Origin of the sequence: Roseateles hydrophilus (genome assembly GCF_026712245.1) — a bacterium.
Taxonomy (GTDB): Bacteria; Pseudomonadota; Gammaproteobacteria; order Burkholderiales; family Burkholderiaceae_C; genus Pelomonas; species Pelomonas hydrophilus.
The window spans coordinates 57480-170157 of record NZ_JAPPUY010000004.1 but is presented as its reverse complement, the minus strand read 5'-3'; the positions used below and the strand labels follow the sequence as shown (position 1 = coordinate 170157).

Annotated in this window: 99 protein-coding genes and 1 tRNA gene (1 of these 100 running past the window's edge); 65 read left to right on the top strand and 35 right to left on the bottom strand. The window is 69.3% G+C overall.

Annotated features, from left to right (window positions below; all coding sequences use genetic code 11):
* Nucleotides 1–177 precede the first annotated feature (177 nt).
* Together NYO99_RS15795 and NYO99_RS15790 are read right to left on the bottom strand one after the other, a co-directional pair.
* Nucleotides 178–597, bottom strand: a complete 420-nt coding sequence (locus NYO99_RS15795; protein ID WP_268168206.1) for a hypothetical protein — start codon at nucleotides 595–597, stop codon at nucleotides 178–180.
* A 299-nt stretch (nucleotides 598–896) separates the two neighbouring features.
* Nucleotides 897–1268, bottom strand: a complete 372-nt coding sequence (locus tag NYO99_RS15790; RefSeq protein WP_268168620.1) for a BRO-N domain-containing protein — start codon at nucleotides 1266–1268, stop codon at nucleotides 897–899.
* A gap of 142 nt (nucleotides 1269–1410) precedes the next feature.
* Between NYO99_RS15790 and NYO99_RS15785 the strand changes: the two genes are divergently transcribed.
* On the top strand, nucleotides 1411–1992 hold the full coding sequence (locus tag NYO99_RS15785) for a recombinase family protein (RefSeq protein WP_268168205.1): 582 nt from the start codon (nucleotides 1411–1413) through the stop codon (nucleotides 1990–1992).
* Nucleotides 1993–2138: 146 nt separating this feature from the next.
* On the opposite strand, the gene NYO99_RS15780 is transcribed toward NYO99_RS15785, so the two are convergent.
* The 4 genes from NYO99_RS15780 to NYO99_RS15765 form a co-directional block, all read right to left on the bottom strand.
* Complete coding sequence (locus tag NYO99_RS15780) at nucleotides 2139–2336, bottom strand: hypothetical protein (RefSeq protein WP_268168204.1); 198 nt, start codon at nucleotides 2334–2336, stop codon at nucleotides 2139–2141.
* A gap of 534 nt (nucleotides 2337–2870) precedes the next feature.
* Complete coding sequence (locus NYO99_RS15775; protein WP_268168203.1) at nucleotides 2871–4565, bottom strand: site-specific integrase; 1695 nt, start codon at nucleotides 4563–4565, stop codon at nucleotides 2871–2873.
* A 96-nt stretch (nucleotides 4566–4661) separates the two neighbouring features.
* Nucleotides 4662–4751 (bottom strand) — tRNA-Ser (locus NYO99_RS15770).
* Between the two features lie 28 nt (nucleotides 4752–4779).
* A complete protein-coding gene (locus NYO99_RS15765; protein ID WP_268168202.1) occupies nucleotides 4780–5604 on the bottom strand; it encodes a symmetrical bis(5'-nucleosyl)-tetraphosphatase in 825 nt (274 codons plus the stop codon).
* A gap of 143 nt (nucleotides 5605–5747) precedes the next feature.
* On the opposite strand from NYO99_RS15765, the gene NYO99_RS15760 reads away from it, so the two are divergent.
* The 3 genes from NYO99_RS15760 (at nucleotide 5748) to NYO99_RS15750 (ending at nucleotide 8718) form a co-directional block, all read left to right on the top strand.
* The gene (locus tag NYO99_RS15760; protein ID WP_268168201.1) at nucleotides 5748–7055 is read left to right on the top strand and encodes a hemolysin family protein; all 1308 of its coding nucleotides are present in this window, start codon (nucleotides 5748–5750) and stop codon (nucleotides 7053–7055) included.
* Nucleotides 7052–7786, top strand: coding sequence for a SapC family protein (locus NYO99_RS15755; RefSeq protein ID WP_268168200.1), 735 nt, complete (start codon nucleotides 7052–7054; stop codon nucleotides 7784–7786). The genes NYO99_RS15760 and NYO99_RS15755 overlap by 4 nt, the downstream gene beginning before the upstream one ends.
* Nucleotides 7787–8031: 245 nt before the next feature.
* Entirely contained in the window at nucleotides 8032–8718 is a 687-nt protein-coding gene (locus tag NYO99_RS15750; protein ID WP_268168199.1) for an N-acyl amino acid synthase FeeM domain-containing protein, read from the top strand.
* 14 nt (nucleotides 8719–8732) lie between these two features.
* On the opposite strand, the gene NYO99_RS15745 is transcribed toward NYO99_RS15750, so the two are convergent.
* Nucleotides 8733–9485, bottom strand: coding sequence for an IclR family transcriptional regulator (locus NYO99_RS15745; protein WP_268168198.1), 753 nt, complete (start codon nucleotides 9483–9485; stop codon nucleotides 8733–8735).
* A 69-nt stretch (nucleotides 9486–9554) separates the two neighbouring features.
* Here NYO99_RS15745 and NYO99_RS15740 point away from each other — a divergent pair, with 69 nt between their 5' ends.
* From NYO99_RS15740 to urtE, 10 genes are all read left to right on the top strand, one after another.
* Nucleotides 9555–10523: an MBL fold metallo-hydrolase gene (locus tag NYO99_RS15740; protein WP_268168197.1), complete on the top strand. Its 969-nt coding sequence runs from the start codon at nucleotides 9555–9557 to the stop codon at nucleotides 10521–10523.
* Nucleotides 10524–10525: 2 nt separating this feature from the next.
* The gene (locus tag NYO99_RS15735; protein ID WP_268168195.1) at nucleotides 10526–12124 is read left to right on the top strand and encodes an FAD-dependent oxidoreductase; all 1599 of its coding nucleotides are present in this window, start codon (nucleotides 10526–10528) and stop codon (nucleotides 12122–12124) included.
* The gene (locus NYO99_RS15730) at nucleotides 12121–12366 is read left to right on the top strand and encodes a DUF2783 domain-containing protein (protein WP_268168194.1); all 246 of its coding nucleotides are present in this window, start codon (nucleotides 12121–12123) and stop codon (nucleotides 12364–12366) included. The genes NYO99_RS15735 and NYO99_RS15730 overlap by 4 nt, the downstream gene beginning before the upstream one ends.
* Before the next feature lie 60 nt (nucleotides 12367–12426).
* Nucleotides 12427–13713, top strand: a complete 1287-nt coding sequence (hmgA, locus tag NYO99_RS15725) for a homogentisate 1,2-dioxygenase (protein ID WP_268168193.1) — start codon at nucleotides 12427–12429, stop codon at nucleotides 13711–13713.
* The gene (gene fahA / locus NYO99_RS15720; RefSeq protein ID WP_268168192.1) at nucleotides 13706–14944 is read left to right on the top strand and encodes a fumarylacetoacetase; all 1239 of its coding nucleotides are present in this window, start codon (nucleotides 13706–13708) and stop codon (nucleotides 14942–14944) included. The genes hmgA and fahA overlap by 8 nt, the downstream gene beginning before the upstream one ends.
* 267 nt (nucleotides 14945–15211) lie before the next feature.
* A complete protein-coding gene (urtA, locus tag NYO99_RS15715) occupies nucleotides 15212–16468 on the top strand; it encodes an urea ABC transporter substrate-binding protein (protein ID WP_268168191.1) in 1257 nt (418 codons plus the stop codon).
* 132 nt (nucleotides 16469–16600) lie between these two features.
* Nucleotides 16601–18142 carry an urea ABC transporter permease subunit UrtB gene (gene urtB / locus NYO99_RS15710; protein WP_268168190.1) on the top strand — a complete coding sequence of 514 codons (1542 nt, stop codon included), beginning with the start codon at nucleotides 16601–16603 and terminating at the stop codon, nucleotides 18140–18142.
* On the top strand, nucleotides 18139–19185 hold the full coding sequence (urtC, locus tag NYO99_RS15705) for an urea ABC transporter permease subunit UrtC (protein WP_268168189.1): 1047 nt from the start codon (nucleotides 18139–18141) through the stop codon (nucleotides 19183–19185). The genes urtB and urtC overlap by 4 nt, the downstream gene beginning before the upstream one ends.
* Nucleotides 19182–20015 (top strand): urea ABC transporter ATP-binding protein UrtD, encoded by an 834-nt coding sequence (gene urtD / locus NYO99_RS15700; protein ID WP_268168188.1) that lies wholly within the window; start codon nucleotides 19182–19184, stop codon nucleotides 20013–20015. The genes urtC and urtD overlap by 4 nt, the downstream gene beginning before the upstream one ends.
* 1 nt (nucleotide 20016) lies before the next feature.
* Complete coding sequence (gene urtE, locus NYO99_RS15695; RefSeq protein ID WP_268168618.1) at nucleotides 20017–20709, top strand: urea ABC transporter ATP-binding subunit UrtE; 693 nt, start codon at nucleotides 20017–20019, stop codon at nucleotides 20707–20709.
* Between the two features lie 9 nt (nucleotides 20710–20718).
* Here urtE and egtD read toward each other — a convergent pair whose 3' ends face one another.
* From egtD to NYO99_RS15675, 4 genes are read right to left on the bottom strand one after another with little or no spacing between them, the layout of a single operon-like run.
* The gene (egtD, locus tag NYO99_RS15690; RefSeq protein WP_268168187.1) at nucleotides 20719–21690 is read right to left on the bottom strand and encodes an L-histidine N(alpha)-methyltransferase; all 972 of its coding nucleotides are present in this window, start codon (nucleotides 21688–21690) and stop codon (nucleotides 20719–20721) included.
* On the bottom strand, nucleotides 21687–22841 hold the full coding sequence (gene egtB, locus NYO99_RS15685) for an ergothioneine biosynthesis protein EgtB (RefSeq protein ID WP_268168186.1): 1155 nt from the start codon (nucleotides 22839–22841) through the stop codon (nucleotides 21687–21689). The genes egtD and egtB overlap by 4 nt, the downstream gene beginning before the upstream one ends.
* Before the next feature lie 36 nt (nucleotides 22842–22877).
* Nucleotides 22878–23297, bottom strand: coding sequence for a VanZ family protein (locus NYO99_RS15680; protein ID WP_268168185.1), 420 nt, complete (start codon nucleotides 23295–23297; stop codon nucleotides 22878–22880).
* Nucleotides 23298–23342: 45 nt separating this feature from the next.
* Nucleotides 23343–25715, bottom strand: a complete 2373-nt coding sequence (locus NYO99_RS15675; RefSeq protein ID WP_268168184.1) for a hypothetical protein — start codon at nucleotides 25713–25715, stop codon at nucleotides 23343–23345.
* Between the two features lie 177 nt (nucleotides 25716–25892).
* Here NYO99_RS15675 and NYO99_RS15670 point away from each other — a divergent pair, with 177 nt between their 5' ends.
* From NYO99_RS15670 to NYO99_RS15635, 8 genes are all read left to right on the top strand, one after another.
* A complete protein-coding gene (locus NYO99_RS15670) occupies nucleotides 25893–27986 on the top strand; it encodes a 3-hydroxyacyl-CoA dehydrogenase NAD-binding domain-containing protein (RefSeq protein WP_268168183.1) in 2094 nt (697 codons plus the stop codon).
* Nucleotides 27987–28064: 78 nt separating this feature from the next.
* Nucleotides 28065–29240 (top strand): acetyl-CoA C-acyltransferase, encoded by a 1176-nt coding sequence (locus NYO99_RS15665; RefSeq protein WP_268168182.1) that lies wholly within the window; start codon nucleotides 28065–28067, stop codon nucleotides 29238–29240.
* Between the two features lie 66 nt (nucleotides 29241–29306).
* The gene (locus NYO99_RS15660; RefSeq protein WP_268168181.1) at nucleotides 29307–31103 is read left to right on the top strand and encodes an acyl-CoA dehydrogenase; all 1797 of its coding nucleotides are present in this window, start codon (nucleotides 29307–29309) and stop codon (nucleotides 31101–31103) included.
* 11 nt (nucleotides 31104–31114) lie between these two features.
* The gene (locus NYO99_RS15655) at nucleotides 31115–31906 is read left to right on the top strand and encodes an SDR family oxidoreductase (RefSeq protein ID WP_268168180.1); all 792 of its coding nucleotides are present in this window, start codon (nucleotides 31115–31117) and stop codon (nucleotides 31904–31906) included.
* Nucleotides 31907–31924: 18 nt separating this feature from the next.
* Entirely contained in the window at nucleotides 31925–32407 is a 483-nt protein-coding gene (locus NYO99_RS15650; RefSeq protein WP_268168179.1) for a PaaI family thioesterase, read from the top strand.
* Between the two features lie 235 nt (nucleotides 32408–32642).
* Nucleotides 32643–33284 carry an RpiB/LacA/LacB family sugar-phosphate isomerase gene (locus NYO99_RS15645; RefSeq protein WP_268168178.1) on the top strand — a complete coding sequence of 214 codons (642 nt, stop codon included), beginning with the start codon at nucleotides 32643–32645 and terminating at the stop codon, nucleotides 33282–33284.
* A gap of 111 nt (nucleotides 33285–33395) precedes the next feature.
* Nucleotides 33396–34349 carry a hypothetical protein gene (locus NYO99_RS15640; protein WP_268168177.1) on the top strand — a complete coding sequence of 318 codons (954 nt, stop codon included), beginning with the start codon at nucleotides 33396–33398 and terminating at the stop codon, nucleotides 34347–34349.
* A 34-nt stretch (nucleotides 34350–34383) separates the two neighbouring features.
* Nucleotides 34384–36651 carry a DEAD/DEAH box helicase gene (locus NYO99_RS15635; RefSeq protein WP_268168176.1) on the top strand — a complete coding sequence of 756 codons (2268 nt, stop codon included), beginning with the start codon at nucleotides 34384–34386 and terminating at the stop codon, nucleotides 36649–36651.
* Nucleotides 36652–36657: 6 nt separating this feature from the next.
* Here NYO99_RS15635 and NYO99_RS15630 read toward each other — a convergent pair whose 3' ends face one another.
* Nucleotides 36658–37275 carry a TetR/AcrR family transcriptional regulator gene (locus NYO99_RS15630; RefSeq protein WP_268168175.1) on the bottom strand — a complete coding sequence of 206 codons (618 nt, stop codon included), beginning with the start codon at nucleotides 37273–37275 and terminating at the stop codon, nucleotides 36658–36660.
* A gap of 121 nt (nucleotides 37276–37396) precedes the next feature.
* Here NYO99_RS15630 and NYO99_RS15625 point away from each other — a divergent pair, with 121 nt between their 5' ends.
* From NYO99_RS15625 to NYO99_RS15590, 8 genes are all read left to right on the top strand, one after another.
* Entirely contained in the window at nucleotides 37397–38710 is a 1314-nt protein-coding gene (locus tag NYO99_RS15625) for an NAD(P)/FAD-dependent oxidoreductase (protein WP_268168174.1), read from the top strand.
* Entirely contained in the window at nucleotides 38707–39462 is a 756-nt protein-coding gene (locus NYO99_RS15620; protein ID WP_268168173.1) for a DUF1365 domain-containing protein, read from the top strand. The genes NYO99_RS15625 and NYO99_RS15620 overlap by 4 nt, the downstream gene beginning before the upstream one ends.
* Before the next feature lies 1 nt (nucleotide 39463).
* On the top strand, nucleotides 39464–40711 hold the full coding sequence (locus NYO99_RS15615; RefSeq protein ID WP_268168171.1) for an SAM-dependent methyltransferase: 1248 nt from the start codon (nucleotides 39464–39466) through the stop codon (nucleotides 40709–40711).
* A 62-nt stretch (nucleotides 40712–40773) separates the two neighbouring features.
* Nucleotides 40774–41298 (top strand): chalcone isomerase family protein, encoded by a 525-nt coding sequence (locus tag NYO99_RS15610; protein ID WP_268168170.1) that lies wholly within the window; start codon nucleotides 40774–40776, stop codon nucleotides 41296–41298.
* Between the two features lie 10 nt (nucleotides 41299–41308).
* Nucleotides 41309–42568: an MFS transporter gene (locus NYO99_RS15605; protein ID WP_268168169.1), complete on the top strand. Its 1260-nt coding sequence runs from the start codon at nucleotides 41309–41311 to the stop codon at nucleotides 42566–42568.
* The gene (locus NYO99_RS15600; protein WP_268168168.1) at nucleotides 42565–43104 is read left to right on the top strand and encodes a DUF3833 domain-containing protein; all 540 of its coding nucleotides are present in this window, start codon (nucleotides 42565–42567) and stop codon (nucleotides 43102–43104) included. Before NYO99_RS15605 ends, NYO99_RS15600 begins: the two co-directional genes overlap by 4 nt.
* A gap of 3 nt (nucleotides 43105–43107) precedes the next feature.
* On the top strand, nucleotides 43108–43884 hold the full coding sequence (locus NYO99_RS15595; protein WP_268168167.1) for an SDR family NAD(P)-dependent oxidoreductase: 777 nt from the start codon (nucleotides 43108–43110) through the stop codon (nucleotides 43882–43884).
* Between the two features lie 4 nt (nucleotides 43885–43888).
* Complete coding sequence (locus NYO99_RS15590) at nucleotides 43889–44353, top strand: nuclear transport factor 2 family protein (protein ID WP_422395508.1); 465 nt, start codon at nucleotides 43889–43891, stop codon at nucleotides 44351–44353.
* 943 nt (nucleotides 44354–45296) lie between these two features.
* Here NYO99_RS15590 and NYO99_RS15585 read toward each other — a convergent pair.
* From NYO99_RS15585 to NYO99_RS15575, 3 genes are read right to left on the bottom strand one after another with little or no spacing between them, the layout of a single operon-like run.
* Nucleotides 45297–46685, bottom strand: a complete 1389-nt coding sequence (locus NYO99_RS15585) for an efflux transporter outer membrane subunit (RefSeq protein ID WP_268168166.1) — start codon at nucleotides 46683–46685, stop codon at nucleotides 45297–45299.
* Nucleotides 46682–49828 (bottom strand): efflux RND transporter permease subunit, encoded by a 3147-nt coding sequence (locus tag NYO99_RS15580; RefSeq protein ID WP_268168165.1) that lies wholly within the window; start codon nucleotides 49826–49828, stop codon nucleotides 46682–46684. Before NYO99_RS15580 ends, NYO99_RS15585 begins: the two co-directional genes overlap by 4 nt.
* A gap of 3 nt (nucleotides 49829–49831) precedes the next feature.
* Nucleotides 49832–51037 carry an efflux RND transporter periplasmic adaptor subunit gene (locus NYO99_RS15575; RefSeq protein ID WP_268168164.1) on the bottom strand — a complete coding sequence of 402 codons (1206 nt, stop codon included), beginning with the start codon at nucleotides 51035–51037 and terminating at the stop codon, nucleotides 49832–49834.
* A 104-nt stretch (nucleotides 51038–51141) separates the two neighbouring features.
* Here NYO99_RS15575 and NYO99_RS15570 point away from each other — a divergent pair, with 104 nt between their 5' ends.
* Together NYO99_RS15570 and NYO99_RS15565 are read left to right on the top strand one after the other, a co-directional pair.
* Nucleotides 51142–52539 carry an ATP-binding protein gene (locus NYO99_RS15570; protein WP_268168163.1) on the top strand — a complete coding sequence of 466 codons (1398 nt, stop codon included), beginning with the start codon at nucleotides 51142–51144 and terminating at the stop codon, nucleotides 52537–52539.
* The gene (locus tag NYO99_RS15565; protein WP_268168162.1) at nucleotides 52532–53251 is read left to right on the top strand and encodes a response regulator; all 720 of its coding nucleotides are present in this window, start codon (nucleotides 52532–52534) and stop codon (nucleotides 53249–53251) included. Before NYO99_RS15570 ends, NYO99_RS15565 begins: the two co-directional genes overlap by 8 nt.
* Nucleotides 53252–53264: 13 nt before the next feature.
* Here the strand turns inward: NYO99_RS15565 and NYO99_RS15560 are convergent, their stop codons facing one another.
* Nucleotides 53265–53741 (bottom strand): chemotaxis protein CheW, encoded by a 477-nt coding sequence (locus tag NYO99_RS15560; protein ID WP_268168160.1) that lies wholly within the window; start codon nucleotides 53739–53741, stop codon nucleotides 53265–53267.
* Nucleotides 53742–54092: 351 nt separating this feature from the next.
* Between NYO99_RS15560 and NYO99_RS15555 the strand changes: the two genes are divergently transcribed.
* The 6 genes from NYO99_RS15555 to NYO99_RS15530 all read left to right on the top strand — a co-directional run bounded on the left by NYO99_RS15555 (nucleotide 54093) and on the right by NYO99_RS15530 (nucleotide 61560).
* Nucleotides 54093–54464: a response regulator transcription factor gene (locus NYO99_RS15555; protein ID WP_268168159.1), complete on the top strand. Its 372-nt coding sequence runs from the start codon at nucleotides 54093–54095 to the stop codon at nucleotides 54462–54464.
* 74 nt (nucleotides 54465–54538) lie between these two features.
* Nucleotides 54539–55234, top strand: coding sequence for an HD-GYP domain-containing protein (locus tag NYO99_RS15550; protein WP_268168616.1), 696 nt, complete (start codon nucleotides 54539–54541; stop codon nucleotides 55232–55234).
* Between the two features lie 19 nt (nucleotides 55235–55253).
* Nucleotides 55254–56057 (top strand): ABC transporter substrate-binding protein, encoded by an 804-nt coding sequence (locus NYO99_RS15545; protein WP_268168157.1) that lies wholly within the window; start codon nucleotides 55254–55256, stop codon nucleotides 56055–56057.
* A 54-nt stretch (nucleotides 56058–56111) separates the two neighbouring features.
* Complete coding sequence (locus tag NYO99_RS15540) at nucleotides 56112–58595, top strand: ATP-binding protein (RefSeq protein ID WP_268168156.1); 2484 nt, start codon at nucleotides 56112–56114, stop codon at nucleotides 58593–58595.
* Between the two features lie 107 nt (nucleotides 58596–58702).
* Entirely contained in the window at nucleotides 58703–59491 is a 789-nt protein-coding gene (locus NYO99_RS15535; protein ID WP_268168155.1) for a response regulator, read from the top strand.
* Nucleotides 59488–61560 (top strand): PAS domain S-box protein, encoded by a 2073-nt coding sequence (locus tag NYO99_RS15530; RefSeq protein ID WP_268168154.1) that lies wholly within the window; start codon nucleotides 59488–59490, stop codon nucleotides 61558–61560. The genes NYO99_RS15535 and NYO99_RS15530 overlap by 4 nt, the downstream gene beginning before the upstream one ends.
* Here the strand turns inward: NYO99_RS15530 and NYO99_RS15525 are convergent.
* From NYO99_RS15525 to NYO99_RS15515, 3 genes are read right to left on the bottom strand one after another with little or no spacing between them, the layout of a single operon-like run.
* Nucleotides 61557–63161 carry a methyl-accepting chemotaxis protein gene (locus NYO99_RS15525; RefSeq protein ID WP_268168153.1) on the bottom strand — a complete coding sequence of 535 codons (1605 nt, stop codon included), beginning with the start codon at nucleotides 63159–63161 and terminating at the stop codon, nucleotides 61557–61559. The genes NYO99_RS15530 and NYO99_RS15525 overlap by 4 nt on opposite strands.
* Nucleotides 63162–63199: 38 nt before the next feature.
* Entirely contained in the window at nucleotides 63200–65008 is a 1809-nt protein-coding gene (locus NYO99_RS15520) for a putative bifunctional diguanylate cyclase/phosphodiesterase (protein WP_268168152.1), read from the bottom strand.
* Between the two features lie 38 nt (nucleotides 65009–65046).
* Complete coding sequence (locus tag NYO99_RS15515) at nucleotides 65047–65826, bottom strand: Crp/Fnr family transcriptional regulator (RefSeq protein WP_268168151.1); 780 nt, start codon at nucleotides 65824–65826, stop codon at nucleotides 65047–65049.
* 231 nt (nucleotides 65827–66057) lie between these two features.
* Here NYO99_RS15515 and NYO99_RS15510 point away from each other — a divergent pair, with 231 nt between their 5' ends.
* A complete protein-coding gene (locus NYO99_RS15510; RefSeq protein ID WP_268168150.1) occupies nucleotides 66058–66552 on the top strand; it encodes a Rossmann-fold NAD(P)-binding domain-containing protein in 495 nt (164 codons plus the stop codon).
* 21 nt (nucleotides 66553–66573) lie between these two features.
* Here NYO99_RS15510 and NYO99_RS15505 read toward each other — a convergent pair whose 3' ends face one another.
* From NYO99_RS15505 to NYO99_RS15495, 3 genes are all read right to left on the bottom strand, one after another.
* A complete protein-coding gene (locus tag NYO99_RS15505; protein ID WP_268168149.1) occupies nucleotides 66574–69264 on the bottom strand; it encodes a bifunctional acetate--CoA ligase family protein/GNAT family N-acetyltransferase in 2691 nt (896 codons plus the stop codon).
* 4 nt (nucleotides 69265–69268) lie between these two features.
* Nucleotides 69269–70291 carry an alcohol dehydrogenase AdhP gene (gene adhP / locus NYO99_RS15500; protein WP_268168148.1) on the bottom strand — a complete coding sequence of 341 codons (1023 nt, stop codon included), beginning with the start codon at nucleotides 70289–70291 and terminating at the stop codon, nucleotides 69269–69271.
* A gap of 117 nt (nucleotides 70292–70408) precedes the next feature.
* Nucleotides 70409–71398: a TerC family protein gene (locus tag NYO99_RS15495; RefSeq protein ID WP_268168147.1), complete on the bottom strand. Its 990-nt coding sequence runs from the start codon at nucleotides 71396–71398 to the stop codon at nucleotides 70409–70411.
* Between the two features lie 120 nt (nucleotides 71399–71518).
* Between NYO99_RS15495 and NYO99_RS15490 the strand changes: the two genes are divergently transcribed.
* The 5 genes from NYO99_RS15490 to NYO99_RS15470 all read left to right on the top strand — a co-directional run bounded on the left by NYO99_RS15490 (nucleotide 71519) and on the right by NYO99_RS15470 (nucleotide 78449).
* The gene (locus tag NYO99_RS15490; RefSeq protein WP_268168146.1) at nucleotides 71519–72412 is read left to right on the top strand and encodes a LysR family transcriptional regulator; all 894 of its coding nucleotides are present in this window, start codon (nucleotides 71519–71521) and stop codon (nucleotides 72410–72412) included.
* Between the two features lie 168 nt (nucleotides 72413–72580).
* Nucleotides 72581–74050, top strand: coding sequence for an IMP dehydrogenase (guaB, locus tag NYO99_RS15485; protein ID WP_268168144.1), 1470 nt, complete (start codon nucleotides 72581–72583; stop codon nucleotides 74048–74050).
* Nucleotides 74051–74110: 60 nt separating this feature from the next.
* Nucleotides 74111–75340, top strand: a complete 1230-nt coding sequence (locus NYO99_RS15480; RefSeq protein ID WP_268168143.1) for an MFS transporter — start codon at nucleotides 74111–74113, stop codon at nucleotides 75338–75340.
* Nucleotides 75341–75350: 10 nt separating this feature from the next.
* The gene (guaA, locus tag NYO99_RS15475) at nucleotides 75351–76958 is read left to right on the top strand and encodes a glutamine-hydrolyzing GMP synthase (RefSeq protein ID WP_268168142.1); all 1608 of its coding nucleotides are present in this window, start codon (nucleotides 75351–75353) and stop codon (nucleotides 76956–76958) included.
* A gap of 141 nt (nucleotides 76959–77099) precedes the next feature.
* Nucleotides 77100–78449 (top strand): TAXI family TRAP transporter solute-binding subunit, encoded by a 1350-nt coding sequence (locus NYO99_RS15470; protein ID WP_268168140.1) that lies wholly within the window; start codon nucleotides 77100–77102, stop codon nucleotides 78447–78449.
* Between the two features lie 91 nt (nucleotides 78450–78540).
* Here the strand turns inward: NYO99_RS15470 and NYO99_RS15465 are convergent, their stop codons facing one another.
* The 4 genes from NYO99_RS15465 to pxpB are packed head-to-tail and all read right to left on the bottom strand — an operon-like array spanning nucleotide 78541 to nucleotide 81828.
* Nucleotides 78541–79545 carry a DUF72 domain-containing protein gene (locus NYO99_RS15465; RefSeq protein WP_268168139.1) on the bottom strand — a complete coding sequence of 335 codons (1005 nt, stop codon included), beginning with the start codon at nucleotides 79543–79545 and terminating at the stop codon, nucleotides 78541–78543.
* A complete protein-coding gene (gene pxpA / locus NYO99_RS15460) occupies nucleotides 79542–80276 on the bottom strand; it encodes a 5-oxoprolinase subunit PxpA (protein WP_268168615.1) in 735 nt (244 codons plus the stop codon). Before pxpA ends, NYO99_RS15465 begins: the two co-directional genes overlap by 4 nt.
* Nucleotides 80277–80287: 11 nt before the next feature.
* Nucleotides 80288–81199 (bottom strand): 5-oxoprolinase subunit C family protein, encoded by a 912-nt coding sequence (locus NYO99_RS15455; protein ID WP_268168138.1) that lies wholly within the window; start codon nucleotides 81197–81199, stop codon nucleotides 80288–80290.
* Entirely contained in the window at nucleotides 81196–81828 is a 633-nt protein-coding gene (pxpB, locus tag NYO99_RS15450; RefSeq protein ID WP_268168137.1) for a 5-oxoprolinase subunit PxpB, read from the bottom strand. The genes NYO99_RS15455 and pxpB overlap by 4 nt, the downstream gene beginning before the upstream one ends.
* Nucleotides 81829–81870: 42 nt before the next feature.
* Between pxpB and tadA the strand changes: the two genes are divergently transcribed.
* The 12 genes from tadA to NYO99_RS15390 all read left to right on the top strand — a co-directional run bounded on the left by tadA (nucleotide 81871) and on the right by NYO99_RS15390 (nucleotide 97278).
* Entirely contained in the window at nucleotides 81871–82416 is a 546-nt protein-coding gene (gene tadA / locus NYO99_RS15445; protein ID WP_268168136.1) for a tRNA adenosine(34) deaminase TadA, read from the top strand.
* Complete coding sequence (locus tag NYO99_RS15440; protein ID WP_268168135.1) at nucleotides 82413–83399, top strand: LD-carboxypeptidase; 987 nt, start codon at nucleotides 82413–82415, stop codon at nucleotides 83397–83399. The genes tadA and NYO99_RS15440 overlap by 4 nt, the downstream gene beginning before the upstream one ends.
* A 158-nt stretch (nucleotides 83400–83557) precedes the next feature.
* Nucleotides 83558–85750 (top strand): ABC transporter substrate-binding protein, encoded by a 2193-nt coding sequence (locus tag NYO99_RS15435; RefSeq protein ID WP_268168134.1) that lies wholly within the window; start codon nucleotides 83558–83560, stop codon nucleotides 85748–85750.
* Nucleotides 85750–86733 carry an ABC transporter permease gene (locus NYO99_RS15430; RefSeq protein WP_268168132.1) on the top strand — a complete coding sequence of 328 codons (984 nt, stop codon included), beginning with the start codon at nucleotides 85750–85752 and terminating at the stop codon, nucleotides 86731–86733. Before NYO99_RS15435 ends, NYO99_RS15430 begins: the two co-directional genes overlap by 1 nt.
* On the top strand, nucleotides 86730–88166 hold the full coding sequence (locus tag NYO99_RS15425; protein ID WP_268168131.1) for an ABC transporter permease: 1437 nt from the start codon (nucleotides 86730–86732) through the stop codon (nucleotides 88164–88166). Before NYO99_RS15430 ends, NYO99_RS15425 begins: the two co-directional genes overlap by 4 nt.
* Nucleotides 88159–90009, top strand: a complete 1851-nt coding sequence (locus NYO99_RS15420; protein WP_268168130.1) for an ABC transporter ATP-binding protein — start codon at nucleotides 88159–88161, stop codon at nucleotides 90007–90009. The genes NYO99_RS15425 and NYO99_RS15420 overlap by 8 nt, the downstream gene beginning before the upstream one ends.
* 223 nt (nucleotides 90010–90232) lie before the next feature.
* A complete protein-coding gene (locus NYO99_RS15415; protein ID WP_268168129.1) occupies nucleotides 90233–92974 on the top strand; it encodes a TonB-dependent receptor plug domain-containing protein in 2742 nt (913 codons plus the stop codon).
* 502 nt (nucleotides 92975–93476) lie between these two features.
* Complete coding sequence (locus NYO99_RS15410; protein WP_268168128.1) at nucleotides 93477–94124, top strand: ABC transporter substrate-binding protein; 648 nt, start codon at nucleotides 93477–93479, stop codon at nucleotides 94122–94124.
* Between the two features lie 77 nt (nucleotides 94125–94201).
* On the top strand, nucleotides 94202–95032 hold the full coding sequence (locus NYO99_RS15405) for a MotA/TolQ/ExbB proton channel family protein (RefSeq protein ID WP_268168127.1): 831 nt from the start codon (nucleotides 94202–94204) through the stop codon (nucleotides 95030–95032).
* Between the two features lie 34 nt (nucleotides 95033–95066).
* On the top strand, nucleotides 95067–95495 hold the full coding sequence (locus NYO99_RS15400) for an ExbD/TolR family protein (protein ID WP_268168126.1): 429 nt from the start codon (nucleotides 95067–95069) through the stop codon (nucleotides 95493–95495).
* Nucleotides 95496–95510: 15 nt separating this feature from the next.
* Entirely contained in the window at nucleotides 95511–95948 is a 438-nt protein-coding gene (locus NYO99_RS15395; RefSeq protein WP_268168125.1) for an ExbD/TolR family protein, read from the top strand.
* An 82-nt stretch (nucleotides 95949–96030) separates the two neighbouring features.
* Complete coding sequence (locus NYO99_RS15390; protein ID WP_268168124.1) at nucleotides 96031–97278, top strand: hypothetical protein; 1248 nt, start codon at nucleotides 96031–96033, stop codon at nucleotides 97276–97278.
* Nucleotides 97279–97345: 67 nt separating this feature from the next.
* On the opposite strand, the gene NYO99_RS15385 is transcribed toward NYO99_RS15390, so the two are convergent.
* From NYO99_RS15385 to NYO99_RS15355, 7 genes are all read right to left on the bottom strand, one after another.
* Nucleotides 97346–98104: a 3-hydroxyacyl-CoA dehydrogenase gene (locus tag NYO99_RS15385; protein WP_268168123.1), complete on the bottom strand. Its 759-nt coding sequence runs from the start codon at nucleotides 98102–98104 to the stop codon at nucleotides 97346–97348.
* A 117-nt stretch (nucleotides 98105–98221) separates the two neighbouring features.
* Nucleotides 98222–98875 carry an adenylate kinase gene (gene adk / locus NYO99_RS15380; protein WP_268168122.1) on the bottom strand — a complete coding sequence of 218 codons (654 nt, stop codon included), beginning with the start codon at nucleotides 98873–98875 and terminating at the stop codon, nucleotides 98222–98224.
* Between the two features lie 98 nt (nucleotides 98876–98973).
* Nucleotides 98974–99711, bottom strand: coding sequence for a 3-deoxy-manno-octulosonate cytidylyltransferase (gene kdsB, locus NYO99_RS15375; protein WP_268168121.1), 738 nt, complete (start codon nucleotides 99709–99711; stop codon nucleotides 98974–98976).
* Complete coding sequence (locus tag NYO99_RS15370; protein WP_268168120.1) at nucleotides 99708–99920, bottom strand: Trm112 family protein; 213 nt, start codon at nucleotides 99918–99920, stop codon at nucleotides 99708–99710. Before NYO99_RS15370 ends, kdsB begins: the two co-directional genes overlap by 4 nt.
* Nucleotides 99905–100960, bottom strand: coding sequence for a tetraacyldisaccharide 4'-kinase (gene lpxK, locus NYO99_RS15365; protein WP_268168119.1), 1056 nt, complete (start codon nucleotides 100958–100960; stop codon nucleotides 99905–99907). The genes NYO99_RS15370 and lpxK overlap by 16 nt, the downstream gene beginning before the upstream one ends.
* The gene (locus tag NYO99_RS15360) at nucleotides 100926–101342 is read right to left on the bottom strand and encodes an ExbD/TolR family protein (protein WP_268168118.1); all 417 of its coding nucleotides are present in this window, start codon (nucleotides 101340–101342) and stop codon (nucleotides 100926–100928) included. Before NYO99_RS15360 ends, lpxK begins: the two co-directional genes overlap by 35 nt.
* 19 nt (nucleotides 101343–101361) lie before the next feature.
* Nucleotides 101362–101979 (bottom strand): MotA/TolQ/ExbB proton channel family protein, encoded by a 618-nt coding sequence (locus NYO99_RS15355; RefSeq protein WP_268168117.1) that lies wholly within the window; start codon nucleotides 101977–101979, stop codon nucleotides 101362–101364.
* Nucleotides 101980–102331: 352 nt separating this feature from the next.
* Here NYO99_RS15355 and xseA point away from each other — a divergent pair, with 352 nt between their 5' ends.
* Together xseA and NYO99_RS15345 are read left to right on the top strand one after the other, a co-directional pair.
* On the top strand, nucleotides 102332–103633 hold the full coding sequence (xseA, locus tag NYO99_RS15350; RefSeq protein WP_326494838.1) for an exodeoxyribonuclease VII large subunit: 1302 nt from the start codon (nucleotides 102332–102334) through the stop codon (nucleotides 103631–103633).
* 60 nt (nucleotides 103634–103693) lie between these two features.
* Nucleotides 103694–104275 (top strand): superoxide dismutase, encoded by a 582-nt coding sequence (locus NYO99_RS15345; protein WP_268168116.1) that lies wholly within the window; start codon nucleotides 103694–103696, stop codon nucleotides 104273–104275.
* Between the two features lie 106 nt (nucleotides 104276–104381).
* On the opposite strand, the gene NYO99_RS15340 is transcribed toward NYO99_RS15345, so the two are convergent.
* Complete coding sequence (locus NYO99_RS15340; RefSeq protein ID WP_268168115.1) at nucleotides 104382–104864, bottom strand: fasciclin domain-containing protein; 483 nt, start codon at nucleotides 104862–104864, stop codon at nucleotides 104382–104384.
* A gap of 223 nt (nucleotides 104865–105087) precedes the next feature.
* Between NYO99_RS15340 and pstS the strand changes: the two genes are divergently transcribed.
* From pstS to phoR, 7 genes are all read left to right on the top strand, one after another.
* On the top strand, nucleotides 105088–106128 hold the full coding sequence (gene pstS, locus NYO99_RS15335) for a phosphate ABC transporter substrate-binding protein PstS (protein ID WP_268168613.1): 1041 nt from the start codon (nucleotides 105088–105090) through the stop codon (nucleotides 106126–106128).
* A 149-nt stretch (nucleotides 106129–106277) separates the two neighbouring features.
* Nucleotides 106278–107237, top strand: a complete 960-nt coding sequence (gene pstC, locus NYO99_RS15330) for a phosphate ABC transporter permease subunit PstC (protein ID WP_268168611.1) — start codon at nucleotides 106278–106280, stop codon at nucleotides 107235–107237.
* The gene (gene pstA / locus NYO99_RS15325; RefSeq protein WP_268168114.1) at nucleotides 107234–108097 is read left to right on the top strand and encodes a phosphate ABC transporter permease PstA; all 864 of its coding nucleotides are present in this window, start codon (nucleotides 107234–107236) and stop codon (nucleotides 108095–108097) included. The genes pstC and pstA overlap by 4 nt, the downstream gene beginning before the upstream one ends.
* An 11-nt stretch (nucleotides 108098–108108) precedes the next feature.
* A complete protein-coding gene (gene pstB / locus NYO99_RS15320; protein WP_268168113.1) occupies nucleotides 108109–108894 on the top strand; it encodes a phosphate ABC transporter ATP-binding protein PstB in 786 nt (261 codons plus the stop codon).
* A gap of 14 nt (nucleotides 108895–108908) precedes the next feature.
* Entirely contained in the window at nucleotides 108909–109616 is a 708-nt protein-coding gene (gene phoU / locus NYO99_RS15315) for a phosphate signaling complex protein PhoU (protein WP_268168112.1), read from the top strand.
* Nucleotides 109617–109727: 111 nt separating this feature from the next.
* A complete protein-coding gene (gene phoB, locus NYO99_RS15310) occupies nucleotides 109728–110429 on the top strand; it encodes a phosphate regulon transcriptional regulator PhoB (protein ID WP_268168111.1) in 702 nt (233 codons plus the stop codon).
* Nucleotides 110430–110445: 16 nt separating this feature from the next.
* Complete coding sequence (gene phoR, locus NYO99_RS15305; RefSeq protein ID WP_268168110.1) at nucleotides 110446–111813, top strand: phosphate regulon sensor histidine kinase PhoR; 1368 nt, start codon at nucleotides 110446–110448, stop codon at nucleotides 111811–111813.
* Nucleotides 111814–111827: 14 nt separating this feature from the next.
* On the opposite strand, the gene NYO99_RS15300 is transcribed toward phoR, so the two are convergent.
* Nucleotides 111828–112678: the 3' portion of a hypothetical protein gene (locus NYO99_RS15300; protein WP_268168109.1), read on the bottom strand. 790 nt of this gene lie beyond the right edge of the window; 851 of the gene's 1641 nt are visible here — the last part of the coding sequence; its start codon lies off the right edge, out of view — the gene reads right to left on this strand; its stop codon occupies nucleotides 111828–111830.

The following is a 112678-nucleotide window of genomic DNA, read 5'->3' as shown; positions in this document are numbered from 1 at the left end:
AGGGCAGCCGGGAGAACTCCAGGCGCCTGGGCTGCAAAGGGGGAGCCCCACGCGGGGGCTCGGGGCGAAGCTCTGCGGAGGTGCAGAGGTGGGCCGGCGGAGAACCGGACGATGACCGGCGGGGAGCCGGTGAGCAGGTGACCAGCGCCGTGGGATGCGCTGGCTGAAGGGGCAGTGTTAGGTCCGGGCCTGGGTGGTCAAGGTGACCTTGGATGCACCGACGGGGCCACAGGTGAACTTGACGCGGTAGTGGGTCGTGGCACTGTTGACCACGGCCCGGCTGACCACGTACTCGCCAGCCGGTATGGCCTCGGAGTCCGTCAGGGGCCAGGTGGTGCCACCGTCCTGGCTGGTCTCGATGGTGATGGTGCCAGGGTTGGATGCCTGACCGACCGCCACCACATCCCTGCCCACGGCTCGGACACGGGAAGGGCCGGTTACGGTGGAACCGGCGGTGACTCCCTGGCCGATGTCCTCGAAGACGTTGCCCTGGGCTGGGGCGATTGCGTGGGAGCCATGAGTGGCCGAGGAGGGCGGGGCGAACTTGCGGAGGTCAGTGACTCCGGTTCCTTTGCTGGTGGTGACGGCTGTTGCCATTGGGGGACCTTTCGGGGACGGGTTGTGAAAATCAGGTGTTCAGGGATGGGCGGTCTGGAGGCCGCGACAACGGCCGGAGACTCAGTGCGTGCCGGCCGGCCACCCAAGGGAACAGTAAGTGGACCGGCGGGGCGGCTGGCTAAGGAAAGGGTATTGGCCGCGTTTGGCGCCTGTTGCGGGCGCCATCTCGTTGATGCACCTAGCGATTTGGTAGCCACCTTCTCTTCGCCCAGGATGTAGCCACCGTCCTTGCGGATGTCCGGCTACCCTAGAGAACAGTAAGTGGACCGGTGGGGCGGCTAGCTAAGGTCGGGGTTTGGACGCCCTCCGGCAGGCCCAGCAGCGGTTAAGTCCCTATCCGGCATGCCGATTCGGCCCAGGATGTAGCCGCCGTCCTTGCGGATGGACGGCAGGACCACGCCAGTCACCCAGTCTTGGAACTTGCGGGCCTCGGGCTTGCGGGACTTCAGGACCAGCTTGTAGAAGCCGGACTCGTTGACGGCCAGGACCCGCTGCTCGCCGCCACGGGGGGTCAAGACAGCAACTAGGCCCTTCTCGTGGTCGCCGAGGTGCTTCAGGTAGGGCGAAGGGCCTGCGCTCAGGCTGCCGCCGATGTCCAGGGCCAGCAGCAAGTCCTTGGCGATGAACCAGGGGGCGCCGTCACGGTCGATGACGCGCAGCTCGGTGGCGAAGGGGGTGTAGGGAATCGGTCAATTTCCAACACCCTCCGCATTCATGTCGAAAATATAGCCCATTGACACTTTTCAACATGCTGGAGATACTTACACCGTTTTCCGACAGTTTGAGGTGTCCATGTCCCGAGTCTTTGCCTATGCCCGCGTGTCCACGGTCGAGCAACTGACCGAGAACCAGCGCGGGGAGATTGCTGCCGCCGGCTATGCGGTAGAGCCACGCCGGTTTGTCGAGGAACAGGTCTCTGGATCGGTGCCGGCCAGCCAGCGTCCTGGCTTCGTCAAGCTGCTGGAGCGGCTAGAGAAGGGGGACACGCTCGTCGTGACGAAGCTGGACCGGCTGGGGCGGGACTCCATCGACGTTCAGCAGACGGTCGAGCGATTCACCAGGGAAGGCATCCGGCTGGTGGTCCTCCAACTCGGCAATCTGGACCTGACTAGCCCGGCCGGCGAGTTGATGGTCAAGATGCTGGCCGCTGTGGCGGACTTCGAGCGGGCCCTCATCATCGAGCGGACCCAGGCGGGGCTCGCCAGGGCGAAGGCAGAAGGGACAAAGCTGGGAAGGCCCGCGAAGACTACCGAGGTAGAACGGTCCGCCATCCGGGATGCGCTGGCCGCCGGCAAGTCGGTGTCTGAGCTGGCCCGGTGTTACGAGGTCAGCCGGGCCACCATCATTGCCGTGCGGGACGGCGCCACCGCCTGACCAGCCAGAAACGACAGTACCCCAGGCCGGGAGGCCCAGGGCTTCAGGAGGGTGTCAGCGGCAGGTGTCGAAGCCTGCACCCCTCGCGGGGACGGTTGCGACCGTGCGTCTACCGTTTCGCCACGCTGACCGCAGCATCGTAACGGTCAGGGTTGCCGGCGCCCGGCGAGGTCGATGATGAGTTCGTAGCCCCGCAGGCGCATCGTGAAGGCCCGGCCCTCGCCCCAGGGCTCAACCCACGCATCGAACCACGGGCCCCCCTGCCAGTAGCTCCGGTCCCAGTGAATCAACCCGCCTCCCCGCACGGGTGTGTACCCCCGCAGAGCCCAGGTGGTCAGCTTCACGAGGCCATCCACGGTCGTGACCGCCCAGTCATCCAAGGTCCAGCCGACCCAGCGGGCGCGTTCAATTATCGTCATTCTTCGGGTTCCGCGCTGCTCGGTGGTCCCCGGTGCGGGGCCCTCCCAATCCGGCAGCTACCGCCTCTCGCGGTGACCGGACTGTGGCTGTGGGGGACCCCTCGGCGGTAGTCGATGAAGCTCCGATGGACCGGGCCGATATGATGCTCGGCGCCGGCTGACGCTCAATCGTCCAATTAGCGGGACGGTCCGACAAGGCGGAAGGTCTCTTGAGGGGAACGGTTGTCGAAGCGGGACGGTCAGGGGACCTTTGACATTGGCGTAGCACGCCCAGGAGGCTGCGGTACAGCGGCAAGACCTGACCCCCTTGGCGCCCATCGTTCGACCCGCCTGGGGCGTTTGGCGGCCTTCTGGCTGCCGTATGGGGAACCGAGGGGGCACGGGGGGAAACCGGCCCTGTGTTCTATCTGATACCCGCTGACTTTTTGTGCCGGAAAGTCCGGGGACCCCTGCGGCTAATCAGCGCCCGTAGCAGCGGACTAGGCCCAACTCGGGGAACTTCAGTTTCTCCAAGTTGCCCCGTAAGGTCGCCAGTGAGTGGTCGTAGACCTTCCGCCCGGTGGACTGCCCGTTTGTGTGCCCCAGCAGGGCATCGGAAATCACGCCCTCCACTCCTGCATCGGTCAGTCGAGTTCGGGACGTGTGCCTGAAGGCGTGGAAGTCCTGATAACGGCGCCCCACTCCCTGCGCCTTGCGGTAGCTGCTGAACCACTTTGTGAAGTTCGTCCCGGCAGGCTCTCCCTCGGGGTACTTCACGTCTGGGAACAGGCGTGTGTGGCCGGCTGCTTTGGTGTCCCTGATGTAGTCGGCGAAGCCCAGGGTGATTAGGTCTGAGTGGATCGGGGTGCGCCTGCGCCCGCTGTCGCCCTTGGTCGTGGTCTCCGGGCTGTCTTCGTCTTCGTCGCCAGCATCGGCCAGGACGTTGATGCTGAGGCCCAGGACGGGGTGGTCAGTCAAATCCTCGATGCGGAGCTGGCACAGCTCGGACTGGCGAGCGCCTGTGTAGAGTCCCAGCAAAGGCACCCAGTACGCTGCCGCCCCGCCTGCACTGGTGGACTCCGGCAACTCGTACCGCTGGAACAGGGGCGAAGTGAAGAGCTTGGTGAGTGCCTCGGGGGACAGGTCAACCCGCTTGCGGCTCTTCTTCACGATGACGGTGTGGGCCTCCCAGGGGTTGTAGTCGATCCAGCCCTGTTTCCCAGCGGCGTAGTTCAGCAGGCTCTTCACGGCGTTGAACTTGTCCAGGGCCGTCTTCTGCGTCTTGCAGGTGGCGAGGAAGTGGGCCACGACGGTGGCCCCCTGGGGCTTCGTGTAGGCAGTCAAGGGCAGCTTGCCCAGGCACTCGTCCACCAGCGCAATGCCGCTCTTGGCCTTGCTGACCAGAGTACGCCCGGGTAGGTTGGTGGCCTCCCACAGCTTCAGCACATCGCGGAGGGTGTGTTGCTTGGGAAGCGTCACCCCAGTTTGACGCGTAGGAGTGGGCACAACTTCGCCCCGGTCGCGTGCACTGCGGTCCTTCCAGGCTTGCCGGTGTTGCTCCAGGCTGAGGCGGAGGGCCTGCTGGCTGCTGTCATCGGACCAGTCCACGTCCAGACCCAGGCGGCGGGCCGCATCGTCGGCGGCGACCAGCACGCGGGAGGTCTTGCGGCGGGCGAGGTCAGTAGCAGCGGCACCGTCAGCAAGCGCATTCAGGCCAGCCAGCGCAGCGGCTTCACCGGCAGTCAGGCCATCTGCCGCGATGGGTTGACGCTGGGGTATGCCGAGGGCGCTGCGGGTCACGGCCGCCACCTCGCGGAGGGCCTGGACTCCTTCGGGCGATTCCCTCAGGTCGTCATCCTGGGCCATCCCGGCGGCGTACACCTCGCGGGCGATGGCCTGGGCCACCTCTGTAGGCATCGCGGTGATGGGCGTCAGCGTCCGTCCGGCGAGCATCGCGGCTCGCTTCTGCGCAAACTCCGCTTCGTACTGGGCACGAAGTAGGGCGGACTTGAGCTTGACGGCTGCGGAGTCGGCCCCCCTTCCCAGGCTGATACGGAAGTCCTTGCGGCCACCGTAGAGGGCCTGGAGGTCCAGAGGGACGCAGATGCGAATTGACGGTGCGCGGCCCTTGGTGGCCGGCTGCACTCCGAGAGGCTTTGCCATAGTCTTCTTCATGGGTTGAAGATGGTCAAAGCGTCACAGTGAACTGTCACAGTTTCTGGTGCTAAGCCGTTGTTTTTCAATGATTTCCTTGGAAATCAACGACTTGCGTGGCGGAAGCGGTGAGATTCGAACTCACGGAAGGCTCACACCTTCGACGGTTTTCAAGACCGTTGGATTAAACCACTCTCCCACGCTTCCGAAGAGCCGCATTCTAAGGGCGTCGCGCTCAGCGGCCGGGCTTCTGGGCTTGTTCGCAGTCGATCTGGATGATTTCGCGGCGCGGGCCGTCGATGCGGGCGGCACTCAGGCGGCCGCCCCAGACGCAGCCGGTGTCCAGCCCGAGCAGCGTCGGGCGGTCGAGCAGGCCGAGCGTGGACCAATGGCCGAAGGCGATGGGTGTGTCGGCCGTGCGCCGGTGGGGTGCGTCGAACCAGGGCAGGTGGCCCTCGGGGGCGGCGCCAGCGCCGTCCTTGGTTTTGAAGTCCATCTCGCCGTCCGGCGTGCAAAAGCGCAGCCGGGTCAGCGCGTTGACGGTGAAGCGCAGGCGTGGCGTGCCGGTCAGCCCGGGTGACCAGCGGGCCGGTTCGTTGCCGTACATGGCGTGCAGGAAGTCGGGCAGGGCCGGGCCGCGCAGCACGTCCTCGACCTCGGCAGCCAGGGCCAGCGTGTCGTCCCGGCTCCAGGCCGGGATGACGCCCGCGTGCACCATCAGCCAGCCGGCGTCAAAGACGGCCAGGCGCTGGTGGCGCAGCCAGTGCAGCAGGGCTTCGCGGTCGGGAGCGTCGAGCAGCGCGGTCAGCGTGTCGCTGCGGTGCGGTGGGCGCACGCCGTGGGCCACGGCGAGCAGGTGAAGGTCGTGGTTGCCGAGCAGGCAGGTGGCTGCGCCATCCAGCGCCTGCAGCCTGCGCAGCGTGGCCAGCGAGGCCGGGCCGCGGTTGACGAGGTCGCCCAGCAGCCACAGGCGGTCGCGTGACGGCGAAAAGTCGATGCGGGCCAGCAAGCGCTCGAAGGCGTCGCAGCAGCCCTGGAGGTCGCCGATCAGGTAGTTCATCGGCCGGCATGCTACGCGGGTCGCCGGGCGCGGCCGGCGCGGCTTCGGGAATGCGCTGTGGGCGCCGTCACAGCCATCTGCTAGTCTTGCGCGCTCGATTTTTCCCCCGCGCCGGCCTTGGTTTTGGTTGCTTGGCGCCTTCAATGGACACCGCACTCGTTCTCTTCCTGATCCTGCTCAACGGCCTGTTTGCCATGTCCGAGATGGCGCTGACGGCCAGCCGCAAGGCCCGGCTCCAAGTGATGGTGGAAAGCGGCGAGGGCGGGGCGCAGGCCGCGATGGACCTGCACGAGAACCCCACCAAGTTCCTGTCGACTGTGCAGATCGGCATCACCGGCATCGGCGTGCTGAACGGCATCGTGGGCGATGCGGCGTTTTCCGGCCCGTTGTCGCAGTGGCTGACCGAGAGCTTCCACCTGAACCCGGAGGCCACGCAGATTGCGGCAACGGCGCTGGTCGTGGTCATCATCACGCTGCTGACCATCGTGTTTGGCGAGTTGGTGCCCAAGCGCATCGGGCAGATCTACCCGGAGACGGTGGCGCGCCTGGTGGCGCCGCCGATGAACATGATCTCGACGGCGACGCGCCCGCTGGTGCGGCTGCTGAGCTTCACGACCGAGGCGACGCTGGGCCTGCTGGGCCTGCGCAACAAGGGCCAGCGCGGCGTGACGGAAGAAGAGATCGCGGCCAGCCTGGAAGAGGGGCTGGACGCCGGCGTCATCGAGGAGCACGAGCACCAGATGGTGCGCAATGTGTTCCGCCTGGACGAGCGCCAGATCGGCTCCATGATGATCCCGCGCGCCGAGATCGCCTGGCTGGAGGTCGATGCGACACCGGCCGAGGTGCTGGCCGTGTTGCGCGAACACGGCTTCAGCCGCTATCCCGTGTGCCGTGGCAGCCTCAGCGAGGTGCTGGGTATTGCGCATGCGCCGACCCTGCTGGCGCGTGCGCTGGAAGGCCAGGCGCTGGATCTGGCCACCGGGCTGGAAGCGCCGCTGTACGTGCCCGAGACCTTGTCGGGCATGGAGTTGCTGGAACATTTCCGCGTGTCGGATGCGCCGCTGGTCTTCGTCGTCGATGAGTACGGCGAGGTGCAGGGCGTGATCGCCGTGCGCGACGTGCTGGAAGCCATCGCCGGGGAGTTCAACGCTCCGAGTGATGGCGATGCCTGGGCGGTGCAGCGCGAGGACGGGAGCTGGCTGATCGATGGCCTGATTCCAGTCCCCGAACTGAAGGACCGTCTGGGTTTGAAAGAACTGCCCGAGGAGGACCGTGGGCGCTACAACACCCTGGCCGGCATGATCATGCTGCTGCTGGGGCGCTTGCCGCGCACGACCGACGTGGTGGAGTGGGACGCGTGGAGATTCGAGGTCGTGGACCTCGACGGCAAGCGTGTAGACAAGGTGCTGGTCAGCCGACTGGCTGTGGAAACTGAAGAAAGAAGCTCATGAGCAACCCCCCGATGTACGGCGAACTGGCGCCGCTGGACCGCGAGGCCCACAAGAACCTGAAGCTGGACACGGCCAAGCCGGTCGTCAGCCGCGTGGCCGACCAGAACTCGGTTTTCCTGGCTGCCGTGGAGTTCGGTGATGCCTGCAAGGAGTTCCCCATCGTCTTCGTGCGCGCAGGCGAGCCCGGCGCTGACGGCAAGCCGCCCGTGGCCCCGCTGGCCGTGCTGGGCCTGAAGGCCGGTTCCAACCTGTTCGTCGATGGCGACAAGTGGGACGCCAACTACGTGCCGGCCTATGTGCGCCGCTACCCGTTCGCGATGGCCCGCCTGGACGGCAACGCCAACAACCTGGCTGTCTGCTTCGACAGCAAGTGGGAAGGCTTCAACGAGACCACCGGCGAGGCGCTGTTCAACAACGGCGAGCCGACCGAGTTCCTGCTGAATGCCCGCACCTTCCTCGAGAACTTCGAGCAGGAAGCCGAGCGCACCCGCCTGATCTGCAACCTGCTGGTCGAGATGGACCTGCTGCAGGACATGCGCTTCGAGGCCACGCTGCCCAACGGCGAGAAGCTGGACGTTGAAGGCTTCCTGGCGCTGGACGAGAAGAAGTACAGCGAGCTGGCTGACGACAAGGTGCTGCAGCTGCACCGCAACGGCCTGATCGGCCTGATCGAGCTGCACCGCCTGTCCATGGGCAACATGAACCGCCTGGCGGCCCGCTACGCGGCCTGAGCCCGCGCCTCGTTGTCTAGCAGCGGGCCGTTGCGCCCGCAGCCCCAAGGCCACGCATGCGTGGCCTTTTTTCTCGCCCCAGTCGCCCGCGTCGTGTCGGTTGCAGCGCTGCATCCCACATTTGCTTACCCCAAGTACTAGGGGAAATCACATGTATCCATGTGTGTGGCGCTGGGAAAAGTCACGTTTACGTCTCTAGACTCCAGCGCTCCGCCTTTTTTGGCGACCTTGCCTGGATGCCGTTGATGATTTCCCTTTTTCAAGAAAGCCGGCGTGCGCCCCTCAACCCCTTTGGCGGCCCGCCCCTGGAGTTGAACAGCGACTTCGGCTCGTTGGACGGCGAAGCCCTGGGTTTGGTCGAGCGCCGCTATGGCGACCGCGGACTGGCGGTGAGCCGTGAGCGCTTCAGCAGCCGCAATGAGGACGGCGACGTCGTCTGCACGGCGCGGGACGGCGACAAGATCGTCGGCACGCTGAGCGTGCGCTTCGATGGCGTGGGCGGCCTCAAGGCCGACCTGCTGTTCGCCGAGGAGCTCGCTGAGTGGCGGGCCGCTGGCATCAAGCTCTGTGAGTTCGGTGCGCTGGCGGTGGACAAGCATTCGCACGACCCCAAGCGCCTGCTGGCCCAGGTTTTCCACCTGGGCTACCTGCACGCGCACCGCCGCGCGCGTTTTGAGCGCCTGGTCATCGAGGTGAACCCGCGCCACGTCGCCTTCTACCGCCGCTGGCTGGGCTTCATGCCCTACACCTCGGCGCGCCACAACCCCCGTGTGGACGCGCCGGCCGTGCTGATGAGCATGGAGCTGTCCCATGCGCGCGAGCAGATCTCGCTGCTGGGTGGGCAGCCCGAGAAGATGGCCACCTCGCGCAGCCTGTACCCACTGTTCTGGGATGCGGCCACCGAGGCCGCGATGCTGGCCAAGATCAGCTGAGCCCGCGCAGCGGCTCAAGCCGCGCCGCCCAGTCGGCGTGACAGCCCGACGGCAGCTTCCCGCAAGGCCAGCACAGGCGCCCCGTCCAGCGCGGTGTCGAAGCCGGCGCTGGCGCCAATGGCGGTCAGGCTCAGCACCAGGCGCCTTGAGGCGTCGAACACCGGCGCCGCCGCTGCGCTGACGCCGGCCACCACGCTGTCGCGCGACGTGGCGCACCCCTGGGCCCGGATGTCGGCCAGCGCTTCGGCCGCCGGTAGTGGCTGGTGCAGCGCTGCGGCTTCCACCTCGCGCCAGGCGGCGAACAGCCGGCCGGATGCCGTGCCCGCCAGGCTCATCACGGTCCCGTGACGCATGCTGATGTGCACGGGCGTCGGCCCCTCCGCCACGCGCACGATGGTGGGCCCCTGCGTGCCCCACACCGCGATGGCCACCGTGTGGCCCAGGCGCAGGGCCAACTCCTCGATGACCGGTGTGGCCAGCCGCACCGGGTCGTACTGCTGCAGGCTGATCAGGCCCAGCTGCATGGCCAGCGGGCCCAGGCCATAGAGCCCGGCGCGGCCGGCCCCGCCGTCTTGCTCCACGAGGCCCAGTTTGATGAAGCTCACCAGGTAGGGGTGGGCCTTGGCTGGCGTCATGCCGGCGTCGCGCGCCAGGTCTTTCAGCGCCATCGGGCGGCCGTGGTGGGCCAGGGCCAGCAGCAACTGGCCGCCCACTTCAATGCTCTGGATGCCGCGCGGCTCGCGGCTGGACGGGTCGGCGTCGGTCATGCGGAAAATTCTATATTGCTGAATTGATTCGCAATAGGCTAAATTTCAGGCCTTGCTGGAGACCGCCCCATGACCGCCAAAGCCTTTGCCTCACAAGCCGACCTGGAAGAAAAGAAGGTCACGTTCGAGCGCCTGTCCGAACACGCCTGGGCCTACACCGCCGAGGGCGACCCCAACACCGGCATCGTCATCGGGCGCGACGCGGCCATGGTCATCGACACCCAGGCCACGCCGGTGATGGCGGCCGACGTCATCCGCCGCATCCGCGAGGTGAGCGCCGTGCCCATCAAGTACGTGCTGCTCAGCCACTATCACGCGGTGCGGGTGCTGGGTGCCAGCGCCTTCAAGGCCGAGGGCCTGGAGCAGGTGATTGCCAGCGACGCCACGCTGGCGCTCATCCAAGAGCGCGGAGAGCAAGACAAGGCCAGCGAGATCGGCCGCTTCCCGCGGCTGTTCCGCAATGTCGAATCGGTGCCGCCTGGCCTCACCTGGCCCACGCTCACCTTCTCGGGCAAGCTCACGCTGGATCTGGGCGGCGTGAAGGTGGAGATGTTCTCCCCCGGCCGCGGCCACACCGCCGGCGACACCGTGGCCTGGCTGCCGGGCGAGCGCGTGCTGTTCAGCGGCGACCTGGTGGAGTTCGACGCCACGCCGTATTGCGGCGACGCGCACTTTGCCGACTGGCCCGCCACGCTGGATGCCATCGCGAAGCTGGACGCCGCCGCGTTGGTGCCGGGGCGAGGCCCCGCGCTCAAGGGCGCCGAGCAGGTGGCCGCGGGCCTGGCCGGCACGCGCGCCTTCGTGAGCGAGCTGTACGCCGCCGTGCAAGCGGGCGTGCAGGCCGGCGAGGAACTGAAGGCCGTGTACCAGCGCACCATGGCCGCGCTGCGCCCCACCTACGGCCACTGGGTGATCTTTGACCACTGCATGCCCTTTGACGTGACCCGCGCCTACGACGAGGCCGGCGGCACGGCCCACCCGCGCATCTGGACGGCCGAGCGCGACATCGAGATGTGGAAAGCCCTCGAGGGCGCCTGACCGTGGAACTGCCGCGCTACCCCTACGCCCCGCTGCCCGAGCAGCAGGGCACCGCGTCGCCCCGGCGGCCTGTGGTCATCGTGGGTGCGGGCCCGGTGGGCCTGACGCTGGCTTTGGACCTCGCGCAGCGCGACGTGCCGGTGGTGGTGATCGACGACAACGACCGCATCGGCAGCGGCTCGCGCGCGGTGTGCTGGGCCAAGAAGACGCTGGACGTGTTCGACCGCCTGGGCCTGGGCGAGTCCATCGCCCAGGCCGGCGTGCGCTGGCAGCGCGGCCGGGTGTTCCATGGCGAGCGTGAGGCCTACCAGTTCGACCTGTTGCCCGAGCCCGGCCACAAGATGCCGGCCATGGTCAACCTGCAGCAAGACCAGGTGGAAGCCCGCCTGGTGCGCGCGGTGCAGCAGGACGCCCGCATCACCCTGTGCGGCCAGCACGAGTTGATCGACCTGCAGCAAGACGCCGCCGGCGTGACGCTGACCGTGCGCACGCCCGGCGGCATGTTCGACCTGCAGGCCGACTGGGTGGTGGCCTGCGACGGCGCGCGCAGCCCCACGCGCACGCTGCTGGGTGTGGGCTTTGCGGGCCAGGTGTTCGAGGACCGGTTCCTGATTGCCGACGTGCGCCTGGAGCCCGGCGCGCGTCCGCGTGGGCTGGACCCGGCCACGCCCGAGCGCTGGTTCTGGTTCGACCCGCCGTTCCACCCGGGCCAGTCCGTCCTGCTGCACGCGCAGGCCGGCGGCCTGTGGCGCATCGACTTCCAGCTCGGCCGCGACGCCGATGTGGAGGCCGAGCGGCAGCCCGAGCGCATCAAGGCGCGCGTGGCGGCGATGCTGGACGGCGCGCCGTTCGAGCTGGCGTGGTCGTCCATTTACCAGTTCGCTTGCCGGCGGGCCGAACGCTTTCGCGTGGGGCGGGTGCTGCTGGCGGGGGACGCGGCGCACCAGGTGTCGCCCTTTGGCGCGCGCGGCGCCAACAGCGGCGTGCAGGATGCCGACAACCTCGGCTGGAAGCTGGCCGCCGTGCTGCGCGGGGAGGGCACCGAGGCGCTGCTGGATGCCTACGAGTTCGAGCGCCTGGAGGCGGCGGACGACAACATCGGCCACTCCACCCGCGCCACCGATTTCATCAGCCCCAAGAGCGCGCTGAGCCGCCGCCTGCGCCGCGCCGCGCTGGACCTGGCCGCCCGCACCGAGTTCGCCAAGCCGCTGGTCAACAGCGGGCGGCTGTCGCTGCCCACCGAGCATCTGGAGTCGCCGCTGAGCACGCCGGATGATGCCCACTGGGCTGCCGGCCCCGCGCCCGGCTGGCCCGCGGTGGACGCGCCGCTGGACGACGGCAGCTGGTTGCTGCACGCCCTGGCCGGCGACTTTGCGCTGCTGGCCTTTGGCTGGCCGGTGCAGGTGCCGGGCCTGCGCGTCATCACCCTGCCGGGCGAGGGCCTGGCGGCGCGCCGCTACGGCGCCGCACCGGGCAGCGTGGTGCTGGTTCGGCCCGACGCCATCGTGGCTGCCCGCTGGCACCGGTTCGACGCCACGGCCGTGCAGAACGCGCACGCCCGCGCCCACGCCCACGCCCGCGCCCTCGGGAGGCCCCAATGAGCGACCTGAACCTGCACCCGAACTTCGGCGCCGAAGCCGATGCCTTCTACGCCGAACTCATCGCCGCCCAGGCCGGCCTGTCCGACGACGCCGCGGCCGACTGGATGGCGCGGCTCACGCTCATCCTGTGCAACCACATCGGCGACCGGCAGGTGCTGCGGCAGGCTTTCGCGCTCGCGCGCGAATCCGCTGACAGGCCCGCCCACGATCTCCCCGGCGTGCCACCGCACGCGCCCCGCTGACCTGTTTACCCCTCACCCGTTCCACTGTTCACCCGCAGGCCCACAAGGCCTCACCGAACCATGACTGACCTGACCTATCTGGCCGGCTTCGGCAACCAACACCAGAGCGAGGCCGTACCCGGTGCCTTGCCCGTGGGCCGCAACAGCCCGCAGCGCTGCGCCCACGGCCTGTACGCCGAGCTGCTGTCCGGCAGCGCCTTCACCGCGCCGCGCGCCGAGAACCAGCGCACGTGGCTCTACCGCCGCCAGCCTTCGGTGGTGGTGGGTGGCTACCAGGCGCTGGACCATGCCGGCTGGAAGAGCGGCGCTGCGCAAGGCGAGGCCGCGCCGCCGGACCCGCTGCGCTGGGGCCCCACGCCGCCGGAAGGCGAGGGCGACTTCATCGACGGCCTGCGCAGCTACGCCGTCAACGGCGAGCCCGGCGTGGGCGGCATGACGGCGCTGGCCTTCGTCGCCCACCGCCCCATGGGCCGCCGCGCGCTGGTGAATGCCGACGGCGAGATGCTCGTCGTGCCTCAGCAGGGCCGCTTGCTCATCACCACCGAGCTGGGCCGCCTGGAGGTGGCGCCGGGCTTCATCGCACTGTTGCCCCGCGGCCTGGCCTTCAAGGTGGACCCGCTGGACACGCCCGCCCGCGGCTACGTGTGCGAGAACCTGGGCGCGGCCTTTCGTCTGCCGGAGCTGGGCCCCATCGGCTCCAACGGCCTGGCCAACGCGCGTGACTTTGAAGCGCCGGTGGCCTGGCATGAACAGGCGCAGGGCGCCTACGAAATCGTGAAGCGCCACGGCGGCCAGCTGTGGCGGGCCACGCAGGCGCACAGCCCCTTCAACGTGGTGGCCTGGCACGGCACGCTCACGCCGTACCGGTACGACCTGTCGCGCTTCATGACGATCAACACCGTCAGCTTCGACCACCCGGACCCGAGCATCTTCACCGTGCTCACCAGCCCCAGCGACACGCCCGGCTGGGCCAATGTGGACTTCGTGATCTTCCCGCCGCGCTGGATGGTGGCCGAAGACACCTTCCGCCCGCCCTGGTATCACCGCAACGTGATGAGCGAGTTCATGGGCCTGGTGCTGGGCCAGTACGACGCCAAGCCCGAGGGCTTCAAACCCGGTGGCGCCAGCCTGCACAACAGCTACGTGCCGCACGGCCCCGACACCGAGGCCTTCGACAAGGCCAGCCACGCCGACCTGAAGCCCCACAAGCTGGACGCCACGCTGGCCTTCATGTTCGAGACGCGCTGGCCGCTCAAGCCCACCGCCTGGGCGCTGAACGACGCGCCGCTCGAAACCACCTACGCCCAGTGCTGGCAAGGACTGAAGGACGAATTCCAAAATGCTTGATTCCCGACTCGACCACACGCACGACGCCGCCGCCCTGTCCTGGGTGGCCTCGGCCAACGACCCCGCCACCGACTTCCCGCTGCAGAACCTGCCGTTCTGCAGCTTCCGCCGCGCCGGCTCCCTGGAGCCCTTCCGCGTGGGCGTGGGCATTGGCGACCAGATCCTGGACCTGACCGGTTGGGGCATCACCGACCTCAACGCCGTGATGGCCCGGCCGAGTGCCGAGCGCCGCGCGCTGCGCCACCGCCTGTTCGACACCCTCAAGGCCGGCGCACCCGAGGTGGAACTGGTGCCGCAGGCGCAGGCTGAGTTCGCGCTGCCCTGCCGCATCGGCGACTACACCGACTTCTACACCGGCATCCACCACGCCCGCGCCGTGGGCAAGCTGTTCCGGCCGGACAACCCGTTGCTGCCCAACTATCAGTGGGTGCCCATCGGCTACCACGGCCGCAGCAGCTCCATCGTCGTCAGCGGAACAAAGCTGCGCCGCCCCAAGGGCCAGGTCAAGCCGCCGGATGCCGAGGTGCCCGTGTTCAAGCCCAGCGCCCGCATCGACTGCGAGCTGGAGCTGGGCCTGTTCGTGGGCCCGGGCAACGCGCTGGGCGAGCCGTTCGGCATTGACGACGCCGACGAACACGCCTTCGGCCTCACGCTGCTGAACGACTGGAGCGCCCGCGACATCCAGCCCTGGGAGTACCAGCCGCTCGGCCCCTTCCTGGCCAAGAACTTCGGCACCACCATCTCGCCGTGGATCGTGACGATGGAAGCACTCGCGCCCTTCCGCATCCCGTTCACGCGCCCGGCCGAAGACCCGCAGCCGCTGCCCTACCTCGACTCCCCCGCGCACCGTGCGGATGCGGCGTTCGACATCGACCTGGAGGTGTGGCTCAAGACCCCGTCCATGACCGAGCCGGTGTGCCTGTCGCGCTCCAACCTGCGCCATGCCTACTGGTCGCTCGCGCAGGTGCTCACGCACCATGCCAGCAACGGCTGCAACCTGCAGCCGGGCGACCTGCTGGGCACGGGCACCATCAGCGGCCCCACGCAAGCCGAGTCCGGCTCGCTGCTGGAGCTGACGGTGGGCGGCAAGCAGCCCATCACGCTGCCCAACGGCGAGACGCGCACCTTCCTGCTGGATGGCGACCAACTCGGCCTGCGCGCCAGCGCCCAGAAAGAGGGCTTCCGGCGCATCGGCTTCGGGGCGTGTGATGGCGTGATCCTGCCGGCCTGAGTTCGCAAGCCGCCGGCAGCGGCGAAAGGCGGCTTCGTGAGCCACAAAACGGGGCGCGCCGTGGCGGCGCGTCTCCTTTCGGTGCGGCGCTGCGTGCGCTTGTGCGACGCCGGTGCGCGGCGCACCGTGACAGGGCCGTTAGGGGTGGCGCGCCGTGCGCCCAAATGGGGCCAGGGTGGGTGTGACGAAGTTCACGGGCTGGCACGGGGCTTGCGCTAGGGGAGGGTGGCTACTCGAACTTCACCCCAACCCCCTGGAGGATTCCCGATGCTTCGCCGTTCTGCCCTGGCTCTCGCCGCGTCTGCCGCTACCGCCTTTCTCTCCCCCGCCGCCTATGCGGCCGACACCATCAAGGTCGGCGTGCTGCACTCGCTGTCGGGCACCATGGCCATTTCTGAGACGGTGTTGAAGGACACCGTGCTGATGGCCATCGACGAGATCAACGCCAAGGGCGGCCTGCTCGGCAAGAAGCTGGAGCCGGTGGTCGTGGACCCGGCCTCCAACTGGCCGCTGTTCGCCGAGAAGGCCAAGCAGCTGATCTCGCAGGACAAGGTCGCCGTCGTGTTCGGCTGCTGGACCTCGGTGAGCCGCAAGTCGGTGCTGCCGGTGTTCGAGCAGACCAACTCGCTGCTGTTCTACCCCGTGCAGTACGAGGGCGAGGAGCTCAGCAAGAACGTGTTCTACACGGGTGCTGCGCCCAACCAGCAGGCCATCCCCGCCGTCGAATACCTGATGAGCAAGGACGGTGGCGGCGCCAAGCGATTCGTGCTGCTGGGCACCGACTACGTGTACCCGCGCACCACGAACAAGATCCTGCGCGCCTTCCTGAAGAGCAAGGGCGTGGCCGATGCCGACATCATGGAGGACTACACCCCCTTTGGCCACGCGGATTACCAATCCATCATCGCGAAGATCAAGAAGTTCGCGTCCGAGGGCAAGAAGACCGCCGTCGTGTCCACCATCAACGGCGACTCCAACGTGCCCTTCTACAAGGAACTGGGCAACCAGGGCCTGAAGGCGACCGATGTGCCGGTGGTGGCCTTCTCCGTCGGTGAGGAAGAACTGCGTGGCGTGGACACCAAGCCGCTGCAGGGCCACCTGGCCGCGTGGAACTACTTCATGTCCATCAAGTCGCCGGCCAACGACGCGTTCACGAAGAAGTGGGCCGCGTACGCCAAGGCCAAGAACATCGCCGGCCACAAGGACAAGCCGCTGACCAACGACCCGATGGAGGCCACCTACATCGGCATCAACATGTGGGCGCAGGCCGTCACCAAGGCCAAGAGCACCGACACCGACAAGGTCATCGCCGCCATGGCCGGCCAGACCTTCACGGCGCCGTCGGGCATCACGTCCAAGATGGACGAGAAGAACCACCACCTGCACAAGTCGGTCTTCATCGGCGAGGTGAAGGCGGACGGCCAGTTCAACGTGGTGTGGAAGACGCCCGGCCCGGTCAAGGCCCAGCCGTGGAGCCCGCACATCCCTGAGAACAAGGGCAAGAAGGACGAGCCGACGAAATAAGACCCCCCCGAGGCGCCAAGGCGCCTCCCCCCAGGGGGCGCCGCCAGCGGCCTGGCAAAGCCAGTTCCACGGCGGCTGCTTGAGGGGCGCGCGTGCGTCCGCACGGCGCTGGTTTTGTTCGCCTAGGGCGTCATGATCAAACGACTTCTTTTGGGATGCCTGCTGGCGTTGAGCGGGTGGTCGGCGTGGGCCTTGTCGCCCGAGCTGGCCAGCCGCATCGCGGCGGGGGAGAGTGACGACCGCGTCGCGGCGCTGCAGCAGGCGCTGGCCGCGGGCGACGCCTCGCTCGGGCCTTTCCTGCGTGCGCTGCAGGACGGCCGTGTGCGCGTCAAGGCGGGGCAGGCCGTGGTCATTGCCGAGGGCGCGGAGCCGCCGGCCGACGCCGAAGAGCCGCTGCTCAACAACCGCATGCGTCGCGAGATCGAGTCGGCGCTCGCGGGCCTGGACCTGTTGTCCCCTGACCGTGACACCCGCGCCAAGGCCCTGGCCACGCTGCGCGATGACGCCGATGCGTCCAAGCTGCCGCTGCTGGAAAAGGCGCTGTCCACCGAAGCCGACGCCAAGCTGCGCGAGCAACTGCATGCACTGGTGGCCGGCGCCAAGCTGTCGTCTGCCGACGCGGCCCAGCGCAAGGCCGCCGCGGCCGAGCTGTCCGGCAGTGCCGACCCCGCCACGCGGGCGCTGCTGCTGGAGAAGCTGGCCGCCGAAACCGACCTGGCCGCCAAGTCCGCCATGCAGAAGGCCGCGGCCGACATCGCCGACCGTCTCGCCTGGGGCGAGCGCGCGCAGCTGCTGTTCTCGGGCCTGAGCCTGGGCTCGGTGCTGCTGCTGGTGGCCCTGGGCCTGGCCATCACCTACGGCCTGATGGGCGTCATCAACATGGCGCACGGCGAGCTGCTGATGGTGGGCGCTTATGCGACCTACCTGGTGCAGCAGGGCTTCCGTGCCTGGGCGCCCGCGGCCTTCGACTACTACCTGTGGCTGGCGCTGCCCGCCAGCTTTCTCGTCGCGGCGCTGGTCGGCGCCGCGATGGAGCGCAGCGTCATCCGCTGGCTCTACGGCCGGCCGCTGGAAACGCTGCTGGCGACCTGGGGCATCTCGCTGGTGCTGATGCAGGCCGTGCGCACGCTGTTCGGGGCGCAGAACGTGGCGGTGGAGAACCCCGCGTGGCTGTCCGGCGGCTGGGCGCTGCTGCCCAACCTCACGCTCCCCTACAACCGTCTGGCCATCCTCGTGTTCGCCGCGCTGGTGCTCGTCGGCATGGGCGCCTTGCTTGCCAAGACGCGCCTGGGCCTGATGGTGCGCGGCGTCACGCAGAACCGCCGCATGGCCGCCTGCGTGGGTGTCAACACCGCCAAGGTCGACACGATGGCGTTTGCGCTGGGCTCCGGCATCGCCGGCCTGGCCGGTTGCGCGCTGAGCCAGATCGGCAACGTCGGCCCGGACCTGGGCCAGAGCTACATCGTCGACGCCTTCATGGTGGTGGTGCTGGGCGGCGTGGGCCAGCTGGCCGGCACCGTCTACGCGGGCCTGGGCCTGGGCGTGCTGTCCAAGCTGCTGGAAGGCTGGCAGGGCGCGGTGCTCGCCAAGATCGCGCTGCTGCTGCTGCTCGTGCTCGTCATCCAGAAAAAGCCGCAAGGCCTGTTTGCCCTCAAGGGCCGGAGCGTCGAATGAAAAAGACGCTGTTCATCGCCGTTGCAGCCCTCACGCTGCTGGTGCCCTTTCTGCACCTCGCCTTTCCGGCGGGCCACCCGCTGCACCTCAGCGAGTTCTACGTGGGCCTGCTGGGCAAGTTTCTTTGCTTTGCCATTTGTGCCCTGGCCTTGGACCTCATCTGGGGTTTCGGCGGCATCTTGTCGCTGGGCCATGGGCTCTTCTTTGCCCTCGGGGGCTATGGCATGGGCATGTATTTGATGCGCCAGATCGGGCGCGACGGGCAGTACCAGTCGGACCTGCCGGACTTCATGGTCTTCCTGAACTGGAAGGAGCTTCCCTGGCACTGGGCGTTGAGCGATTCGCTGGTCGGCCAGGTCTTCCTGGCGCTGGCGGTGCCGGGCCTGCTGGCCGCCGTGTTCGGCTACTTCGCCTTCCGCTCGCGCATCCAGGGCGTGTACTTCTCCATCATCACGCAGGCGCTCACCGTCGCAGCCATGCTGCTCTTCTTCCGCAATGAGACGGGCTTCGGCGGCAACAACGGCTTCACCGACTTCAAGCGCATCGCCGGCATCGCGATCAACACGCCGGGCATGAAAGTGGCGCTGTGCGTGGCCAGCGGCGTGGCGCTCATCGGCTGCTACCTGGTGGCGCGCTGGCTCACGAACAGCCGCTGGGGCCGCATCCTGCAGGCCATCCGCGATGCCGAAGGCCGCGTGCGCTTCCTGGGCTACGACCCGGTCGCGTTCAAGCTCAGCGCCTACGTGATCTCCGCGCTGATGTGCGCGCTGGCCGGCATCCTCTACGTGCCCCAGGTCGGCATCATCAACCCCAGCGAGATGAGCCCGGCGGCCAGCATCGAGATGGCCATCTGGGCGGCCGTCGGCGGCCGCGGCACGCTCATCGGGCCGGTGCTGGGCGCCTTCTTCGTCAACGGCACCAAGTCGGTGTTCACGGTCTGGTGGCCGGAGGGCTGGCTGTATGTGCTGGGCGCCTTGTTCATCGCCGTGACGCTGTTCCTGCCGACCGGCCTGGCGGGCCTGGCCAAGAGGTTCAAGCGATGACCCCCGAACTGCTCGAAGCCGGCGCCGAGACACGCTCGCGCGCCATCACCCGCATCGCCACTGCCGGCGAGCCCATCTTCAACCAGGGCGTGGCGCTGTACGTCGAAGACCTCAAGGTCGCGTTCGACGGCTTCCAGGCGCTGGGCGGCCTGAGCTTCACTATCGGCGTGGGCGAGCTGCGCTGCGTCATCGGCCCCAACGGCGCGGGTAAGACGACGACGATGGACTGCATCACCGGCAAGACCCGGCCCGACAGCGGGCGCGTCTTCTTCGGCAGCAACCTCGACCTGCGGCAGATGAACGAGCAGCAGATCGCCCGTGCGGGCATCGGCCGCAAGTTCCAGAAGCCCACGGTGTTTGAGGCGCTGACCGTCACCGAGAACCTGGAGCTCGCCCTGGCCGGCGACCGCCGCGCAAGGGTCGCGATGCGGGCCAGGCTCAGCGGCGCGCAGCGTGACCGGCTGGATGAGCTGCTGAAGACTGTGCATCTGATCGAGGATCGCGAACGCGTTGCCGGCCTGCTCAGCCACGGCCAGAAGCAGTGGCTGGAGATCGGCATGCTGCTGGCGCAGGACCCCAAGCTGCTGCTGCTGGACGAGCCCGTCGCCGGCATGACGGACGAGGAGACCGAGCGCACGGCCGAGCTCTTCTTGAGCCTGGAGGGCAAGCACTCGCTGGTGGTGGTGGAGCACGACATGAGCTTTGTCGCGACGCTGGCCGGTGCGCATCGCACGGTGACCGTGCTGCATGAAGGCAAGACGCTCGCAGAAGGCACGATGGCGACGGTGCAGTCCGACGAGAAAGTGATCGAGGTGTACCTTGGCAGATGACATCTTGAAAGTGCAGGATCTGCACAAGCACTACGGCGGCTCGCACATCCTGCGCGGCCTGAGCTTCGATCTGAAGCCGGGCGAGATCACGGTCGTCATGGGCCGCAACGGCGTCGGCAAGACGACGCTGCTGAAAAGCCTGATGGGCGTCGTGCCGGTCACGTCCGGCAGCATCACGCTGGCCGGCGAGGCCATCGACAAGCTCAAGACCCACCAGCGCGTGCGCGCCGGCCTGGGCTACGTGCCGCAGGGCCGCGAGATCTTTGGCCGGCTCACGGTGCTGGAGAACCTGCAGATGGGCCTGGCCAGCCAGCCCGCCGGCACGCCGCTGCGCGACGAGCTGTTCCAGCTTTTCCCCGTGCTCGCGCAGATGCGCCACCGCCGCGGCGGCGACCTCTCCGGCGGCCAGCAACAGCAGCTCGCGATCGCCCGTGCGCTCGCGCCGGGCCCGAAGGTGCTGCTGCTGGATGAGCCCACCGAAGGCATCCAGCCCAACGTTATCCAAGACATCGGCCGCGTCATCAAGCACCTGGCCCACGACAAGGGCCTGTGCGTGGTGCTCGTGGAGCAGTACTACGACTTTTGCGAGGCACTGGCCGACCAGTACCTGCTGATGCAGCGCGGCGAGATCGTCATGCGCGGGCGCGGGGCCGACATGAAAGCCGACAGCGTGCGGGAGCGGCTGGCGATCTGAGCACGTGCATCAAGCGGCCTGGGATTCCAGCCACAACACCGCAAACCACCGGTTCGGATCCGTCCATACCTGGCCCGGCTTGAAGCCGGCGCGCTGCGCCAGCGCCTGGAAGCCCGTCACGGTGTACTTGTGCGAATGCTCCGTGTGCAGCGTCTCGCCCTCGTGGAAGGTGTAGACCTCGCCGCCCAGTTGCAGCGCCAGCGGCCGCGTTGCGCACAGGTGCATCTCGATGCGCTGGTAGGCCGGGTTGTAGAAGGCCAGGTGTTCGAAGCCATCGGCCGGGAACTCGGTGCCCAACTCTTTGCGAGCGCGATCCAGCACGTTGAGATTGAACGCCGCGGTCACACCGGCCGCGTCGTTGTAGGCCGCGTGCAGCACGCCGTGGTCTTTGACGAGGTCGATGCCGATCAGCAGCCCGCCGCCGGCCAGTTCGGCCGCGGCCAGGCGCAGGAAGGCGTCGGCTTCGGCCGGCGTGAAGTTGCCGATGCTGGAGCCGGGAAAAAAGCCGACGCGGCGCGTGCCGCCGGGGCAGGGCGGCAGCGTGTGCGGCCGCGTGAAGTCGGCCACCAGCGGCTGGATGGCGAGGCCGGGGTAGTCGGTGGCCAGGCCGTCGCACGCCGCGAGCAGGTGCGGGCCTGAGATGTCCACCGGCACGAACTGCACGCCGTCGCGCGGCATCGCGTCCAGCAGCAGGCGCACCTTGCGCAGCGCGCCGGCACCGTACTCCACCAGCTGCACCTGCGGGCCGAACTGTGTGGCCATGTCTGCGGCATGCGCCTGCAGCAGCGCGAGCTCGGTGCGCGTCGGGTAGTACTCGGGCAGCTCGCAGATCTGCTCGAACAGCCGGGAACCCGCCTCGTCGTAGAAGTACTTGGGCGAGATGGCCTTGGGCGTGCGGCCGAGCGCCGCATGCAGGTCGGCTGCAAACGGGCTGTTCTCGGCCGGGGCGCCGGTGCTGTGCCCATCGAGTTCTGGTGTCATCGTGCGAGCCTCACGCCACTGAACTGCCAGCGCGCCGCTGGCGGGAAGAAGTTGCGGTAGCTCGGGCGCGCATGGCCGGGCGGTGTCGCGCCGCTGCCGCCGCGCAGCACCTGCTGGCCCACCATGAACTTGCCGTTGTATTCGCCGACGGCGCCGGCGGCGGGCTTGAAGCCGGGGTAGGGCGCGTAACTGGAGCGCGTCCATTGCCAGGCCTGATCGGCGGCCTGGGCAAAGCCGGGCAAGCCGCTGGCGGCTTCCCACTCGAACTCGGTGGGCAGCCGCGCGCCGGCCCATTCGGCGAAGGCGCAGGCCTCGTAAAAGCTGAGCTGCGTGACGGGCGCCTGGGCGTCCATCGCCTGCGCGCCGTGCAGCCCGAACACGCGGCCGTCCTCCAGCCAGTAGAGCGGCCGCTGCCAGCCCTGGGCCTGCACGGCAGCCCAGCCGTCGGACAGCCACAGCAGCGGCTCCTGGTAGCCGCCGGCCGCGATGAAGTCGGCGTACTCGCCGCAGGTGACGAGGCGGCTGCTGATCTCGAATGGCGCCAGCAAGGTGGGATGGCGCGGGCTCTCGTTGTCGAACGCGAAGCCGTGGCCGGCGTGGCCGATGTCAACGATGCCGCCGGGGTGCTGCAGCCAGGTCTGCTCGGGGGGACTGATCGACGCGGGTGCGGACGCGTCATACGCCGGCAGCAGCGGGTTGCACGAGAACGCGTGCAGGATGTCCGTCAACAGCAGCTCCTGGTGCTGCTGCTCGTGGTGACAGCCGAGTTCGATGAGGTGGCGGGCCGCGTCATCGGCCTGCGGCAGCAACATGGCCAGCGCCGCATCGACATGCTGGCGGTAGGCCTTGACCTCCGCCAGCGAGGGCCGGCTCAGCAGGCCGCGCTGCGGGCGCGCGTGGCGCGGGCCCAGGCTCTCGTAGTAGCTGTTGAACAGGCGCGGCCAACGCTCGTCGAAGACGCGGTAGCCCGGCAGGTGCGGCACCAGCACCAGCGTCTCGAAGAACCACGTCGTGTGCGCCAGGTGCCATTTGGCCGGGCTGGCATCGGGCATGGACTGCAGTTGCGCGTCTTCATCGGACAGCGGCGCCGCCAGGGCCAGCGAGTGGGCGCGGGTGCGGAGCAGCAACGAGGGCAGGGCGTCAAGCGTCATGCGCCGACGCTAGCGCAGCCTGCTGCCAGCGTGATGTCAGTGCGACGACGGCATCCCCAGGATGTCGGTGGTTTGCCGGCGGGCCAGCCCGCCCACGGCCCAGGCGGCGAGCAGGCCCAGCGCGATGCCGACCGCGTCGGCCAGCAGGTCAGCCCAGTCGCCTTGACGCTGCGGCGTGAAGCTCTGCGCGATCTCGATGAAGCCACCGTAGGCCAGCAGGGCCGGCGCCAGCCACAGCAGCCATTGGCGCGGCCGCGGCCACAGCGCCCAGACAGCGCTGAAGGCCAGCGCCGCGAAGGCGAGCGCATGGTTGGCCTTGTCCCAGCCGGTGTCGGCCGTCGGTGGCGGCTTGGGGGACAGGGCCAGCCAGGTGATGGTGGCCAGCAGGGCCAGCAGCAGGGCCCGCCACAGCGGGCGCCGCGCGGGCGCGAGGAACAGGGTCAGCAGACGGGACATGGCGGGCCGCATTGTGGCCCGCGCCCATGTCGGTGGTGTGGCCGCTCAGGGCGTGGCGGCCTTCATCTGCATCAGCCAGCCCTTGGCCTGGCGCAGGTGGGCGTTGAGCTGGGCCTGGGCCGGGCCGACGGTCGAGTCGCTGACCGGCAGCTTCTCCAGCAGCGCGGCGTCGATGAAGCGGCGCGAGTCGGCGTTCAGCATCCAGTTCATGGAGGGCGGCCGTTGGCCCCGCACGGCGGGCAGGCGCAGCTCGGCCACCTGGCCGCAGCCACCGACGCGTTTGATGAGCTCCACCGTGCTGTCGCGGCCGCGGGCGTCGTTGGCGTTCAGGATGCCCAGTGGTGGGCCGGCCAGCTCGTGCAGCGGGATGTCGCGCGCGCGGTAGCGGCGGCTGTCCAGCGGCTGCGCGTCGGCGGCCTGCGGGGCGTCGCGGCACAGCCAGTCCTCGACCTCGGATGGGCTGTTGACCAGCAGCAGCAGACGCAGCCGCGAGCGATCCAGGATGCCGTTGGCCGCACAGTCGTCCTCGGGCTTGCAGGCTTTGAGCCGGCCGCCGGCTTCCAGCTCGCGCAGCAGGTCGGACAGCGCCAGCGTGGCGCTGGCCTCCACATAGCCGCCGTCGCCGAGGCGGTCCCACACGCGGCCCTTGTCGCTCGCGTCGTCAGGGTTGCCGCTCTCACCGCCCTTGTGGGCCTGCTTGAAGGGCACGGCCGCACTGGGGCTGATGTAGGGGAAGCGTGCGCTGTTGTGCACGGCCTGGGCCAGGGTCAGGCGGTCCACGTCCAGCCCCAGCGTCGGGTCCAGCAGGTCCAGGCCATCGCCACCGCTCAGCAGGTAGTCGCTCTGGTAGACGCGCTGGCCGCGCGCGAGCGCGGCGCTGTTCAGCGCCAGCAGCGGCAGCCACTCGGCGGGCGTGGCGCGGCCGTGCAGCGCCGTCAAGGCGTCGTCCCAGGGGTTGGCGTGGGCGGCGGCGCGGGCCGGGCAGTGGCGGGCCAGGCTGCGCGGCCAGTCGCGCGCCCACACCTGCTCCAGCATCAGCGAGCGGTCGGCCCCGGGGAAGGCAACCGGCAGCAAGCGCTGCATCAGGTCGGCATACAGCAGGCCGCCCACGGGCGCGGCGAGGTGGTCCTGGCCGGTGAAGTCGCGCACCAGCTTCCAGGGCGTGCAGGCGGCGCTGTCCTGCGCCTGGCGGCGCGCGTCCAGCGCGGCAACAAAGCTGGCCGCGCCAAGCGCGCCGCCGGAAGTGCCGCTGATGGTGAACACGGCATCGGCGAAGTTGACGCCCTCCTGCTCGCCCAGCTCCTGCAGCCGCGCCAGCGCCGCGCTGCTCCAGTAGGCGGCGCGCGACGCGCCACCGGCGGCGGCCACGATGACCAGCGGGCGCTTGCCGTCGGCGCCCACGGTGTTCAGCCAGCCCTGCAGCCAGGCCTCGGCGGGCTGGCGGTTGAGGTTGGGGCGGGCGGCGCTGCGCTCGGGGTCGGCCACGCGGTGGTTGTCGTTCAGCGGCGCGAACAGCGCGAACAGCAGCAGCGGCAGCGCCGTCAGCGGATAGCCGATCAGCGCCTTGGGCACATAGGTCAGCAGGATGCCGCCGAACACGATCCAGCTGCCCAGCGCCAGCAGCACCAGCGCCGGGGCGCCGAAGGCGCGCGCCGTGGCCTCGGGCCAGGCCAGCAGCGCGGCGAACGCGGCCCATTGCAGCACCAGCATCGCGGCGACCAGCGCGCGCGACGGCGTGCTCATGCGGTCCTCACGGGCGAAGCTGGCGATGGCGTCGCGGCGCCAGTCCAGCGCCAGCCAGCGGGCCAGGCGCGAGCCCTCGCCGAGCTTGAGCAGCCAGGCGCGGCGCTTGTGCACGAACAGCGTCAACACAGCCGTGACCGCCAGCAGCGCCACGCCGATGAGCCGCTCGCGCGGTTGCAGCAGGAAGAAGGCCGCGAGGGGCAGGCCGCCGATCGGGATGAGTGCGCGCGGCAGCCAGCTCCTGAGCGCCAGCGCGAAGCGCGGGTGGGTGCATTCGCCCAGCGAGTCGGGCGTGAAGCGGCGGTCCAGCAGCAGCCGGCTGGTGTACCAGCCCAGCAGCAGCCACAGCCCGAAGGTGGCGACGAGCAGCGCGGTCTGCACGCTGCCCACCTCCAGCGCCAGCAGCGTCTCGCGGGCTTGGTCCAGCCCCAGCAGCACCGCCACGCCGGCCAGCACGATGCCCACCGGGAAAGCGCACAGCCACAGCACGCGCAGCAGGTAGAGCAGGCGCGGCACATCGCCCTCGGGGCGTGGCGCGGGCGGCTCACCGCCGGCCGGCGGCGGCGGCGGGGGCGGTGGCGGCGTGATCTCGTCCGGCCGCTGGGGCGGTGGCGTGGGCGTGAAGACCTTGGGAGGCGACGCGTCGGGCGGAGGGTAGACGACCGGGATGAGCATGGCGGGATTGTCGGTAGGCGCGGGCCAGGCCTGGCGCGATGGGCGCGCACTCTAGGCGGCCCGCCGGGCGAGGGCAATGCGGGCTTGTCACGCCAGGGACAAGACCTGCCGAAGCGGGCTGCCTAGAATCGAACGATCGTTCTATTTCCTTCCCTCTTCGACTCCGAGGTCGTGCCCATGACAGCTCATTACGAAGTCCGCGGCAGCGTCGCCGTGATCACGCTCGACAACCCGCCGGTCAACGGCCTGGGTTTCGCCACCCGCGCGGCCTGCGCTGCCGGCGTGGAACGCGCCGAGGCCGACCCGGCCGTCACGGCGGTGGTCATCACCGGTGCCGGCAAGGCGTTCTCCGGCGGTGCCGACATCAAGGAATTCGGCAGCCCCAAGGCGCTGGCCGAACCCAATCTGCTGAGCCTGATTGCCGTGGTGGAGAACTGCAGCAAGCCGGTGGTGGCCGCCATCCACAGCGTGTGCATGGGCGGTGGCCTGGAGCTGAGCCTGGGCTGCCACTACCGCGTGGCGCAAACCGGCACCAAGGTGGCCCTGCCGGAAGTGAAGCTGGGCCTGCTGCCGGGTGCCGGCGGCACGCAGCGCCTGCCGCGCGCACTGGGCGTGGAGCCCGCGCTGAACATGATCGTCAGCGGCGAGCCGGTGGAGGCGCAGATGCTGGCCATGGTGCCGGGCCAGAAGCTTTTCGACAAGGTGGTGGACGCTGACGTGCTGGGCGCGGCCATTCAGTTCGCGCAGGAGGTGTCCGACAAGCGCCCGCTGCCCAAGGTGCGTGACCTGAAGGCCCGCCACCCCAACCCCGACGCCTACTTCCAGTTCGCCCGCAACATGGTGGGGGGCATGAGCAAGAACTACCCCGCGCCGCTGCGCTGCTTGGAAGCTGTGGCCGGTGCGGTCAAGCTGAAGTTCGACGACGGCATGCGTGCCGAGCGCGAGGGCTTTGCCGCGCTGATGCTGACGCCGGAATCGAAGGCCCTGCGCCACCTGTTCTTCGCGGAGCGCGTGGCCAGCAAGATCGCCGACGTGCCCGAAGACACGCCGCTGCGCACCATCGCCAAGGTGGGCGTCATCGGCGCCGGCACCATGGGCGGCGGTATCTCGATGAACTTCCTGAACGCCGGCCTGCCGGTCACCATCCTGGAAACCAAGCAGGAAGCGCTGGACCGTGGCGTGGCCACGATCAAGAAGAACTACGAAGCCCAGGTCAAGAAGGGCAAGCTCAAGGAAGACAAGTACGCCGCCCGCATGGCGCTGCTGTCCACCACGCTGAGCTACGACGACCTGAAGGACTGCGACCTCATCATCGAGGCCGTCTTCGAGGAGATCGGCGTCAAGGAAGCCGTGTTCAAGCAGCTCGATGCGGTCGCCAAGCCCGGCGCCATCCTGGCCTCCAACACCTCCACGCTGGACGTGGACAAGATCGCCTCGTTCACCCAGCGTCCGCAGGACGTGGTGGGCATGCACTTCTTCAGCCCGGCCAACGTGATGAAGCTGCTGGAAGTGGTGCGCGGCAAGGAAACCGCCAAGGACGTGCTGGCCACGGTCATGGCCATTGGCAAGAAGATCAAGAAGACCGCGGTCGTGTCCGGCGTCTGCGACGGCTTCATCGGCAACCGCATGATCGAGCAGTACAGCCGCCAGGCCGGCTTCCTGCTGGATGAAGGTTGCAGCCCTAGCCAAGTCGACAAGGCCGTCGAGAAGTTCGGCTTCGCGATGGGCCCGTTCCGCATGGGCGACCTGGCCGGCAACGACATCGGCTGGGCCATCCGCAAGCGCCGCGCCGTCGAGCGCGCCACGATGAAGTACTCGGCCAGCGCCGACCGTCTGTGCGAGCTGGGCCGCTTCGGTCAGAAGACCGGCGCCGGCTGGTACGACTACCTGCCGGGCAAGCGCGATGCGATCCCGTCGCCCGTGGTGGACGAGATGCTGGCCAAGCACCGTGAGGCCATTGGCGCCAAGAAGCGCGACATCAGCGACGAGGAGATCGTGCACCGCCTGGTGTTCGCGCTCGTCAACGAAGCCGCGCACCTGCTGGAAGAGGGCATCGCCCAGCGCGCGTCCGACGTGGACATGGTCTACCTGACCGGCTACGGCTTCCCGATCTGGCGCGGCGGCCCCATGTGCTACGCCGACACGGTGGGCCTGTTCAACGTCGTGCAGGCGATGAAGCGCTTTGCGCAGAACCCGATGGACGACGGCGAATTCTGGAAGCCGGCGCCGCTGCTGGCCCGCCTGGTGGCTGAAGGCAAGTCCTTCACCTGATCGCGCATCTGAATGTTTTGCGTGCCAGACCGATCGAGCGAAGCGAGTAGCTCTGGCACCAACTGATTAGGACTAGACATGAGCAACGCACTGATCGTCTCCACCGCCCGCACCCCGCTGACCAAGAGCTGGAAGGGCGCGTTCAACATGACCCACGGCGCCACGCTGGGCGGCTGGGCCGTGGCGGCCGCCGTCGAGCGCGCCGGCATCGAAGCCGGCGCCATCGAAGACGTGCTGATGGGCTGCGCCAACCCCGAAGGCGCTACGGGCGCCAACATCGCCCGCCAGATCGCGCTGAAGGCCGGTCTGCCGATCACGGTGAGCGGCGTCACCATCAACCGTTTCTGCTCCAGCGGCCTGCAGACCATCGCCATGGCGGCGCAGCGCATCATCGCGGGCGAGGGCGATGTCTACATCGCCGGCGGCGTGGAAAGCATCTCCTGCGTGCAGCAGGAAATGAACAAGCACATGCTGGCCGACCCGTCGCTGGCCAAGATCAAACCCGAGATCTACTGGAACATGCTGCAGACCGCCGAGAACGTGGCCAAGCGCTACAACATCTCGCGTGAGCGCATGGACCAGTACGGCGCCGCCAGCCAGCAAAAGGCCTGCGCCGCCCAGGCGGCCGGCAAGTTCGCTGACGAACTGATCACGGTGACCACCACCATGGGCGTGGCCGACAAGGTCATGGGCCTGATGAGCAAGGAAGTGACCGTGAGCGCCGACGAAGGTCTGCGCGAAGGCACCACCTACGAAGGCATCAAGGACCTGCGCTCGGCCGTGCCCGGCGGCCTCGTGACGGCCGGCAACGCCAGCCAGTTCAGCGACGGCGCCGGCGCCTGCGCGTTGGTCAGCGAGCAGTACGCCTCGGCCCACAACCTCAAGCCCCTGGGCCGCTTCCTCGGCTTCGCGGTGGCGGGTTGCGAGCCGGACGAGATGGGCATCGGCCCTGTCTTCGCCGTGCCCAAAGTGCTGAAGAAGCTGGGCCTGACCGTCGCAGACATCGACCTGTGGGAGTTGAACGAAGCCTTCGCCGTGCAGGTGCTGTACTGCGCCGACACGCTGGGCATCCCGATGGACAAGCTCAACGTCAACGGCGGTGCCATCGCCGTGGGCCACCCCTACGGCGTGTCGGGCCAGCGCCTGACGGGCCACGCCCTGATCGAAGGCAAGCGCCGCGGCGCCAAGCGCGTCTGCGTGACGATGTGCATCGGCGGCGGCATGGGCGCGGCGGGCGTGTTTGAGGTGCTCTGACACCTGCTCCGGCCGAAGGGCGGCAGCTGCGATGCAGCGCCGCTCTTTTTTCATCGAGGAGGGCCCATGCGCCAGACCCTGGATTTCCTGCTGTTCGACTGGCTGAAGGCCGGCGACCTGACCGTACGTGAGCGCTTCGCGGAGCACTCGGCGGAAACCTTTTCGGCGGTGCTGGACACCTGCGAAAAGATCGCCCGCGAGAAGTTCGCGCCGTTCAACCGCCTGGCCGACACGCAGGAGCCGCACTTCGACGGCGAGCGCGTGCATCTGCCGCAGGCGACGCATGACGCGACGCGGGCCTATGCCGAGTCCGGCATGCTGGCCGCGGCGCAGGACTACGACGTGGGCGGCATGCAGCTGCCCTGCGTCATCGAGATGGCGGGCAACGCCTTCTTCAGCAAGGCCAGCGTGGCCATGGGCGGCTACGCGATGCTGACCTCGGGCAACGCCAGCCTGCTGATGGCCCACGGCACGCCGCTGCAGCGCGAGGTGTTCGCCAAGAACGAGTTCGCCGGCCGCTGGTTCGGCACCATGTGCCTGAGCGAGCCGCAGGCGGGGTCGTCGCTGTCCGACATCGCCACCCGCGCCGAGCTGGAGGACGAAACCGACGCGTTGGGCCCGCGCTACCGCCTCACCGGCAACAAGATGTGGATCTCCGGCGGTGAGCACGAGATCACCGAGAACATCATCCACCTGGTGCTGGCCAAGGTGCCGGGGCCGGATGGCAAGCTGATCGCGGGCACCAAGGGCATCTCGCTGTTCATCGTGCCCAAGAAGCTGGTGAACGAGCGCGCCGAGCTGACCGGCGAGCGCAACGACGTGAGCCTGGCCGGCTTGAACCACAAGCTGGGCTACCGCGGCACCACCAACTGCCTGCTGAACTTCGGCGAAGGCCGCTTCACGCCGGGCGGGCGCAAGGGTGCCGTCGGCTACCTCGTCGGCAAGCCCGGCGAGGGCCTGCGCGCCATGTTCCACATGATGAACGAGGCGCGCATCGGCGTCGGCCTGGGCGCGGTGATGCTGGGTTACGCCGGCTACGAGGCGAGTCTCGACTACGCCAAGCAGCGCCCGCAGGGTCGGCCGATGACGGCGGCGGGCAAGGACGCTTCCAGCCGGCAGCGCCCCATCATTGAACACGCCGATGTGCGCCGCATGCTGCTCGCACAGAAGAGTTATGTGGAGGGCGGCCTGGCGCTGGAGCTGTTCTGCGCGCGCCTGGTCGATGAACTCGCCACGGGCGACGACAAGACGCAAGCGCAGGCGCTGCTGGACGTGCTCATCCCCATCGCCAAGAGCTGGCCCAGCGAGTGGTGCCTGGAGTCCAACTCGCTGGCCATCCAGGTGCTGGGCGGCTACGGCTACACGCGCGACTTCCCCGTCGAGCAGTACTGGCGCGACCAGCGCCTGAACATGATCCACGAGGGCACGCACGGCATCCAGGCGCTGGATCTGCTGGGCCGCAAGGTGGTGCAGCAGGGCGGCGCGTCGCTGGCCGCGCTGGCCGCGCGCGTGCAGCAGACGATAGCCCGCGCCATCCAGACCGACTGGGCCCCGCAGGCCAACCAACTCGCCGCAGCGCTGGCCCAGGTGGGTGGCGCCACCAAGAAGGCCTGGAGCACCGGCGAGCCGGAAGAGGCGCTGGCCAACGCCGTGCCCTATCTGCAGGCCTTTGGCCACACGGTGCTGGCCTGGCTGTGGCTGGACGTGGCGCTGGCGGTGAGCGGCGACAGCCACTTCGCCCACGGCAAGCGTGCCGCGGCCCGCTACTTCTTCGCGTACGAACTGCCCAAGATCGCCGCGTGGCTGGACGTCGTGGCCCGCCGCGAGCCGCTGTGCCGCGAGATCCAACCCGAATACTTCTGAGAGACAAGACCATGAGCACCAACGTCCAAGACCTCTTCGACCTGACCGGCCAGGTGGCCCTCGTCACCGGCGGCTCGCGTGGCCTCGGCCTGCAGATTGCCGAGGCGCTGGGGGAGGCCGGCGCCAAGATCATGCTGACCTCGCGCAAGGCGGCCGACCTCGAAGAAGCCACGGCCCACCTGCAGGCGCGCGGCATCGATGCGCGCTGGATTGCGGCGGATGCCGCCAAGCCCGAGGAGGCCCACCGCGTGGTGGCCGAGACGATGGAGCGCCTCGGCCAGATCGACATCCTCGTCAACAACGCTGGTGCCACCTGGGGCGCGCCGGCCGAAGACCATCCGCTGGAGGCCTGGGACAAGGTCATGGACCTGAACATCCGCAGCCTCTTCGTCTTCGCGCAGGCCGTGGCCAAGGCCAGCATGATCCCGCGCAAGTCAGGCCGCATCATCAACGTGGCGTCCATCGCCGGACTGTCGGGCAACCTGGGCGCGATGAAGACCATCGCCTACAACACCAGCAAGGGCGCGGCCGTGAACTTCACGCGCGCACTGGCGGGCGAGTGGGGCCAGCACGGCATCACCGTCAATGCGCTGGCGCCGGGCTTCTTCCCGAGCAAGATGACCAAGGGGCTGCTCGCCGCGGTCGGCGAGGAGAAGATGGCCGCGCATGCGCCGCTGAACCGCATCGGCGACGACGACGACCTCAAGGGCGCCGCGCTGCTGTTCGCGTCGCGCGCCGGCAAGCACATCACCGGCCAGATCCTCGCAGTGGACGGTGGCGTCAGCGCCGTTCACGGCGGCTGACCGGCACACAATGCGCCCATGACTCGTCGCGCGCCTCCCCTCAACTTCCCCGTCCATATCCCCTTCGTGCAGCAACTCGGGCTGGAGCTGCACAGCCTGGGCGACGGCGAGGCTGAGATCCGCGTCGACCTGCAGCAAGGCCACCTCAACTCGTGGGAGGTGGCCCACGGCGGCGTGCTGATGACGCTGCTGGATGTGGCCATGGCCCACGCCGCACGCAGCATCCACCGCCATCAGCCCGGCATGGGGCCGGGTGTGGTGACGGTGGAGATGAAGACCAGCTTCATGCGCCCCGGCGAGGGTGAGCTGCGCTGCCACGCCAAGCTGCTGCACCGCACTGCCACCATGGCCTTCTGCGAGGGCTCGGTGTTCGGCGGTGACGGCCAGCTCTGCGCCCACGCCACCGGCACCTTCAAGTACCTGAAGGCGCTGCCCACGCAAGGCCGGCGGCTCAACACGCTCACGCCGGCAGCGGCGGGCGGCACGACCGGGCCGGCCTGACCCCGAGCCGCCCTCGGGATTGGTGGCTTTCTGAAACGACGTTCCAATAACGGGCACAATAGCGCTGCGCCAGCACCTCGCCGATGAGGTGCGCGGCGGGCCAGGTGGGCACCCGGACCATGCCGTCCGCCCCTGTGGGGACCAACCCCTGGCCCGACGGTCTGCGCTTGCGGCCCCTCTGGCCCGAGCCGAACCGGCTTTGCCCCCACCCGATTCGCCTCAGAAAGCCCCCGCCATGAAGATCGCCCTCATCATCGAGAACAGCCAGGCCGCCAAGTCCGAGATCGTCCACAACGCGCTCAAGACCGTTGCCGAGCCGCTGGGCCACCAGGTCCACCACTACGGCATGTACACGCCGGAAGACAAGGCCTCGCTGACCTACGTCATGAACGGCCTGTTGGCCGGCATCCTGCTGAACAGCAAGGCCGCCGACTTCGTCATCACCGGCTGCGGCACGGGCATGGGCTCCATGCTGGCCTGCAACAGCATGCCCGGCGTGTTCTGCGGCCTGGTCATCGACCCGACCGACGCCTTCCTGTTCGGCCAGATCAACGACGGCAACGCCATGTCCATGCCCTACGCCAAGGGCTTCGGCTGGGCCGCCGAGCTGAACCTGCAGGACTGCTACCGCAAGCTGCTCGAGAACGAGCGCGGCGCCGGCTACCCCAAGGAACGCGCCGCCATCATGGCCAAGAACCGCGGCATCCTGAAGGACCTGAAGGCCGCTTCGTGCAAGGACATGCTGACGGTGCTGAAGAGCGTCGACCAGGACCTGCTGAAGGCTGCCGTGTCGGGCGAGAAGTTCCAGGAACTGTTCTTCACGAACTGCCAGGACGACGCCATCGCCGCCCACATCAAGGGTGTGCTGGCGAGCTGATTGAGACAGCTGCGGCTGGGCTGGCTGCAGTCCCGTGCCTGAGAAGGGCGAGCGGCCGGGAGCGCCAGCTCGCCCTTCGTGCTTGTTGGCTGCCGGCAGCCAGAATGGGTCATGAACAAGCAAATCAGACAGTGGCTCGTTGCTGCGGTCGGTGTGGCTGTGGTGATCGGTCTGGTGCTCACGAGTGTTGGCCCGGCGCCCGAGCTGGATGCTGCTCGGCAGCCCACAGCGTCAGCCACTGATCTGCCGTCGAGGGCCGCCACCCGTGCAGCCCTGCCGCAGCCTGACGTGTCGTCTCCAGTGATGCTGGCTGCCGCGCCGCAGTCCGTGGTGGGCAGCGTGGCTTCTGCTGGTGGGCCGCGTGTCTCGGTGCCCGTTGATTGGGGCCGTTATCCCGGCACCTTGCAGACGCAGATCCAGCAGGCCTTGCAGACACCCGATGGCGTCATGGCCGCAGATCTGGCGCGCAAGCTGCGGGAGTGCGAACTCACGACCCGGCTGATGCAGCCGCAAGCGATCGCGAGGGTCGTTGCGGCGGGCAGCGACCCTGCGCTCGTAGCGGCCCGTGATGCCCAGTTCCAGACATACCAGCGCATCTTTGCGAATTGCCAGACGGTGGTGGGTGACCCTGTTCAACTGCAGCTGGCACTGCTGGACGTCGCCGTAGCACATGGCGTGGTTGGCGCTGCGGTGGAAAGCTTCAATCTCGGGCAGCGCAAGCCGGAAGTGCTGCAAGGTGTCAAGCGCGACGCGGTCGCCGGGCATGTGTTATCACTGATTCCCGTGACGTCACACAAAGCGTCACTGTTCGGTATCTCGCTGGAGCAGCAACGCAGCCTGCGCTTGGCCTTCGAGATTGCCGCGAACGATCCGGAGGTCGGCACGCTGATCCGGCCGTACGTGAGCGTGGCGGAATCGCTCGCGGGTTTCTCTGCAGGCAAGCTGGGGTTCCGGTTCAACCAGGACGGCTTGACGGACGCGATCCGCCACCAGGCTGAGCTCATGGCGCAGCAGATTGTCGAGCGCGTCAAGGTGCCCAAGCCAGACGTGACGGTGGCTCGCTGACTGCGCCGGGCTGCGGCCCTGCGAGACTGTCGCGATGTCTGTTGCTCCACCCCACCTCACGCTGCGCACGCTGACGCGCGGCGATGGCCTGTTGGGCCTGCGTCCGCGTGGCTCACTGGGCCCGCGGGGCGAACAGGTGACGGTGGCGACGCTGGCGCGGCGGGATGCCGACGCCGAGCAAATCCTCATCAAACAGGGCCTCATCGCCCTCGACCCCGCGCTGCTGCAGTGGCGCGGATCGCCGCTGCCGTTGGGCGGCGAGTCGCTCTGGACCACGCCGCAGGAAGACTTCTTCGGTGACTTCCACGCCGAGGCCGTGCCCGAGCTGCAGGCCCAGGGCTGGCAGGTCACGACCGAGCCCGGCTTCGCCCACCACAGCCAGTTCGTCAGCGGCTGGCAACTGGGGCTGACGGAAGACGCCGAGCAAGAGGCGCCCAAGCCCAGCCGCCGCGTCGAAGGCCTGGCGCTGGCGCGCCGCACGGGTGCCTGGCTCGTCAGCCTGGGCATGGAGGTCGACGGCAAGACGCTGGACCTGGCACCCTTGATCGCCAACCTGCTGCGCCGCGACAAGCGCTGGCTGGACGCCGTGGCCATCGCCGCGATCGAGGACGACGCCATCGTGTCGCTGCGCGCGCCGGGCGGGCGGCGCTATCACGCCGCTGCTGCGCCGCTGAAGGCCATGATGCTGGCGCTGCTGGACCTGCTCAAGCCCGCCGAGCTGGACAAGGGCAAGCCGCTCAAGCTGAATGAATGGGATGCGGATCGCCTCCGTGTCATCGAGGACGAGTCGCGCGGCCGCTGGCAGATCCATGGCGATGCGGGCCTGAAGGCGCTGGGCCGGCGGCTGCTGGCAGCGGGCGCGCCGACCGCATTCGAGCAGCCACCCGGGCTGGGCCTGCAACTGAGGCCCTACCAACTCCACGGGCTGGCCTGGCTGCAATACCTGCGTGCACAGAACCTCGCCGGCATCCTGGCCGACGACATGGGCCTGGGCAAGACGGCGCAGGCGCTGGCCCATGTGTGGACCGAGAAGCAGGCCGGCCGGCTGGACCGCCCGGCGCTGGTCGTCGTGCCCACGTCGCTGCTGTTCAACTGGCAGCAGGAGGCCGCGCGCATCGCGCCAGGACTGGCGGTCAAGACCTGGCACGGGGCCGACCGTGCGGCGCTCGACCTCAGCGGCGCCGATGTCGTGCTGACGACCTACAACCTCGTCTGGCGCGACCTGCGCGCGCTGTCGGCCCGGCCCTGGCACCTGCTCATCCTGGACGAAGCCCAGTCGGTGAAGAACGCGCAGGCCCGTGCGGCGCGCGCGCTGCGCCGCCTGGACGCGCGTCACCTGCTGGCGCTGACTGGCACGCCGCTGGAGAACCACCTGGGCGAGCTGTGGTCACTGTTCGACCTGCTGATGCCCGGCTTCCTGGGCGACTCGCGCACGTTCGGGCGCCACTGGCGCAAGCCCATCGAGGTCAACCGCGACGGCCCGCGCGCGCGGCTGCTGGCGGCGCGCGTGCGGCCCTTCATCCTGCGCCGCCTCAAGACCGAGGTGGCCACCGAGCTGCCGCCGCTGACCGAGCTGGTGAAGCGCGTGCCGCTCGTCGGCCAGCAAAAGCAGCTGTACGAGAGCGTGCGCGTCGCCGCCGACCACATGGTGCGCCGCATCCTGCAGCGCGACGGCTTCACGCCCACCAGCCTCATCAGCGTGCTGGACGCGATGCTGAAGCTGCGCCAGGTGTGCTGCGACCCGCGCCTCGTCAAGGGCGTGGAGATGGCGCCGCACACCGAGCGCGCCAAGCTGGAATGGCTGCGCGAGCACCTGCCCGACCTCGTCGCGCAAGGCCGGCGTGTGCTGGTGTTCTCGCAGTTCACGGAGATGCTGGACCTGATCGCCGCCGAGGTGCCCGTGCCGCACCTGCGGCTGACGGGCGACACGCCCGCGTCACAGCGCGGCGACATCGTGCGGCGCTTCCAGGCGCGCGAGGTGCCGGTGCTGCTGGCCAGCCTGAAGGCCGGCGGCGTGGGGCTGAACCTGACGGCGGCCGACACCGTCATCCACGTGGACCCCTGGTGGAACCCGGCCGTGCAGGCCCAGGCCAGCGCGCGGGCGCACCGCATCGGGCAGGACCAGCCGGTGTTTGCCTACCAGCTGGTGGCCCAGGGCAGCATCGAGGAGCGCATGCTGGAGCTGCAGGCGCGCAAGAAGGCGCTGGCCGATGGCCTGCTGGGCAGCGACGACGGCTCGCTGCTGACCAAGTTCAGCGCGCCCGAGCTGAACCTGCTGCTGGCGCCGCTGGAAGAGGACTGACGACCGTCAGCCCGCCAGCCCGTCGAACGTCGTGCTGTTCACCCACTCGATGATCTGCGCGCGGGTGTACTGCCCCGAGTCCTTCAGCAGCGCGACGACCGGGTCGCAGGCGCGGGCGAACAGCGTGTAGAGCACCAGCTCGGCGGGCACATCGGCCTTGATCTGGCCGCTGGTCTGGGCCTCGGCAATCCAGATGCTGAGGCGGTTGCTCAGCGAGATCAGCCGGTCCATGTAGGCGTCGTTGGCCTGCAGCGCGGCGCTGAGGCTGGAGTTCTGCGCCGGCAGCGACGGCATCTCGCCTTCCAGCTGCGTCAGCATGGCCCAGCCGGTCACGGCCTTGAGTTGCTCCAGCGGCGTCACGGGCCCGGCCTCGGCGCGGGCGCGCAGTTCGTCGATGAAGGCCAGCGCCCGGTCCAGCACGCCCACCATCGCCGCGCCGGCCAGCTCTTCCTTGGACGTGAACAGCTTGTACAGGCTGGCCTTGGACAGCCCGGCCTCGGCGGCCACCTCGTCCACCGTCATCGCGTCGTAGCCCTTGCGGGCCAGCAGGCGGTTCACGGCGGTGACGATGGCGTCCTCTCGGACGCGCTGCATCTGCTCTCGGATCGAAGGACGGGCTCCCATGACGCGATTCTAGGTGTTTCGATGGGCCTTAAAACTTCTAGGTGCAATTTTTGAACTCATGAGTTATTGTATGAACTCACCAGTTCACGTTTTGATCTGAAAAGTTCAACAAGGGCGTCACATGCAGCGCATCGCAGTCATCGGTTCCGGGATCTCAGGGCTGGCCGCCGCCCGGCGCCTCACGCTGGCGCCGGGGGCACACCAGGTCACGCTGTTCGAGGCCGGCGCGCACTTCGGCGGCCATGCCAACACGGTGGAGTTGTGCCTGGACGGAGTCAGCCATGGCGTGGACACCGGCTTCCTGGTCTACAACGAGCGCACCTACCCGCTGCTGACGCAGCTGTTCGCCGAGCTGGGCGTGGAGGTGGCGGACGCCGACATGTCCTTCTCGGTGCAGCTGCCGCGCGCCGACGGGCCCGGCCTGGAGTGGAGTGGCAGCTCGCTGCGCACGGTGTTCGCGCAGAAGCGCAACCTGCTGCGCCCGCGCTTCCTGCGCATGCTGCGCGAGATCCTGCGCTTCAACCAGCTCACCACGGCCATGGCGGCCGGCGAGCTGGGCCTGCAGGAGCAGGGCAGCGTGGCCGACTTCCTGGCGCGCCACGGCTTCGGCGACGCCTTCCGTGACGACTACCTGCTGCCCATGATCGGCTGCATCTGGTCCTGCCCCACGGAGCAGATGCTGGCCTTCCCGATGGCCACGCTGATCCGCTTCTGCCACAACCACGGCCTCATCCAGGTGACCGACCGGCCGCAGTGGCGCACCGTGCGCGGTGGCTCGCGGCAGTACGTGCGGCGCATCCTGGCGGGCCTGGCCGATGCGCGGCTCAACACGCCGGTGCTCGGGCTCAAGCGCCTGCCCGGCCAGGTGCTGGTGCGCACGGCCAGCGGCACGGAAAGCTTCGACGCCATCGTGCTGGCCTGCCACAGCGACCAGGCGCTCGCCCTGCTGGGCGAGCAGGCCAGCGCCGACGAGCGCGCCGTGCTGGGCGCCATCCGCTACCAGCCCAACGTGGCCGTGCTGCACACCGACGAAGGCGTGCTGCCCACGCGGCGCCTGGCCTGGGCGGCCTGGAACTACGAGCGCGCGGCCGACAGCCGCCGCGAGCAGGCCCAGGTCTGCCTGCACTACCTGCTCAACCGGCTGCAGCCGCTGCCGTGGACGCAGCCCGTCGTCGTGTCGCTCAACCCCGTGCGGCCCATCGACGAGTCGCGCGTGCACCAGCGCATCGAGTACGCCCACCCCGTGTTCGACCTCGCCGCGCTGCAGGCTCAGGGCCGTGTGGGCGAGCTGCAGGGGCAGGACCGCACCTGGTACTGCGGCGCCTGGTGCGGCTACGGCTTCCATGAAGACGGCCTGCGCTCGGGCCTGGCCGCCGCCGACGGCGTGCTGGCCGCGCTGGACATCTGGGCGAGCACCGAGCGGGGCGCCGCATGAGCACTGCCGTGCCGCTGATCGGCTTCGGCCCGGTCTGGCACCGGCGGCTGCGCCCGGTCGCGCACGAGTTTCGCTATGGCGGCTGCTTTCTGCTGCTGCCCATGCGCCGGCTGCGCGAGCAGGGCTGCGCCGCGTTGAACCGCAACGGCCGCGGCTGGCTGAGCTTCCAGGACCGCGACCACGGCGATGGTAGCGACGACGCGCTCGCCTGGTTCGACGGCCTGCTGGCCCGCGAAGGCATCACCGACGCCGACGGCGAGGTCTGGCTGCACACCTTCCCGCGCATGCTGGGTTTTGCCTTCAAGCCGGTGAGCTTCTGGTACGCGCACCGCGCCGACGGTTCACTGGCCGCGGCGCTGGCCGAGGTCAACAACACCTTCGGCGAGCGCCACGCCTACCTGTTGGCCGGGCCCGAGCTGGCCTTCGGCGCCGAGCAGCGCGCCACCAAGGTCTTTCACGTCTCGCCGTTCTGCAGCACGCAGGGCCAGTACCGCTTCCGCTTCGAGCGCAGCGCCGAGCGCACGCTGGTGCGCGTGGACCTGCACGACGCGCAAGGCCCGCTGCTGCAAACCAGCGTGGGCGGCGCGCTGCAGCCGCTCACCGCGGCCAGCGCGCGGCTGGCCGTGCTGCGCATGCCCTTCATGACGCTGGGCGTCGTGGCACGCATCCACTGGCAGGCCCTGCGCCTGTGGTTGAAGCGCGTGCCTTTTTTCAGCAAGCCCCAGGCCCCCGATCACCTCGTGAGTCGCTGACATGACCAACGCCACCACCCTCTCCGCATCCCAAGACCTGCCCGCACGGGCGCCTGCCGCCGCGCGCCGGCTGCTGCGCATGCTGGAGCGCCTGCCGCACGGCCGGCTCGACCTGCAACTGCCCGACGGCCGCCAGCTCAGCCTCGGCTCTGGCGACGGCGAGCGCGCGGCGCTGCGCGTGCAGCACTGGTCGCTGTTCGAGCGCGTGCTCAAGGCGGGCGACATCGGCCTGGCCGAAAGCTTCATCGATGGCGAGTGGGACACGCCCGACCTCGCCGGCCTGCTGCGCCTGGCCCTGGCCAACCGCGAGCACATCGACGGGCTGATCTACGGCCGCTGGTGGGGCCGCCTGGCCTACCGCCTGCGCCACCTGCTGCGCCGCAACTCGCGCAGCGGCAGCGCCAAGAACATCCACGCCCACTACGACCTGGGCAACGACTTCTACCGCCTGTGGCTGGACCCCGGCATGAGCTACAGCTCGGCCTGGTTCGAGGGCCGCGACCCGCGCGAGGTGGGCCTCGTCGAGGCGCAGGACGCCAAGGTGCGCCGCGCGCTGCGCGAAGCCGGCGTCAAGCCCGGCGCCCGCGTGCTGGAGATCGGCTGTGGCTGGGGCGGGCTGGCCGAGATGGCGGCGCGCGAGTTCGGCGCCCGCGTGACCGGCGTGACGCTGTCCCGCGAGCAGCTGCAGTGGGGCCAGGCGCGCATGCGCAACGCCGGGCTGCAGGAGGCCGTCGAGCTGGTCTACCAGGACTACCGCGACCTGCCCAAACAGCATGCCGACCAGCCCTTTGACGCCATCGTCTCCATCGAGATGTTCGAGGCCGTGGGCCACGAGTACTGGCGCGGCTACTTCGAGACGCTGAACGCCTGCCTCAAGCCCGGTGGCCGCGCCTGCATCCAGAGCATCACCATCCGCGACGACCTGTTTGAGCGCTACCTGCGCTCCACCGACTTCATCCAGCAGTACATCTTCCCTGGCGGCCTGCTGCCCAGCCCCAGCGCCTTCGAGGCCGAGGCGCGCCGCGCCGGCTTCGTCGTCGAGCACAAGCTGGCCTTCGGGCGGGACTACGCCGAGACGCTGCGCCGCTGGCGCGACGCCTTCCTGAAGGACATCGACGCCGTGCAGCGCCAGGGCTTTGACCTGCGCTTCCAGCGCATCTGGACCTTCTACCTCGCCTACTGCGAGGCCGCCTTCGACGCCGGCAGCACCGACGTCATCCAGTTCACGCTGCGCAAGCCGGCGGCCTGAGCGCCATGGCCACCCCGCGCCGCGCGGCCCTTGTCACCCTTGCCGCATTCGCCCTGCCTGCCATGACCACCACCCACGCCCAACCCACCGCGCCGGCCGCACCGGTCGCACCGCCCGCGCCCGCCGAACTCCAGCCCGTGGTGCCCCAGGCCCAGTTGCGCGGCAGCGGCGTGCTGCGCTTCTTCGGGCTGCGCGTGTACGAGGCGCGGCTGTGGGTCAAGCCCGGCTTCGAGCCGGCCGACTACGCGCGCCAGCCGCTGGGCCTGGAGCTCAGCTACGACCGCAAGCTCGAAGGTGCGGCGATCGCCGAGCGCTCGGTGGCCGAGATGCGCCGCGTCGGCAAGTTCGAGGACGCCCAGGCCGCCCGCTGGCTGGCCCTGATGAAGCAGGCCTTCCCCGATGTGGTCCCGGGCGACCGCCTGCTCGGCCTGCACGACGGCGGCGGTGATGTGCGCTTCTTCCACAACGGCCGCCAGACCGCCAGCGTGAGCGACGCCGAGTACGCGCGGCTGTTCTTCGGCATCTGGCTGTCGCCGCAGACCTCCGCGCCCGCGCTGCGCGACGCCCTGCTCGGCGCGGCGCGCTGACGAGACCGGCATGCCCACCGACGCCCTGCGCCTGCCCTGGCCGCGTGGCCTGGCCTACGCCGGCTTGGCCGTGCCGTTGGCGTTCGTGTCGCTGCCGCTGTACGTGAACCTGCCGTACCACTACGCCACCGCCTTCGGCATGCCGCTGGCGGCGCTGGGCGGCGTGGTGCTGGCCGTGCGGGCGCTGGACGCGGTGATCGACCCCGCGCTGGGCCGGCTGGCCGATGGCTGGTTCAACCGCGGCCGCGCCTGGTTGGCGGCGGCGTTGGGCGCCCTTGTCATGGCGCTGGCCTTTGCCGCGCTGTGGTGGCCGCCGCAGGGCGGGCCGACTGTCGTGCTGCCCTGGCTGGCCGGCGCGCTGCTGCTGTGCACGCTGGCCTACAGCGGCGTGGGCATCGTGCACCAGAGCTGGGGCACGCGCTGGGGCGGCGGGCCGGAGCTGCGCGCCCGCGTGGCCGGCTGGCGCGAGGCCGGCACGCTGGCCGGCGTGCTGTTCGCCAGCGCGCTGCCAGCCCTGGCGGGCTGGGGCGTCACCAGCGCCGTGCTGGCCGGGTTGCTGCTGCTGGGTCTGCTGGGCCTGCGCCGTGTGCCGGCGCCGCTGCCTGCCGTGGACGCCGGCGCGGCCACGGCCACGCCCTGGCGCCAGCCCGCGTTCCGGCGGCTGGCCGTGGTGTTCATGCTCAACGGCATCGCCACCGCCATCCCGGCCACGCTGCTGCCCTTCTTCATTGCCGACCGCCTGCAGGCACCCGACCTGCAACCCGTGCTGCTGCTGGCCTACTTCGGCGCGGCCGTCGTGGGCCTGCCGCTGTGGGTCAAGGCCGGCGCGCGCTGGGGCCTGGCGCCGGCGTGGCGGGCGGGCATGCTCGCGGCCGTGGCAGCCTTCGCCGTCACGCCGCTGCTGGGCGCGGGCGACGCCTGGGCCTTCGGCCTCGTCTGCGCGGCCAGCGGCCTGATGCTGGGCGCCGACCTGGCCCTGCCCGGCGCGCTGCTCACCGGCGTCATCCAGGCGGCCGGCGACGGCCAGCGCGGCGAGGGCCGCTACCTGGGCTGGTGGGCCTGCATGACCAAGCTCAACCTCGCGCTGGCCGCCGGCCTGGCGCTGCCGCTGCTGGCACTCGCCGGCTACACCCCGGGCCGGCAGGACGACGCCGGCCTGCAGGCCCTGACCTGGGCTTACGGCGGGCTGCCCTGCCTGCTGAAGATCGCCGCCGCCACCTGGCTGTGGCGCGCCGAGCGCTGGCACACCGACTGGAAGGACCGCGAATGAACCGCCGACGCTTCACCACCACCTTGCTTGCCGCCGGCACGGCGCTCACGCTGACCGGCTGCGCCGGCCCGCAGGTGCAGGACTACGCCCGCGAAACCCCGGTGCTCAACCTGCGCGACTACCTCAGCGGCCCGCTGACGGCGCACGGCATGTTCACCGACCGTTCGGGCCGCGTCGTCAAACGCTTCACCGTCACCATGACCGGCACCTGGCAGGGCGACAGCGGCGTGCTGGACGAGCACTTCACCTACAGCGATGGCACCAAGGAGCGCCGCGTCTGGCGCCTGAAGGACCTCGGCAACGGCCGCTACAGCGGCCGGGCCGACGACGTCATCGGCGAGGCGCTGGGTGAGACCTCGGGCAACGCCTTCCGCTGGCGCTACACGCTGGCACTGCCGGTGGACGGCCGCGTGTGGCATGTGGCGATGGACGACTGGATGTACATGGTCGACGCGCGCACCGTGCTCAACCGCACGGCCATGAGCAAGTTCGGCATCCACCTCGGCGATGTGACGCTCGCCTTCACGAAGGGCTGACCCGTGCCGCTGAACCCACCGCTCACCGACTGGCAAGGCCGCTGGGTCTGGATCGTCGGCGCCTCCACGGGCATCGGCCGCGCGGTGGCCTCGGCGCTGCACGGGCAGGGCGCCCGCGTCGTCGTGTCAGCACGCAACGCCGACGCGCTCGGCCGCTTTGTCGCCATGCACCCGGGCAGCCACGCCCTGCCGCTGGACGTCACCGAGGCCGCCGCCGTGACGCAGGCCGCGCAGGCCGTGCAGGCGCTGGCTGGGCGGGCGCCGGCGCTGGTGCTGTACTGCGCGGGCCACTACCGCGCGCAGCGCGCCACCGCGTTCGACCTGCCCGAGATGCAGCGCCACCTGGCCGTCAACTACCAGGGCGTGCTGCACCTGCTGCAGGCCGTGCTGCCGCAGCTGCTCGCGGCCGGCGAGGGCCACCTCAGCCTCGTGGGCAGCGTGGCGGGCTACCGCGGGCTGCCGATGTCGCTGGCCTACGGGCCCACCAAGGCCGCGCTGAACAACCTGGCCGAGAACCTCTACCTGGACCTGCGCCCGCACGGCCTGGGCGTGTCCATCGTCAACCCCGGCTTCGTCGACACGCCGCTGACGGCGCAAAACGGCTTCAAGATGCCGGCGCTCATCACGCCCGAGGAGGCCGCGCGCCACATGCTGCGCGGCTGGGCCCAGGGTCGCTTCGAGATGAACTTCCCGCGCCGCTTCACGGCCTGGCTGCGCCTGCTGCGCTGCCTGCCCAACAGTTGGTACTTTGCCGCCGTGCGGCGCATGACGGGACACTGACGCCGTGACACCTCTGCCCACTGCCTCCACCGACGCCACCGACCCCCGCGTTGCCGCGCTGGCCGCCGCCTACGAGCGCCTCACGCCCGCGTCGCTGCCGGCGCTGCTGGCGCTGTATGCCGACACGGCCCGCTTCAAGGATCCCTTCAACGAAGTGCAGGGCCGCGCCGCCATCGGCCGCGTGTTCGCGCACATGTTCGAGACGCTGCACGAGGCGCGCTTCGTCGTCACCGTCGCGGTGTGCCAGGGCGACCACGCCTTCCTGACCTGGGACTTCCACTGCCGCAGCCGGCCCACGGTCGAAGCGCTGGTGATCCGCGGCGCCAGCCACCTGGTGTTCGACGCCGACGGCCACGTGGCCGTGCACCGCGACTACTGGGACGCCGCCGAGGAGTTGTACGCCAAGCTCCCCGTGCTGGGCGCGCTGGCCCGCTGGGCGCAGCGCCGGCTGCGTGCGCCTGGCGGCTGAGGCGCGGTGGAGGGCGCCCGGGGCCGACGGCGTGGCCGCGCGGGCGCGGCTGTGGAGGCTGTCGCAAAGTTCAGCGGCGTCGCAGTCGCATGCGCTTTAACGTTGGAGGTAACGTGCGGCCGGAATGCCGCAGGCATGAAGGGAACCCAAAGCGCAGCTTTGGGTCGTAACGTTGACCGAAAGGTTAGGGTGCGGCGTCATTGTTTAAAGATTCTAAGTATTCGACAACGTGGTCTTGGCTGTTCCAGTTTGAATGACCTGGCTGAGTACACCATTCGCTTATTAGTTGAAGAATGGACGGTGAGTACACAACCTTGGCCCGCCAATTTGAAATGCTTGAGCTTGGAACAATGACGCGTGCTAGTTTTCTTGAACCGCGGCGCACACCAATGGCGACGACTTTCTTGTAACCATCACCCCATTGGGCCGGGAGACAGAAAACCCTTGTGCCAACTGAAAAATGCTTATTGGCTGCGAGTACATTGCCAATTAAGCACCATTGAGATTGAGGCTGCAATCTAAGCACCCTAACGTGTTGTCGACAGTCTGCGTAATGTAGACCCGTGCCGCGTCATGAGCGCCCTTCTGGCATGAGCAAGTGCTTGATCGACTGGCGATTTCCGCTGCCGACTGCTGGCGAATACCGTGCGTCGCTGTCCGCGTAACGCGCCTGCTGATCCTGACCAAAGCAGCCCTCGCGGTGGGCAGTTCCTGGCCGAGACCTGCCCTCCTACGCGGCAGTGTTGACTGGCAGCAGCCGCTGCATACCGGTTCAGCAAGCCGGCAAGCAGTGCCATGGCAGGGGGCGAAAGCTGGACGCCAAACACCCGGCCCGGCCGCAGCCCCGCATCGCAACGCATCGCGCGCGGCCCAACGCTTCAACAGGGCGTCGACTGCACAGTCCCCGCGCCGCCCACCCGGCCAGCGCGAGGACTTCGGCGCACTAGCGCCCGCCCAGCACGCGCAGCAGCGTGATGCGGTTGGCCTGCTCCGTCTGGCGTAGCGTCACCAGGGCCTGCTGGGCCGTGGCGAGCTGGCGCTGGGCGTCCAGCAGGTCCAGCTGGCTGCTGCCGCCCAGGCGGTAGCTGGCCTCAGCCAGCCGCAGCGCCTGCTCGGCGGCGGCCACCTGGGCCTGTTGGGCTTGCAGCCGTTCGGCCAGGCTGTCGCGCACGGTCAGCGCATCGGCCACTTCGCGGAAGGCCGATTGCAGCGCCGCCTCGTAGCTGGCCAGGGCCTGGCGGCGGCTGGCCTCGCTGGCCTCCACCTGCGCGGCCCGCGCGCCGCCGTCGAACAGCGGCAGGTCCAGCTGCGGCAGCAGGCTCCAGAAGCCGGTGCCGCTCTTGAACAGGCCGTCCAGCTCGGGCGAGCGCGTGCCGGCGCTGGCCGTCAGTGTCAGCCGCGGGAAGCGCGCGGCGCGCGCGGCGCCCACGTCAAAGGCGGCGGCCTGCAGCGCCTGCTCGGCGGCGCGCAGGTCGGGGCGCTGCAGCAGCACCTCGGCCGGCAGGCCGGGTGGCAAGGCGGGCAGGGCGGTCACGGGGGCGAGGTCCTGCGTTGCCGGCAGCAGGCTGTCGGGCAGCGGCTGGCCGGCCAGCAGTTCCAGTTGCAGCCGCGCCTGGGTGACGGCGGCCTGGGCCCGGGTGGCCTCGCCGCGGGCGGCCTCGAAGGCGGTCTGTGCGCGTGCGAGCTCCAGCCCCGAGGCGGCGCCGAGCTGGTGGCGCTGCGTGGTCAGCGCCAGCGTGCGCTGCTGGCTGTCGCGCAGCTGCCGCGCCAGCGTCAGGCGCTGCTGTTCGGCGGCCAGCGTGAGCCAGGCGTTGCTGGCCTCGGCCACGAGGCTGAGGCGGGCGCTGCGCTGCGTTTCCTGCTGCGCCAGGTAGCGGGCGAGGGCGGCGCCCTCCAGGCTGCCCAGGCGGTTGAACAGGTCGATCTCGTAGCTCGCCAGGCCCAGGTTGACGGCGTAGCTGCTGGTGGCGCTGCCGCCGGCCGCCTGCTGGCGCGTGGCCGAGGCGCTGGCGTTGAGGTCGGGGATGCGGTCGGCCTGCGTGATGCGGTATTGCGCCCGCACCCGCTCCACGGCGGCGGCACTGGCGCGCAGCGAGCGGTTCTGGGCCAGCGCGATGCCCACCACCTGGCGCAGCCGCGCGTCGGTGAAGAAAGCGTCCCAGTCATGGGCGGCCTCGGCGGCGGCCGTGGCCACGGCGGGTGAGGGCGCGGCGGTGGCGCGGAAGTCCTCGCGCAGCGGCGGCGTGGGCTTGTCGGTGGCCGGCACAAGGCTGGCGCAGCCGCTCAGCAGCAGGGCGGCGAGCGCGGTCAGGGTCAGGTGTTGCGGTGTCATGCCTGGCCCTCGGCCTGGGTGGCGGCGGCTGGCAGCCGCGCGAAGCGCTGCCGCACCCACAGGTAGAACAGCGGCACAAAGAAGATGCCCAGCACCGTGGCGCTGGCCATGCCGCCCAGCACACCGATGCCGATGGCGCGCTGCGAGCCGGAGCCGGCGCCGCTGCTGTAGGCCAGCGGCAGCACGCCCATCATGAAGGCCAGCGAGGTCATCAGGATGGGGCGCAGGCGCTGGCGGCTGGCCTTGAGCGTCGCGTCGATCAGGCTCATGCCCTGCTGCATCAGCGTCTGCGCGAACTCGACGATGAGGATGGCGTTCTTGGCGCTCAGCCCCACCGTCGTCAGCAGGCCGACCTGGAAGAACACGTCGTTGTTCTGCCCGCCCAGGTGGCTGGCGGCCAGCGCGCCAAAGATGCCTAGCGGCACCACCAGCATCACGCTGAAGGGCACCGACCAGCTCTCGTACAGCGCGGCCAGGCACAGGAAGATGAACAGCACCGACACCGCGTACAGCAGCGGCGCCTGGTCGCCCGACAGGCGCTCCTGGTAGGAGCGGCCGGACCACTCGTAGCCGATGCCCGGTGGCAGTTCGCGCAGCACCTCTTCCATGGCCTTCATGGCGGCGCCCGAGCTCACGCCCGGCGGCACGTCGGCCTGCATCTCGTAGGCCGAGCTGCCGTTGTAGCGCACCAGCTGGCGCGGGCCGTTGGTCCACTTGGTGGTGGCGAAGGCGGCGAAGGACACCATCTGCCCGGCGGTGTTGCGCACGTACCAGTGCTTGATGGCGTCGGGGTCGGCGCGGAAGGCTGCGTCGCCCTGCACCAGCACGCGTTTGACGCGGCCGCGGTCGATGAAGTCGTTCACGTAGGCCCCGCCCAGCGCGATGGACATGGTGTCGTTGATGACGCTGGGCTGCACGCCCAGCACGCCGGCCTTGTGGTCGTCGATGCTGATCTGCAGCTGCGGCGTCTCGGTCAGGCTGTTGGTGCGGGTGCGGCTGAGCTCGGGGTGCTGGTTGGCCAGCTCGATGAGCTGCTCGCGCGCCTCGATGAGCTTGTCCTGCCCCAGGCCGCCCAGGTCTTGCAGGAAGAGCTGGATGCCAGCGCTGCCGCCCAGGCCGCGCACGGTGGGCGGCATGACGATGAAGATGTTGGCATCGCGCACGCGCCGGCCCAACTCGCGCGTGAAGCGCTCGGCCAGCGCCGCGGCACCCTGCTCGGCACGCGGGCGGTCCTTCCAGTCCTTGAGGCGGATGAAGCCCTGGCCCGAACCCTGGTCACCACCGGCGCCGCGCACGACGTTGTAGAACAGCACGTCGTCCTGCTCGGCCAGATAGGCCTCCAGCTGCTGCATCACGGCTTCCAGGCGCTCGTTGGTGGCGCCGGGCGCCATGCGCACCTGGATCTGCAGGCCGCCCTGGTCTTCATCAGGCAGGAAGGAGGTGGGCAGGCTCTTGTACATCCAGGCCATGCCGCCGATGACGGCCAGGTACACCACGAAGCTGCGCACGCCGCGGCGCGTCAGCCAGGAGACGCCGCGCACATAGCGTTCGGTGAACGCATCGAAGCGGCGGTTGAAGCCGCCGAAGAACCAGTCCAGCGGCTTGCCCAGCGGGCCACCGTGCGCGGCATGCTCGCCCTTGGCCACGGGCTTGAGCACGGTGGCGCACAGCGCGGGCGATAGCGTCATGGCCACCAGCACCGACAGCACCATGGCGCTCACCACGGTGATGGAGAACTGGCGGTAGATGATGCCGGTGGACCCGCCGAAGAAGGCCATGGGGATGAACACCGCCGACAGCACGACCGCGATGCCCACCAGCGCGCCGGTGATCTCCTTCATGCTCTGGCGCGTGGCCTCCTTGGGCGACAGGCCTTCCTCGCGCATCAGGCGCTCGACGTTCTCGACCACGACGATGGCGTCGTCCACCAGCAGGCCGATGGCCAGCACCAGGCCGAACATGGTCAGCGAGTTGATCGAGAAGCCGGCCACCGCCAGCACGCCGAAGGTGCCCAGCAGCACCACGGGCACGGCGATCGCGGGGATCAGCGTGGCGCGCAGGTTCTGCATGAACAGATACATGATCACCACGACGAGGATGATGGCCTCGATCAGCGTCTGCACCACGCCTTCGATGGACACGCGGATGAAGGGCGTGGTGTCGTAGGTGACCGTGGCCTTGTAGCCGGGCGGGAAGAAGGGCTCCAGCTCCTTGAGCTTGGCCTTCACCGCGTCGCCCGTGGCCAGCGCGTTGGCGCCGCTGGCCGGGAAGATGGCCAGGCCGGCGGCCGGCCTGCCGCTGGAGCGCACGTTGGTGGTGTAGCTGTCGCGGCCGAGCTCCACGCGGGCCACGTCGCCCAGGCGCAGCGCCGAGCCGTCGGCCTGCACGCGCAGCACGATGGCCTTGAACTCCTCGGCCGTGGTGAGCTTGGAGCGGGCCGTGATGATGGCGGTGAGCCGCTGGCCCTCGGGCGCCGGCAGCGCGCCCACCTGGCCGGCGGAGACCTCGGTGTTCTGCTGCTGCAGCGCGGTGCGGATGTCACCGGGCACGAGGTTGTAGCGCTGCAGTTTGAGCGGGTCCAGCCAGATGCGCATCGCGTAGCCGGAGCCGAACACGTTGACGTCGCCCACGCCCTCCACGCGGCTGATCACGTCCACCAGCGTGGCGTTAAGGTAGTCGCCCAGGTCGCCCGAGCTGGTGCTCGGGTCGTCGCTGGTGAGCATGGCGATCATGAGGAAGTCGGTGCCCGACTTCGTGACGCGCACGCCCTGCGCCTGCACCGCCTGTGGCAGCCGGCTGATGATGGACTGCACCTTGTTCTGCACCTGCACCTGGGCGGTGTCGGGGTTGGTGCCGGCCACAAACGTCAGCGTGGTGCTGGCGCTGCCGGTGGCGCTGCTGGTGGACTCGATGGACAGCAGCCCGTCGATGCCCTTGAGGCTTTGCTCGACGATCTGCGTCACCGAGTCCTCGATGGCCTTGGCCGAGGCGCCGGGATAGCTGGTGTTGATGGACACGCGCGTGGGCGCGATGTCGGGGTAGCGCTCCAGCGCCAGCTTGTGGATGGCGCCGGCGCCGGCCAGCATGATGACGATGGCGATGACCCACGCGAAGATGGGCCGGTCGATGAAGAACGAGGCCATGGTTCAGCTGCCCTTGGCCTGGGATGCCGGGGCCGAGGCGGCGCCGGCGGGCTTGTCGCCCTTCTTCTTGGGCGCGGAGCCGGCCGGCACCGGCGTGACCGGCTGGTTGGGCCGGGCGCGCTGCAGGCCTTCGACGATGAGCTTGTCGCCCACCTTCAGGCCTTCTGTCACCAGCCAGCGGTTGCCCACGGCGCGTTCCAGCTTCAGCCGGCGGCGCTCCACCTTGTTGCCTTCGCCGACCACCAGCGCCGTGGCGTCACCGGTGGGCGAGCGGCTCACGCCTTGCTGGGGCACGAGGATGGCGTCGCGGTCCACGCCGGCCATCAGCTTGGCCGTGACCACCATGCCCGGCAGCAGCTGGCCCTTGGGGTTGGGCACGCTGGCACGCAGCGTGACGGCGCCGGTGTTGCGGTCCACGCTGACGCCGCTGACCGTGAGCTGGCCCGGCAGCGGGTAGGTGCTGCCGTCCTCCAGCACCAGGCGGATCTGGCTGCTGCCGCTCTTGCCTTCCAGCTGGCGGCGCAGGGCCAGCAGTTCGCTGCTGCTCTGCACGATGTCCACCTGCATGGGGTCGAGCTGCTGCACGGTGGTCAGCGCGGTGGTCTGATTGGCGGTGACCAGCGCGCCGGGCGTGACGGCCGAGATGTCGGCCCGGCCGTTGATGGGGGCGGTGATGCGCGCGCGGCTGAGCTGCACCTTGGCCGCGTCCAGCGCGGCCCGCGCCACGGCCACGTCGGCCTCGGCCTGCTTGAGCGTGGCGGCGCTGTCGTCAGCGCTCTGGCGGCTGATGGCGTCGGCCTTCAGCAGTTCGGCGTCGCGGGCTGCGCGGCTGCGCGCCACGGCCAGTTGGGCCTCGGCCTTCTGCAGCGCGGCAGCGGTGCGGGCGCGCTCGGCCTCGAAGCTGGCGTCGTCCAGCTGGTACAGCGGCTGGCCGACGCGCACCGTGGCGCCTTCGGTGAACAGGCGCTTGGTCACGACCCCGGTGACCTGTGGCCGGATCTCGGCCACCTGGCTGGCGCTAAGCCGGCCAGGCAGGGACAGCTCCAGCGGCGCGTCGGCCGTGCCGACGCTGACCACGCCCACCTCGGGCGCGCCGCCCTTGGGCTTGGCGGCGGCATCGGTGTCGGACTTCTGGCAGCCCGCGAGCAGCAGCAGCGAGGCTGCAACGGCGCCCAGGGCGAAGGAGGGGAAGGGCAGGTTCTTGCGCATGGGGCGGATGCTGCCCGCAGAATGTGGAGAGAGCTTGAAGGGCCTGCGCCGGGCTGCGCCATGCATTGCCCGCGTCGCAGCTCTCGCGCACCATGCCGTTCGTCATGTTCCATCTGCCCCGCCTCAGTCTCGCCGCCAAACTGTTCGCTGCCGTGTTCGCCACCGCCATGGCGGTGGCCCTGGCCATGGGCGTCTCGGCCCAGATCAACCTGAACCGCGACTTCCTCGGCTACCTCAACGAGCAGGCCGTCAGCCGGCTGGAGCTCGCGCGGGTGTCGGTGACGGCGGGCTATGTCGAGAACGGCAACAGCTGGGATTTCCTGCGCGAGCAGCCCTCGCAGTGGGGCTGGCTGCTCAAGCCGCGCGTGCCCGAGGCCGAGGCGCCAGCCGTCAAGACCAGCCCCGCCGACCTGACCGGCGCCACGCGCCGCTTCACGCTGTTCGACGCCGACCGCCAGCGCATCGCCGGCTTCCCGCTGCCGTCCAGCAATGCCATCGAGCGCGCCATCGTCGTGGATGGCCTGACCGTCGGCTGGCTGGTGCTGACGCCGTTCGAGTCGGTCAGCTCCGGCGCCGAGAAGCGCTTCGCCGACGCGCAGGCGCGGGTGGCCTGGGGCGTGGGCGGCGGCGCGGTGCTGCTGGCGGCGGCCGTGGCCTTCTGGGCCTCGCGGCGGCTGCTGCGGCCGGTGCGCCGCGTGGCCGCCGCCACGCACCGCCTGGCGGCGGGGGACTACACCACCCGCGTGGCCGAGGGCCGCGGCAAGGACGAGATCGGCCAGCTCGGCCGCGACTTCAACCAGCTGGCCCACACGCTGCAGCGCAACGAGGCCATGCGGCGCGAGTTCATGGCCGATGTGTCGCACGAGCTGCGCACGCCGCTGGGCGTGCTGCACGGCGAACTGGAGGCGCTGGAGGACGGCGTGCGCCGGCTGGACGGCGCCGCGCTGCGCGCGCTCAAGGGCGAGGTGTCCACGCTGCACAAGCTGGTGGACGACCTGTACGAGCTGTCGCTGGCCGACGTCGGCGCGCTCGCCTACCGCAAGGCCGACCTGGATCTGCGCGAGCTCATCGCCGGCACGGCCGGTGCCTTCGGCGAGCGCATCCAGGGCAGCGGCCTGACCCTGCAGCTGGCGCTGCCCGAGGCGCCGTTGCCGGCCTTCGGCGACGAGCGCCGGCTGCGCCAGCTGTTCAACAACCTGCTGGAGAACAGCTGCCGCTACACCGACGCCGGCGGCGCGCTGCGCATCAGCGCGCGGCGCGAGGGCCGGCATGCCGTGATCGACGTGCAGGACAGCGCGCCCGGCGTGCTGCCCGAGCAGCTGCCGCGGCTGTTCGAGCGCTTCTTCCGCACCGAGGCCTCGCGCAACCGCCGCAGCGGCGGGGCGGGGCTGGGGCTGTCGATCTGCCAGCGCATCGTCGAGGCGCACGAGGGGCGCATCGAAGCGCGCACCTCACCGCTGGGCGGGCTGTGGCTGCGTGTGGAGTTGCCCAGCCATGGGTGAGCCAACGCTGCCGCTGGACACCGGCCCGGCGCGCGTGCTGGTGGTGGAGGACGAACCGCGCCTGGCCACGCTGCTCGCCGACTACCTGCGCGCCGCCGGCCATGAGCCCGAGTGCGTGGCCGACGGCCGCGAGGTGTTGCCGGCCTGGACGGCGCGCCGGCACGACCTCATCCTGCTGGACCTGATGCTGCCGGGGCTGGACGGGCTCAGCGTGTGCCGCGAGATCCGGGCGCGCAGCAGCGTGCCCATCGTGATGCTGACCGCACGCGCCGACGAGGCCGACCGGCTGCTGGGCCTGGAGCTGGGCGCCGACGACTACATCGCCAAGAACCCCTTCAGCCCGCGTGAGGTGATGGCGCGCGTGAAGGCCGTGCTGCGGCGCAGCCGTGCCGCCGCCGCGCCGGCCGTGGCTGCGCCCGAGGCGGTGTCGCCGCTGCAGGTGGACGACGCCGGCTGGCGCGCCAGCTGGCAGGGCCAGGCGCTGGACCTCACGCCCATCGAGTTCCGCCTGCTGCGCACGCTGGCCGCGCAGCCGGGGCGCGTCTACGCACGCGCGCAGCTGCTGGAGCTGTTGCATGACGACGGCCGCGCCGTCACCGAGCGGGCCGTGGACAGCCATGTGAAGAACCTGCGCCGAAAACTGGAGCAGGCCGGCGCCGGGGCCGACCGCATCCGCGCCATCTACGGCGTGGGCTACCGCTTCGACGCCTGAGGACGGCGGCGCGTCAGATCTCGCGCAGCAGCGCGGTCAGGTCGGTGACCATCAGCAGCCGCGTCGTGCCCTCGTGCTGCAGTTGGTAGATGCCGGCAACGAAGTCCGCGTGGCCACGCGGTCCGAAGCGGGGGCAGGGCTGCAGCCGTTCGGGTTCGATGGTGACGACGTCCGACACCGCGTCCACCACCAGGCCCACCGTGCGTTCGCCCAGCGTCACCACCACCGTCACCGTGTGGACGTCGTTGACGGCGGGCAAGCCCTGGCGCCAGCGCAGGTCGATGATGGGCATGACGACGCCGCGCAGGTTCTTGATGCCCAGCAGATGGTCCGGCGCGTTGGCGATGCGCGTGGGGGGCTCGAGGCGCCGGATTTCCTGCACGGCCAGGATATCGAGGGCGTACTCCACATCGCCCAGGCGGGTGGTGAGCATCTCGCGGGGCATGGCCGCGCGGACGGCGCTGAGTTCGGTGGTGGTGAGGGCGGTCACGTGCAGGCCGGGTGATTTGTGCTGATTGATATATTTGATATCCATTCCGCGTGCGGCGCGCAGCCGCCGGGGTGGCGCGCGTGACGTCCTGCGCGCTCAGCTCCGCGCGATCGCCTCGGCCGCGCGCGGTGGCGGCGGAGTTTTTTCGGGATGTTGGCGAAGTTTTGGCGATCGCGGGGCCACCGCGTCGGCACCGCCTGGCGACCGTGTCAATGCAGTGCGCCGCCGCGTGGCTGTGGGTTTTCGGGAACTTTCCCGGTTTTGCCGGCGCTTTCTTGGCCTGCGGCTTGCAGGTGGCAATCGCTATAAATGATAATTTCACCAACGCGACCACTGCAGCGAGGGGCGGCAATGAAAAAGATCCTGATCGTCGATGACCATGCGGACATCCGCCGTCTGATCCGCATGACGCTGGAGTTCGAGGACTACGCCATCGAGGAAGCCGGGGACGGTGAGAGCGCGCTGCGCATGGCGCAGACCCTGAAGCCGGACCTCGTGCTGCTGGACGTCATGATGCCCGGCACGGTGAACGGCCTGGAGGTCTGCCGGCGCTTGCGGGCCGACGTCACGGCCACCGCGCCGCGCGTGATCATGCTGAGTGCGCGCGGGCAGGCGAGTGACCGCGAGGCCGGGCTGCAGGCGGGGGCGGACACCTACCTCGTCAAGCCCTTCAGCCCGCTGCAACTCATCAACTGCATTGCCCAACTCTGGGCTCCGGCGTGACGGCCGACGAGCAGCCGCTCGCAGGCCTCGCTGCCGAGCCGGCGCACAGCTTCGACGCCGCGGCGGCGGCGCAGATGGAGCGCATCGTCATGGACCTGCGCCAGATGTACCACGAGCGCAACGAGGCGCTGCGCGAGGTCACACGCGCGCACCAGGAGGTGCTGCTGAAGCTGGCCCGCGCGGCCGATTTCCGTGATGACGACACCGGCGTGCACATGGTGCGCATCGGCTATCTGGCCGAGGCGCTGGCGTTGGCGCTGGGCCAGCCGGCCGCGTGGGCGCGCATGCTGCGCTGCGCTGCGCCCATGCATGACGTGGGCAAGATCGGCATTCCCGACGCCATCCTGAAGAAGCCCGGCGGCTACACGCCCGAGGAGCGCCAGGTGATGAACCAGCACCCGCAGATGGGCGCCGACATCCTGGGCCGCTCGCGCGTGCCGCTGTTCCAGCTCGCCGCCGAGGTGGCGCTGACGCATCATGAGCGCTGGGATGGCTCGGGCTATCCCGGCGGCTTGTGCGGCGACGCGATTCCGCTGTCGGGCCGCATCGTGGCGGTGGTGGACTATTTCGACGCGCTGACCATGGACCGTTGCTACCGCAAGGCCTTTGCCGACGATGTGGCGCTGCGCATGCTGACCGAGCAGTGCGGCGTGGCGTTTGACCCCTGGGTGGTCGACACTTTCGTGGCCCACGCGGCGGGCCTTGTTGAATTGCGTGAACGCATCAATCGGCAGACGCCCAGCTTCGAGCAGCTGGCGGCCGTGGACTGAACTTGGAAGGGGATCACTCATGGCAATGAACGTGTTCGGCCGGCTGGTGGCCGCGACCCTTGCGGTCTGGCTTGGCGTGGCCGCCGCTGGCGCTGAGGCGCAGACGCTGGAGCGCGTGCGCGCGCGCGGCAAGCTGCAGGTCTGCATCTGGCCGGACTACTACGGCATCACCTTCCGCAGCCCGCGCACGCAGCAGCTGGCCGGTATCGACATCGACCTCTCTGCCGAGTTGGCGCGCGAGCTCGGCGTCGGCGTGGAGTACGTGGATTCGTCCTTCCCGCAGCTCGTGGCTGACGTGAACGGCGGCCGCTGCGACGTCGCGATGTTCGCCGTGGGCATCCTGCCCAGCCGCAAGGAGGTGCTGGACTTCACGCAGCCCTACCTGCAGAGCGACATCTACGGCGTCACGACGCGCGCCAGCCTTAGCGTGCGGCAGTGGAGCGACATCGACCAGCCTGGCGTTGTCGTCGCCGTGCAGGCCGGCACCTTCATGGAGCCCGTCATGCGCGATGCGCTGAAGCAGGCCCGCATGGTGGTGGTGCGCCCGCCCGCCACGCGCGAGCAGGAGCTGGAGGCCGGCCGCGTGGACGTGTTCATGACCGACTACCCCTACAGCCGGCGCCTGCTGGACAACGCCGACTGGGCCCGCCTGGTGGCCCCGCCCAAGCCCTTCCACGTGCTGCCCTATGGCTATGCCGTCAAGCGCGGTGATGCGCGCTGGCTGGCGCGGCTCGATGAGTTCGTGGCGGGCATCAAGCGCGATGGTCGCCTGATGGCCGCCGCGCGCCGCCACGGGCTGGGCGACATCGTCGTGTCCCGCTGAGGCATGTGGAGACGCCGCGGACAAGCGAGCACGGGCGCTGCCGAGCGGCCGACTTTGGGCCGTGCACAGTTCCTGGCCAAGGCCCTGGCGACGCTGGTCGCCGTGTGTGTGCTGGCCGCGTTGGCCGGCCTGGCGGAGTACGAGCGCCGCGAGACGCTGGAGAACGCGCAGGCCCGCGCCGAGCTCATCAGCCGCACGCTGGAGGAGCATGTCACCCGCACCATCGGCTCGGCCTCGCTGGTGATGCAGACGCTGGGCGAGGCGGTGGCCCGCCAGCCCTCGGCCGACCCGGCCCGTCTGCAGTCGCTGCTGAGCCAGACGCTGCTGGCCAGCCTGCCTTATCTGCGCGGCGCCGCGGTGCTGGACGAGCGGGGTGTTGTGCTCGCCAGCTCGGTGGCCGACGAGCACGGGCTGCGCATTGATCTGGCCCGTCTGGGCAACGCACCGGGTGAGCAGCGCGACGTGCTGCTGCCCCTGCGCCACGGGCGCAGCCTGGCTGACCTGGCTGTCGGCGTGGTGGCGCGCCCGGCCCCGGGCGTGGACATGCTGCCGCTGCTGCGCACACTGCGCGGCCCGGGTGGCCAGAAGCTGCTGCTGGTGGCGCTGATCAACCCGGGCGTGCTGGCCAACTTCCAGCATGTGGCGTTGTCGGGGGAGGACGGCGTGGCGGCCCTGGCCGGCTTCGACGGCCAGTTGATCGTGGCCAGTGACCGGCTGCCGGTCGCGCCCGGACGCCGCATTGAGGGCCACCCCATCTTCGACAGCTGGCTGCCCGCGCGCGAGCATGGCCAGTACATCGGTGCCGGCCTGCGCGAGGGGCCGCAGGTGGTTGCCTTCCGCGCGTCGCGCACCCGGCCGCTGGTGGTCACGGTGGAGCTGCCGGTCGGGGCTGCGCTGCACACCTGGTACGAGCGTGTGTGGTGGTTGGCCGCAGCCGGCGGCGTGGTGCTGTTGGCGATTGCCAGCGGCGCGATGACGCTGCTGCGCGCGATGAACGCCCGCGAGCGCGCCCGCAGCGCGCTGGACGGCGCCCACGAGCAGGTGGCGCTGCGCGAGCGCGAGCTGAGCGTGCTGCTCAAGAGCGTGCAGGAGGTCATCTTCCGCACCGATGCGCGGGGTGCCATCACCTTCGTCAACGCGCGCTGGGCCGCCATCAGCGACCAGCCGCTGGAGCAGGCCCGCGGGCGCTGCCTGAGCGATCTCGTCGTTGCCGCCGACCGGGCGCGCACGGCCGCGCTGTTCAGCGTGGGCGACCTGTCCGGCGTGCGTGAAGCCCAGGTCTGCATCCCCGCAGCCGATGCACGGCCGCGTCACTTCGTGCTGGCCGTGGTGCCCTTGTTCAAGGGCGGGCAGATCGTGGGTTTCGCCGGCAGTGCGGTCAACGTCAGTGAGCGGGTGGCGGCCGAGCAGCAGCTGCAGCACCAGCTGGCGTTCACCGAGCTGTTGCTGCAGATGAGCCCGCTGCCGGTGTCCATGTTCGACGTGCAGGGCCGCTACGTGATGGTGAACCATGCCTGGGAGGAGTTCGTCGGCCGCACGCGTGCGCAGGTGGTGGGCACATCGGTCGGGCACTTTCTGTCACCTGAGGCCGCCGCGCTGCACGCCGATCAAGATGCCGAGCTGATGGCGCGTGGCGGCCGCCTGCGCTACGAGACGCGTGTGCAGCACCGCGATGGTTCGCTGCGCGACATGGTGGTCACCAAGGTGCTGGTGCCCGGCGAGGACGGCAGGCCCGCGGGCATCCTGTGCACGCTGATGGACGTCAGCGAGTTCCGCGATGCCGAGCGCGCCACGCGTGAGGCGCGTGACGCCGCCGAGGAGGCCTCGCGCGCCAAGTCCGAGTTCGTCGCCAACATCAGCCACGAGTTGCGCACGCCGCTGCAGGCCATCCTCGGCTTCTCGGAGCTGGGCTACACGCGTGGGCTGGACAACCCGCGCCTGGCCGGCATGTTCAACGACATCCACAACTCCGGCCAGCGCATGCTGGCGTTGGTGAACGACCTGCTGGATGTCTCCAAGATCGAGAGCGCCGTCGGCACTTTCGATCTGGAGCGCTGCGACCTGCGCACACTCGTGAACGCGGTGCTGCGCGAGCTGGCGCCGCTGGTCGGCAAGCGCCGCCTGCGGCTGTCGGTCGTGTTGCCCGAGCAGCCGCTGCGCGTCAAGGTCGACCCGCTGCGCATGCAGCAGGCCATCCGCAACGTCGTGGCCAATGCCATCAAGTTCTCGCCCGAGGGTGGGCAGCTGGACGTGCAGGCGGCCGAAACGAGCGACGGCGAGGTCTGGCTCACCGTGGCCGATCGCGGCCCCGGCATCCCCCCGGCCGAGATCGAGACCATCTTCGATGCCTTCGTGCAGTCAAGCAAAACCAAGGACGGCTCTGGCGGCACGGGCCTCGGGCTGGCCATCTGCCGCAAGATCATCGACGTGCATGGCGGCCGCATCAGCGCCGAGAACCGGCCTGGCGGCGGGGCGGTGTTCCGCATCCAGCTGCCGCAGCGGCCGTCGGGCGACTCGCAGCTGGATTCCAGCTTCTGAGCCGACGGCGCCCAGTAGGCGGGCGCGGCGGCGGGTGATGGCCGGCGGCGCGCCGTTAGGCGACACAATGTCGCCGAGTTCCATCACGCGACCGACGCGCCTCACCCTTGACCCTCCAGCACATCGCCGTTGTCGACGACGAAGCCGCCATCACCGAGCTGCTGGCGCATTACCTGTCGAGCCATGGTTTCCGTGTCACGCCGCTGCCCTCGGGCCGCGCGCTGATGGACACGCTGGCCACCGACCCGCCCGAGCTTGTGCTGCTCGACCTGGGCCTGCCCGGGGAGGACGGCCTGGCCATCGCCCGCCAACTGCGCGAGCACTGGCGCTGCGGGTTGGTCATCATCACGGGGCGGGGCGATGCGGTTGACAAGGTGGTCGGCCTGGAAGTGGGCGCCGACGACTACGTGACCAAGCCCTTCGACCTGCGCGAGCTGCTGGCCCGCATCCGCGCCGTGCTGCGCCGGCTGGCGCCGCCCCAGCTGCCAGAGCCCGTGGCGGAGCGGCCGGTGGCGCCCGCGCCGCCGGCCCCGGCCGTGCCCGAGGCCGCGCGCGAGTGCCTGTGCTTTGAGGGCTGGCGCCTGGATCTGTCGGCGCGTCGGCTGACCGATGCGCAGGGCCAGGAGGTCGTGCTGACGGCCGGCGAGTTCGACCTGCTGCAGACCTTTGCCCAGCATCCGGGGCGCGTGCTGTCGCGCGACTTCCTGCTGTCGCAGACGCGCGGCCGCGAGGCTGGGCCCTTTGATCGCACCATCGACGTGCAGGTCGGCCGCCTGCGCAAGAAGCTGGAGCCGCAGGCGCCCACGGCGCAGATCATCAAGTCGGTGCGCAGCGCCGGCTACCTGTTCACGCCGGCGGTGTCGGCCACGGCGCGCGATCTGCGGGCGTCGTCATGAGCGCGCCCACGCCTGCGCCCCTGCCTGCGGGCCTGGACGGCGGCACCGTCTTCCGTTCGCTGTTCTCGGCCTACCCGGACGGCCTGCTGCTGGTGGATGCGGCGGGCTGCATCGTGATGGCCAATCCGATGGCGGCGAGTCTGCTGGGCTATGCGGTGGACGAACTCGTCGGCAGCAGCGTGGACGCACTGGTGCCTGACGGCATCCGCCAGCGCCATGCCGCTTACCGCGAGGCCTATGCCAAGGCGCCGCGCACGCGCCCCATGGGCACGCAGATGGAACTGGTGGCGCGCCGCCGCGATGGCTCGGAGGCGATGGTGGAGATCGCGCTGAGCCCGCTGCAGGACCATGGCCTGCCCTACGTGGTGGCGGCCATCCGCGACATCGCCGAGTACCCGCGTGTGAAGCAGGCGCTGCAGCGGGCGCGCTACAGCGAGCATGTGGCGCAGCTGGGCCGGCTGGCGGTGGACGCGCGTGACCCGCAGCAGTTGCTGGAGCGCGTGCCGTCCATCGCGGCCGAGGCGCTGGAGGTGGACACCGCGCTGGTGCTGCTGCTGGAGCACAGTGGGCTGGCGCTGCGTGTGGCCGCTGGCGTCGGGCTGCTGGCCGCCGAGGCGCTGGGCGCCACGCTGGTGCCGCGCAGCGACACGCCGCTGGGCCTGGTGATGGCGCAGGGGCAGCCGGTCATCGTGGAGGACTGCCGCACCGACCCGCGCTTCGCCGCGTCGCCCGAGTGCCTGGCAGCGGGCCTGGCCAGCAGCATGGCCGTGCCGCTGCTGGACCGGGGCCGCGTCATCGGGGCGCTGTTGGTGCGCTCGCGCCAGCCGCGGCGCTTTGGCGATGAGGAGCAGCGTTTCCTGGAGTCGCTGGCCAGTCTGCTGGGCACCAGCCTGCAGCGGGCCCAGACCGAGGAGGCCCTCAACCACGCGCAGCGCCTGGAAAGCGTGGGCCAGCTGACCGGCGGCATCGCGCACGATTTCAACAACCTGCTGACCGTCATCCAGGGCAATCTGCAGGTGCTGGAGGAGCTGCCGGCGCTGGCGCAGGACGGCGTGGGCCAGCAGCTCGTGAACGCGGCCATGCGTGCCTCGCGGCGTGGCGCGGAGCTGACCGGCAAGCTGCTGGCCTTCTCGCGCCGGCAGGTGCTGCAGCCCAGCGTCGTCGATGTGCCGGCCCTGCTGAACCCGCTGGCCGAGTTGTTGCGGCGCACGCTGGATCAGCGCATCCGCATCTCCGTGGAGGTCGAGCCCGGCTGCCCGCCGGTGCTGGCCGACCCCGGCCAGCTGGAGGCGGCGCTGCTGAACATCGCCATCAATGCGCGGGACGCCATGCTGGACGGCGGCCACCTCGGCTTCCGCGCGGCGGCGGCCGACCTGCCCGTGCTGGGCGCGCGTCTGCGCGAGGAGCTGGGCGAGGGGCGCTTCATCTGCATTTCGGTGGCCGACACCGGCACCGGCATGCCCGAGAGCGTCAAGGAGCGGGCCTTCGAGCCCTTCTTCACGACCAAGCAGGTCGGTCGCGGCACGGGGCTGGGCCTGAGCGCGGTGTATGGCTTCGTCAAGCAGTCGCGCGGCGCGGTGGCGCTGGACAGCGCGCCGGGGCAGGGCACCACCATCCGCCTGTACCTGCCGGTGCCTGGGGGGGCGCAGGTGGCCGCGCCGGACGAGGAGGTGCAGAGCCATGGCGTGCCCGTCGGCCTGCGCGTGCTGCTGGTGGAAGACGACGCCGAGGTGCGCGAGGTGGCGCAGCATTTCCTGACGCACCTGGGCTGCAGCTTCCGCATCTGCGCGAATGCCGAGGAGGCGCTGCCGCTGTTGACGCCCGAGGCCGATGTCGAGCTGCTCATCAGTGACATTGCGCTGGGGCCCGGCATGCGCGGCACCGAGCTGGCGCGCGTCGCGCAGCAGCGCCTGCCGGGGCTGGCGGTGCTGCTGATGTCGGGCTTCTCGGCCGAGTTGCTCGACGCCGACCGCGAGTCGCCCGCTGACTGGGAGCTGCTGCCCAAGCCCTACAGCCGCAGCCAGCTGGCGCGGGCGATCGCCAGCACGCTGGCGCGGCGGGGCATCTAGGCCCGGCGGGCTGCGCGGCGCAGTTCCACGGCGTCGGGCTGCGCGGCGCGCGACTGGCCAGCCTGCAGCCGGAACACGCGCAGCGCGGCGCCCACTTCTTCCGACTGCGTCAGCACCTGCTGAGCCGCACCGGCCAGCTGCTGCACCAGGCCGGCGTTCTGCTGCGTGAAGCCGTCCATCTGCTGGATGACCTCCTGCATCTGCGAGATGCCCAGCAGCTGCTCCTGGGCGCCGCGGTCGATGTCGCCGATCAGCGTCGTGAAGGCCTCGACGGACTGCAGCGTGGTGTCGATGCTGCTGCGGGCATCGGCCGACTGCTGCTCCGCCGCCTGCACCTGCGAGGTGGAAGCGTCGATGAGCTGCTTGATCTCGCGCGCGGCGACCGAGCTGCGCTGGGCCAGTGCGCGCACCTCGCCGGCCACGACGGCAAAGCCCCGGCCGTGCTCGCCAGCGCGTGCGGATTCGACCGCCGCATTCAGCGCCAGGATGTTGGTCTGGAAGGCGATGCTCTCGATGACCTGCACGATGTCGCCGATCTTCTGCGACGAGCGCGTGATGCCGCCCATGGTCTCGGTCACGGCATGCACCACCGTCGCGCTGCGCTTGGACACATCGCTGAGCTGGCCGGCCACGCCGCTGGCGATGTGGGTGGTGTCGGTGCTCTGGCGCACGGTGGCGGTGATCTGCTCCATGCTGGCGGCGGCCTCTTCCAGGCTGGCGGCCTGGGACTCGGTGCGCTGTGCCAGGTCCTGGTTGCCCTGGGCGATCTCGCGGCTGACCTGGTTCATGTGTTCCAGCTCGGCGGCGGTGTCGGACACCAGCGCCCGCATGTTGACCGCCAGTTGCGCCAGCGCGCGCTCCAGGCGTCTGCCGTGCGGCGCGCCGGACGGTTGCAGGTCCTGGCTGAGGTCGCCGGCCGCAAGACGGTTGGCGTAGTCCTCGATCTGGCTCATGCCCTGTCGCAAGCGCCACTGCGTCAGCCAGGCGGCGCCGGCTGCTGCGCCCAGCACGCCGGCCACGGCCGCCCACCAGGGCAGGCTGGCCAGCAGCACGCCCGCGCCGCCGATGACGGCATAGCCGGGCAAGTGGCTCAGCCACGGCCGGGCACGAAAGAGCTGCGCGGCCTGTGCGGCCCAGCCGCTGCGGCGCAGGCGGCCGCCTTCCAGCGTGTGGATCAGCCGCCCGGCTTGCTTCTCGGCCCGCATGGTGGCGTACAGCGCCTCGGCGGCCTGCACGTCGGCGCGCTCCGGCCGCGAGCGCACCGACAGGTAGGCCACCGGCCGGCCGCCTTCCAGCAGCGGCGTGACGTTGGCCTTGACCCAGTAGTGGTCGCCGTCCTTGCGGCGGTTCTTGACCAGGCCCGACCACGGCTGGCCGGCCGCGATGGTGGCCCACATGTCGCGGAAGGCCTCCTCCGGCATGTCCGGGTGGCGGATGAGGTTGTGCGGCTGGCCCAGCAGTTCGTCGCGCGTGAAGCCGCTGGCCTCCACGAAGGCGGCATTGCAATGCAGGATGCGGCCCTTGAGGTCGGTGGTGGAGACCAGATTGCGGCCCGTGGGCAGCAGGTATTCGCTCTGGGTCACGGGCAGGTTGCTGCGCATGTTTTCTCCTTGTGGCGCGGACGGCGGGTCGGGTCAGGTCAGGTCAAGGTGAGCGGGGGCGGCGTCAGGGGCGCCCGGGTCTGTTCCAACAGGTGCTGCTCCAGGGTGGCGGCGGGCGCCGGGCGGCCGAAGTGGTAGCCCTGCAACTCGTCGCAGCCCTGCTGCAACAGGTAGTCTCGTTGCAGTTCGGTCTCCACGCCCTCCGCGACGACCCGCAGATGCAGGCGATGGGCCAGCGCAATGATGGCGTCCACGAGTGCAGCGCCGTCGGGCTCCTCGCCGATGCGGCGGGTGAAGGACTGGTCGATCTTCACCGCGTCCAGCGGAAAGTGCTGCAGGTAGGCCAGGCTGGAGAAGCCGGTGCCGAAGTCGTCCAGCGACAGCTTCACGCCCAGGGCCTTGATGCGCATGAGCATCAGCGTGGCGCCCTGCGGGTCGGTGATCAGCATGCCTTCGGTGATCTCGATCTCCAGCCACTGCGGGTCGACGCCGTGGCGCTGCAGCGCGCCAGCCACCACCTGGTCCAGGTCGCCGGCCGCGAACTGCCGTGCGGCCACGTTGACGGCCACGCGCACGACGGGCAGGCCGGCGTCGAGCCAGGCGCGGATCTGGCGGCAGGCTTCGTTGATGACCCAGGCGCCGATGTGCTGGATGAGGCAGCTCTGTTCGGCAATCGGGATGAAGTGCCCGGGGGGCACCAGGCCGTTGCCGTTGCGGTTCCAGCGCAGCAGCGCCTCCGCGCCGACGATGCGGCCACTGGCCCCGTCGACCTTGGGCTGATAGTGCAGCAGCAGTTCGCCGCGCTCCAGTGCCCGGCTCAGCGCGGCCTCCACATCCAGCTTGGCGACGGCCTGGGCGTTCATGTTGCTGGTGTAGAAGCAGAAGCGGTTGCGGCCTTCCTCCTTGGCGCGGTAGAGCGCCGTGTCAGCGTCGCGCAGCAGCTCCACCAGGCCCAGGCTGCCGTCCACCGGGTGCAGGCTGATGCCGATGCTGGCGGTCACGAAAACCGGCTGGCCGCAGCTCAGCGGCACCGCCTCGGTGAGGGTGTCGAGCAGTTCGCGCGCGAGGCGGGCCACGGCCTCGGGTGAGCCGCAGTCCTCCAGCACCACCATGAATTCATCACCGCCGAGTCGGCCCAGCAGGTCGTCGGTGCGCATGCAGGCCAGCAGCCGCCCTGCCACGCGCACCAGCAATTCGTCGCCAGCCGGGTGGCCCAGGCTGTCGTTGACGGTCTTGAAGCCGTCCAGGTCGATGATGAGCACCGCCGTCGTTGCGCATTGGCGCCGCGCGCGCAGCAGCATCTGCTCCAGCCGTGCCTGCAGCAGCGCGCGGTTGGGCAGCTCGGTCAACGGGTCGTAGTGGGCCAGCCGCTCCAACTGGGCCTCGGTGCTCTTGCTGTGCGAGATGTCGGTGAACACGCCCACGTAATGCGTCACGGTGCCGTCGGCATCGCGCACCGCATTCAGCGTCAGCAGTTCGGGGTAGACCTCGCCGTTCTTGCGGCGGTTCCAGATCTCGCCCTGCCAGTGGTCGTGCAGCGTCAGCGCGCCCCACATCTGCCGGTAGAAGTCGGGCGCGTGCTTGCCGGATTGCAGCAGGCGCGGCGTCTGGCCGGCCACTTCGGCGGCGCTGTAGCCGGTGATGGCGCTGAAGGCCGCGTTGACGGTCTGGATGCGGCAGGCGGCGTCAGTGATCATGACCCCGTCGCGGATGTGCTCAAACGCCATCGCCCACTGCTGCCAGTGGGAGAGGTCGTTGCGGCGGACGCCTGCGTCCGCGCCGTGCATCGCTGGCGCGTAGGGCGAGCCGTGGCGCCGCAAGCCGGGGGGCTGCAGTGATTCCGTCATGCGAGCCTGCCGGTGCCGTGTCGTGGGCGTGTGCGGGCTTACTGCAGCGTGTGGCCGGCAGCGGTCTGGCCGCGCTGGGCATACGACCTCAACAGGCCCATGTCCGGGATGCTGATGTCGCGCCGGCCCTTCTGCTCAAAGCTGATGAGCCGCTCGCGCACCAGCTTGGACAGCGCCCGGCTCACCGTCTCCAGCGTCAGGCCCAGGTAGTTGCCGATCTCGGCGCGCGTCATGCACAGCGTGATCTGGTCGGTACGCAGGCCGCGGCTGGCCAGGCTGTCAGCCCAGTAGCTGATGAAGTCGGCCACGCGGGCGTCGGCCGGCAAGGTGCAGACCGACAGCATGGTTTCGCGCTCGCGCACGATCTCGGCGCTCATCGCCTCGTGCAGCAGCATCATCAGCTCGGGCTGGCGGGCGCAGGCGGCGAGCAGCGTGTCGTAGCGGACGGCCCAGACCTCGCCGGTGTCCATGGCCACCGCATCGCAGACGTAGTGGCCCTTGGCGATGCCGGCAAAGCCCATCCAGTCGCCGCGGAACTTCAGCCCCGCCACCTGTTCCCGGCCGTCGGACGAGAGGCTCAGCAGCTTGAAGATGCCCGAGTTCAGGATGTAGAGGTGGCTGAAGCGCTGGCCGGTCTGGTAGACCGTGTCGCCGGCACGCACAAGGCGGCGCTGCACGTCTACCGTGCTGCTCAGCAGCCGCAGCGCTTCGGCGATGCGCTGACCGCTTGGGCCCGTCTGCGCGCGCCCGCAGGCCAGTGCCGTCAGGGCGTTGCCATGCATTGCCGGGGAAGAAGCGTAGACGTCGCTGCTGTGCATCACCATCTCCTGAAGGAATGCCGTCAGCTTAGGAAGGCGCTGCAAATGCCGTGGCAATGCCGGGCGTCGGTTGGTGACGCTGCGTCAACGAATTGCAAACAGACGGTAAACGGGTCGTGCGGCGTTGCAACTGGTCACGGCGGCGTCTCGCGCCCTTGATCAACGTCAAGCCTGATGACGCGTGCGTCACTAGGCTGCACGCATTACAACGACGAGACGCAAGGCTGCACGATGTTTCCCGCTCCCAGGCAGGCCCGCCCGGCGGCTGCCGACCCACCCGGCCAGGCTGCTGCGCAGTCGCTGCTGCAGCGTGCGCGCGAGCTGCAGCGCCTGCCGGCCCGGTACGAGCAGGTGCTGCAGGGGCGGCGGCTGGGGCTGATGAGCGCCACGCCCGACGGGGAGGATGCCCGGCTGTTTGAGCGCGCCGCGCGCGGCCTGGGGGCCTATGTGGCGCTGATCGCGCCGCCCGAAGCGCGCGTGGGGCCGCAGCAGCTGGACGACATCGGCCGCCTGCTGGGCCGCTTGTACGAGGCGGTGGAGTGTCAGGGCCTGGGCGCGGCGGTGGTGGAGCAACTGGCGGCAGCCGGCAATGTCCCGGTGTTCGATGGCCTGGCGGATGCCTCGCACTGGCTGGCCGACCTGGCCAGCGACTGGGCCGACCCCGCGCCGCTGCCGCAGCGGCGCTGCTGGCTGGTGCAGGCCATGCTGCTGGCTGCGCTGGTGTAGCGCGGCCCGCAGGGCTGCCGGTCAGCGCCCGGTGGCCGCGGCGGTGACGGCCCGCACCATGCGCACCACGTCGGCCGTGTCGTCGGCCTGGTTGTCGTCAGCCGCCGCGCGGTGGAAGCCCAGTGCCGTCAGCAAGTGCAGCATGGGCGCGTTGTCGCGCCGTACATGGCCCACCAGGCACTGCGTGCCGCGCGTGGCGGCATGCGCCATCAGTGCCTGCATCAGCAGCCGCCCCAGGCCGCGGCGCTGCTGGTCGCTGCGCACGAGCAGCGCGAACTCGGCGTCCTCGTTGTCGGCATCGCGCACCAGGCGCGCAACGCCCAGCGTCTGCGGGCGGCCTGGCGCCTGTTCGTCGACGGCGATGAAGGCCATCTCGCGCTCGTAGTCGATCTGCGTCAGGCGTGCGAGTTCGTCATGCGTCAGCGCATGCGGCGCGTTGAAGAAGCGCAGGCGCAGGTCTTGCGGGCTGCAGGCCTGCAGGAACTCCCGGTGCAGGGCCTCGTCCTCGGGCCGGATGGGACGCAGCTGCAGCAGTTGGCCCTGCCAGGTGAGGGTGCGCACCAGCTCCGCCGGGTAAGGGCGGATGGCAAAGCGAGCGCCACCGGCCGGCGCGGCCGCAGACAGCCGGACGCGTGCGTCCAGCGCCACCACGCCCTCGGCGTCGGCCAGCAGCGGGTTGATGTCCAGCTCAGCCAGTTCGGGGATGTCGGCCAGCATCTGGCCCACGGCCACCAGCGTGTCGCACAACGCGTTCATGCGCACCGGTGGCCGGCCGCGGTAGCCGGCCAGCAGCCGCGCCACGCGCGTGCGCCCCACCAGCTCGCGGGCGAGCGTGCGGTTCAGCGGCGGCAGCGCGACGGCACGGTCGCCCACGACTTCGACCGCCACGCCACCCTGGCCGAACATCAGCACCGGCCCGAACAGCGGGTCAATATGGGCGCCGACGATGAGCTCCTGCGCATGCGGCCGGCGCAGCATGGGCTGCACCGCGAAGCCCTCGATGCGTGCCTCGGGGCGCTGGGCCTGCAGCTGCGTCAGCATGTCGGCCGCAGCGGCTGCCACGGCGGCCTCGCCCTGCAGGTTCAGGCGCACGCCACCGGCATCGGACTTGTGCAGCAGGTCTGGCGACACCACCTTCAGCACCACCGGCCCGGAGATGGCGCGCGCGGCCTCGGCAGCCGCCTGCGGCGTGGCAGCACAGCGCACGGTGGGCGCCACGGGGATGCGGAAGGCCGCCAGCAAGGCCTTGGCGTCGACCTCGTCCAGCCACTCCCGGCCGGTCGCCAGCGCGTCGGCCACGAGGCGCCGGGCCGCAGCGAGGTCGGGCGGCTGGGGCGCGGCGCTGGTGGGCGTCTCGCGCAGCAGGGCCTGGTTGTCGCGGTAGGCCTGCATCAGCGCGAAGGCGCGCACGGCTTCCTCGGGTGTCTCGTAGCCGGCGATGCCGGCCTCGTCGAACACGCGCCTTGCCGCGGCTGCGGTGGCGCCGCCCAGCCAGCAGCTCAGCACGCGGCCGGGGTGAGCCGCGAGCAGCGGCGCGCAGGCGCGCGCCACGGCCTCGCTGGACACGATGGCGGTGGGCGCCTGCACAAACAGCAGCGCGCCGGCCTCGGGCGCCTGCAGCAGGGTCTGCAGCGTGTCCACGTAGCGGCCTGCGGGGGCGTCGCCGATGATGTCGACGGGGTTGCCGTGCGACCAGTTCGGCGGCAGCAGCGCGTTGAGCTGCACCATCAGCGCAGCACCGGGGCGGGCCAGCGGCACGCCCATGGCGCTGGCGGCGTCGGCCACCATGACGCCGGCGCCGCCGCCGTTGGTCATCACCATCAGTTCGCGGCTGGCGTTGTCGCGAAAGCGCGCCAGCGTCTCGGCGGCGATGAAGAGCTCCTTGATCGTGTCCACGCGCAGCAGGCCGGCGCGGCGCAGCGCGGCGTCGAACACCAGGTCCTCGCCGGCCAGCGCGCCGGTGTGCGACGCGGCCGCGCGCATGCCCGCCGGCGCCCGGCCGGCCTTCACGACGATGACCGGCTTGGCCCGCGCCGCCGCGCGCGCGGCCGACATGAACTTGCGCGGCGCCGTGATGCTCTCGAGGTAGAGCAGGATGGCGCGCGTGTGGCGGTCAGCGGCGAGGTGGTCCAGCAGGTCGGCGACGTCGACATCGGCATGCTCGCCCAGCGACACCAGGTGCGAGAAGCCGATGGATTCGGCGTTGGCCCAATCCAGCAGCGCCGTCAGCAGCGCGCCGGATTGCGACACCAGCGCCAGCTCGCCCGGCAGCGCGCACGCCTGCGTGAAGCTGGCGTTGAGCCGGCTGTGCGGGCTGAGCAGCCCGATGCAGTTGGGGCCAAGCAGGCGCAGGGCATGGGGCCGGGCGGCGTCCAGCGCGGCCTTCTTCTGCTGAGGCGTGAGGCCCGCGGTCACGATGACCGCGGCCCGGGTGCCGCGTGCGGCCAGTTGCGCCACCAGCGGCGCGATGGTGTCCGGTGGCGTGCACAGCACGGCCAGGTCGGGCACGAAGGGCAGGGCCGCTGCGCTGGCGTAGCAAGGGTGCTCGCCCAGCTGGCGCAGGCGGGGGTTCACGGGCGCGAGTTCGCCCTCGAAGCCGGCGGCGAGCAGGTTGCGCCAGACGGTGGTGCCCACGCGGGCGGGCTTGTCAGAGGCGCCGAAGACGGCGACGGAGCGCGGCGCGAGCAGCCGGTCGAGGTGGCGTTGTGGCATGGGCTCAGGTGAAGCTCAACACCGCGCGGCCGTCGATGCGGCCGGTGCGCAGCTCGTCGAAGATGCGGTTGATGTCCTCCAGCCGGCGTGGCGTGGTGGCGGCGTGCACCTTGCCGTCGGCGGCGAACTGCAGGGCCTCGTGCAGGTCCTGCCGCGTGCCGACGATGGAGCCGCGCACCGTCTTGGCGTTCAGCACCACGTCGAAGATGGGCAGCGCGAAGTCGCCCGGCGGCAGGCCCACCATGGACATGGTGCCTCGCTTGTGCAGCATGCCCAGGCCCTGGCTGAAGGACTCGCGCGAGACCGCGGTGACGAGTGCGCCATGCACGCCGCGCAGTTCGCGCTGCAACACGGCCACCGGGTCGTCCTCGGCGGCGTTGATGCACAGTTCGGCGCCAAGCTGTCGTGCCATGCGCAGCTTGGCGGCGTCGATGTCCACGGCCGCCACGTGCAGGCCCATGGCGCGGGCGTACTGCACGGCCAGGTGGCCCAGGCCGCCCACGCCGACGATGGCCACCCACTGACCGGGGCGCACATCCAGCACCTTCAGGCCCTTGTAGACGGTCACACCGGCGCACAGGATGGGCGCCAGTGTTTCGAACGACAGCCCGGCAGGCAGGTGGCCCACATACCCCGGGTCGGCCAGCACGTACTCGGCAAAGCTGCCGTTGACGGTGTAGCCGGTCATCTGCTGGTGGTCGCACAGCGTCTCCCAGCCCGTCAGGCAGTGCTCGCAGCCGCCGCAGGCGGTGTGCAGCCAGGGCACGCCGACGCGGTCGCCCTCGCGGATGCCCTTGACGCCGGCACCCACGGCGGCCACATGGCCCACGCCCTCGTGGCCGGGGATGAAGGGCAGGGGCGGCTGCACGGGCCAGTCGCCATCGGCGGCATGCAGATCGGTGTGGCAGACGCCGCAGGCCGCAACCTTCACCAGCACCTGGCCCGGTGGCACCTCGGGCACCGGCATCTCCTCGATGGCGAGGGGCTCCCGGTAGGCGTGGACAACGGCGGCTTTCATCGTGCGCATGGGCGGCTCCTGCGGTCAGGCTCGGAGCAGCCAGCGTAGGCAGGGGCTCGGCCGCCGGCCTTGCGCTGGGTCAAGAAAGCGGGCCGCCCGGCAGCGCCTGGGCGGCCCGCGCACCGATCAGGCGGTGCGTTCGGTCATCGATGTGTCACGCGTCTTCCACAGGGACACCAGCACACCGCCGGCGATCAGGCCGAAGGTGACGCCCAGCGACAGGGCCGGCGGGAACTTGCCGATGAAGTTGACCAGGAAGATCTTGGTGCCGATGAACACCAGCACCAGGGCCAGTGCGTACTTCAGGTAGTGGAAGCGGTGGATCATCGCGGCCAGCGCGAAGTACAGCGCGCGCAGGCCCAGGATGGCGAAGATGTTGCTCGTGTAGACGATGAACGGGTCGCTCGTGATCGCGAAGATGGCAGGCACGGAGTCCACAGCGAACACGAGGTCCACGATCTCCACCATGGCCAGCGCCAGGAACAGCGGTGTGGCGTAGCGCACCATGCGGCCGCTGGCGTCGGGCTTGCTCACGAAGAAGGCCTTGCCGTGCAGCTCGTCCGTCACGCGCAGGTGGCGGCGCAGGAAGCGCAGCACCGGGTTGCTGGCCATGTCGGGCGTTTCCTCTGCGGCGCGCCACATCTTGATGCCGGTGATTACGAGGAAGGCGCCGAACACGTACAGCACCCAGCTGAAGTTCTGCACCAGCGCCGCGCCCACGCCGATCAGGCCGGCGCGCATGACGATGACGCCCAGGATGCCCCAGAACAGCACGCGATGCTGGTAGGCCCGCGGGATGCCCAGGAAGCCGAAGATCATCGCGATGACGAACACGTTGTCCATCGACAGCGACTTCTCGATCAGGAAGCCGGTGTAGTACTCGATGCCCGACTGCGAGCCCATGTACCACCACACCCACGCGCCGAACAGCAGCGCGATGCTGATGTAGCCGGCCGACAGCAGCAGGCTCTCGCGCACGCCGATCTCGCGCTCGTCCTTGTGCAGCACGCCGAGGTCCAGCGCCAGCAGAACGACCACAACGGTCATGAAGGCCAGCCACGCCCAGAGGGGCTTGTCCAGCCAGGGGGTGTGCAGCAGCGCGAGCAAGGTGTCCACGGTGTTCTCGAAGTGAAGGTGTTGGGGTCGCCACTTGGCAACGGAGGACTGCACGATAGGGCGGCAAATTCATCTAAAAAAGCAGACACTCTCGCAATGAATTTCCCGTAAAACAGGAATATGTCCCAGCACTTCAATTACCGGCACCTGTACTACTTCTGGGTCGTGGCCAAAGAGGGCGGCATGTCGCGGGCCGCTGCGCGGCTGGACATGGCGGTGCAGACGGTCAGCGCGCAGGTGCGCGAGCTGGAGCGCTCGCTGGGCGTGCAGCTGCTGCGCCCGGCGGGCCGTGGCGTGGCGCTGACGGAGGCGGGCCAGCGCGCGCTGCAGCAGGCCGAGGTGATCTTCGAGGCCGGCGAGGCCCTGCCCGGGCTGCTGCGCGCCGGCGTGGCCGCAGCGCCCACGGTGCGGCTGGCGCTGGGCATCAGCGACACACTGCCCAAGCTGGTGGTGCGCCATCTCGTGCAGCCAGTGCTGGACACGCCGGGCCTGCGCCTCGTGTGCCACGAGCAGGGTTTCGACGACCTGCTCGGCAACCTGGCCGTGCACCGGCTGGACCTGCTGCTGGCCGACCGGCCGGCGCCGCCGCATGCGGGGCTCAAGGTGTTCAGCCATGCGATGGGCTCGTCCCAGCTGGCCTGGTACGGCACGCCGGAGCTGGCTGCGCGGGCGAAGAAGCGCTTCCCGCAGGGCCTGGCCGATGTGCCGGTGCTGCTGCCCTCAGCCCACGCCTCGGTGCGCCCGCACATCGACCGCTGGTTTTCGCAGCACGCGCTCACGCCCCAGGTGTGCGGCGAGTTCGAGGACTCGGCGCTGCTGAAGATCTTCGGCGCAGGCGGCATGGGCGTGTTCCCGGCTGCCGAGCTCGTGCACCAGCAACTGCTGGCGCAGTACGGTGTGCAGCGCATCGATGCGCTGGAGGGCGTGGTGGAGCACTTCTACGGCATCAGTACCGAGCGGCGCGTGGTGCATCCGCTGGTGCGGCGCATGGTGGCGGCGGCCGAGCCGACCTGAGTGGCCCACGCCCCGGCGCCGCGGCGAGGGCGCTGATACAATCCAGTGCTCCCCGAACCCGCACACCTGGCTGTGCTTGAGCCGGGCGCGACGAAAGTCGCAAGCCCGGTTCTTTGGGAGGAACGGCCCGGCAGCGGCCCGTTCCCACCCTCCTCAGGAGCTTTGCACATGCGCCTTCTCGGCAAAGCGCTCACCTTCGACGATGTGTTGTTGGTGCCGGCGTTCTCTCAGGTGTTGCCCCGCGACACCAGCCTTGCGACCCGTCTGTCGCGCAACATCCCCCTGAACCTGCCGCTCGTGTCCGCCGCGATGGACACCGTGACCGAGGCGCGCCTGGCGATTGCCATCGCGCAGGAGGGTGGCATCGGCATCGTGCACAAGAACCTGTCGGCCGAGGCGCAGGCGCGTGAGGTGGCCCGCGTGAAGCGCTACGAAAGCGGCGTTGTCCGCGAGCCGCTGACCATCGGCCCGGACGCCTCCGTGCGCGAGGTGGTGGAGCTGACCCGCCTGCACGGCTTCTCGGGCTTCCCGGTGGTGCAGGGCAAGAAGGTCGTCGGCATCGTCACCGGCCGTGACCTGCGCTTCGAGACGCGCATGGACGCCAAGGTCCGCGAGATCATGACGCCGGCCGAGAAGCTCATCACCGTCAAGGAAGGCGCGTCGCTGGACGAGGCCAAGGCGCTGATGCACACGCACAAGCTGGAGCGCGTCGTCGTCATCAACGACGATTTCGAGCTTCGCGGCCTGATGACGGTGAAGGACATCACCAAGCAGACCAGCTTCCCCAACGCTGCCCGCGATGCCCATGGTGGCCTGCGCGTGGGTGCGGCCGTGGGCTTCGGTGACGACACCGAGCAGCGCGTGGAGTTGCTGGTCAAGGCCGGCGTGGACGCCATCATCGTGGACACCGCCCACGGCCACAGCGCCGGCGTGCTGGAGCGCGTGCGCTGGGTGAAGCGCAACTACCCGGGGGTGGACGTCATCGGCGGCAACATCGCCACCGGTGCGGCGGCCCTGGCGCTGGTGGAAGCCGGCGCTGACGGCGTCAAGGTCGGCATCGGCCCCGGCTCCATCTGCACGACGCGCATCGTCGCGGGCGTGGGCGTGCCGCAGATCACCGCGGTCGACAACGTCGCCACCGCGCTGCGCGGCACCGGCGTGCCGGTCATCGCCGACGGCGGCATCCGCTACTCCGGCGACGTGGCCAAGGCCATCGCCGCGGGTGCCGACTGCATCATGATGGGCGGCGCCTTCGCCGGCACCGAGGAAGCCCCGGGCGAGACCATCCTGTACCAGGGCCGCACGTTCAAGAGCTACCGCGGCATGGGCTCCATGGGCGCCATGGCCAAGGGCAGTGCGGACCGCTACTTCCAGGACACGTCGGCCAACAACCCGAACACGTCCAAGCTGGTGCCCGAGGGCATTGAAGGCCAGGTGCCGTACAAGGGCTCGGTCGTGCAGGTCATCTTCCAGATGGCCGGCGGCCTGAAGGCCTCCATGCACTACTGCGGCTGCGCCACCATCGCCGAGATGCAGAGCAAGGCCGAGTTTGTCGAGATCACGACCGCCGGCATGCGCGAAAGCCATGTGCACGACGTGCAGATCACGAAGGAAGCACCCAACTACCGCAGCGAGTGAGCTGCGTGCGATGACAACGGGGCGACGCCAGTTCGCCCCGTTTCTCTTTTCCGCCAAGCGATGAGTTCCTCCCCGCAACGCACCCCGGCCATGGGTTTCATCATGGTGGCCGTGCTGATCGACATGATCTCCATCGGCCTGATGGTGCCGGTGCTGCCGCACATCGTCGGGACGTTCACGGACGGCAACGACGCCCAGACCTCGGCCTATCTGCTGGTGACGATGGCGTTTGGCGTGGCCAACTTCCTGGGCTCGCCGGTGCTGGGGGCGCTGTCCGACCGTTTCGGCCGCCGACCGGTGTTGCTGATCGGCTTTGCCGGGCTGGCGCTGAGTTTCTTCGTCACCGCCATGGCCACGGCGCTGTGGATGCTGGTGGCGGTGCGCCTGTTCTCCGGCGCCATGCAGGCCAACATCGCCGTCGCCAATGCCTACGTGGCCGACATCACCGCGCCCGAGGACCGCGCCCGCCGCTTCGGCCAGCTGGGCGCGATGTTCGGCATCGGCTTCATCCTCGGCCCGGCGCTGGGCGGCTGGCTGGGCGACCATGACGTGCGCTGGCCCTTCCTGCTGGCGGGCAGCCTGGCGCTGGTGAACTGGTGCTACGGCTTCTTCGTGCTGCCGGAGTCCTTGCCGCTGGACCGCCGCAGCCCCTTCAACTGGAAGAAGGCCAATCCCGTGACGGCCTTGCGCGGGCTGGCTGCGCTGCGGGGCGTGGGGCCGCTGGTGTCGGTGATCGCGCTGTCGTCGCTGGCGCAGTTCATGCTGCACATGGTCTGGGTGCTGTACACGAAGTTCCGCTTCGGCTGGGGGCCGGCGGACGTCGGCCGCTCGCTGCTGCTGGTGGGCATCGTGTCGGTGCTCAGCCAGGGTGTGCTGCTGCGGCCGCTGTTGGCGCGCTTCGGCGCGCAGCGCGTCGCGATGATCGGCATGAGCTCGGCCTCACTCGCCTACCTGGGCTTCGGCCTGGCCACCGAGGCCGCGTGGATTTACGCCATCATCGGCATGAACCTGCTGGGCGGCGTGGCGAACTCGGCGCTGCAGAGCATCATCTCCAACGCCGCGCCGGCCGACCGGCAGGGCCAGGCCATGGGCGCCGTGTCCTCGCTGAACAGCCTGATGGCCGTCGTCGCGCCGCTGCTGGGCCTCAGTCTGCTGGGCCTGGTCTCGCACCGGGGCCAGGACGACCTGCTGATGGGCCTGCCCTTCTATGCCTGCGCCGCGCTGCAAGCGGCGGCGCTGCTCGTCACCCTCCGTTTCTTCCGCAGCCAACCGGCACCGCAGCCCGCCTGAAAGACGCGCCATGCAACACGACAAGGTCCTCATCCTCGACTTCGGTTCCCAGGTCACCCAGCTCATCGCGCGTCGCGTGCGCGAAGCAGCCGTGTACTGCGAGATCCACCCCAACGACGTGTCCGACGACTTCATCAAGTCGTTCGCGCCCAAGGCCATCATCCTCAGCGGCAGCCACGCGTCCACCTACGAAGACCACGAACTGCGCGCGCCGCAGGCCGTGTGGGATGCCGGCGTGCCCGTGCTGGGCATCTGCTACGGCATGCAGACCATGGCCGTGCAGCTGGGCGGCGAGGTGAGCTGGAGCGACACGCGCGAGTTCGGTTACGCCGAGGTGCGCGCCCACGGCCACACCGCGCTGCTGAAGGACATCGCCGACTTCACCACCGCCGAGGGCCACGGCATGCTCAAGGTCTGGATGAGCCATGGCGACAAGGTCACGGCGCTGCCGCCAGGCTTCAAGCTGATGGCCTCCACGCCCAGCTGCCCCATCGCCGGCATGGCCGACGAAGCCCGCGGCTTCTACGCCGTGCAGTTCCACCCCGAGGTGACCCACACCGTGCAGGGGCAGGCGATGCTGACCCGCTTCGTGCGTGACATCGCCGGCTGCAAGGGCGACTGGATCATGGGCGACTACATCGCCGAGGCGGTCGAGAAGATCCGCGCCCAGGTGGGCGACGAGGAAGTCATCCTGGGCCTGTCGGGCGGCGTGGATTCGTCGGTGGCGGCGGCGCTGATCCACCGCGCCATCGGCGACCAGCTGACCTGCGTGTTCGTGGACCACGGCCTGCTGCGCCTGAACGAGGGCGACATGGTCATGGACATGTTCGCCGGCAAGCTGCACGCCAAGGTCATCCGCGTGGACGCGAGCGAGCTCTTCCTGGGCGAGCTGGCCGGTGTGACCGATCCCGAGCAGAAGCGCAAGATCATCGGCCGCCTGTTCGTCGACGTCTTCAAGGCCGAAGCTGCCAAGCTCAAGGCGGGCGATGGCGGCCACAAGGGCGCGACCTTCCTGGCCCAGGGCACCATCTACCCTGACGTGGTGGAGAGCGGTGGTACCAAGACCAAGAAGGCCACCACCATCAAGAGCCACCACAACGTGGGCGGCCTGCCGGAGCAACTGGGCCTGAAGCTGCTGGAGCCGCTGCGCGAGCTGTTCAAGGACGAAGTGCGCGCGCTGGGCGTGGCGCTGGGCCTGCCGGCCGAGATGGTCTACCGCCACCCGTTCCCGGGCCCGGGCCTGGGCGTGCGCATCCTCGGCGAGGTCAAGCAGCAATACGCCGACCTGCTGCGCCGGGCCGACGCGATCTTCATCGAAGAGCTGCGCAACACCATCGACCCCGCCACCGGCAAGAGCTGGTACGACCTGACCTCCCAGGCCTTCGCCGTGTTCCTGCCGGTCAAGAGCGTGGGCGTCATGGGCGACGGCCGCACCTACGACTACGTCGTCGCGCTGCGCGCGGTGCAGACCAGCGACTTCATGACGGCCGACTGGGCCGAGCTGCCCTACGCGATGCTCAAGCGCACGTCGGGCCGCATCATCAACGAGGTGCGTGGCATCAACCGCGTGACCTACGACGTCAGCAGCAAGCCGCCCGCCACCATCGAGTGGGAGTGATTCGCCGTGCTGCCGGCGCGTGCCGTGCGAGCCGGCAATGACGCTGCCGAGGCGACGCCCCGGGCGCACGGTCATGGTCATCCGTTCGATCGCCGCTGACGCGTGCGCCCCGCGCGCGTTGAACCGGGCGCCGTGATGCCCATGTCGCCACGCCCCGCCGCCCGCAGCCTGCGCCTGCTGCTGCAGACCGTGCGCGACATGGTGGTCTCGATGGGCCCCGTGCTGCTGCTCGGCGGCGGCCTGCTGGTGGCGGCCTACGTGTGGCTGGACCCGCAGCCCCCGCGCCAGGTGCGCCTGGCCACCGGCCCGGCCGGCAGCGCCTACGCGACGTTCGGCGAGGGGTATGCCCGGCTGCTGGCACGTGAGGGCATCCAGGTGGCGCTGCTGGCCAGCGAAGGCGCGCTCGACGACCTGGCCCATCTGCGCGCCGGCACGGCCGATGTGGGCTTCGTGCGCGGCGGCATGGCAGACCCCGTGGCCGACACCGAGGCCGGCATCGTCTCGTTGGGCAGCCTGTTCTACGAGCCGCTCTGGGTCTTCTACCGCCGTGACCTCGCCATCGCGCGCCGCCAGCCCGGCGGCGAATTGCAGCGCCTGACCCAGCTGCGCGGTCTTCGGGTGAATGTCGACCAGGACGGCAGCGGCGTGCCGCAGATCGTCGAGAAGCTGCTCGCGCTGAACCAGCTGCAATCCACCGACCTGCGGCTGTCCAACCTCGCGCCCGACGCCGCCGGCGCGGCCCTGCGCGAGGGCCGGGTCGATGCGGCCGTGCTCATCTCCGCGCCCCAGGCCGGTGTGATCCGGGCGCTGCTGCGCGACCCCGCCATCGCGCTGATGCCCTTTGAGCAGAGCGAGGCCTACTCGCGCCACTTGCCCTTCCTGTCGACCGTGAGCCTGCCGCGCGGCGTGGTGGACCTGGCCGCCGATCTGCCGCCGCGGGATGTGCCGCTGCTGGCCACCACCACGGCGCTGCTCGCGCGCGAGCAGACGCACCCTGCGCTGCGCCAGCTGTTCGCGCAGGCGGCGCTGGGCCAGCACGGCGAGGCTGGCTGGTTCAACGGCGCGCGCGACTTCCCCAACACCCGCACCAGCGAGCTGCCGGTCAGCGCCGAGGGCGACCGCGCCATCAACGGCACGCCGCCCGGCTGGGCGCGCTATCTGCCGTTCTGGGCGGGCAACCTGCTGGAGCGCATGTGGCTGGTGGTGGGCGGCCTGCTGGTGCTGATGCTGCCGCTGTCGCGCGTGGTGCCGCCGCTCTACACCTTCCGCGTGCGGTCGCGCGTGTTCCGCTGGTACGCGCGGCTGCGCGAGGTCGAGGCTCGGCTTGAGGCGGGTGAAGGTGATCGCGAGGCCTTGCTCGACGAGCTCGACGAGCTGGACCGCGTCACGCACCGCATCGCGGTGCCGCTGTCGTACGCGGATGAGCTCTACGCGCTGCGCAACAACATCAACGCCGTGCGCAAGCGACTGCTGGCGCGCCGCACCGGGTAGTCGCTCGCGCAGCGGCTGCTGGATCGTTGCCTGCAGGGCTCGCGTTCGGCTGCACGGCGTCAGCCGGCGGGCGGCACCGCATGGCTGTCACTCAGGCCACCACCGCCTGCGCCAGCGCCCGCACGCTGAGTGGCGCCGAGCCTTCGGCCTTGTTGGAGATGGTGACGAAGCAGTCCTGCCCGGCGCCGGCCGTGCCGCGGATGATGCGGGCGAGTTCGGCGCGGGTCTCGGGGTCGGGGTCCAGCATGTCGGCGAATTCACCGTACTTCTTCTCGGCCTCTTCGTAGCCATAGGCGCCGTGCAGGCGGTTCAGGTTCCAGCGCACCACCAGCGGCCCGGGCCACAGCGCGCGCAGCAGCGGCAGCTGCTCGGCCAGCGGAGGCAGCTTGGGATGCAGGCCCACGCAGTAGCGCGCGCCGGTGTCGCGCAGCAGCGCGGCGAAGTCCGGCGTCAGCCAGGCGGCGTCGCGCACTTCCACCGCCAGCACGCCGGTGGGCGGGCGCGGGCAGGCCCGCAGCAGGGCGTGCAGCCGGTCGAACTGCTCGTGCATGTGCGCCAGCCGCGCGCCGGGCAGCGGGCTGAGCTGGAAGACCAGCGCGCCCAGCGTGGCGCCCAGGCCTTCGTAGGCGGGTTGGATGAAGGTCTGCAGCGCGGTGGCGGGGTCCAGGAACAGCGGGTTGGGTTGCTGGCCGCGGCCGTCCTCGTCGCGCAGCAGCGCATCGGTGACGAGGCTGGGTGCCTTGACGGTGAAGCGAAAGCCCGCCGGCACCTGCTCGGCGTAGCGCTGGAACTCCGACGCCGCCAGCGGCCGGTAGAAGCCCCGGTCAATGCCCACGGCGCGCAGCAGCGGGTGCGCGGCATAGGCTGGCAGGCCGCTTCGCGACAGCGTCGACTCGCTGTGCCGGCCCGCCCACACCAGGCCCTGCCAGCCGGGGTAGCTCCAGGTCGATGTGCCGAGGTGGACCTGCGGCGACAGCCGCTCGGCGAGCGCGGCATCGTCGGCCAGCACCGGCGCGGGCTGCACGCCGCGCGTGCGCGGCCTGGCAGTCTCTGGCGCGTCGGGTGCGGTGCCGAAGAGGTCGTCCTGATCGCTCATGGCCGCAGCTGCACGCCGGCCGCCGTCAGCGCGGCATGGATGGCGCGCGCGAAGGCGAGTGCATGCGGGCCGTCGCCGTGCAGGCAGAGGGTGCCGGCGCGCAGCCGCACGGTCTCACCGGTCACGGCCTGCACGCTGCCGTCGCGCACCATGCGCAGCGTGCGGGCCACGGCCTCGTCCACGTCGTCCACCAGCGCGCCGGGCTGGCTGCGCGGCACGAGGCTGCCATCGGCGCGGTAGCCGCGGTCGGCAAACACCTCGGCCACGGCGCGCAGGCCGGCGCGCTCGGCGGCGCGCAGCAGCTCGCTGCCGGCCAGGCCGTAGAGGGCCAGCGACGGGTCGACATCCAGCACGGCGGCGGCGATGGCATCGGCCAACGCCGGGTCGCGCGCGGCCTGGTTGTACAGCGCCCCGTGCGGCTTCACGTGGTGCAGTTCGCCGCCTTGCGCGCGCACCAGCGCGGCGAGCGCGCCGATCTGGTAGGTCACGTCCGCGCGCACGTCGTCGGGGCGGAGTGCCATCTCGCGGCGGCCGAAGTGCTCGCGGTCGGGGTAGCTGGGGTGCGCGCCGATGGCCACGCCGCGGTCGAGCGCGGCGGCCACGGTGCGCTGCATCAGCCGTGCGTCACCGGCATGCCAGCCGCAGGCGATGTTGGCGGAGCTGACGAGGGCCAGCAGCTCGGCGTCGTCGGGGGCGCCTTCGCCGAGGTCGGCGTTCAGGTCGACATGCAAGGCGGCGTCGTTCACAGCCCGTTCCTCATCTGGTTCAACAGCAGTTGTTGTGCGCGCAGCGCGGCCCGCGCTTCGTCGGGCGTGCAGCGCACGAAGCGCAGCCGCGCGCCCAGCGGCAGCTGGGCGAGTTTCCACAGATCGGCGCGGATGACGACGGCGATCTTGGGGTAGCCGCCGGTGGTCTGCGCGTCGGCCAGCAGCGCAATGGGCTGGCCCGACGGCGGCACCTGCACGACGCCCGGCAGCACGCCGTGCGACGGCAGCTCCGCGCCGCGCTCACGCGCCAGTACCGGGCCGGCGAGGCGGTAGCCCATGCGGTTGCTCTGTGGCGTGACGGCCCAGTCGGCGCCCCAGAAGGCGTCGGCCGGGAAGTCGTCGTGCTCGGGGCCGGGCAGCGCGCGCACGCTGGCGTCCCAGGCGGGCGGGCGCATGCCGACGGTGCGTGAGGGCAGGGCGGCGCCGGTGTGCAGCGGCAGGCGGTCGCCGTCGCGCAGCGCGCGGCCGGCCAGCCCGCCGAAGTGGGCCTTGAGGTCGGTGCTGCGCGAGCCCAGCGCCACAGGCACGTCGACGCCGCCGGCCACGGCCACGTAGCTGCGCATGCGCTCGCGCGGCGCGGCGAGCTTGAGCGTCTGGCCGGCACGCACGCGCTGGCGCCACCAGGGGCGCACGGGGCGGCCGTCGAGCTGGGCGTCGGCATCGGTGCCGGTGATGGCGATGCAGCTGTCGGCATGAAAGCGCAGCGTGGCGCCGCCCAGCGTGAACTCCAGCCCCGCCGCGCCGGGCGCGTTGCCGACCAGCAGATTGCCGGCCTGCAGCGCAAGGTCGTCCAGCGCGCCGCACAGGCTGAGGCCGCGATCGCGCCAGCCGGGGCGGCCGAGGTCCTGCACGGTGGCCAGCGGCCCGGCGCGAACGATCTCGATCATGCGGCGACGAAGCGCACGCGGTCGCCGGGCGCCAGCAGCGTGGGCGGCTCGGCTTGCGGGTCGAACAGCGGGATGGCGGTGTGGCCGATGAGCTGCCAGCCGCCGGGCGTGGCCAGCGGGTAGATGCCCGTCTGCGCTCCACCGATGCCCACACTGCCGGCGGGCACGGCCACGCGCGGCTCGCTCCGGCGCGGTGTGTGCAGCGACGCGTCCAGCCCGCCCAGGTAGGCGAAGCCGGGCTGGAAGCCGAGGAAGTAGACGACGTACTCGGCCGCGGTGTGGCGGCGTACGACCTCGTCGGCGCTCAAGCCGCAGTGCGCGGCGACGTCGCCGAGGTCGGGGCCGTCGTAGCTCACCGGGATCTCGATCCGTCGGCCCGGTGCGCGGCGGCGTGGCGGCTGCGCCCACAGCTGTTGCACGGCGGCCTCCAGCGCGGCGGGCTCGGTGCGCAGCGGGTCGAACAGCAGCGTCAGGTTGTTCATGCCGGGGATGAGTTCCTGCACGCCGTCCACCTCGCCCAGCGCGGCCGCAAGCTGCCAGATGCGCTGTTGCTGGTCGAGCGACAGGGGCGCGGGCAGCGTGCAGCACAGGGCCGATTCGCCGAGAGGATGGACGGACAACGCGCGCATGGCCGAAAGCATGCCAGAGCCGTCGCCTAAACTGCCGCCCCGATGACCGACCCTCTTTTCACGCCCGCCGACGAGTACGCGATGCGGCTCGCGCTGGACCAGGCCCACAACGCCTGGCTGGTGGGCGAGGTGCCCGTGGGCGCCGTCATCACGCGCGGCGGCCAGGTCATTGCGACCGGCTACAACCGCCCCATCACGACGCACGACCCCACGGCCCATGCCGAGATCGTCGCGCTGCGCCACGCGGCCACGCTGTTGGAGAACTACCGGCTGCCGGAGTGCGAGATCTTCATCACGCTGGAACCCTGCGCGATGTGCGCGATGGCGCTGATGCACGCGCGCTTCAAGCGCATCGTGTTCGCGGCCACCGACCCCAAGACGGGCGTGGCGGGCTCCGTCACCGACCTGTTCGCGCTGCCGCAGCTCAATCACCACACGCGCATCGAGCGAGGGCTGATGGCCGATGCCTCCGCCAAGCTGTTGCGCGAGTTTTTTGCCGAACGCCGCGAGGCCGCGCGTGCGCGGCGCGCCGAACGCCAGGGGCTGATCCCCACCGGCGAGGCCACCCACCTGGATGACACCCCATGACGACGCTCACCCTGTTTTCCCCGGCCGGCGCGGTGCAGAAGGCCGATGCGCTGAAGCGCGCCGCCAAGCGGCTCACCGCGCTGGGCTTTGATGTGAGCATCGATGCCGATGCGTTGTCGCGCCAGCAGCGCTTTGCCGGCGACGACGCCGCGCGGCTGGCCGCGCTGCACCGCATTGCCGACGCGGCGCCGTCGGTGGCGCTGGCCTCGCGTGGCGGCTACGGCCTGACGCGGCTGCTGGGCCAGATCGACTGGGCGCGCATTGCCGGCAGCGTGGAGCGCGGCACGCGCTGGGTGGGCTACAGCGACTTGACGGCGCTGCAAAACGGCTTCATCGCGCGCCACAAGGGCCTGGCGATGTGGAGCGGCCCGCTGGCCTGTGACGACTTCGGCCGCAGCGAGGCCGATGGCGGCGTCGACGAGGTGACGCAGGACTGCTTCACCGAGGCCATGAGCGGCGCGCTGGAGGCCGTGGGCTTTCGCGCGCCCAGCGCCGAGTTCGACGGTCTGGAAGCGCGTGGCCGCCTGTGGGGCGGCAACCTCACCGTGCTGTGCTCGCTGCTGGGCACGCCGCACTGGCCCAAGGTCAAGGGCGGCATCCTGTTCCTGGAAGACATCAACGAGCACCCCTACCGCGTCGAGCGCATGCTGCTGCAGCTGCAGCAGGCCGGCGTCATCGACCACCAGGCGGCGGTGCTGCTGGGCGACTTCAGCGGCGCGGCCAAAACGCCCAACGACCGCGGTTACGGCCTGAAGGATGCCATCGCTGCGCTGCGCGCCCGCACCAAGACGCCGGTGCTGACCGGCCTGCCGTTCGGCCATGTGCGCACCAAGGTGTGCCTGCCGGTGGGCGGTACGGTGGACCTGTACGTGCAGGGCCGCGAGGCCATCCTGGGCTGGCAGTCGGACCCGCGGCTGGCCCACGCCGCCCACCACGACCACGGGCCGGACTGTGGCGCCGACTGCGGCCACGACCATCACTGAAGTCGCACGGGTTTTCCTGGCCGTCTTTGCGCGCTGCGACAGCCTGTCTAGACGAGTGGCCCGACTATGATTTCGACCGTCGCCCCGGCTTGTGCCGGGGCGTCGTGTTTTTCGAGGGCGTCGGCGTGGGAACAGTCAGCGGTTGGGTGAAGGCGTGCGTGGGCGCAGTCGCGGTCGTGCTGCTGGCCGGCTGCAACAACAGCCCGCATCCGCACGGCGCCGAGCGCGAGAACACGCTCTACATGGCCTTCGCCGAGCGCTCGCCGCGCTACCTGGACCCGACGTCCTCCTACGCCGCGCCCGAGAGCACCTATGTCTACGAGATCAGCGAGCCGCCCTACGGCTACCACCCGCTCAAGCGGCCCTACACGCTGATCCCGCGCACGGCCGAGGCGCTGGCCAAGCCCTACTACCTGGACGCCCAAGGCAAGCGCCTGCCCGACGACGCGCCCGACGAGCAGATCGCCGAGGCGGTCTACGACATCGCCATCAAGCCGGGCCTGAAGTGGTCGCCGCACCCCGCGTTCGCGAAGGACGCGCGGGGTGACTACCGCTATCACCAGCTGAAGCCCGGCGAGCTGGGTGACAAGCGCAGCCCGTTCGCGTTCGAGCACCTGGGCACGCGCGAAGTGGTGGCGGCCGACTTCGTCTACGCGCTCAAGCGCCACGCCAGCCCGCGGCTGGAGGCGCCGGTGGCGGCGGTGTTCTCGGAGCACATCATCGGGCTCAAGGACTACATCGCCACGCTCAAGCGCGAGAGCGAGAAGCAGCTGGCCGGCCTGCCCGAGAACCTGGCCGACAAGCCCTTCCTGGACCTGCGCCGCTGGCCGCTGGCCGGCGCCGAGGCCGTCAACGACCACCTGCTGCGTATCCGCCTGAAAGGCCGCTACCCGCAGTGGCAGTACTGGCTGGCCACCACGTTCACCGCGGCCATCCCGTGGGAGGTGGATGCCTTCTACGCCCAGCCCGGCATGGCGACCAACTCCATGAGCTGGAACCAGTGGCCGGTGGGCACGGGCGCCTTCATGATGACCGAGTACGTGCAGGACCGCCGGCACGTGATGAGCCGCAACCCCCACTACCGGCACGAAACCTACCCTTGCGACGGCAGCCCCGGCGACGCCGAGGCCGGCCTGCTGGCCGACTGCGGCAAGCCCTTGCCCTTCGTCGACAAGGTCGTCGCGATCAATGTGAAGGAGGCGGTGCCGCGCAAGGAGTTGTTCAAGCAGGGCTACCTGGACCTGCCCGAGATGGACCGCTCGGACTGGGGCGTGAACCTGGCCGTGGACCGCGATGACTCCGACGAGGTGAAGCGGTTCTTCCAGGAGCGCGGCTTCCAGCTGCCCATGAACGTGGACATCACGAACTGGTACCTGGGCTTCAACTGGCTGGACCCGGTGGTGGGCCGCGGTGACACGCCCGAGCAGCAGCGCCGCAACCGCGCGCTGCGCCAGGCCATCTCCATCGCCATCGACTGGGAGGAGGGCTACGGCCGCATCTTCCGCGACAAGGGCGGCGATGCCGCACACGGCCCCATCCCGCCGGGCGTGTTCGGGTCCAGGGAGGGCGCGCCGGGCGAGTTCAACCCGGTGACGCACCGGCTGGTGAACGGCAAGGTGCAGCGCCGCCCCATCGAAGACGCTCTCCAGCTGATGAACGAGGCCGGCTACCCTGGCGGCCGCGACGCGAAGACGGGCAAGCCGCTGGTGCTGAACTACGACTTCCAGCGCGTCGTCACGCCCGAGCTGAAGGCTGAGAACGACTGGCTGATCCGCCAGTTCGCCAAGCTGGGCATCCAGCTGGACATCCGCGCGACCGACTTCAACCAGTTTCAGGAAAAGATCCTGAAGGGCAAGCACCAGATCTTCTGGTGGGGCTGGTTCGCGGACTACCCGGACGCCGAGAACTTCCTGTTCCTGCTCTACGGCCCCAACGCCAAGAGCCTGCACGAGGGCGAGAACACCGCGAACTACGCCAACCCCGAGTTCGACCGGCTCTACCGCAAGCTGCAGTCGCTGGAAGACGGCCCCGCGAAGGCCGCCGTGATGGCGACGATGAACGACATCGCCCGCCAGGACGCGCCGTGGGCCTGGGGCTACTGGAGCTACTCGGGCCTGGCCTTCCAGCGCTGGCTGCACAACGGCAAGCCGGGCGTCGTCGTGCGTGACCGCGCCCGCTACTTGCGCGTGGATGTGCAGGAGCGCGCCAGCAGCATCGCCGCGTGGAACCGGCCGGTCTGGTGGCCGCTGCTGGTGCTGGCGGCGGGGGGCCTGGCGATCGCCGTGGCGACGCGCCGCGCGTGGGCCCGCCGCGAGACGGCCACGGCTGTGGCGACGGGGGAGGCCGCCTGATGCTGGGCTTCCTGCTGCGCCGCCTGGGCTATGGCCTGGCCATTCTGGTTGGCGTCAACCTGTTCACCTTCTTCCTGTTCTTCTCGGTCAACACGCCGGATGACATGGCGCGGCTGAACATCGGCGGCAAGCGCGTCACACAGGCGCAGATCGACACTTGGAAGCAGGAGCGCGGCTACGACAAGCCGCTGTACTTCGACGCCGCGAAGACCGGCGTCGAACGGTTCACGCACACCATCCTGTGGGAGCGCTCGGTGAGCCTGTTCGCGCTGGACTTCGGCAAAAGCGACGCGCGGCAGGCCATCAACATCGGCCACGAGGTGAAGGTGCGCATGGGCGTGAGCCTGCAGCTGGCGCTGCCGCTGTTCATCCTGCAGGTCATCGTCAGCGTGGCGTTCTCGCTGCTGCTGGTGTTCTTCCGGCACACGCGCATCGACTTCTGGGGCGTCGTGCTGTGCGTGCTGATGCTGTCCATCAGCAGCCTGTTCTACATCATCGTCGGCCAGTTCCTGTTCGCCCGCGTGCTGAAGCTGGTGCCCATGAACGGCTTCGCGGGCGGGCTGGATGCGGTGCGCTTCCTGGCGCTGCCTATCCTGCTGTCGCTGCTGAGCCGGCTGGGCGGCGAGGCGCGGCTGTACCGCGCGATGTTCCTGGAGGAGATGGGCAAGGACTATGTGCGCACCGCGCGCGCCAAGGGCCTGTCCGAAGGCCGCGTGCTGGGCCGCCATGTGCTGCGCAACGCGCTCATCCCCATCATCACCAGCGCCGGCAGCTACCTGCCGTACGTCTTCCTCGGCAGCTTGGTGTTCGAGAGCTTTTTCGGCATCCCGGGCCTGGGCGCCTTCGTCATCGAGGCCATCACGGGGCAGGACTTCGCCATCGTGCGCACCATGGTCTTCCTCGGTGCGCTGCTCTACATCGCGAGCAATGCGCTGATCGACGTGGCCTACACGTGGGTGGACCCGCGGGTGAGGTTGCAATGAAGTTCGTGCTGCTCTGGACCGACCTCGCGCTGTGGCTGATGGTGGCTGCGGGCGTCGCCTACGCGGTGCGCGTGCGCGGCCAGGCCCACCTGCGCGCCACCTGGCAACGCGTGCTGCGCGACCCGGTCGCGGCGAGTGCCGGCGTCATCATGGCGCTGTTCCTGTTGCTCACGCTGATCGACAGCATCCACATCCGCCGCGCGCTGGAGACGGGTGACGGGGCCACCGTCTACGACACGCGCACGCTGTCTGCGCTGGACCTGCTGCTGGCGCGGCAACTCGAGATGCGCGAGGTCAGCTACTCGGTGCCGCTGGGCACGCATGGGTTCAACAAGGAAAGCATCGTCGACGCGCAAGGGCAGGCCGGCCGTGACTATCCGCGCCTGAAGTTCGGCGGCGCGCATCTGGCCGACCCGGCCACGCAATGGGCGGGCGACGTGGTCCGCCGCGCCGCGCTGGGGCTGGCCGGCGGCCTGGCCGTCGCCGCGCTGCTCGTCGGGCTGACGGCCGCCGCGCTGGCCCGCCAGCACCACGGCTGGCGCCACGCGCTGGCCGACCTGGCCGCGGACCGCACCTTCTACCCGCTGCGCGCCGTGCTCATCACGCTGACCGTCGTGCTGCTGCTGGCCGGCTCGGCCCTCGCGCTGATGCCGCACTACCACGTGCTCGGCACCGACCGCACCGGCAACGACGTGCTGGTGCAGGCGCTGAAGAGCGTGCGCACGGCCTTCGTCATCGGCGCGCTGTCCACGCTGGCCACGCTGCCGTTGGCACTGCTGTTGGGTGTGCTGGCTGGCTACTACAAGGGCTGGGTCGATGAAGCCATCCAGTACGTCTACACGACGCTGAGCTCCGTGCCCAACGTGCTGCTCATCGCCGCCTGCGTGCTGATGGTGCAGGTGTACTTCGACAAGAACCCCGACGTGTTCGAGACGGCGCTGGAGCGGGCCGACCTGAAGATGCTGATGCTGTGCGTCATCCTGGGTCTGACCGGCTGGGCGGGCCTGTGCCGCCTGGTACGCGCCGAGACCTTGAAGCTGCGCGAGTTGGACTACGTGCAGGCCGCCACGGCCTTCGGCGTGGGCGACGCGGCCATCATGGCGCGCCACATCCTGCCCAACGTGATGCACCTGGTGCTCATCACCGTCGTGCTGAGCTTCTCTGAACTGATCCTGTACGAAGCCGTGCTGACCTACGTGGGCGTGGGCGTGGACCCGACGACCAGCAGCTTCGGCAGCATGATCAATCTGGCCCGCAACGAGATGTCGCGCGACCCGGTCGTCTGGTGGAGCTTCGCCGCGGCCTTTGGCTTCATGGTGAGCCTGGTGCTGGCCGCCAACCTGTTTGCCGACGGCGTGCGCGATGCGTTCGACCCCAAGGCTCGCTCGGCCCGGCCGCGCGTCTTCCGCAGGCGAGGGGCGGACCATGCTTGAGATTGCCGACCTGCGCGTGCAGCTCGATGCCGAAGCGGGCCTGGTGCGCGCCATCGACGGCATGCGGCTGACGCTGGCGCGCGGCGAGACCTTTGCGCTGGTCGGTGAGAGCGGCTGCGGCAAGAGCATGACGGCGTTGGCGCTGATGCGACTGCTGCCCGAGAACGGCCGCGTGGCCGGCGGCGCGGTGATGCTGGACGGCCAGAACCTGCTGGCGCTGCCCGAGCGCCACATGCGCGACGTGCGCGGCGGCCGTGTGTCCATGATCTTCCAGGAGCCTGCGACCAGCCTGAACCCGGTGATGCGCGTGGGCGACCAGATCGTCGAGGCCATCGAGGCCCACACCGAGCTGCGCGGCGCCGCGGCGCGCGCCAAGGCCATCGACTGGCTGAAGCGCGTGGGCATTCCCGAGCCCGAGCGCCGGGTGGACGACTACCCGTTCCGGCTGTCCGGCGGCCAGAAGCAGCGCGTGATGATCGCCATCGCGCTGGCTGCCGAGCCCGACTTCCTCATCGCCGACGAGCCGACGACGGCGCTGGACGTCACCATCCAGGCGCAGATCCTGGACCTCATCCGCGACCTGCAGCGCGAGCGCCAGCTGGGCGTGCTGCTGATCACGCACGACCTGGCCGTCGTCAGCGGCATGGCCCATCGCGTCGCGCTGATGTATGCCGGTCAAATCATCGAGGTGGCCCCGGCGGCCGAGTTCTTCGCAAGCCCGAAACACCCCTACGCTCGGCTGCTGCTGCAGGCGCTGCCCGATGCCGCGCGCCGCGGCGAGCCGCTGGCCGCCATTGCCGGCACCGTGCCGCCGCTGTGGCTGGACTTTGCCGGCTGCCGCTTCGCGCCGCGCTGCGACAAGGCCATGGCGCACTGCGCCGGCACGCTGCCCGTGCTGACCGAGGGGGGGCCGCAGCACCAGGTGCGCTGCCTGCTCTACAGCCAGCCCGGCGACGCGCTGCCGCGCCCGCCGGTGCAGCCGCGTGTCACGCCGCCGCAGCCGCCCCAGCAGGCCGCGCCGCTGCTGGATGTGCGCGACCTGCGCGTGCGCTTCCCGCTGAAAGCGCCGCTGTTCCACCGCGGCCCGCGCCATTTCGATGCGGTCGATGGCGTCAGCTACCAGCTGCATGCCGGCCGCACGCTGGCGCTGGTGGGCGAGTCCGGCTGCGGCAAGACGACGTCCGGCAAGGCCATCGTGCAACTGCTGCGCCGCCAGGCGCAGATCAGCGGCCAGGCGCTGTTTGACGGGCAGGACCTGTTCCAGCTGTCGGGCCCCGCGCTGGTGCAGGCGCGCCGCAGCGTTCAGATCATCTTCCAGGATCCGTTCGCGTCGCTGAACCCGCGCATGCGTGTGGCCGATGTGCTGGAGGAAGGCCTCATCGCGCTGCGGCCCGAGCTGGACGCCACGGCCCGCCGTGAGCGCCTGCACAGGTTGGTCGATCAGGTCGGCCTGCGCCGCGACGCGCTGCAGCGCTGGCCGCACGAGTTCTCCGGCGGCCAGCGCCAGCGTATCGCCATCGCCCGTGCGCTGGCCGTGGAGCCTCGCCTCATCGTTTGCGACGAGCCGACGTCCGCGCTGGACGTGTCGGTGCAGGCGCAAATTCTGAATTTGCTGCGCGACTTGCAGCGCGAGCAGGGGCTGGCCTACCTGTTCATCACGCACAACATCGGCGTCGTCGAATACATCGCCGACGACATCGCCGTCATGCAGCGCGGCCGCATCGTGGAGCAGGGCGACTGCGCCGCCGTGCTGGAGCAGCCGACCCAGGCCTACACCCGTGATCTGCTGGCCGCCGTGCCTCGGTTGGGCGGTCTGGTTGCGTCGCAAAAAGGCAACGGCTAGGGAATTTACTCTAGGGGATGTAACGTCTGGAAACCCAATTGAATCAATGGGTTGCGGCGACATTCTGCGGTGCTAGGTGCATTCACGGGGCGGGTCGCATGTTGCACCCGCACAAACTGCGGCACCCCAATCTGAGCCCACCGCTCAGGCCAAGGAGCGACCCGCACCCCGGGTCAGTGCCGCCACGTTATCGGGCGGGCCCGTTGTCTCTTCAGGAGAGTCCATGTTCAAAGTCACCCTCATCAGCAGCGCCATCCTGGCCCTGACAGCCGGCGCCGCCGTCGCGCAGGAATCCCAGAAGCTTGAGCGCATCCAGGTCACCGGTTCCAGCATCAAGCGTGTCGAGTCCGAAACGGCGCTGCCCGTGACGGTCATCTCGCGTGACGCCATCGAGAAGTCCGGCGCCGTCAACGTTGAAGACATCCTGCGTCGCCTGTCGGTGAATTCCGCGCAGCTGTCCGACTCCACACAGGGCGCCGGCTATGCCACCAGCAACGCCAACCTGCGCGGCCTGGGCGCCAACTCCACGCTGGTGCTGCTGAACGGCCGCCGCCTGGCCGGTCACCCCTTCGGCTCCATCGGCGGCTCGGTCGCGGTGGACCTGAACAGCATCCCCTTCGCCGCCATCGAGCGCATCGAAGTGCTGCGTGACGGTGCTTCCGCCATCTACGGCACGGACGCCGTTGCTGGCGTCATCAACTTCATCACCCGCAAGGACTACGACAAGGGTGAGCTGACCGTCCGCTACGGCGCCCCCGAGAAGAACGTCGGCGGCAAGGAGCATGGCGGCTCGGTCGCCTTCGGTACCGGCAATCTGGACAAGGACGGCTACAACTTCCTGGTCACCGCCAACATCAAGGAACAGACCCGCCTGGAAGCGGCCAAGCAGGGCTGGTACTGGCGCCATGCCACCGAAGTGCCGGGCTCCATCCCCCCGACCTCGTTCCGTGCCTACCCCGGTCGCCTGATGGATCTGGGCATCAGCCCCGGTGCTTACACAAACCCGGGCGCCAACATGGCGGCTTGCGACCCTGCCAACACGGTTGTGCAGACCGCGGCGGGCAAGACGCCGAGCGGCGATCCCGTGCTGCGTTGCCGCGCCGTTTACGCTGCCATGCTGGACAACCTGCCTGACAGCACCAAGACCGACCTGTTCGCCCGCGGCACCTTCCGCATCGATGCGGACAACCAGTGGTTCGTTGAGGCCTCGGCTGCGCGCAATCACACGACCGGTCGCGCAGCCCCGACGCCGATCGACGGTTCCGCGATGAAGGTGGGTGCCGACGGCAACTACCCGAACGTGCTGATGCCCGTCACCAGCAAGTACTTTCCGACGGCGCTGCTGACCCGTCTGGGTTACACGCCGGCCGACTATGTGTCGGCCACCATCAATGGCGTCGGTTACACCGAGATCGCTTACCGCTCGCTGGACCGCGGCAACCGTGTCAGCGACAACACCAACGAGCAGTACCGCGTCGTCGTTGGCGCCACGGGCCTGTTCTCGGGCTGGGATTACGACATCGGCCTGAACGTCGCCCAAGCCCGCGGTACGCTGAATTACAGCGGCTACTTGCTGCAGGAGCCGTTCCTGGCCGCCATGAAGACCGGCAACGTCAACCCCTTCGGCCCGAACGACGCCGCAGGCGTCGCGCTGCTGGACGGTGCCGCGCTGGAAGGCAAGGTTCGCCAGTCGAAGGGCACCACCATGGTGCTGGACGCCAAGGTCAGCCGCGAGCTGATGAAGATGGACGGCGGCATGGCGGCCATCGCCATGGGCATCGACCTGCGCCGCGAGAAGGCTGACGACAAGCCGACCAACATCGAGTACTCGAAGGGCTCGCATATCGGTGGTGAGGGCTCCGTGCCCGCCACGTCGGCCAGCCGCAGCATCTCGGCGATCTACAGCGAACTGTCGATGCCCGTCTTGAAGGGCTTCGAAGTCGCTGTCGCCGCGCGCTATGACAAGTACAGCGACTTCGGTGGCAGCTTCAACCCGCGCGTTGCGCTGCGTTACCAGCCGACGAAGGAGCTGCTGTTCCGCACAAGCACCGGCACGGGCTTCCGTGCACCGACGCTGTGGGACGTCAACAGCCCCGTGTCCAACACCAACACGGCCGACCCGCAGGTGGACCCGGATTGCCCGGCTGGCAAGTCGGACAGCCCGCTGTGCAACACGCAGTTCAACGTGCAGCTGTCCAGCTCCAAGGCCCTGAAGCCCGAGAAGAGCCGTCAGTTCGCGTTTGGTGCGGTGTTCGAGCCGGTGCGTGATCTGAGTATCGCGGTCGACTACTGGGCCATCCTGAAGAAGGATCAGATCGGCGTCATCTCCGGTGACACGCTGATGGCTGAGCCCGGCCTGTATGCGCAGTACAAGAACCGCGTGAAGCGCACGTCGGCGGGCTTCATCTCGTACATCGAGACGCCTGTTGAGAATCTGGGCGAGCTGCGCACCTCGGGCCTCGACATCGACATCAAGTCGGCCGTGCGTCTGGGCAGCCTTGGCCGCTTGGGTATCGGCTTTGCGTCCACCTACACGCTGAAGTACGAACTGCAGAACGGCAAGGGTCTGCCGTTCACCGACTACGTCGGCAAGTCCCTGGGCGGCAACCCGCCGGTGCCGGAATGGCAGCACACGCTGTCGTTCGACTGGACGATGGGTTCCTGGAACGTCGCGCTGGAGAACGTGTTCACCAAGGGCTGGGAAGAGTCGGCCGCGGTGGTCAACACCAACCTCGGCGTGGACGCGCCCTACCAAGTCAAGGACACCAGCCGCTGGAACCTGGCCGTCAGCTATCGCGGCTTCAAGGACCTGCGCCTGACGGTCGGTGCCCGCAATGCCTTCGACCAGGATCCGCCGTTCGTCGCGTCGTCCAGCTACGGCTCGCACGCCGCTGGCTTCGCCGGCTCGTTCGCCGACCCGCGCGGCCGCTTCATCTACGGCTCGGTGACCTACCAGTTCAAGTGAAGCCGTTGACCCGCCGGGCCCAGGCTCGGTGGTCTCAGGAAAGGGCGTGCCAGGCACGCCCTTTTTTTTCGTGCCGCGTCGGCATGCGGCTGGCGTGCGTGTGCCGCGGCACATGGTTCCCGCGCAGCCTGCCCATGTAATCAGCCTGTTTTACTTGTCCGGGTTAGCCCCAGGCGAAGGGCTGATCCCCAGGGCTAAGATGCCGCCCAGGCCAAGTTTGGCCGTGCGGTGCAGCGTTGCTGTTCCCTGTTCGTGGCGAAGAAACACATGCCCGACGGCTCAGGCCACCGGGCGTTTTTTTTGTCAGTACGGGTGCATAGCAAGCTTGCCGTCAGGACAGACTGCGTGTTTTCGACGATGCGGGAGCGCGCTCCACGGCATCTAGAATGCACGACCTTCGGGAGCACGCAGGCGGGCGGGACGCAACTTCCCCCGTTCAGCAGTGGCCGCATTCCTGAAAGAAGTCATCGACTGTGATTTGTAGTTGCAAGAAGGAGCGCGCATGAATTTTGCGCAGGAGAAGCAGGGCGCGTCCCGGTTCACGGGCTTCGGCATCGTGATCCTGATCCACGTCGTGGCCATCTACGCGCTGGCCAGCGGCCTGGCCAAGGACATCGTGAAGAAGGTCACCGGCCCCATCGAGACCAAGGTCATCGAGGAGCCGGTCAAGCCGCCGCCGCCGCCCGAGAAGGTCGTGCCGCCTCCGCCGGACATGAAGGCGCCCCCGCCGCCGTTCGTGCCCCCGCCTGAGTTCCAGGTCACGGCACCCGCGCCGCCGGCGCCCGCCATCCAGTCGACGCAGGTTGCGCCGCCTGCTGCGCAGGAAGTGCGCCCGGCCCCGCCGCCGGCTCCGGCTGCACCGCCGGCAGCACCCAAGCCCACCGGCAAGATCACGGCCGGCATGGTGTGTACCAAGATGGGCCGCCCGGAGGCGCCGTCGGTCAACTGGAGCGGTGAAGCGCTGTACAAGGCGGTTGCAACCGTGAAGGCCGGTCGTGTGACGTCCGTGGAGATCACCCCGCTGCGTGGCGGCGTCGATCGCAAGGCGCAGCGCGCGCTGGTCCAGGAGATCACCCGCACGCTGCAAGAAACTTACGAATGCCCGGGCGACCACGTGTTCGAGCAGGAGTTCCAGTTCAAGATCGACTGACCGTCGGCATGAACTACGCGCCAGTCAGGCGCTTCCAGAACCTACCAAACCAGAATTTTTCCCTAGGAGTTGACTCCATGATTTCTCGTATCACCGGCTTCCTGGCCACCATCGCCATGGTCGCGACCCTGGCTGTTTCGCCCGCCCATGCGCAAGACCAGCAGCCGGCCGGCGCCGCTTCGGCAGCCGCCGTTGACGCAGCGCCCGTCGCCGCTCCTGCCGCTGCCGCTTCGGCCGCTGCCGAGAATCCGTACAGCCTGGGCAACATCATTGCCCACGGCAACGTGGTCGACCAGGTCGTGCTGGCCATCCTGGCCATCATGTCCATGGGCTCGTGGTACATCCTGGTGGTCCGTCTGTGGGACACCAGCAAGCTGTCGTCGGAAGCCAAGGAAGTCCGCGCCACTTTCTTCAAGAAGGCCAGCCTGGCTGACGGCGTCAAGGGCCTGAAGGAAGAAAGCGCCTTCCGCTACATCGCCACCACCGCCATCGAGGCCTCGGAGCACCACGAAGGCGCCCTGACCGAGAACATCGACCACAGCAGCTGGGTGACGATGAACGTCGACCGCGCCGTCGCCGACGTCAACACCAAGATCTCGTCGGGCCTGGGCTTCCTGGCTACCGTCGGTTCGACCTCGCCCTTCATCGGCCTGTTCGGTACCGTGTGGGGCATTCTGAACGCGCTGACCGCCATCGGTGTTGCCGGCCAGGCTTCCATCGACAAGGTGGCTGGCCCCGTGGGCGCCGCGCTGATCATGACCGCCATCGGTCTGGTCGTCGCTGTGCCGGCCGTGCTGGGCTACAACTGGCTGGTCAACCGCAACAAGGCTGTCATGGCTCAGGTCCGCTCGTTCGCCGGCGACCTGCATGGCGTGCTGATGGGCAACCGCGCTGTCGCCAAGCGCTAATCCCTGAGCTGAAGCTCGTACAGGAGCCAATGCCATGGGCATGAACGTCGGATCCTCTTCCGGCGAGGACGAAGTCAATGCAACCATCAACACCACGCCCCTCGTGGACGTGATGTTGGTGATGCTGATCATCTTCCTCATCACCGTGCCGGTGGTGACGCAGACGGTGGCGGTCAACCTTCCCAAGGAGACCAACATCATCCGTGTCACCAAGCCGGAGAACATTGAAATCTCGGTCAGCAAGGACGGCGACGTCTACTGGAACACCAAGCTGATTCCTGACATGGAGGAGCTGGTGCAGCGCCTTGGTAAGGAATCGGTGAAGAATCCGCAGCCCGAGGTGCACGTCCGCGGCGACGACAAGTCGCGTTACGAGTCGGTTGGTCGCGTGATCTACGCCGCGCAACGCGCCGGCATCATGAAGGTCAACTTCGTGACCGAGCCGCCGTCGCGCGGTGGTTGATCCCGGGAGTCAAGCATGGGAATGAATGTTGGAAGTTCGTCGGGGAGCAGCGAGCCTGAAGTCCTGATGGACGTCAATACGACGCCGCTGATCGACGTGATGCTGGTGCTGCTGGTGATGCTGATCATCACCATCCCCATCCAGCTGCACACGATCAATCTGGACATGCCGCCGCCGAGCAATCAGCCGCCGCAGCAGGACCCGGTGGTGCACACCGTCATGATCGACTTTGACGGCACGGTCTACTGGGATGCGGATGCGCTGCCCAACATCGACGCGGTCAACGCCAAGATGCAGGAGATCGGTGCGAAGAACCTCAGCGAGCAGCCAGAGGTTCACATCAAGCCGAACAAGCTCGTCGACTATGGCGTGGTGGCTGCGGTGATGGCTTCGGCCCAGCGCAACAACGTCAAGAAGATGGGCATGGTGGGTAACGAGCAATACGTCAAGTGACGTGGGCTCGGGCCAGCTGACGCCGAAACTTTGAGCGCGCTGCCCGGAAGGGCGGCGCGTTTTTGCTTTGCAGGAGAGCAAATTGAAGACTTTGAAAACCGTGGTGGCCGTCGCCGTTGGCGCCCTGGCCCTGACTTTGAACGGTGCGCCCGGTGCCGAGTTCGGCATCAGCCAAGCAAGCGCTCAGGAAACGGTGCGCAAGGAAGTTGGCGCCCCGCTGGGTGAGGCGAGCAAGCTGTACAAGGCCGGCAAGCACAAGGAGGCGCTGGCCAAGCTGCGCGATGCCGACGCCGTGGCCAACCGCACGCCGGGTGAGAACTTCGCCATTGAAGGCCTGCGTTTCTCGGCCGCGATGGGCGCCGGCGATGCCGACACCATGACGCGCTCGTTCGACGTGCTCAAGGCCAAGCTGGGCGGCCCGCAGCAGCTGCAGTACATGGAAGCCATTGCCGGTACCTACCTGCGCGCCAACAACGCCCCCAAGGCCTTGGAATGGGCCAACAAGTACTTCGCGGCCGGTGGCAACAGTCCCACGGTCAAGCAGGTGCAGCAGCAGGCGCAGTTCAAGTCTGGCGACATGACCGCTGTGCTCAAGGACACGCTGGCTGAAATCCAGTCGGAAGAGAAGGCCGGCCGTGCGCCGACCCAGGACAAGCTCAACATCCTGCTGTTCGCAGCACAGAAGAAGGGCGACCTTGCGACGGAGTCGTACGCTGTCGAGCGTCTGCTGAACTACTACCCGCGCAAGGAGCTGTGGGCCCAGGTGCTGGGCGGCTTGCAGGGCAAGAAGGGCTTCGCGGCCCGCTTCTCGCTGGACGTCTATCGTCTGCAGCTGGCCACGGGCAACCTGAAGACGGCCGACGACTACATGGAGATGGCCCAACTCGCCGCCCAGGCCGGCTATCCGGACGAAGGCAAGAAAGTCGTCGAACAGGGCCTGGCCGCCAACGTCCTCGGCCAGGGCGCCGAAGGTGCGCGCCACAAGCGCCTGCTGGACCTGATGGTCAAGAAGTCCAACGAGGCCAAGGCTGATGCCGCCAACGCCGAGAAGGTGGCGAGCGATGCCAGGACGGGTGACGAACTGGTCAAGCTGGGCCTGTCGCGCGTGTTTGCGGGCGACAAGGCCGGCGGCCTGAAGCTGGTGGACGCTGGGGGGGCCAAGGGCAACTTCACGCGCGCCGACGACGTCAAGTTCTACCAGGGCCTGGCGTACTTCAATGCCGGCGAAGCCAGCAAGGCGCAGTCCATCTGGCGTGGCGTCAAGGGCACCGACGGCTCCGGCGAACTCGCGCGCCTGTGGGGCGTGCACGCGCGCAGCGCCAAGAAGTAATCCTTGCTGCGCGTACAGAACAAAAGGCCCCTCGGGGCCTTTTTTCATGGGCGCGCAGCAGCGTGGATCACTTCGGCGCCATGCGGATGGCGCCGTCCAGACGGATGACCTCGCCGTTGAGCATGTCGTTGGTGATGATCTGGTGCACCAGCTTGGCATAGTCGTCCGGGCGGCCCAGGCGGCTGGGGAAGGGCACGCTGGCGGCCAGCGCATCCTGCACCTCCTGCGGCATGCCGAACAGCATGGGTGTGCCGAAGATGCCCGGTGCAATCGTCATGTTGCGGATGCCGCTGCGCGCGAGGTCGCGGGCGATGGGCAGCGTCATGGCCACCACACCGCCCTTGGACGCGGCATAGGCCGCCTGACCGATCTGCCCGTCGTAGGCGGCCACCGAGGCGGTGGAGATCAGCACGCCGCGCTCGCCGGTGGCTTCGGGCTCGTTCTTGGCCATCGCATCCGCGGCCAGGCGGATCATGTTGAAGGTGCCGATCAAGTTGACGTTGATGGTTTTCGTGAAGTTGGCCAGCGGGTGGGCGCCGTCCTTGCCGACGGTCTTCGCCGCCGAGGCGATGCCGGCGCAATTGACCAGCCCCATCAGCTTGCCCATCGAGACTGCGGCCGCAACGGCGGCCTGGCCGTCGGCCTCCTGGCTGACGTCGCACCTGACGAAGCGCCCGCCGAGCTCGGCGGCGAGTTGCTCGCCGCGCTCGACCTGCAGGTCCGCGATGACGACCTTGGCGCCGTGTGCGGTCAGCATGCGAGCCGTGCCTTCGCCGAGGCCCGAGGCGCCGCCGGTGACGATGAACACCTTGCCTGCGATTTCCATGATGAGGATCTCCTGGGTTTGATTGACGTGAACGTCAATTGTCGGCGACAAAAAAGCCGCAGGGCCAGAGCGCTGCGGCTTGTTGGGGCGAGCCGGGCGTTGAAGCCCTGTGCCGGCTCAGCTCAGCGCGGCGAGTGCGCGCTTGGTGATGTCGTCCACCGAGCCGAGGCCTTCGATGCGGCGGTACTTGGGCGCATCGGCGTCGCCCGTGGCGGCCCACTGCGAGTAATAGTCGACCAGCGGGCGCGTCTGTGCGGAGTAAACGTCCAGGCGCTTCTTGACGGTGCCCTCTTCGTCGTCCGGGCGCTGCACGAGGTCCTCGCCGGTCTCGTCGTCCTTGCCTTCCACCTTGGGCGGGTTGAACTTGACGTGGTAGGTGCGGCCCGAGGCCGGGTGCGAGCGGCGGCCGCTCATGCGTTCGATGATGGCGTCGAAGGGCACGTCAATCTCCAGCACAAAGTCCAGCTTGACGCCAGCGGCCTTCATTGCGTCCGCTTGCGGGATCGTGCGGGGGAAGCCGTCGAACAGGAAGCCTGCGGCGCAATCGGCTTGCGCGATGCGCTCCTTGACCAGCGCGATGATCAGGTCGTCGCTGACCAGGCCGCCCGCCTTCATCACGGACTCGGCTTGCTGGCCCAGCGGCGTGCCGGCCTTGACGGCAGCCCTCAGCATGTCGCCAGTCGAGATCTGCGGAATGCCGAATTGCTTGCAGATGAAGGCAGCTTGGGTGCCTTTGCCGGCGCCGGGTGCGCCCAGAAGGATCAGTCGCATGGGTCTCCTCTTGTGTCGGGGCTGTGAAGCAGTCCCGCCTCAACTCAGCGAGGGAGTATCGCACGCGGCCTTGCTGGGGCCTGACGTGCTTGAGGCTGTCAACCCTTGATCAGCAGGCGCACGCGCGCCAGGTCTTCGGGGGTGTCCACGCCTGGCCCGGGCTGCTCGGGGCTGATGTGCACGGCGATGCGTTCACCGTGCCAGAGCACGCGCAGCTGCTCCAGCGATTCGATCTGCTCCAGCGGGCTCACTGCCAGCGTCGGGAAGCGGCGTAGAAAGCCTGCGCGATAGGCGTACAGGCCCACGTGGCGCAGCGCCTGGTTGGGTTGGCCTGCGCCGTCGCGCCACCAGGCGATGGGGGCACGCGAGAAATACAGCGCCCGGCCAGCCTTGTCGGTGACCAGCTTGACGACGTTGGGGTTTGCGAACTCCGCAGGATCCTGCAGCGCGTGGGCCACGGTGGCCATCACGCAGTCGGGCTGTGCGGCCAGCGTGGCAGCGCAGGCATCGATCATCGCGGGCGCGATCAGCGGCTCGTCGCCTTGCACGTTGACGACGGCGGCGTCGTCGGCCAGCCCGAGTTGCTCGACGGCCTCGGCAAGCCGGTCACTGCCGGACGGGTGATCTGCGCGCGTCATGAGCGCCTGTACGCCGTGCGCAGCGCAGGCGGTGGCCACCTCGGGCGCATCCGTGGCGACGACGACGCGCTCCGCGCCGGAGAGCGCCGCGCGCTGCGCGACGCGCACGATCATGGGCAGGCCGCCGATGTCGGCCAGCGGCTTGTTGGGCAGGCGTGTCGAGGCCAGCCGCGCCGGGATGACGACGGTGAAGCTCACGGTGCGAGCGGCAGTGGTGCCGAGACCGCCTCGGGGTCCCAGGGGCGGGCTTCGTTTTCCAGCATCAGCGGGATGCCGTCGCGGATGGGGAAGGCCAGGCGGTCGGCGCGGCAGGCCAGCGCGGGCAGGTCGGCCTCGGCGCCGCGCAGCAGCGTCAGTGGCCCCTTGCACAGCGGGCAGACCAGCATTTCGATCAGTCGTTGATCCATAGCGACGGGAACAGGCGTTGGAGATGGAGATCCAGTGCGGCCGCGAAGCCGGCGCCGGGCGCGAAGTCTAGCGTCACGACCCAGACCGGCATGGTGCCGACGCGATCGGGCGGCAGTTTGACCGCGTCCTTCTCGGTCAGCAGCACGCCGGCGGCGTCGGCGGGCCAGGGCAGGGTGCTGAAGTCGGCATGGTCGGCCAGCGGCAGCGGCGTTGCCTGGATGCCCAGCCCGGCTAGCATGTCGAAGAAGCGCTGGGGCTGCGCGATGCCGGCTGCGGCCACCAGGCCAGGCTGGCCGCGCAAGGCCTGCAGCGTCGCCAGGTCGGCAGCTCGCCCGGCCCACCAGTCCGCCAGCGGCACGGCGCCGGCCAGCTGCCGGGTGCCGACGAAGCCCGGCAGCGCCGTGCTGGGCCGGGGCGCGGTGTACACCACCAGCTCCTGGGCCGTCGGCACGGTGGGCGGCTGGCGCAGCGGGCCGGCGGGCAGCACATGGCCGTTGCCCAGGCCGCGCTCGTCGAAGACCAGCAGGCTCAGGTCGCGGGGCAGCCGCCAGTGCTGCAGGCCGTCATCGCTGACGAGCAACTGCAGTCCGGGTTCGGCGGCCAGCAGTGCGCGGGCCGCAGCCACGCGGTCGCGGCCCACGGCCACCGGCACCCCGGCTCGCAGGTGGATGAGCAGCGGCTCGTCGCCGGCCTGGGCGGCAGTGGACGCGCGGCTGAGCAGGTGCACGTCGTCGCCGTCGCGCCCGTAGCCGCGCGAGATGACGCCGGCCTTGAGGCCGCGGGCCTGCAGCAGGGACAACAGGGCCAGCGTGGTCGGCGTCTTGCCGGCACCGCCGACGATCCAGTTGCCGACGACGATGACGGGCACCGGCAGCGTCTCGACCCGCTTTAGCCCGACGCGGTACGCCAGCCGGCGCAGGGCCAGCAGCGTGCGGTAGAGCGCGCTCAGCGGCAGCAGCGCGGCCGCCAGCGGTCCGCCGGTCAGCCACTCGCGCTGCAGACGGTCACTGAGCGTCGGTTTGGGCGGCGAAGGTGACACGGATCAGGCCCACGCGCCGGGCGGCGTCCATCACGTTGATGACGGCCTGGTGAGGCGTGGCGGCATCGGCCGAAATGATGATCGAGGCCTCGCTGTTGCCGCCCGAGGCCTGCCGCAGCGCGCTGACGAGGATGTCCACCGAGCGGCCCTCGACCGCCTGCTTGTTGATGACGAAGCGGCCATCGGCGGCGATGCCGACGATGACCTCCTGCGGCCGGTCCTTGAGCTTGTCGGCATTGGCCGCCGGCAGCGTGATCTGCAGCTCGGTGAACTTCGAGTACGTCGTCGACAGCATCAGGAAGATCAGGATCACCAGCAGCACGTCGATGAAGGGGATCAGGTTGATCTCCGGCGGCTCGCTTTGCGGTGAGCGGAAGCGCATGGCGTGATCCTCCCGCGCGTCAGGCCGTGTAGCGGCGCAGCTGGCCCAGCAGGCGGTCGGCGGCGGCTTCGAGCTCCAGCACGTATTCCTCGATGCGGCCGCGGAAGTAGCGGTGCGCGATCAACGCCGGGATGGCGATCATCAAGCCGAAGGCCGTGTTGTAGAGCGCGATGGAGATGCCGTGCGCCAGCTGCGCCGGGTTGTTGCCGCCCGGCGTCTGGCTGCCGAAGATCTCGATCATGCCCACCACCGTGCCCATCAGGCCCAGCAGCGGCGCGGCGGTGGCGATGGTGCCCAGCGTGTTCATGTAGCGCTCGAGCTGGTGCACGGCGCGCCGGCCGGCGAACTCGAACACCTGGCGCAGCTTGCCCTCGGGCATCTGCGGCTCGGCCGTGACGGCACGCAGGCCGGCAGCCAGCACCTCGCCCAGCACCGAGTTCTCGGCCAGCCGGTCCACCATCTCCGGCGTGGGCAACTGCTGCGTGCTGACGTTCAGCACGTCCTCGAGCAGCCGTGGCGGCAGGATGCGGCTGGCGCGCAAGCTGGTGATGCGTTCAATGATCAGCGCGAGGGCCACCACGGAGCACAGAAGCAAGGGCCAGATCGGCCAACCGGCGGCTTGTATGATCGAAAACAAGGGCGTCCCCGTCAGAAAAAGCGGCCGCTGACCGGCCGGGAATTGCGCGGGATTATGGGCCCAGGCCAGGGTTGCTCCGTGAATGCCAAGCCCCCCAAAAGCAGGCGTGCCAACAATCCACCGCCGCTGTGGATAACTTTGTGGGCAACCTCGGGGTGGCACGCGCCAGAGGCCGTCAAATCAAGGCCTTGGACAACTTGCCTCGATTTTGAGCAGCGGATTTCGAATTGAAAAACAAGACCTTATGTGCTCATGACGGCCGAGTGACGGGCGTCGTAGGCCGAAATCGGCCGGCAGCCCAGTGTTGGCGCGGCTGTGGACTTCCTGGCCCCCGCCGGCATTGGGTTTGCGCGTGATCGAGCCGCGCGAAGCCCCGCCAAATCGGCGTGTCTGGGGGGTGGCTGGCCTTGTGGAGGCCGTCGCCCAGAGCTTGTCCGAGCGTTTCTCGGTTGTCGTCGTGGGCGGGGAGATCTCGGGCTTCACGAGGGCGGCCAGCGGCCACTGCTACTTCACGCTGAAGGATGCCGACGGCCTGGCGGCCAGCCTGCGCTGCGCGATGTTCCGCCGTGCGGCGGCGATGCTGGACTTCGCGCCGGCCGATGGCGCGCTGGTGGAAGTGCGCGGCCGGGTGGCTGTCTACGAGCCGCGCGGCGAGCTGCAATTCGTCGTCGAGGCGATGCGCCGGGCCGGTGCCGGTACGCTGTACGAGCAGTTCCTGAAGCTGCGTGCGCGCCTGGCGGCCGAAGGTCTGTTCGAGGCCGGCGCCAAGCGTGCGCTGCCCGCGCACCCGCAGCGCATCGGGGTCATCACCTCGGCTGCTGGCGCGGCGCTGCACGATGTGCTGACGGCGCTGGCGCGGCGCGCCCCGCAGGTGGCCGTGGTTGTCTACCCCAGCCCCGTGCAGGGCGCCGAGGCGCCGCCGGCGCTGGTGAACGCGCTGCGCACGGCCAACGAGCGGGCCGAGGTGGACCTGTTGCTGCTGGTACGCGGCGGCGGCTCGCTGGAGGACCTGTGGGCGTTCAATGACGAGCGCGTCGTGCGGGCGGTGGCGATGTCGGCCCTGCCCGTTGTCTGCGGTGTCGGCCACGAAACCGACGTGACACTGAGTGACCTCGCCGCCGACCTGCGTGCGCCCACGCCCACAGCGGCGGCCGAGCTGGCTGCGCCGTCGCGCGAGGGCTTGCTTCAGCAGCTCGCCAGCCTGGAACGCGCATTGGTGCTGCGGCTGGATCACCGGCTGCAGGCTGTCGCACAGCGGCTGGACCGGATCGCGCTGCGGTTGTCCCGCCCGAGCGAGGTGCTGGCCCGCCAACGCCGTCTGCTGGACCTGCTGGCCCAGCGCGCGGCAGCCGCGCCCGGGCGTCGGATCGAACTGCAGCGCCAGCGGCTGGAGCACCTGGCGCCGCGCCCGGCGCGTGCGCTGGCCGAGACGCTGCGCCGTCAGGCCGCACGGCTGGATGCGCTGCAGGCCCGGCTGCAGGCGCTGGACCCGCAGCATGTGCTGGCCCGCGGCTATGCCTGGCTGGACGACGGGCAGGGCGGCGCGATCACCTCCGCGCATGCGCTGCTGCCCGGCCACGACGTGCGCGCCGTGCTGGCCGACGGCAGCGTCGACATGCGGGTGCTGCAGGTACGGCCTTTGCCTCCAGGGTGATTGGCGGCTCCCTACAATCCGCCGCGATTTCCTTCCCCAACACCCTCTGAGGTTCACACCATGGAACACACGCTGCCCCCGCTGCCTTACCCCATCGACTCGCTGGCTCCGCACTACAGCAAGGAAACGCTGGAGTTCCACCACGGCAAGCACCACAACGCCTACGTGGTGAACCTGAACAACCTGCAAAAGGGCACGGAGTTCGAGAGCAAGACGCTGGAAGAGATCGTCAAGACCTCCAGCGGCGGCATCTACAACAACGCTGCGCAGATCTGGAACCACACCTTTTTCTGGAACTGCATGAAGCCGCAAGGCGGTGGTGAGCCGAGCGGCGCGCTGGCCGACGCCATCAACGCCAAGTGGGGCAGCTACGCCGCCTTCAAGGAAGCCTTCGTGAAGAGCGCAGTCGGCAACTTCGGTTCCGGCTGGACCTGGCTCGTGAAGAAGGCCGACGGCACGGTCGACATCGTCAATACCGGCGCCGCCGGCACCCCGCTGACCACCGCCGACAAGGCGCTGCTGACGGTCGACGTGTGGGAGCATGCCTACTACATCGACTATCGCAACCTGCGCCCGAAGTTCGTCGAGACCTTCCTGAGCAACCTGGTGAACTGGCAGTTCGCCGAAGCCAACTTCGCCTGAAAGCCTTGGCACCGGCGCTCCGGATGAGCGCCGACGGACGCAACAAAGCCGCCTGGATCTGACGCCAGGCGGCTTTGTCATTCTGGTCGATTGACCAGCGGCGGCTTTACTTCTTGGTGGGCGGCAGCAGCACGCGGTCTACCGCGTGAGCCACGCCGTTGGTGGCGAGGATGTCGGCCTTGAGCACCAGGGCTTCGTCCACGGTGACGAAGTCGCCGGCCTTGGCGAGTGCCAGGTTGGTGCCCTGGCGGCTCTTGGTGGCACCGGCTTTCACGTCGGTGGCGAGCAGTCGCCCGTCGATGATGTGGTGGCTCAGCACGGCCTTGAGTTGGGTGCGGTCAGCAGCCAGTGCCTCCATGGTCTTGGCCGGAACGGCCTTGAAGGCTTCGTCATTGGGCACGAAGACAGTCATGGGTCCGGCAGTGCGCAGATCCTCCGCGAGCCCGGCCTGGGCGGCCAGCCGGGTGAAGGTGCTGAACTGTGGGTCGCGGGCCAGTGTGTCGGCCAGCGGTGCGGGCGCGGGCGTGGTCGCGCAGGCGCTCAGCAGGGCAGCGGTGGCGAGCAGCAGGCAGGCGGCGAATCGGTTCATGGGGTCGATCTGAGAGGTGGTGACGGGGTGAAGTCACTCTAGAAGTCGAATATGACGGTCGCATGAACTCCATATGACGCTGTCACAAAGCGGTTTGTGTCGCTTCACATCTGGGGGAAGAAGCGATCCAATGACCGGATTGCTCAAGAGACGGTCACTGAACCGTCACATTTGGTGCCTAGGATGCGTGGCATCGTTCAACCGCCTGTGGAAGGTGTTCCAGATGAATTTTGTCCAGGTCAGCAAGTCGTTCGCGCTCGTCGCGGGTCTGTTCAGCGCTCAAGTTGCGTTTGCTCAGGACGTCACCGGCGCCGGCGCGACCTTCCCGGCGCCCATCTACGCCAAGTGGGCTGATGCCTACAACAAGGCCAGCGGCGCGCGGATCAACTATCAGTCCGTCGGCTCCGGCGCCGGCATCCGCCAGATCAAGGCCAAGACGGTCGACTTCGGTGCGTCCGACATGCCGCTGAAGGACGAAGAGCTGGCCAAGGACGGTCTCGTGCAGTTCCCCACCGTCATCGGTGGCGTGGTGCCGGTGGTGAACATCAAGGGCGTGGCTCCGGGCCAGCTGAAGCTGACCGGCCCCGTGCTGGCTGACATCTACCTGGGCAAGATCGCCAAGTGGAACGACGCCGCCATCACCGCGCTGAACCCTGGTGTGACCCTGCCTGATGCCGCCATTGCCCCGGTGGCCCGCGCTGACGGCTCCGGCACCACCTTCATCTTCACGAACTACCTGTCCAAGGTCAGCGAGTCCTGGAAGAGCCAGGTTGGCGAAGGCACGACGGTCAAGTGGCTGGCCGGTACCGCCGGCAAGGGCAATGAGGGCGTCGCCGCCTTCGTCCAGCGTCTGCCCAACTCCATCGGCTACGTCGAGTACGCCTATGTGAAGCAGAACAAGATGACCTTTGTTCAGCTGAAGAACAAGGAAGGCCAGTGGGTCAATCCTAGCGACGACGCCTTCAAGGCCGCCGCCGCCGGTGCTGATTGGAACAAGACCTTCTACCAGATCACGACCGACCAGCCGGGCAAGGCTTCGTGGCCGCTGACCAACCCGACCTACATCCTGATGTACAAGTCGCAGGACAAGCCCGCCAACGCCACCGCCGCGCTGAAGTTCTTCGACTGGGCCTTCGCCAACGGCGACAAGATGGCCGACGAACTCGACTACGTGCCGCTGCCCGCCAGCGTGAAGGAACTGGTGCGCAAGCAGTGGGCCGACCAGATCAAGGATGCGGCCGGCAAGCCCGTCGCTTTCAAGTGATCCCGATGCGCTGAGCAAGGCCCGGCCCCGGCCGGGCTTTGCCATGTCCACAGCGCGATTCTTTGACCCCACCCTCAGGAGGCAACTTGGCAGCCATCCTCCCAGCCGGCGATGCCGGCATCGACCGCAGTGAGCAGCAGACGTCGCCCATGAGCCCCAAACCCCAACGTCGCCGTGTCGCCCCCTGGGCCGACACCTTGTTTGCTGCGCTGTCGCAAGGTGCTGCCTGGCTGACGCTGGCCCTGATGGTGGGCATCATCGGCTCGCTCATCGTTGGCGCCGCGCCGGCTCTGCAGGCTTTTGGGCTGGGCTTCCTGACCAGCGCGGAATGGGACCCGGTGCAGGAGAAGTTCGGCGGCCTGGTGATGATCTACGGCACGCTGGCCAGCTCGTTCATCGCGCTGATCATTGCCGTGCCGGTCAGCTTTGGCATTGCCATCTTCCTGACCGAGCTGTCGCCCAGCTGGCTCAAGCGGCCGCTGGGTATTGCCATCGAGTTGCTGGCGGCCGTGCCGTCCATCGTCTACGGCATGTGGGGTCTGCTGGTGTTCGGCCCCATCCTGGCGACCTTCGTGCAGCAACCGCTGCAGGCGATGTTCGGCAGCGTGCCCTATCTCGGCGCGCTGTTCTCGGGGCCGCCGGTGGGCATTGGCATCCTGTCGGCCGGCATCATCCTGGCGATCATGATCATTCCGTTCATCGCCTCGGTGATGCGTGACGTGTTCGAGGTGACACCGCCCATGCTGAAGGAATCGGCCTACGGCCTGGGCGCGACGACCTGGGAGGTGGTCAGCCGCGTTGTGCTGCCCTACACCAAGACCGGTGTGGTGGGCGGCATCATGCTGGGCTTGGGGCGTGCGCTGGGTGAAACGATGGCGGTCACCTTCGTTATCGGCAACATGAGCCAGCTCAATTCGCTGTCGGTGTTTGAGGCCGCCAACAGCATCACGTCCACGCTGGCCAACGAATTCGCCGAAGCTGGCGAGGGCCTGCATCAGGCCTCGCTGATGTACCTCGGCTTGGTGCTGTTCCTGATCACCTTCGTGGTGCTGTCCATCTCCAAGCTGCTGCTGATCCGTCTGAAGAAGAACGAAGGAGCGCGTTCATGAGCACCGCACTCGACGCTCGCCGCCTGGCGATGCACAAGAAGCGCAAGCGTGTCAACGCGGTGGCGCTGACCCTGTCGCTGGGCGCCATGGCGTTTGGCGTGTTCTGGCTGATCTGGATCCTGTTCGAGACCATCGTGCTCGGCATCGGTGGCCTGAGCCTGGCCACGTTCACCGAGATGACGCCGCCTCCGCAGGGCGAAGGCGGCGGCCTGGCCAATGCCATCTTCGGCAGCTTCATGATGGTGGGCCTGGCCACGCTGGTGGGTACGCCGGTGGGCATCCTGGCCGGCGTCTACCTCGCCGAATATGGCCAGAAGAACTGGCTGGGCGCGGCGGTTCGCTTCATCAACGACATCCTGTTGTCGGCGCCGTCCATCGTCGTGGGCCTGTTCGTCTACGCCATGGTGGTGGCCAAGATGAAGAGTTTCTCCGGCATGGCGGGCTCGCTGGCGCTGGCGCTGCTGGTCATCCCGGTCGTCATCCGCACGACGGAGAACATGCTGAGCCTGGTGCCCAACGCGCTGCGCGAGGCGGCCTACGCGCTGGGCACGCCCAAGTGGAAGGTCATCCTGTCCATCACGCTGAAGGCTGCCCGCGCTGGCGTCATCACCGGCATCCTGCTGGCTCTGGCCCGCGTGTCCGGCGAGACAGCACCGCTGCTGTTCACTGCGCTGTCCAACCAGTTCTGGACCAGCGATCTCGGTGCGCCGATGGCCAGCCTGCCGGTCACCATCTTCAAGTTCGCGATGAGCCCGTATGAAAACTGGCAGAAGCTGGCCTGGGCCGGCGTCTTCCTGATCACCTTGGGTGTGCTGCTGCTGAACATCCTGGCCCGCGTGCTCTTCAAGAACAAACACTAAGGACTCCCACCATGGACGCCAAGATCGATACGCCCGTGGGTGAACGCGCCAAGTTGTCGGTGCGTAACCTGAACTTCTACTACGGCGGCTTCCACGCGCTGAAGAACATCAACCTCGACATCCCCGAGAAGAAGGTCACCGCCTTCATCGGCCCGTCGGGCTGTGGCAAGTCCACGCTGCTGCGCACGCTGAACCGCATGTTCGAGCTCTACCCCGAGCAGCGCGCTGAAGGCCAGATCCTGCTGGACGGCGAGGACATCCTGTCCAGCAAGGACGACGTCTCGCTGATCCGCGCCAAGGTCGGCATGGTCTTCCAGAAGCCAACGCCCTTCCCCATGTCCATCTACGACAACATCGCGTTCGGCGTGAAGCTGTTCGAGACGCTGCCGCGCGTGGAGATGGACGAGCGCGTCGAATGGGCGCTGAAGAAGGCAGCCCTCTGGACCGAGGTGAAGGACAAGCTCAACCAGAGCGGCGCCGGCCTGTCCGGCGGCCAGCAGCAGCGTCTGTGCATTGCGCGCGGCATCGCCATCAAGCCCGAGGTGCTGCTGCTCGACGAGCCTTGCTCGGCGCTGGACCCGATCTCCACCGGCAAGATCGAGGAGCTCATTCACGAGCTCAAGAGCGACTACACCGTGGCCATCGTGACCCACAACATGCAGCAGGCCGCGCGTTGCTCGGACTACACGGCCTACATGTACCTCGGCGACCTCATCGAATTCGGCCCGACCGCGGAGCTCTTCATGAAGCCCAAGCGCAAGGACACCGAGGACTACATCACCGGCCGCTTCGGCTGATACGGGAGCAAAGAATGGTCGACAAGCATCTCTCCACCCAATTCGACGCCGAGCTCAGCGGCATCTCCACCCGCGTGCTCGAGATGGGCGGCCTCGTCGAGGCCCAGGTGGCCCAGGCCGTACAGGCGCTGAGCGAGTTCTCGGCCGAGTCGGCCGACGAAGTGCTGGCCCGCGAAGGCCGCGTCAACTCGATGGAAATCGAGATCGACCGCGACCTCTCCACCATCATCGCGCGGCGTCAGCCCACCGCCCGGGACCTGCGCCTGCTGATCGCCATCAGCAAGAGCATCGCCAACCTCGAGCGCGTCGGTGACGAGGCGGCGCGCATCGCGCGCACCGTGCAGCGCCTGGTCTCCAGCGGCGTTTCCAGCCGCTTGCGCGTGCCCATGTCCGACCTTGCCTACGAGGCCGAGTTGGCCACTGCCCAGCTGCGCAAGGCGCTGGATGCGTTTGCCCGCCTGGACGTGGAGCGTGCGCTCGATGTGCTCAAGCATGACGATGAGATCGACAAGGAGTTCGACGGTCTGCTGCGCAAGCTCATCACCTACATGATGGAAGACCCGCGCACGATCTCGTCGTCCATCGACCTGGTGTTTGTCGCCAAGGCCATCGAGCGTGTGGGTGACCACGCCAAGAACCTGGCCGAAGTCGTCATCTATGTCGTCAAGGGCCAGGACGTGCGTCACAACACGCCTGAAGCCGTTGAGACCATGGTGCGCTGATCACCCATCCCCACAGGCTTTGCCCGCCCTGTTTGGGGCGCCACTGAGGGTCAGGCTGTGCCGGGTTCACGGCGCTGGCTGGGCAAAGCACAACCTATTGAGAGCGTCTGTATGAGTCGAATCCTGGTTGTTGAAGACGAATCGGCGATCGCTGAGCTGATTTCCATCAACCTGCGCCATGCCGGCTTCGAGGTCACCATCGCCGGCAGTGCCACGCAGGCACAGTACGAGGTGGACCGCGTGCTGCCCGATCTGGTCGTGCTGGACTGGATGTTGCCCGGACAGAGTGGCGTGGCGCTGGCCCGCCAATGGCGCGGTGCGGCGCGCACCAAGGAGCTGCCCGTCATCATGCTGACAGCGCGTGCCGAGGAGGGCGACAAGATTGCCGGCCTGGATGCGGGTGCCGACGACTACATCACCAAGCCGTTCTCGACGAACGAGCTGCTGGCCCGTATCCGTGCCGTGCTGCGCCGCAAGGCGCCCGAGGCGCTGGACAGCGCCGTCGAGGTGGGCCCGCTGCTGCTGGATCCGGGCACGCGCCGCGTCAGCCGCGAGGGTGTCGAGGTCAAGCTCGGCCCCACCGAGTTCCGCCTGCTGCATTTCTTGATGACGCACCCCGAGCGCGTGCACAGCCGCTCGCAGTTGCTGGACCGCGTGTGGGGCGACCACGTCTTCATCGAGGAGCGCACCATCGACGTCCACGTCAAGCGGCTGCGCGAGGCGCTGGAGCGCGTGCAGTGCGCCCGCATGATCGAGACGGTGCGTGGCGCCGGCTACCGGCTCACCCAGCAGAGCAGCGCGCTCTCGGCTTGAGCGTCAGCGCCCGCCCATGTCCTGGCTGTTGCCCCGCTTGTTGATGGCCCTGGTGGCCACCCTGCTCGGATTCATCATTGGCGTGGTGGTGCGCAAGATCACCGGCCTGGGCGCGCTGGGGTTGGGTGCTGGCGTTGTCACCGCCGTCGTGCTGATGCTGCTGGTGGACGCGGTGCGCGGCCACCGGCTGCTGAACTGGCTGCGGGGCGACCAGTTCGACAATGCGCCGCGTGACACCGGGCTGTGGGGCGAGGTGGGCTACCGCATCGAGCGCGCGGTGCGTGACCGCGACCGTGCGGTCGCCCGCGGGCAGTTGGAGCTGGCGCAGTTCCTGTCCGCCATCGAGGCCTCGCCCAACGGCGTGTTGATGCTGGATGCGCAGGAGCAGATCGTCTGGTGCAACCGCGTCGCGGCCGATCACTTCTCGCTCGACCCTCAGCGTGACCTGCGCCAGCGCATCACCAACCTGGTTCGCGCGCCAGCATTCGTGGCCTACCTGCAGGCTGGCAACTTCGCCGAGCCACTGGTGCTGGGCAACGGCCGCGGCCCGGGCAGCCTGTCCATCATCGTGCGCGAGTACGGCGAGGGGCAGCGCCTCGTGCTGTCGCTGGACATCACCGAGCGCCTGCGCTCCGAGGCCATGCGCCGCGACTTCGTCGCCAACGTCTCGCACGAGATCCGCACGCCGCTGACCGTGTTGTCCGGCTTCATCGAGACCCTGCACTCGCTGCCGCTGACGGCGGTGGAGCGTGAGCGCGTGCTGGTGCTGATGACGCAGCAGACTCAGCGCATGCAGACACTGGTGGCTGACCTGCTGACGCTGGCGCAATTGGAAGGCAGCCCCAGGCCCGCGCCGGATCGTTGGGTCGCCCTGGACGGGCTGCTGGCCCGCGTTGCCGCGGATGCGGATGTGTTGTCGGCAGGGCGTCATCGCCTCAACCTGCGGCCGGCGTCCGGAGCAGAGCTCGCCGGCATCGAGAGCGAGTTGCTGAGTGCCATCGCCAATCTGGTCACCAATGCCGTGCGCTACACGCCCGAAGGCGGCCAGATCGAGCTGCTATGGCGGCAACTGGACGACGGCAGCTGTGAACTGGCCGTGGTCGACACCGGGCCGGGCATCGCGCGGGAGCACATCCCGCGGCTGACCGAACGCTTCTACCGCGTGGACGGCAGCCGCTCGCGCGAGACCGGCGGCACGGGCCTGGGCCTGTCCATCGTCAAGCATGTCATGCAGCGGCACGGCGGCGAGTTGATGGTCGAAAGCGAGGTCGGCAAGGGCTCGCGCTTCCGGCTCGTGTTCCCGGCTGCGCGTGTGCGCCTCGCCAGTGACTCGGCGCTCGGCGATGAGGCCGCGTTCGGCGTCGCTGCAATGGCGGGGCGCTGAGCGCGCCCGGTGCATCAGTCGCGGGTGATCAGTGTCAGCCCGGCGCTGCCACTGCGGTCCGTCGGGCGCTTTACCTGGGCCACAACACGCCAGCCGGCGGGTGTCGGCAGCCCAGCGCTGATGACGGCGTGGCTGCAGGCTGACTCGGCCAATGGCCCACGCCCCAGCACGCGCCAGCCGCCGTGCCATTCCAGCGCTGCCAGCGTGGGCAGGCTTTGGCCCGGTGCTGCCAGGCATGACAGCGGCGCCGGCAAGTGGGGCTTCAGTCGATCCACCAGTGGTTCCAGGCTGCGCGCGTAGTCCAACGGCGGCAGCAGCAGGCTCATCACCAGCAACCAGCCCAGCGCCACGCCGCCGGCCGGCAGCGCCAGGCTCTTCCACAGAGCGTGGCGATGGCGGGCCGTGCGCCAGCGCACCAGCGCCAGCCAGGCAGCCGTGGCCGCCAGTGCGAACAGCAGTGCCAGCAGGCTGAACCGGGGCTCGAAACCCTCGGCCAAGCGGCGCAGATTTGCCAGCGGCCGCGCCGGCCAGCCGGTGTGCATGGACAGGTAGTACAGCCAGAAGAACAGTGCGGCTGCACTGAAGAAGAACACCGAGAACCAGTCCACCGCCGCTGCGAAGCCGCGGCTCAGGGTGGGCAGCGCGAAAGCGGCGAGGATGGCCAGCGACGGCAGCGCCAGCAGCAGTGCGCGCTCCGAGCCGTTCATCGCCAGGCAGGCCGCCAGCGGTACCAGCAGCGCGATGGCCGGCACGGTGATGTGCCTACGCAGTCCGTGGCGGCGCCAGCGCCACAGCGTCCACAAGGCCAGCGGCCCGGCCGGCCAGCAAAACCATGCCAGCAGGCTCAGCAGCGAGCCGATGTCTG

Bases quoted from the DNA above. Each gene is read 5' to 3' on its own strand.
- NYO99_RS15405 (WP_268168127.1), top strand. From the start codon at position 94,202: ATGATTTCTCGTATCACCGGCTTCCTGGCCACCATCGCCATGGTCGCG.
- NYO99_RS15480 (WP_268168143.1), top strand. From the start codon at position 74,111: ATGAGTTCCTCCCCGCAACGCACCCCGGCCATGGGTTTCATCATGGTG.
- NYO99_RS15610 (WP_268168170.1), top strand. From the start codon at position 40,774: ATGACCACCACCCACGCCCAACCCACCGCGCCGGCCGCACCGGTCGCA.
- NYO99_RS15505 (WP_268168149.1), bottom strand. From the start codon at position 69,264: ATGCCACAACGCCACCTCGACCGGCTGCTCGCGCCGCGCTCCGTCGCC.
- NYO99_RS15750 (WP_268168199.1), top strand. From the start codon at position 8,032: ATGATTTCCCTTTTTCAAGAAAGCCGGCGTGCGCCCCTCAACCCCTTT.
- urtA (WP_268168191.1), top strand. From the start codon at position 15,212: ATGCTTCGCCGTTCTGCCCTGGCTCTCGCCGCGTCTGCCGCTACCGCC.
- urtC (WP_268168189.1), top strand. From the start codon at position 18,139: ATGAAAAAGACGCTGTTCATCGCCGTTGCAGCCCTCACGCTGCTGGTG.
- NYO99_RS15745 (WP_268168198.1), bottom strand. From the start codon at position 9,485: ATGACCGACGCCGACCCGTCCAGCCGCGAGCCGCGCGGCATCCAGAGC.
- NYO99_RS15600 (WP_268168168.1), top strand. From the start codon at position 42,565: ATGAACCGCCGACGCTTCACCACCACCTTGCTTGCCGCCGGCACGGCG.
- NYO99_RS15430 (WP_268168132.1), top strand. From the start codon at position 85,750: ATGCTGGGCTTCCTGCTGCGCCGCCTGGGCTATGGCCTGGCCATTCTG.
- NYO99_RS15645 (WP_268168178.1), top strand. From the start codon at position 32,643: ATGAAGATCGCCCTCATCATCGAGAACAGCCAGGCCGCCAAGTCCGAG.
- NYO99_RS15760 (WP_268168201.1), top strand. From the start codon at position 5,748: ATGGACACCGCACTCGTTCTCTTCCTGATCCTGCTCAACGGCCTGTTT.
- NYO99_RS15635 (WP_268168176.1), top strand. From the start codon at position 34,384: ATGTCTGTTGCTCCACCCCACCTCACGCTGCGCACGCTGACGCGCGGC.
- adhP (WP_268168148.1), bottom strand. From the start codon at position 70,291: ATGCGCACGATGAAAGCCGCCGTTGTCCACGCCTACCGGGAGCCCCTC.
- NYO99_RS15660 (WP_268168181.1), top strand. From the start codon at position 29,307: ATGCGCCAGACCCTGGATTTCCTGCTGTTCGACTGGCTGAAGGCCGGC.
- guaB (WP_268168144.1), top strand. From the start codon at position 72,581: ATGCGCCTTCTCGGCAAAGCGCTCACCTTCGACGATGTGTTGTTGGTG.
- NYO99_RS15630 (WP_268168175.1), bottom strand. From the start codon at position 37,275: ATGGGAGCCCGTCCTTCGATCCGAGAGCAGATGCAGCGCGTCCGAGAG.
- tadA (WP_268168136.1), top strand. From the start codon at position 81,871: ATGACCGACCCTCTTTTCACGCCCGCCGACGAGTACGCGATGCGGCTC.
- NYO99_RS15515 (WP_268168151.1), bottom strand. From the start codon at position 65,826: ATGCACAGCAGCGACGTCTACGCTTCTTCCCCGGCAATGCATGGCAAC.
- NYO99_RS15650 (WP_268168179.1), top strand. From the start codon at position 31,925: ATGACTCGTCGCGCGCCTCCCCTCAACTTCCCCGTCCATATCCCCTTC.
- NYO99_RS15680 (WP_268168185.1), bottom strand. From the start codon at position 23,297: ATGTCCCGTCTGCTGACCCTGTTCCTCGCGCCCGCGCGGCGCCCGCTG.
- NYO99_RS15510 (WP_268168150.1), top strand. From the start codon at position 66,058: ATGTTTCCCGCTCCCAGGCAGGCCCGCCCGGCGGCTGCCGACCCACCC.
- NYO99_RS15795 (WP_268168206.1), bottom strand. From the start codon at position 597: ATGGCAACAGCCGTCACCACCAGCAAAGGAACCGGAGTCACTGACCTC.
- NYO99_RS15605 (WP_268168169.1), top strand. From the start codon at position 41,309: ATGCCCACCGACGCCCTGCGCCTGCCCTGGCCGCGTGGCCTGGCCTAC.
- NYO99_RS15585 (WP_268168166.1), bottom strand. From the start codon at position 46,685: ATGACACCGCAACACCTGACCCTGACCGCGCTCGCCGCCCTGCTGCTG.
- NYO99_RS15530 (WP_268168154.1), top strand. From the start codon at position 59,488: ATGAGCGCGCCCACGCCTGCGCCCCTGCCTGCGGGCCTGGACGGCGGC.
- fahA (WP_268168192.1), top strand. From the start codon at position 13,706: ATGCTTGATTCCCGACTCGACCACACGCACGACGCCGCCGCCCTGTCC.
- NYO99_RS15620 (WP_268168173.1), top strand. From the start codon at position 38,707: ATGAGCACTGCCGTGCCGCTGATCGGCTTCGGCCCGGTCTGGCACCGG.
- NYO99_RS15755 (WP_268168200.1), top strand. From the start codon at position 7,052: ATGAGCAACCCCCCGATGTACGGCGAACTGGCGCCGCTGGACCGCGAG.
- NYO99_RS15580 (WP_268168165.1), bottom strand. From the start codon at position 49,828: ATGGCCTCGTTCTTCATCGACCGGCCCATCTTCGCGTGGGTCATCGCC.
- NYO99_RS15440 (WP_268168135.1), top strand. From the start codon at position 82,413: ATGACGACGCTCACCCTGTTTTCCCCGGCCGGCGCGGTGCAGAAGGCC.
- NYO99_RS15625 (WP_268168174.1), top strand. From the start codon at position 37,397: ATGCAGCGCATCGCAGTCATCGGTTCCGGGATCTCAGGGCTGGCCGCC.
- NYO99_RS15670 (WP_268168183.1), top strand. From the start codon at position 25,893: ATGACAGCTCATTACGAAGTCCGCGGCAGCGTCGCCGTGATCACGCTC.
- NYO99_RS15525 (WP_268168153.1), bottom strand. From the start codon at position 63,161: ATGCGCAGCAACCTGCCCGTGACCCAGAGCGAATACCTGCTGCCCACG.
- NYO99_RS15765 (WP_268168202.1), bottom strand. From the start codon at position 5,604: ATGAACTACCTGATCGGCGACCTCCAGGGCTGCTGCGACGCCTTCGAG.
- egtD (WP_268168187.1), bottom strand. From the start codon at position 21,690: ATGACACCAGAACTCGATGGGCACAGCACCGGCGCCCCGGCCGAGAAC.
- egtB (WP_268168186.1), bottom strand. From the start codon at position 22,841: ATGACGCTTGACGCCCTGCCCTCGTTGCTGCTCCGCACCCGCGCCCAC.
- phoU (WP_268168112.1), top strand. From the start codon at position 108,909: ATGGTCGACAAGCATCTCTCCACCCAATTCGACGCCGAGCTCAGCGGC.
- pstA (WP_268168114.1), top strand. From the start codon at position 107,234: ATGAGCACCGCACTCGACGCTCGCCGCCTGGCGATGCACAAGAAGCGC.
- hmgA (WP_268168193.1), top strand. From the start codon at position 12,427: ATGACTGACCTGACCTATCTGGCCGGCTTCGGCAACCAACACCAGAGC.
- NYO99_RS15490 (WP_268168146.1), top strand. From the start codon at position 71,519: ATGTCCCAGCACTTCAATTACCGGCACCTGTACTACTTCTGGGTCGTG.
- pstC (WP_268168611.1), top strand. From the start codon at position 106,278: ATGAGCCCCAAACCCCAACGTCGCCGTGTCGCCCCCTGGGCCGACACC.
- NYO99_RS15520 (WP_268168152.1), bottom strand. From the start codon at position 65,008: ATGACGGAATCACTGCAGCCCCCCGGCTTGCGGCGCCACGGCTCGCCC.
- NYO99_RS15400 (WP_268168126.1), top strand. From the start codon at position 95,067: ATGGGCATGAACGTCGGATCCTCTTCCGGCGAGGACGAAGTCAATGCA.
- NYO99_RS15640 (WP_268168177.1), top strand. From the start codon at position 33,396: ATGAACAAGCAAATCAGACAGTGGCTCGTTGCTGCGGTCGGTGTGGCT.
- urtD (WP_268168188.1), top strand. From the start codon at position 19,182: ATGACCCCCGAACTGCTCGAAGCCGGCGCCGAGACACGCTCGCGCGCC.
- NYO99_RS15370 (WP_268168120.1), bottom strand. From the start codon at position 99,920: ATGGATCAACGACTGATCGAAATGCTGGTCTGCCCGCTGTGCAAGGGG.
- NYO99_RS15385 (WP_268168123.1), bottom strand. From the start codon at position 98,104: ATGGAAATCGCAGGCAAGGTGTTCATCGTCACCGGCGGCGCCTCGGGC.
- NYO99_RS15565 (WP_268168162.1), top strand. From the start codon at position 52,532: ATGGGTGAGCCAACGCTGCCGCTGGACACCGGCCCGGCGCGCGTGCTG.
- adk (WP_268168122.1), bottom strand. From the start codon at position 98,875: ATGCGACTGATCCTTCTGGGCGCACCCGGCGCCGGCAAAGGCACCCAA.
- pxpB (WP_268168137.1), bottom strand. From the start codon at position 81,828: ATGCGCGCGTTGTCCGTCCATCCTCTCGGCGAATCGGCCCTGTGCTGC.
- NYO99_RS15425 (WP_268168131.1), top strand. From the start codon at position 86,730: ATGAAGTTCGTGCTGCTCTGGACCGACCTCGCGCTGTGGCTGATGGTG.
- NYO99_RS15415 (WP_268168129.1), top strand. From the start codon at position 90,233: ATGTTCAAAGTCACCCTCATCAGCAGCGCCATCCTGGCCCTGACAGCC.
- NYO99_RS15775 (WP_268168203.1), bottom strand. From the start codon at position 4,565: ATGAAGAAGACTATGGCAAAGCCTCTCGGAGTGCAGCCGGCCACCAAG.
- NYO99_RS15555 (WP_268168159.1), top strand. From the start codon at position 54,093: ATGAAAAAGATCCTGATCGTCGATGACCATGCGGACATCCGCCGTCTG.
- NYO99_RS15615 (WP_268168171.1), top strand. From the start codon at position 39,464: ATGACCAACGCCACCACCCTCTCCGCATCCCAAGACCTGCCCGCACGG.
- NYO99_RS15455 (WP_268168138.1), bottom strand. From the start codon at position 81,199: ATGATCGAGATCGTTCGCGCCGGGCCGCTGGCCACCGTGCAGGACCTC.
- NYO99_RS15665 (WP_268168182.1), top strand. From the start codon at position 28,065: ATGAGCAACGCACTGATCGTCTCCACCGCCCGCACCCCGCTGACCAAG.
- NYO99_RS15420 (WP_268168130.1), top strand. From the start codon at position 88,159: ATGCTTGAGATTGCCGACCTGCGCGTGCAGCTCGATGCCGAAGCGGGC.
- NYO99_RS15740 (WP_268168197.1), top strand. From the start codon at position 9,555: ATGACCGCCAAAGCCTTTGCCTCACAAGCCGACCTGGAAGAAAAGAAG.
- NYO99_RS15655 (WP_268168180.1), top strand. From the start codon at position 31,115: ATGAGCACCAACGTCCAAGACCTCTTCGACCTGACCGGCCAGGTGGCC.
- phoB (WP_268168111.1), top strand. From the start codon at position 109,728: ATGAGTCGAATCCTGGTTGTTGAAGACGAATCGGCGATCGCTGAGCTG.
- NYO99_RS15550 (WP_268168616.1), top strand. From the start codon at position 54,539: ATGGAGCGCATCGTCATGGACCTGCGCCAGATGTACCACGAGCGCAAC.
- NYO99_RS15545 (WP_268168157.1), top strand. From the start codon at position 55,254: ATGGCAATGAACGTGTTCGGCCGGCTGGTGGCCGCGACCCTTGCGGTC.
- pstS (WP_268168613.1), top strand. From the start codon at position 105,088: ATGAATTTTGTCCAGGTCAGCAAGTCGTTCGCGCTCGTCGCGGGTCTG.
- NYO99_RS15785 (WP_268168205.1), top strand. From the start codon at position 1,411: ATGTCCCGAGTCTTTGCCTATGCCCGCGTGTCCACGGTCGAGCAACTG.
- NYO99_RS15570 (WP_268168163.1), top strand. From the start codon at position 51,142: ATGTTCCATCTGCCCCGCCTCAGTCTCGCCGCCAAACTGTTCGCTGCC.
- NYO99_RS15360 (WP_268168118.1), bottom strand. From the start codon at position 101,342: ATGCGCTTCCGCTCACCGCAAAGCGAGCCGCCGGAGATCAACCTGATC.
- NYO99_RS15345 (WP_268168116.1), top strand. From the start codon at position 103,694: ATGGAACACACGCTGCCCCCGCTGCCTTACCCCATCGACTCGCTGGCT.
- guaA (WP_268168142.1), top strand. From the start codon at position 75,351: ATGCAACACGACAAGGTCCTCATCCTCGACTTCGGTTCCCAGGTCACC.
- pstB (WP_268168113.1), top strand. From the start codon at position 108,109: ATGGACGCCAAGATCGATACGCCCGTGGGTGAACGCGCCAAGTTGTCG.
- NYO99_RS15410 (WP_268168128.1), top strand. From the start codon at position 93,477: ATGAATTTTGCGCAGGAGAAGCAGGGCGCGTCCCGGTTCACGGGCTTC.
- NYO99_RS15395 (WP_268168125.1), top strand. From the start codon at position 95,511: ATGGGAATGAATGTTGGAAGTTCGTCGGGGAGCAGCGAGCCTGAAGTC.
- phoR (WP_268168110.1), top strand. From the start codon at position 110,446: ATGTCCTGGCTGTTGCCCCGCTTGTTGATGGCCCTGGTGGCCACCCTG.
- NYO99_RS15730 (WP_268168194.1), top strand. From the start codon at position 12,121: ATGAGCGACCTGAACCTGCACCCGAACTTCGGCGCCGAAGCCGATGCC.
- NYO99_RS15675 (WP_268168184.1), bottom strand. From the start codon at position 25,715: ATGCTCATCCCGGTCGTCTACCCTCCGCCCGACGCGTCGCCTCCCAAG.
- NYO99_RS15575 (WP_268168164.1), bottom strand. From the start codon at position 51,037: ATGCGCAAGAACCTGCCCTTCCCCTCCTTCGCCCTGGGCGCCGTTGCA.
- urtB (WP_268168190.1), top strand. From the start codon at position 16,601: ATGATCAAACGACTTCTTTTGGGATGCCTGCTGGCGTTGAGCGGGTGG.
- NYO99_RS15465 (WP_268168139.1), bottom strand. From the start codon at position 79,545: ATGAGCGATCAGGACGACCTCTTCGGCACCGCACCCGACGCGCCAGAG.
- NYO99_RS15340 (WP_268168115.1), bottom strand. From the start codon at position 104,864: ATGAACCGATTCGCCGCCTGCCTGCTGCTCGCCACCGCTGCCCTGCTG.
- NYO99_RS15470 (WP_268168140.1), top strand. From the start codon at position 77,100: ATGTCGCCACGCCCCGCCGCCCGCAGCCTGCGCCTGCTGCTGCAGACC.